This is a genomic window from Pseudomonas sp. WPR_5_2 (assembly GCF_003634475.1).
GTDB lineage: Bacteria > Pseudomonadota > Gammaproteobacteria > Pseudomonadales > Pseudomonadaceae > Aquipseudomonas > Aquipseudomonas izuensis.
Window position 1 is genome coordinate 285,373 of record NZ_RBLA01000003.1, and the last position, 111,734, is coordinate 397,106.

Consider the following 111,734-nt stretch of genomic DNA (forward strand, 5'->3'; position numbering starts at 1 on the left):
GCACATGTGGGACGCACAAATTCCGGCGTTCACCGAGCATTTTCGCGTGCTGCGTTTCGACACCCGTGGTCACGGCAAATCGTTGGTGACACCGGGGCCTTACAGCATCGATCAACTGGGCCGTGACGTGCTGGCGCTGCTGGATGCGTTGCACATCGAACGGGCGCATTTCTGCGGACTGTCCATGGGCGGACTGATCGGCCAGTGGCTGGGCATCAACGCCGGCGAGCGCCTGAACAAACTGATCGTGTGCAACACCGCAGCGAAAATCGGCGATCCATCGATCTGGAACCCGCGTATCGAAATGGTGCTGCGTGATGGTCAGGCGGCCATGGTTGCCCTGCGCGATGCGTCGATTGCCCGCTGGTTCACCCCGGATTTTTCCGAGGCCAACCCGGCGGCAGCCAAGCAGATCACCGACATGCTGGCGGCCACGTCGCCTGAAGGCTATGCGGCCAATTGCGCGGCGGTACGCGATGCCGATTTCCGCGATCAATTGTCCTCGATCAAGGCGCCGCTGCTGGTGATCGCCGGTACTCAGGATGCGGTCACACCGCCGTCCGGCGGGCATTTCATCCAGGAGCACGTACCGGGTGCCGAGTACGCCGAGTTCTATGCCGCGCACTTGTCCAACGTTCAGGCCGGCGCTGACTTCAGCGAGCGCGTGCTGGCATTTCTGCAGGCTTGAGGGGAAATTCCGTGGACGAGAAACAACGTTACGATGAGGGCATGAAGGTCCGTCGCGCCGTACTGGGCGATGCTCACGTCGACCGCAGCCTGAGCACCCTGACCGAGTTCAACTCGGAGTTCCAGGAAATGATCACCCGCCATGCCTGGGGCGACATCTGGACCCGCCCGGGCCTGCCGCGCCACACCCGCAGCCTGATCACCATCGCCATGCTGATCGGCATGAACCGCGAGGGTGAGCTCAAACTGCACCTGCGCGCCGCCGCCAACAATGGCGTCAGCCGTGGCGAGATCAAGGAAGTGATCATGCAGAGCGCGATCTACTGCGGCATCCCGGCGGCCAATGCGACCTTCCACCTGGCCGAGTCAGTGTGGGATGAGTTGGGGGTTGAATCGCGGGAGTGATTCTGGCGAATTGCTGTGCCTGATCTGACGCCATCGCGGGCAAGCCCGCTCCCACAAGGTTTTGTGTAATGCTCTAATTTTGGAGCACATACAGAACCTGTGGGAGCGGGCTTGCCCGCGATGACGGCAGTGAGAGTTACAGCAGGCTGATCGGGTAGCTGATGATCAGGCGGTTTTCGTCGAACTCGTTGTTGCTGTAGTCACGGCGCATGGTCGAGTTGCGCCATTTGACGTTCAGGTCTTTCAGCGCACCGCTCTGCACGGTGTAGCCCAGTTCCGACTCACGTCCCCATTCTTTGCCATCGGTGATGCTGCCGGTGTGCACGTTATCGCCACTGATGTAGCGGTTCATCAGCGTCAGGCCCGGCACGCCGAGGGCGACGAAGTTGTAGTCGTGGCGCACTTGCCAGGATTTTTCCCGGGCGTTGTCGTAGCTGGAGTTGTAGCTGTCGTTGGCCAGGGTGCCGCCGCTGGTGCCGTTGACCCGCATCCACGGGCTGTCCCCGGTGAGTTTTTGCAGTCCGACGTAGAAGGTGCTGCCGCCATACTTGGCCGAGAACAGGCCATACATCGTTTTGTTCTCCAGCTCGCCGGCGCGGGCGCTGCCGTCATCCTTGCCGTAGAAGAAACCGAGGTTGGCACCCAGGGTCCAGTCGCCGATGGGCTGGCTGTGGATCACGTTGATGAATTGCTGGCTGTAGATGTCCTTGAGTTCGGCATTCCACAGGCCGATCTGAGTGCGCTTTTCGTTGAACAGGTATTCGCCGCCCTGGAAGTTGAAGCGGTCCGAGGTGAACGCGGCTTTGCCGGTCATCGACATGTCACCCATGCTGCTGTCGTCCCGCGGGCTGTTCTGGCGGAATTGGCCGCCGTAGAGCGTCAGGCCATTGATCTCCTTCGAGGTGATCTGGCCGCCGCGGAAGGTTTGCGGCAGGGAGCGACCGTCGTCGGAGCGCAGGATCGGCAACACCGGCATCCACTCGCCGACCTTCACTTCGGTCTGCGAAAGCTTCGCCTTGAACGCCACGTTGGCACGGCCGAAGTTGTCCGCCGGGCGGCCGTCGTGGTCCAGCGGCAACAGTTGCGTACCGCCGGTGCCTTTGCCGCCGTCGAGCTTCACCGAATACAAACCGAGCACATCCATACCAAACCCGACGGTGCCCTGGGTGAACCCGGACTTGGCGTCGAGAATGAAACTCTGCGTCCACTCTTCAGCCTTGCCCTGGGCCTTGGTCGGGTTGGTGAAGTTGCGGTTGATGTAGAAATTGCGCAGGTTCAGGTTGACCTTGGCGCCTTCGACAAAGCCTGATTCCTCGGCCTGGGCGGGCAGGGCCGCACCGGCCAGGGACAGGGCAATCAGGCTGGGAACGAAATACTGTGCGGTAGAAGGCGTCATGGGTTCGGGCTCTCTAATTCTTGGGGATGAAACGGGGTGGTGCCGCAGCCGGGGAGGGTGCAGACATGAAGTCGACATCGCTGGGTAAAGCCTGGGGATCAGCCGGACAGGGCAGGGCGCGGGGGCATGGTGTCGAACCTGTTGTTATTGGTTTTGTAGGCCGATGGTGCTGTGAATGTACTAGATGGTTCAATCTGTAAAAGTGGGTTTTGGGCGATTATCGAACGAAAGATGAGTGGGTATGTGTCGTTTGTTCCGGCCCTTTCGCGAGCAGGCTCGCTCCCACAGTGGATCGAGTTCCTTCAGGAAAAATGCGGTCCATTGTGGGAGCGAGCCTGCTCGCGAAGAGGTCAGAACAATCAACACACCTTTCCCGCAGCCAACAAAAAGCCCACCAAAAGGTGGGCTTCGTGTTTTCACAGCGCTATCAGAACAACCGCATCTTCGGCGCTTCTTCTTTCAACGGCTCGTTCTGCGCCGTTTGTTCGTTCCAGCCACCGCCCAGGGCCTTGTACAGGTTGACCGCGCTGACCAGCTGCGCCAGACGGTCCGTGATCAGCGCCTGTTGGGCACTGAACAGTTGGCGTTGGGCATCGAGGAAGGTCAGGTTGCTGTCGACACCGATGCGGTAACGACGCTCGGCCAGGCGGTAGTAGTCCTGGTTGGCGCGGACGAAGTCGGTTTGTGCTTCCAGTTGCTGGACATAGGTCTGGCGCGCGGCCAGGCCGTCGGCGACTTCCTGGAAGGCCGTTTGAATGGACTTCTCGTAGTTCGCCACACCGATGTCTTTCTGGATTTTCGAGTAATCCAGGCTGGCGCGCAGGCTGCCGGCGTTGAAGATCGGCAGGTTGATCTGCGGCTGGAACAGCCAGGTGCCCGAACCGCCCTTGAACAGACCGGACAGGTCCGGGCTCAGGGTCCCGGCGTTGGCTGTCAGGCTGATGCTCGGGAAGAATGCAGCGCGCGCCGCGCCGATGTTGGCGTTGGCGGCCTTGAGGTTGTACTCGGCTTGCAGGATGTCCGGACGACGGTGCAGCAAGTCCGACGGCAGGCCGGGCGGAACGTCGCTCAGCAAGTCGTCGTCAAGCGGCTTGGCCGATTGCAGGTTGGCCGGGACACCGGTGCCGAGCAGCAGCACCAGGCTGTTTTCATCCTGGGCAACCTGGCGGGTGTACTTGGCCAGTTGCGCACGGGCGTTTTCCACCGAGGTCCGCGACTGCGCCAGGTCCAGGGCCGAGGCAACTCCCACTTCGTTGCTGCGGGCGGTGAGCTTGTAGCTCTCCTCGAACGTGGCGAGGGTGTCCTGGGTCAGCTTGTACAGTTCCTTGTCGGCCTGCCAGGTCAGGTAGGCATTGGCCACGCTGGCCACCAGACTGATCTGGGTGCTGCGTCGGCCTTCTTCGGTGGCGAAGTACTTCTGCAGCGCTTCTTCACTCAGGCTGCGAACCCGACCGAACAGGTCGAGTTCATAGGCGCTGATACCGACGGTGGCCGAGTAGGCGCTGACGATGCCCGACCGACCTGTTTGCGAGGAGTTTTCCGGAATCCGTTGACGGCTGCCGGAGCCATTGGCCGAAACGGCCGGGAACAGGTCGGCGCGCTGGATGCGGTATTGAGCCGCAAAAGCGTCGATGTTCAGGGCCGCGACACGCAGGTCACGGTTGTTTTCCAGGGCCACCTGAATCAGCTGCTGCAATGCCGGGTCATGGAAAAACTGCTTCCAGCCTTGTTCGGCAGCGGCCTGTGCGGGCGCCTGGGCCGGCGAATACGCCGGGCCTTGCGGGTATTGTTCTGCCACCGGCGCGTCCGGCCGCTGATAATCAGGTATCAGCGAGCAGCCACCGAGCACGAAGGCGGCGACTGCCAGGGAGAGTAGCGACTTGCTCATTAGCCAGCCTCTTTAGAAGGTTCAAAGGCAGCGTCCTGGTCGGCGACTTTGCGCTGGCCCATGGACGATACAGTGACGAAGAACAGTGGGACCCAGAAGATCGCCAGCACGGTGGCGGTGATCATACCGCCAATCACACCGGTACCGATCGCATGCTGGCTACCCGAGCCTGCGCCCGTGGATATAGCCAGTGGTACCACACCGAGGACGAATGCAAGCGAGGTCATGATGATCGGTCGCAGACGCATGCGGCAGGCTTCGATGGCCGCATCGCGCAGGCTGCGCCCTTGTTCGTGCAGTTCCTTGGCGAATTCGACGATCAGAATGGCGTTTTTCGCCGCCAGGCCGATGGTCGTCAACAGGCCCACCTGGAAGTACACGTCATTGGACAGGCCGCGCAGGCTGGTGGCCATCAGTGCACCGATGATCCCCAGCGGTACCACCAACATCACCGCAATCGGGATCGACCAGCTTTCATACAACGCCGCCAGACACAGGAACACCATCAGCAGCGACAGGGCGTACAACGCAGGCGCCTGGGAGCCGGACAGACGTTCCTCGTAGGACAGGCCGGTCCAGGAAATACCGACACCCGCCGGCAGTTTCTGGGCAATGGCTTCGACCTCGGCCATGGCTTCACCGGTGGAATAACCTGGCGCCGGGGCGCCGAGGATTTCCATCGCTTCCACGCCGTTGTAACGGGCCAGCTTCGGCGAGCCGTAGATCCATTCACCCTTGGCGAACGCCGTGAACGGCACCATGGTCCCTTCGCGGTTGCGCACGTACCACTTCTGCAGGTCTTCAGGGCTCATGCGTGCACCGGGGCGGCCTTGTACGTAGACCTTCTTCACCCGACCGCGGTCGATGAAGTCATTGACGTAGCTACTGCCCAGGGCAATCGACAGGGTGTTGTTGATGTCGGCGATGGTAATGCCCAGGGCACTGGCCTTCTCGTCATCGATTTCCAACTGGTATTGCGGCTCGTCGTTCAGGCCGTTCGGACGCACCTGCGTCAGCACTTTGCTCTGCGCGGCCATGCCCAGGAACTGGTTACGGGCTTCCATGAGCTTGTTGTGGCCAATACCGGCGCGGTCTTGCAGGAACACGTCGAAACCGGTGGCGTTACCCAGCTCGAGTACCGCCGGTGGCGCAAAGGCGAACACCATGGCGTCACGGAAGGTGAAGAAGTGCTGTTGGGCACGGGCCGCCACCTTGAACACGTTGTTGTCGGCGTTTCGCTCGTGCCACGGCCTGAGCATGATGAACGCCATGCCCGAACTCTGGCCACGGCCGGCGAAGTTGAAGCCGGTCACGGTAAACACCGAGTTCACCGCATCACCCTCACCGCCATCCTTGCCCGGACGCAGCAGGAATTCACGCATCTCGTCAACGACCACCTGGGTACGCTGGGCCGTCGAACCGGCCGGGGTCTGCACTTGGGCAAACAGTACGCCCTGGTCTTCTTCCGGAAGGAACGCCGTCGGAATGCGGGTGAACAGCCAGATCATGCCGACCACGATGATGATGTAGGCCAGCAGGTACGGGGCCTTGCGCGCCAGCATGTTGCCCACGCCGCGCTCATAGCTGCGTACGCCACGGTCGAAGTTACGGTTGAACCAGCCGAAGAACCCGCGTTTCGGTGTGCCATGGTCGCCTTTCGGAATCGCCTTGAGCATGGTGGCGCACAGCGCCGGGGTGAAGATCAGTGCCACCAGTACCGACAGGGCCATGGCCGAGACGATGGTGATCGAGAACTGCTTGTAAATCACACCGGTGGAACCGCTGAAGAACGCCATCGGCAGCAGTACCGCCGAGAGCACCAGGGCGATACCGACCAGAGCGCCCTGGATCTGCCCCATGGATTTCTTGGTGGCTTCCTTGGGCGACAGGCCTTCTTCGCTCATTACCCGTTCGACGTTTTCCACCACGACGATGGCGTCGTCCACCAGCAAGCCGATGGCCAGCACCATACCGAACATGGTCAGGGTGTTGATGCTGAAACCGGCGGCGGCGAGGATGCCGAACGTACCCAGCAATACCACCGGCACGGTCATCGTGGTGATCACGGTGGCGCGGAAGTTTTGCAGGAACAGGAACATCACCAGGAACACCAGCACGATCGCTTCGACCAGGGTTTCAACCACACCCTTGATCGACTCGGTCACCACCGGCGTGGTGTCGTACGGGAACACCACTTCCATCCCTTGCGGGAAGAATGGCTTGAGGTTGTCGATGGTCTTGCGCAGGGCTTTTGCCGTGTCGAGGGCGTTGGCACCGTTGGCCAGTTTCACCGCCAGACCGGAAGCCGGGGCGCCGTTGAACTGGGCGTTGATGCTGTAGTTCTCGCCACCCAGGCCAACGTCGGCGACATCCTTGAGGCGAACCTGGGAACCGTCCTTATTGACCTTGAGCAGGATCTTGTTGAACTGCTCGGCGGTCTGCAGGCGGGTCTTGCCGATGATGGTCGCGTTCAGCTGCGTGCCGGGCATGGCAGGCAGGCCACCGAGCTGGCCGGACGAAATCTGCACGTTTTGCGCGGCGATCGCGGTTTTGACGTCGATCGGGGTCAGGTTGTAGTTGTTCAACCTGGCCGGGTCGAGCCAGATACGCATGGCGTACTGGGAGCCGAACACCTGGAAGTCACCGACACCGGCGGTCCGCGAGATCGGGTCCTGCATGTTCGACACGATGTAGTTGGACAGGTCGTCCTTGGTCATGCTGCCGTCACGCGACACCACGCCGATCACCAGCAGGAAGTTCTTCACGGCCTTGGTGACGCGGATACCTTGCTGTTGCACTTCCTGCGGCAGCAGCGGGGTAGCCAGGTTCAGCTTGTTCTGCACCTGAACCTGCGCAGTATCGGAGTTGGTGCCTTGCTCGAAGGTCGCGGTGATGGTCATGGTGCCGTCGGAGTTACTTTCCGACGAGACATAACGCAGGTTGTCGATACCGTTGAGCTGTTGCTCGATTACCTGCACCACGGTGTCCTGCACGGTCTGCGCGGAAGCGCCCGGGTAGGTCACGGAGATGGCGATCGCCGGTGGCGCGATGCTCGGGTATTGGTTGATCGGCAGTTTGAGGATCGATAGTGCCCCGACCAGCATGATCACCAGGGCAATTACCCAGGCGAAAATCGGACGGTCGATAAAAAATTTCGACATGGTTTACTCCCCTTTGCCGGCGGAAGCCTGTTCAGCTGCTTTCACGGGGGCCGGGTTTATTGCGCCAACGTTGGTCGCCTCACTGGCCTTGACTTCGACGCCAGGTTTGACGAATTGCAGACCTTCGGTGATCAGGCGATCACCGGCCTTCAGGCCGTCTTCGATCAGCCATTGGTTGCCGACGGTGCGGCTGGCCTTGAGCTGACGCAGTTCGACCTTGTTGTCGGGGCCGACGACCAGCGCGGTCGGGGAACCTTTGAGGTCGCGAGTCACGCCTTGCTGCGGGGCCAGGATTGCCGCGCTGTTCACACCGGCCTTCAACTGGGCGTGCACGAACATGCCGGGCAGGAGTGTGTGATCAGGGTTCGGGAACACGGCACGCAGGGTCACCGAACCGGTGGTCTGGTCAACCGAGACTTCGGAGAATTCCAGCTTGCCTTCCTGCTGGTACTGGCTACCGTCCTCAAGGGTCAGCTTGACCGCCGCAGTATTGTCGCCGGCCTTTTGCAGACGGCCGCTTTCCAGCTCGCGGCGCAGCTGCAACAGCTCGACCGAGGACTGGGTGACGTCGACATAGATCGGGTCAAGTTGCTGAATGACCGCCATCGCTTCGGTCTGGCCGTTGCTGACCAATGCGCCTTCGGTCACCGAAGAGCGACCGATACGGCCGGTCAATGGCGCGTAGACCTTGGTGTAGCGCACGTTGATCTGCGCCGTTTGCAGCGCGGCTTCCGATTGCAGGCGGTTGGACACGGCGGTGTCGTACTCCTGACGGCTCACCGCTTGCTCGTTGACCAGTTGCTGGTAGCGGTCGGAGATCGATTTGGTCGAACGCAGGTTGGCTTCGGCGCTTTTCAGGGTCGCTTCATAGACCGCCGGATCGATCTGGTACAGCTGCTGGCCGGCCTTGACCTCGCCGCCTTCCTTGAACAGACGCTTGAGAATGATGCCGTTGACCTGCGGGCGCACTTCGGCGATGCGGAACGCGCTGGTGCGGCCCGGCAGTTCAGACGTCAACGTAAACGTTTGCGGCTGCAGGGTGACGACGCCGACCTGAGGCGGTGGTGCGGCCGGTGCCGCTTCTTCCTTTTTGCATCCACTGAGCAGTGCAGCAAGGGCGACGGCGGCGACCAGAGCGGTAACAGCTGGCTTGAATTGCATGAAAATCCTCGGGTCAGGCGCGAAACAAACGCACAAGAAAAGATGGAAGGTTTAAAAAATGGGTGCCGGGTGGATAAGTAGCTTGCTAAGGAATATACTTACATTCACGGTTGTTTGTAAATACCTTGGCTGTGTATCCTCGCCGTTACAGAAGCCGTCGCAAGGTTGGAATTGTAAGCCCGGGGACGATACCCAAGAGCGTTCACCCCGCATTTATTCAGCTGATATTCAGACATCGCTGAAGCATCCTGATTGAGGTTGTACTGCCATGGTTCGTCGCACCAAAGAGGAAGCTCAAGAAACCCGCAGCCAGATACTCGAAGCGGCCGAAAAAGCCTTTTTCGAGCGGGGCGTGGCTCGTACGACGCTGGCGGACATCGCGACCCTGGCCGGTGTTACCCGTGGCGCCATCTACTGGCATTTCAGCAACAAGGCCGATCTGGTGCAGGCCATGCTCGATACCTTGAAGGAGCCCCTTGATGAGCTGGCCAAGGCCGCCGAGAGCGAAGACGAACTCGACCCACTGGGTTGCATGCGCAGGCTGCTGATTCATTTGTTTCATGAAGTTGCGCTGGATCCCAAGACCCGGCGTATCAACGAGATTCTGTTTCATAAGTGCGAATTCACCGATGAAATGTGCGACCTGCGCCAGCAGCGGCGCGCGGCCAGCCTTGAATGCAACTCGCGGATCGGCCTGACCCTGCGTAATGCCGTGAACCGTGGCCAGTTGCCTGAAGATCTCGACACCGCCCGCGCCGCTATCAGCATCCATGCCTATATAGACGGCCTTCTGTACCAATGGTTGCTCGCGCCCGACAGCTACGAATTGCACACCGAGGCCGAACGATGGGTCGATACCGGGCTGGACATGCTGCGTTTCAGCCCCAGCCTGCGTAAATGAAACAACATGCGTACTCGGCGTCGTGTGTGTCAACCGTCGAGGCCTTGGATGAACGGTTCTTCATGCGCTCCACCGCAGAAGGGTGCTTTTATATACTTACGTTTGACAGGTTGACAGGTAGCAAGCTCAGTATTTTGTAGGGATTTTGTGTCGCCCCCCCCCCCTGTAGGAGCGAGGCTTGCCCGCGAAGGCGGCCTACGAGCCGACCTGATTTTGCAGATGTATTCGAATCCCTGTGGGAGCTGGCTTGCCGGCGATGGCGGCCTGATAGCCGACCTGATTCCCCGAATGTACTCGTCCCCCTGTAGGAGCGAGCCTGCTCGCGAAAAACGTCCCGACAACCCGGTCATCCAGACAGGGCGCGTTATCGTTGACGCCCATCGCGAGCAGGCTTGCTCCCACGGAAACGCAAAAGCCCCGGCTCTTTCGAGTCCGGGGCTTTTGCGTTTCAGGGGCTGACGATTACAACGTCGGATAGTCGATATAGCCGACCGGACCCTTGCCGTAGAACAGTTCCGGACGCGCTTCGTTCAGCGGCGCATCGGCCTTCAAGCGAGCCGGCAGGTCAGGGTTGGCGATGAACGGCACACCAAAGGCCACCGCATCAGCCTTGCCGGCCGCCAGCCAGGCATTGGCGCTGTCCTTGGTGAAACGCTCGTTGATGATGTACGGGCCGCCGAAGGCTTCCTTGATCTGTGGGCCGAGGCTGTCGGCGCCTTCTTTCTCGCGGGAGCAGATGAACGCGATGCCGCGTTTGCCCAGTTCACGAGCCACATAGGTGAAGGTTTCGGCCAGGTTGTCGTCGCCCATGTCATGGGAGTCGGCACGCGGGGACAGGTGCACACCGACACGGCCGGCGCCCCAGACTTCAATCGCTGCATCGGTCACTTCCAGCAACAGGCGCGCACGGTTTTCCAGGGAACCGCCGTATTGGTCGGTGCGTTGGTTGGTGCTGCTTTGCAGGAACTGGTCGAGCAGGTAGCCGTTGGCGCCGTGGATTTCCACGCCGTCGAAACCGGCGGCCTTGGCGTTTTCGGCACCGACGCGGTAAGCATCGACGATGTCGGCGATTTCAGCGGTTTCCAAAGCGCGTGGGGTTGGGTAGTCGGCCAATGGGCGAACCAGGCTGACATGGCCTTTGGGCTGGATGGCGCTTGGGGCGACCGGCTTTTCGCCGTTCAGGTACGACTCGTGGGAAACCCGGCCGACGTGCCACAGTTGCAGGAAGATTTTGCCGCCCGCGCCGTGGATTGCTTTGGTCACGTTGGTCCAGCCGCGCACTTGATCGTTGGACCAGATGCCCGGGGTGTCCGGGTAGCCGACGCCCATCGGGGTGACCGAGGTGGCCTCGCTGAGGATCAGGCCGGCCGATGCACGTTGAACGTAATACTCGGCCATCAGCGCGTTGGGTACACGGCCTTCGTCGGCGCGGCAGCGGGTAAGCGGGGCCATGATGATGCGGTTGGCCAGTTCGAGGTCGCCCAGTTTGATCGGATCGAAAATAGTCGTCATTTAATAGCTCTCTTATGGAGATCAGTTAGTCGCTGGAGCCAGTTCGGGATTACCGCTCTGACGGAAAGTGATCAGGGTCGCCAACAGGGCGAGTACCGCCAGTGCGGCTGCCGCGAGGGGCACGCTGGTCAGGCCGAAACCGTGGGCGATGACGCTGCCGCCGACCCAGGCGCCCAGGGCATTGCCGACGTTGAACGCGCCGATGTTCAGGGTCGAGACCAGGTTGGGTGCGGCCTTGCCGTAGGTCACTACGTTGACTTGCAGGGCGGGCACGGCGGCGAAACACGCGGTGGCCCAGAGGAACAGGGTGATTTCGGTCGGGATCAGCGCGACGCTGGTCCAGGTCAGCACGGTGGACACCACGGCCATCGAGACGAAAACACCAATCAGCGTCGCGGCCAGGCCTTTGTCAGCCAGTTTGCCGCCGATGATGTTGCCCACGGTCAGGCCCAGGCCGATGAGCATCAGGGTCCAGGTCACGCCACGGGGCGAGACACCGGTGACTTCGCCCAGCAGCGGTGCGACGTAGGTGAACAGGGTGAACACCGAGGCGGCGAACAACGCGGTCATGCTCAGGGACAACCAGATGCCGGCGCCTTTGAGGGCACGCAGTTCGGCGCGCATGTCGAGTTTTTCTTCGTCACGTTTGGCCGGCAGGAAACGAATCAGGCCGATCAGCGCGATCACACCGATCACGGTCACCGCCCAGAAGGTCGAGCGCCAGCCGGCTTGCTGACCGAGGGCTGTACCCAGCGGCACGCCGAGGACGTTGGCCAGGGTCAGGCCGGTGAACATCAGGGCCACGGCGGATGCGCGTTTGTTGGCCGGCACCAGGCCTGCCGCCACCACCGAGCCGATGCCGAAAAACGCACCGTGGCACAGCGCCGTCACCACACGGGCAAACATCAGCACGTTGTAATCACTGGCCACCGCACAGAGCAGGTTGCCGACAATGAAAATGCCCATCAACGCCACCAGGGCGGCCTTGCGCGGCAGCCGGGCGGTGGCCAGCGCCATGAACGGCGCACCAATGGCCACGCCCAGCGCGTAACCGGTGACCAGCCAGCCGGCGCCGGGGATCGACACACCGAGGTCGGCCGCCACGTTGGGCAGCAAGCCCATGATGACGAATTCGGTGGTGCCGATGGCGAAGGCGCTTAACGCCAGAATGAGTAGCGAGAGGGGCATTGTTTAATTCCTTGTCGGCCGACTGACGTGAAGGGTCAGAGCTCTTTACTGAAGATGCGGAGGAACTCCTGAATGGTTTCCTCATTGCGTTTGAAAAAGTGCCATTGGCCGACCTTGCGGCTGCTGATCAGGCCGGCGCGTTGCAGGGTCGCCAGGTGTGCGGACACCGTGGACTGCGACAGACCGCAACGTTGATCGATCTGCCCGGCGCAAACGCCGTGCTCGTTGCTGTGAGACTGATCGGGGAATTCGACGGTCGGGTCTTTGAGCCAGTGCAGGATTTCTCGCCGTACCGGGTGCGCCAGGGCTTTTATTATTTCGTCGAGGTCAAGGTTCATGGTCGGGGGCTCGTGATTAGTAAAACGCTATATCGCGATGAAGCGAACTTTAAATCGGTATTTCGCGATATACCAATATGATTTCGGTCTGACGACCGCGTAAATCGATATATCGGGTTATAACGATACGTTGATTGTAAAGAAACAAGGCTGCGGTGCTAAGCTGCGCCCATGAACTATCTCGCACATCTTCACCTCGGTGGCCAGCGTCCCGGTCAATTGCTAGGCAGTCTGTATGGCGATTTCGTCAAGGGACGGCTGCTGGGGCAATTCGATCCTGAGATCGAGGCGGCCATCCAGTTGCATCGCAGCATCGACGTCTTCACCGACCGCCATCCGTTGGTGGATGCCTCGTTGTCGCGCTTTTCCCTGACGCGCCGACGTTACGCCGGGATCGTCCTCGACGTGTTTTTCGACCACTGCCTGGCACGGGACTGGGCGTTGTACGCGGACCGGCCATTGGAGCTGTTCACTTCGGACGTGTACCGGGTGCTGTCCACTCAGCCGCAACTGCCGGAGCGCCTGGCGAGGATTGCGCCGCACATGGTGGCCAATGACTGGCTGGGTTCCTATCGGGAGTTTGAAGTGCTGGGGCAGGTGTTGCGGGGGATTTCACGGCGCTTGACCCGGCCGGAGGAACTGGCCGCTGCGATGCAGGAGTTGCGGGTGTTGTATGAGCCGTTGAGCGAGGATTTCCGGTTGTTCTATCCGCAGCTTCAGGCGTTTGCCCAAAACCATCCGGCAACGTAGATCACTGTGGGAGCGGGCTTGCCCGCGATGGCGGTGGTTCAATCAACATGTATGCTGGATGATCCGGCCTCATCGCGGGCAAGCCCGCTCCCACAGTTTCTATGTTTAAGCTGCAATCGCAGGGCGCATCGGGACTTGTTGTTTTTCCGGAATCGCACCAAACAACGCCTTCTGCACCGCCTGCTGCGCTTCGAACGCCAGCGCGGCCCGTTCGCGGCCTTCGCAGGGGATCGGTTTGAGCAGATGGATTTCCACATTGCCGCGATCATTGGCAAACAAGCGCATCAGGTGCGACAGCAAATCATCATCGCCAATGAATGGCGCCAGCGTATCGGCTTCGCCGTCGCGCACATAGCGGATCGCCACCGGTTGCAGTTTCACCTCGGAATCAATGGCCGCCGACAGCAGGCGACCGTGGAAGGTGCGCAGGGAACGGCCATCGGTGGTGGTGCCTTCCGGGAACATCAGCAGCGGATGTTCCTGTTGCAGGTGGCGGGTCATCTGTTTGCGGATCAACTGGCTGTCACCCGAGCCGCGGCGGATGAACAGGCTACCGGCTTTGGCCGCCAGCCAGCCCGCCACCGGCCAGGTGCGCACTTCGGCTTTGGACAGGAACGACAGCGGCGTGAGCATTCCGAGCAGCGGGATGTCGGTCCAGGACACGTGGTTGCTGACCCACAGCATCGGCGTCTTCGGCAACTCACCGTGCACGGTCACATCGAAGGGCAGGGCATTGCTCAGGCGCGCCATGAAAAACCGTGACCAGCGTTGTCGACGGACCATCGAGTGAGCCAGGCCCAGGCGTTCGAACACGCCGAACACGCTGGCCATGCTCAGGCCGAGCGCAACCACCAGCAACACCCGGGCGATTCGCGCGTACACGCGCAACCGACGCATTACACGGCCGCCTTGAAGTGTTTGGCGTAGCGCGGGCAGAGTTCGTCGCGCTTGAGCAGAATGAACACGTCCGCGACCTGGAAGTCCTCGTCCCAGCACGGCTCGCCGCAAATTTTCGCCCCCAGGCGCATGTAGGCCTTGAGCAGTGGCGGCATTTCCGCGATGACGTTCGAAGGAATGTCCAGGGTCGGCAGCGGTTTTTTCGGTTCGGCCCGCAGGTGTTCGGTGCACAGGTAGCGTTCGCGCAGACGCTGCATGATCGCATGGGCCTGGATGCCACCGTCCTGCATCGGGATGCTCGCGCAACCCATCAAGTAGCTGTAGCCGCCCTGGTTCAGCACTTCGGCCAGTTCGCCCCAGAGCACGGCAATGGTTCCGCCGTTGCGGTAGGCCGGGTCGACGCAGGTGCGACCGATTTCCAGGATCGGGCCTTGCAGATGGACCAGGCCATGCAAGCTGAATTCTTCTTCGCTGTAGAACTTGCCCAGGCTGCTCGCGGCCGTGTGGTCGAGCAGGCGGGTGGTCGCCACCAGGCGCCCGGTGTTCAAGTCACGCACGCCGATGTGGGCGCAATGAACGTCGTAGTCATCCATGTCCAGACCCAGCTCCGCGCCCTTCAGCTTGGCGTTGAATTCGCCGCTGAATACGTTGAAACGCAAGGCCTGTGCTTCTTGCAGAGCCTCGGCGCCCACCAGGCGTTCGGCTTGCAGGCGGCGTTCGTTGCCGGTGTCGCTGATGCGGGCGATCTGAGTCATGGCGAATCTCCGTGCGGGCTGCTCACCCGTCTTTGGGTTACAGCGGATCGACTTTCTTTATCCAGCCTTGTTGTGCAAAGTCAGGCTATGTAGCCCCGGTGTCATCGCCGTTAAGCTTTGGTGATGCTTATATGACAGCCCACAAGGAGCCTCTTATGCCCTGGCAAACCCTCTTGAAACGCCGCGATCGCTTGCCCGCCGACCCGGACCTAGGCGAAGGGTTCGTGACCCTGTTGCAGCTGTTGGGCAACGTCACCCCGTTTGAATTGGCCGTGGCCGGCGGGCGGCTGATGGCGACGCCGGGGCTGGCGTTTCTGGTGGGGTATCAGGCGGCGTTGCGCATGCTCTGGCCGAGCGCGCCGATGAGCCTCGGCGCGCTGTGTGCCACCGAGCAGCGCAGCTTGCGAGTGGCGGACATGCAGACCCGACTGCGGGATTTGCGCTTGAGCGGGCAAAAGGATTTCGTCACCGCAGGTGATGCCGCCGACTGGCTATTGATCGCCGCCCGCAGCGAACAACCCGGCGACGATCCGCGCCTGAGCCTGGCGGTGGTCTATCCCGATGAGCCGGGCGTGCGGGTGGAAAAACTTCCGGCGATCCCCTTGATGCCGGATATCAGCCATGGCCGGTTGTTTCTGGATAACGCGCTGTGCGAGTTGCTGGCGGGGGATGGTTGGGATGCGTATGTCAAACCGTTCCGCACCCTGGAAGACATCTGTGTACTCAGTGCCATGACCGCCTGGTTGTATGGTGTCGGTCAGGACAGCGACTGGCCGCAAACCCTGCAACTGCGCTTGCTGGCGTTGCTGGCCGGTTGCGCGGAAGTCAGTCGTCAGGCACCGAACAGCCCGGCCGGGCATGTGTTGCTCGGTGGGTTGTTTGCGCAGTTCGAGGCGCTCAAGGCTGAGGTGAATGAAGCGCTGGCCGAGGGGCCGCCGGAGTGGGCGGCGATGTGGCGGCGGGATCAGGCGGTGATGGATCTGGCAGCGGGGGCGCGGGGCAAGCGGTTGGCCAAGGCGTTGGCGGTGTATTGAAGGGCCCCTTCGCGAGCAGGCTCGCTCCCACATTTGAAATGCATTTCCCTTGTGGGAGCGAGCCTGCTCGCGAAAGCGATATCACAGGCAACACAAATCCCGGAACTGTCATCAACCTCGACTAGGCTCACCAGGTTCATCCCCAAGAGCCCCGGCCATGTTCAAAGGCTTGTCCCTGTTTTTCATGCTACTGCTCAGCCTCACGGCCCACGCCGAAAACTGGCCCGCCGAGCAATGGCCGACCGGCCCGACCATCACCGGGCCTGCGCTTGAAGCGCTTGAGCACTATGCCTTCCCACCCCGCGACGACTCCACCCGCCAAGGCATCCGCACCGACGCCTTGCTGGTGATCCGTGACGGCCAGTTGATCTACGAACGCTACGCCGGCCCGACCACCGCCGAGACACCGCACCTGACCTGGTCGATCAGCAAGAGCCTGATGGCCACGGTCCTCGGCGTAGCCTATGGTGAAGGCCGGTTCAAACTTCAGGACCCGGTCGCCCAATTCTATCCGCCCCTGCAAAAACACCCGGATATGACCCTGGCCGACCTGTTGCACTGGGCTTCCGGCCTCGATTGGCAGGAGGACTATGAATACGCCCCGCTGAAATCCTCGGTGGTGACCATGCTCTACACCCGTGGCCACCCGGACATGGCCGCGTTCACCGCCGATCATGGTACCTACGCCGCACCGGGGCAGGCGTTCCGTTATTCCAGCGGCGACACCAATCTGTTGTCTGCCGCGCTGAAAACCATCGTTGGCCAGGACCGCTATGCGGACTATCCGTGGACGGCTTTGTTCGGGCCATTGGGCATTCACCATGCAGTGTGGGAAACCGACGCCGCAGGCACATTCGTCGCCTCGTCCTACGCCTACCTCACTGCTCGGGACCTTGCCCGCATCGGCCTGTTGATGGCCCGCGACGGGCGCTGGGGCGAGCGGCAATTGCTGCCCAGGGACTGGGTCGCATTCAACCGCGAACCGTTCACCCGCTATCAGGCCAACCAAGATGATGCGGTGCCCGGCGGTCACTGGTGGCTCAATCGTGCGGTAGACGGGGCCGCCCGACCCTGGCCCGATGCTCCCGCCGATACCTTCGCTGCACTGGGTCATTGGGGCCAGGCGATGTACGTGATTCCCGGCGAACATCTGGTGATCGTGCGCTACGGCGATGACCGGGACGGCAGCTACCGGCACAACGAACTGCTCAAGCTCGCGCTCAAGGCCTTCGCCGCGAAGGTGCAGCCATGAACCGTCGCGGCTTTGTGCGTCGCCGGCCGTTCAGTACGTTGCTGTTGATCCTGATGGTCGCCTTGCTTGGCTGGGCCTGGCAGGAGCGGGTGGCGCTTGGGGCATTCCCGGACATCATCAGCGCCTACACCGCCAAGGAATATTGCTCGTGCCGATATGTGATGAACAACGACGTGGGCTATTGCCACAGCTACGTGAAACAGTGGCTGCCCACCAGCGACTTTACCGATGACACCGCGAACAAGCGCATCACCGTCAGCGGCATGGGGCGCAGCAACAGCGCCGTGTGGATTGGCGAGCGCCAGGGTTGCCGCTTACAGCCTTGAGCGAGCGCGCTTTTGTGGCGAGGGAGCTTGCTCCCGCTCGATTGCGCAGCAATCGTAAAGCCAGCAATCCCGGTTGGATCAGGTTCATCTCGGCTGCAGGTTTTAGCACTGCTTCGCAGTGCAACGGGAGCAAGCTCCCTCGCCACAAAGGCAGGTTGTAAGTAACGGGCGGTTTGCAATGCGCTGAAGGCCAGTTAAGGTTCAGCACAGGTTTATCTGCCCCATGAGTCTCTATGTTCAAGCGGTCTGTCACCCAAACCCTCGTCATCCTGCTGCTGGCCGGCGCTTCGCTGTCGGCCCGGGCCGACTGGTATCTGGACGGTGAGTCTTCACGGCTGTCGTTTGTCAGCACCAAAAACGCCAACATTTCCGAGGTGCAACGCTTTCTGGTACTGCACGGCAAGGTCGATCCCAAAGGGCTGGCCGAGGTGGAAGTCGAGCTCGATTCCATCAACAGCGGCATCCCCTTGCGCGATGAACGCATGCGCAAGGACCTGTTCGAAGTCCAGACCTTTCCCGAGGCGCTGATCACCACGCAGATCGATCTGCGTCCCATCAACGACCTCGCCTCTGGCGCGCAACTGGAATTGCGCCTGCCGCTGACCGTCGATCTGCATGGCAAGCAGCACACCTACAACGCCGAACTGCTGGCCACGCGCCTCGATGACCGGCGTTTCCAGGTGGTGACCCTGGAGCCGCTGGTGATCAATGCCGAAGACTTCGACCTGGCGCCAGGCCTGGAAGCGCTGCGCAAGGTCGCCGGCCTGTCCGCCATCAGCCTGTCGGTACCGGTGGGTGCGGTCCTGATCTTCACGGCGCGTTGACATGGCCGGCGCAATCTTTCCCTGGCGTGAAGGCAACCATTTCGAACTGCTGATCGACGGTCCGCAGTTCTTCCCGCGCATGCTGGTGGCCATTGCCCGTGCCGAAGAACAGGTCGAACTGGAGTTGTACCTGGTGGAGGCGGGCGCCTGCGCCGAGGCCATGGTGCAGGCGTTGGTCCAGGCAGCCGAACGCGGAGTGCGGGTGCGTTGCCTGTTCGACGATTATGGCAGCCTGGCTTTCACCCTGACCTTGCGTCAGCGCCTGATGGCGGCCGGGGTCGAGCTGCGTTTCTACAATCGCTTGAGCTGGCGGCGCTGGGTCGGCAACTTTTACCGTGATCACCGCAAGCTGTTGCTGGTGGATCAATCCATGGCCGTGGTCGGTGGAACCGGCGTGACCGATGAGTTCTGGACGCCGGGTGAAGAGGTCAGCGAGTGGCATGAAGTGATGGTGGAAATCACCGGCCCGCTAGTGCTCGACTGGCAGTTGCTGTTCGACCGCCAATGGATCGCCAACCGTCATCGTCGCGCGTGGAAGCCCGCTTCGCATTTCGGCCTGCCGCGTCTGCCTCGCGTGCCGTCCACGGGCGAGGGCATGGGCCGGGTCGCCTACGCTGACGCCCGTCAGCACCGGGACATCCTGCAATCGCTGATTCGCGCGTTGAACAGCGGCCAGCGACGGATCTGGCTGGCCACGCCGTATTTTCTACCGACCTGGAAAGTCCGCCGCTCCCTGCGTCGCGCGGCATCCCGTGGCGTCGATGTGCGGCTGCTGCTGACCGGGCCGCGCACCGATCACCCTTCAGTGCGCTACGCCGGGCATCGCTACTATCCGCGACTGCTCAAGGCCGGGGTGCAGATCTTCGAGTACCAGCCGTGTTTCCTGCACCTGAAAATGGTCCTGATCGATGATTGGGTGAGCATCGGCTCGTGCAATTTCGATCACTGGAATCTGCGCTTCAACCTCGAAGCCAATCTCGAAGCCCTCGACCCCGGACTGACCCGGGCGGTGGCGGCGAGTTTCGAAAGGGACTTTGCCCTGAGCCAGGAAGTCAGTCTGGAGGCATGGCAACGCCGGCCATTGTGGCGACGGGTCAAGCAGCGGGTGTGGGGATGGGTGGATCGGGTGGTGGTGAATCTGCTGGATCGGCGGGGCTAATCGCCACACCCTAAAACATTGTGGGAGCTGGCAAGCCAGCTCCCACAGGTTTTTGCAGTGTTTGAATGATTACAGCAATTCAAAGCTCTGCTGCGTCACATTCTCTGAATCCAGGCCGATCTGCACGTTGAACTTGCCCGGCTCTGCAGCGTACTTGAGCTGGGCGTTGTAGAACTTCAGGTCGTCCTCGGTGATGGTGAAGTGCACGACTGTCTGTTCGCCGGCCTTGACCATCACTTTCTGGAAGTTCTTCAGTTCCTTGATCGGGCGGATCATCGAGCCGGCCACGTCCTGGATGTACAACTGCACCACGGTTTCGCCATCGCGCTTGCCGGTGTTTTTCACCGTGACACTGGCGTCGAGCTTGCCGGTCTTGTTCAGCGTGGTCGATGACAACGCCATGTCGCTCAGGCTGAAATCGGTGTAGCTCAAGCCATAACCGAACGGGTACAGAGGGCCGGTGGTGTCATCGAAATACTGCGAGGTGTAGTTGCCCGGCTTGCCCGGGGTAAACGGCCGGCCGATGGTCAGGTGGTTGTAGTAGGTCGGAATCTGGCCGACCGAGCGCGGGATAGAGATCGGCAGTTTGCCCGACGGGTTGTAGTCGCCGAACAGCACATCGGCGATGGCGTTGCCGCCCTCGGTGCCGCTGAACCAGGTTTCCAGGATCGCGTCGGCCTGTTCTTTCTCTTCGAGGATCGTCAGTGGACGGCCGTTCATCAACACCAGCACCAGCGGTTTGCCGGTGGCTTTCAGGGCACGGATCAGCTCGCGCTGGTTTTCCGGGATGTTCAGGTCGGTACGGCTCGACGATTCGTGGGACATGCCACGGGATTCGCCGACGGCGGCAATGACGACATCAGCCTCCTTGGCCGCTTTCACCGCTTCGTCGATCAGCACGTTCGCCGGGCGGGGATCATCCACCACTTCCGGGGCATCGAAGTTGAGGAAGTTCAGGTAGCCGAGGATTTTCTTGTCGTTGGTGATGTTGGCACCACGGGCATAGATCAAGGTCGATTTATCACCCAGGGCGTTGGTCATGCCGTCGAACAGGGTCACCGATTGCGCCGGCTTACCGGCGGCGGCCCAGCTGCCCATCATGTCGATGGGCGCCTTGGCCAGCGGACCGACCAGGGCAATTTTCGCGGTTTTCTTCAGGGGCAGGGTTTCGTTCTGGTTCTTCAGCAACACCAGGCTGCGGCGCGCCACATCACGGGCCTCGGCACGGTGCAGGCGGCTGTCGGCGTAGGTGTCGGCCGGATCATCCTCGGCCTTGCCGATGCGCAGGTACGGGTCCTTGAACAGGCCCATGTCGTACTTGGCGTCCAGTACCGCGCGCACGGCGTTGTCGATGTCGCTCTGCTGGATCTCGCCGGACTTCAGCAGCCCTGGCAGCTCCTTGCCGTACAGGGTGTCGTTCATGCTCATGTGGATGCCGGCCTTGATCGCCAGCTTCGCCGCTTCGCGTCCGTCGGCGGCGACACCGTGCTTGATCAGCTCGAAAATCGCCCCGTGGTCGCTGACGGCCAGGCCCTTGAAGCCCCATTCCTTGCGCAGCAGATCGTTCATCAGCCAGGTGTTGGCCGTGGCCGGCACGCCGTTGATCGAGTTCAGCGCAACCATCACCCCGCCAGCACCGGCGTCGATGGCCGCACGGTACGGTGGCAGGTAATCCTGGTACATCTTGACCGGGCTCATGTCGACGACGTTGTAGTCGCGACCGCCCTCGACCGCGCCGTACAGGGCGAAGTGCTTGACGCTGGCCATGATGCTGTCGGCGGCGTTGGCGCCAGTACCCTGGAAGGCCTTGACCATCACGCCGGCAATGCGCGACACCAGGTAGGTGTCTTCGCCGAAACCTTCGGAGGTACGGCCCCAGCGCGGGTCGCGGGAGATGTCGACCATGGGCGCGAAGGTGATGTCGAGGCTGTCGGCCGCGGCTTCCTTGGCGGCGATGCGCCCGGACAGGCCGATGGCGTCCATGTCCCAGCTCGACGCCAGGGCCAGCGGGATCGGGAAAATGGTGCGGTGGCCGTGGATCACGTCATAGGCGAAGAACATCGGGATCTTCAATCGGCTGCGCATGGCCGCGTCCTGCATCGGACGGTTTTCCGGGCGGGTGATCGAGTTGAACGTACCGCCGATATTGCCCGCCGCGATTTCCTTGCGGATCAGCTCCCGGGGCATTTCCGGGCCGATGCTGATCAGGCGCAACTGGCCGATTTTTTCATCGAGGGTCATTTGCTTCATCAGGTTGCTGACGAAGGCTTCCTTGTTCTCCAGAGGTGCGGGCGTCGTGGCGGCCAATACGTTATGACTGGCCAGGCTGACGAACAGGCCCAGCAAACACAGCTTCTTCATGAATTGTTTTCTCAAGGGCCCAAACGGCGATGGACTCGCCGGCCAGCCAAAATTTAGGGAGCGTCTATTGTTGTTCGGGTGGCTTTCCAAATACGGCAGTCGAAAAACGACAGTCGGATTCCGGGTGTGTTTTTTTGCGCAGGGCATCTTTTAGCCCATTGCCCCGATCCAATCCAGTGGCGCGGGCGATTATGCCCCAAGAGCCGGTCGAGAGGGTCGCCGGTTGTTTTTTCCATGAAATGTGAAGGGAGTATCACTCTGATGAATGTTCCACAGTCATACCGGTCGCGGCTGCAAATCGCCACGTTGCTGGTGCTGGCCACGTTGCTGACCGCCTGCGGCATCAACAACATCCCGACCCTCGATGAGCAGGCCAAGGCGGCCTGGGGCCAGGTGCAGAACCAGTATCAGCGCCGCGCCGACCTGATCCCCAACCTGGTGGAAACCGTCAAGGGCTACGCCGCCCATGAAAAAGACACCCTGACTGCCGTCATCGAAGCCCGGGCCAAGGCTACTTCTATCCAGGTCGACGCCTCCACATTGGATAACCCGGAAAAACTCAAGCAGTACCAGCAGGCCCAGGATCAACTCAGTGGCGCCTTGAGCCGCTTGATGGTGGTGTCCGAGCGCTATCCGGACCTGAAGGCCAACCAGAACTTCCTCGCGCTGCAATCACAGCTTGAAGGCACCGAAAACCGCATCAGCGTGGCGCGGCGCGATTTCATCCTGGCGGTGCAGAAGTACAACACCGAGATCCGCACGTTTCCCGGTCGCCTGTGGCACAGCGTGATGTACAGCAACCTGCCGGTTCGCGAGACCTTTGAGGCCACACCGGGTTCGGAGAAACCGCCTGAGGTCAAATTCTGAATTAACCCCGTAGGTTGGACCGATGAGGTTGCCCATGCGCGTGTTGAAAACTGGCCTGGTGCTGTTGCTGTGGGTGTTTGCACTGGCAGCCCAGGCCGAATTGAAGTTTCCGGAGCTGACCGGGCGGGTGGTGGACAATGCCCAAATGATCGAGCCTTCGGTGCGCGAACAGCTGACGCAACAGCTTCAGGCCCATGAGAAGGTCACCGGTGAACAGCTGGTGATCGTCACCTTGCCGGACTTGCAGGGCACCGACATTGCCGACTTCGGCTATCAACTGGGCCGCTACTGGGGCATTGGCCAGAAAGACAAGAACAACGGCGCGTTGCTGATCGTGGCCCGTGACGAGCGCAAGCTGCGCATTGAAGTCGGCTATGGCCTGGAAGATCGCCTGACCGACGCGCAGAGTTCAGTCATCATCAATCAGGTGATGACCCCGGCATTCAAGGCGGGCAATTACAGCAAGGGCATCAGCGACGGGGTGGCGGCGATGCTGGTGGTGCTGGGCGGTAATCCCCTGGACGAGCCGTCGACGGTGTATGACTCCGGCGGCGATCCGAGTGACGATTTTGTCTCGCGGCACCCGGGAGTGTTCGTATTTTTGGTGTTGTTGTTCATCCTGACTGTTTTTGTCTGCCAGATGCTCGGTATCCTTCCCGCCGGTCGCGGTGGTTCGGGGGGCTCTGGCGGTTTCGGTGGGGGACTCGGCGGCGGTGGTTTTGGCGGCGGTGGAGGCGGTGGTTTCAGTGGCGGCGGGGGCAGTTTCGGGGGCGGCGGTTCGTCGGGCGGCTGGTGATAAAACAAAAATAATCGAGCATTTCAAGACATGGCATTACTGACTGAACACGAACAACGCAAAGTTGCCGAGGCGATTGCCAGGGTCGAGCGCGACACCGATGCCGAACTGGTGACGGTGCTCGCGGCCCGCGCCGACGACTATGCGTACATCCCGCTGCTCTGGGCCAGCCTGTTGGCGCTGGTGGTGCCGGGCATCGTGCATTACCTGACAGGCTGGTTGACCCTGCACAGCCTGCTGCTGGTGCAATGGATCACCTTCATCGTCCTGTGCCTGGTGTTCCGGCTGCCGAAAATCACCACCCACCTGATCCCGCGCTCGGTGCGTCACTGGCGTGCCTCGAACCTGGCGCGCCGGCAGTTCCTGGAGCAAAACCTGCATCACACCGTGGGTAGCACCGGCATGCTGATTTTCGTCTGCGAAGCCGAGCGTTATGTGGAAATCCTGGTGGATGAAGGGATTTCCAGTCGTCTCGACAACAAAAACTGGGACGCGATAGTCGCCGCGTTCACTGGGCAAGTGCGGCAAGGACAGACATTGCAAGGCTTCGTCAGCTGTATCGAGGCCTGCGGCGAGTTGCTCAAGGTGCATGTGCCGGTGACGCACGTGCGCAATGAATTGCCGAACCGGTTGGTGATCCTGGGCTGAGCCTCTGGTCCCTGTGGGAGCGGGCTTGCCCGCGATAGCGGTGGATCAGTCGATATCAATGTTGAATGTCAGATTGCAATCGCGGGCAAGCCCGCTCCCACAAGGGATCTGCACCGTTCGGGAAATTACCCGTGCCCTCGCACCCCATCCCCCCTAAAATACCCGCCATTCCCGATCCGCACCGCCCTGAGGCTGTTTTTTCCATGTCTGTCACCGCCACTCCCGCCAGCCTCGCGCCGGATCATCACGCTCAATTTATCGACTTGCTGCAAACCAGCCTCGATCAAAATGCCTTTATCAAACTGGTGCTGGCCAAATACGTCGGCAATGAGGCTGACCTGCAGCGGATCATCATCAAATCGGTGACGGTCAAGGCGCAGCCGTGCTTGTCCTTCGTCTATCGCTACAAGACGCGCGACATCACCAAGAACCTGCCACTGGCTGAAGGCGTCGCGACCATTGCCGGTCTATTGCCCGCGGCGTTCAAAAATGCGCACTTGTTATCGCTGACCGACGAAGCCCAGCTTGAATACAGCAAAAAGGGCAAGAGTTCGCTGTTCAAGAGCCAACCCCAGCAATTGCGCGAGGTGCCCTCCGCCGAGCACAACCGCGAGAAGAACCGTTTCCTTGAACTGAGTCGGCCGTTTCTCGCCGACCTGGGCGTGACCAACAAGCAGCATGAGCTGATCCCGGCGATGTCGCGCAAGTGGAAGCAGATCAACAAGTTCATCGAGGTTTTCAGCCATGCCCTGACGTCGTCGCCGCTGGCGCTGGACAAACCGGTGCGAGTGGCGGACTTCGGATCGGGCAAGGGCTACCTGACCTTCGCCATCCATGACTACCTGCGCAACACCTTGAAGGCCGAAGGCGAAGTAACCGGGGTCGAGCTGCGTGAAGATATGGTCACCCTGTGCAACAACGCTGCGGCCAGGCTTGAGCATCCGGGGCTGGTGTTCAAGTGTGGTGACGTGCGCAGTGTGGCGCCGAGTGAGCTGGATGTGATGATCGCGCTGCACGCCTGCGACATCGCCACCGACTATGCGATTCATACCGGCATCCGTTCCGGCGCTTCGATCATCATGTGCTCGCCGTGCTGCCATAAACAGATTCGCCTGCAAATCCAGAGCCCGGCATTGCTCAAACCCATGCTGCAATACGGCTTGCACTTGGGCCAGCAGGCAGAGATGGTCACCGACAGTTTGCGCGCGCTGTTCCTCGAAGCCTGTGGTTACGAAACCAAGGTGTTCGAGTTCATCTCTTTGGACCACACCAACAAGAACAAGATGATCCTGGCGGTCAAGCGCGCCGAGCCGGTTGATCCGACCCAACTGTTGGCGAAGATCCAGGAACTGAAGGATTTCTACCACATCACCGAGCATTGCCTGGAAACCCTGCTGCGGGCCGACGGTTTCCTCTGAAACACTACAAAACTGTGGGAGCAAAGCTTGCTCGCGATGGCGTCCTCGAGACCGCTATCGCGAGCAAGCATTGCTCCCACAGGTTTAGGCGGTGGCGACCTGCGCCGGTTTGACCGCCGTCTTGCGTCCGAGCATCACGGTCACGATCACGCCCGCAGCGAACAGCCAGGTAATCGGCTCGACATGCTCGCCAAAGAACAACGCTGAAAAAGCGATGGTGAAGAAGATCTGCAGCAACTGGATCTGACTGACCCGGGCAATGCCACCCATGGCCAGCCCTGCGTACCAGGCGAAGAAACCGATGAACTGCGAAAACAGCGAGACGTAGCCGAAGGCCCACCAGGTCTTGCCGGAAATCTCACCCTGATGCTGTAGCGCCAGGTACGCCACCGGGCCGATCAGCAGCGGTGTCGATAGCACCAACGCCCAGCAGATCACCTGCCAGCCCCCCATTTCCTTGGCCAACCGGCCACCTTCGGCATAGCCCAGACCGCCCACCGCAATGGCCCCGAGCATCAGCAAGTCACCAGCCTGAATGCTGCCGGCACCGCTGATCAATGCATAACCGAGCACAAGCGCACTGCCCAGCGCGGCGCAGGCCCAGAAGGCTTTCGACGGGCGCTCATGGGACAGCCACGCGGCGTATAGCGCCACGCACAGCGGTTGCAAGCCATTGACCAGCGCGCCGTGGGACGCCGGCAAGGTTTGCATCGCCCAGGCCGACAACACCGGAAAGCCAAGGATCACCCCGGCAATCACCAGGCTCAGGCCCTTGACCTGTTTCCATGTCGGCCATTTTTCGCGGCGCCACAGCAACAGCATTGCCGCAGGTACCGCCGCAAACAGCGCCCTGCCCAGGCCATTGAGCAGTGGATGAAGTTCCTGCACGACGATCCGCGTGAAGGGCAGGGTGAGGCTGAAAATGACGACGCCGAGCAGGCCGAGGGCCATGCCGGTGTTTTCGCGGGAGGACATGATGGCAACCAAAGTATTGGGTGAGGGGAAGTGCTGTTATATAGCCATAAACCCGGCATCTGCCGCTGTTACAGATAGGCGCAGAGTTATCCGTACAGTTTGAGGGCGCCATCGCGGCGGTGCGGCGATCCGACAAGCCTTGCTCCCACATTGGAATGCATTCCCCTATGGGAGCAAGGCTTGGCCGCGATGAACGATAACGCCGTTCTCAGGTAGTAGCCGGTTGTTACCCGACCCGCCGGATAAGGACTACCTTGAATACTCCTGCATGCCCACGCATTTTCCAGAGGAGTCCTCCCCATGGCTGCTAAAAAAATTCTGATGCTGGTCGGCGATTACGTCGAAGACTATGAAGTGATGGTGCCGTTCCAGGCCCTGTTGATGGTCGGCTACACGGTACACGCCGTTTGTCCGGACAAAACCGCCGGCCAGACCGTGCGCACGGCTATCCATGATTTCGAAGGCGACCAGACCTACAGCGAAAAACCCGGTCATCTGTTTGCCCTGAATTTCGATTTTTCAAAGGTCAAGTCCGCGGACTACGACGCTGTGCTGATCCCCGGCGGTCGTGCGCCGGAGTACCTGCGACTGAACGAAAAAGTCCTGGAGCTGGTGCGGGATTTCAACAAGGCCGGCAAACCGATTGCCGCCGTGTGCCATGGTGCGCAATTGCTGGCGGCGGCCGGGATACTCGAAGGGCGCGAGTGCAGCGCTTACCCGGCCTGTGCACCTGAAGTACGCCTGGCCGGTGGTACCTTCATTGATATCCCGGTGACGGATGGCCATGTTCAAGGCAATCTGGCCACGGCACCGGCCTGGCCCGCCCACCCGAACTGGCTGGCCGGTTTCCTCGGGTTGCTGGGCACCAAAATCACGCTGTAACGAGGAATCTGTCCATGTGCGAGCTCTACGTCAAAGCCGACCCGATTCTCTACGAATCGCGCTCTCGCTCGCTGCGCATCTGCGGGGTGGTCACCACCCTGCGGCTGGAGAATCAGTTCTGGGACATCCTCAGCGAAATCGCCGAGGTCGACGGCATGACCACCAATCAGTTGATCGCCAAGCTGTATGAAGAGGTGATGGACTACCGCGGCGAGGTGGTGAACTTCGCCTCGTTCTTGCGGGTGAGTTGTACGCGGTATCTGAGTCAGCGGCGGGTGGCGGCGCCTGAGTTGTCGGTGGTGCGGGCGGCGGTGAAGTAGATAGGACTGTGTCGACTTCATCGCGGGCAAGCCTTGCTCCCACAGTTCGGTGGCGTATGGCCTGTGGGAGCAAAGCTTGCTCGCGATGAGGCCGGAACAGGCGACAGAAATCCCGGGCTGGTCTTTACTCTGAAACGCGCAACCTCTCAATCGCCAAGGAGAAAGAGCATGTCCGGATGGTACGAAGTGAGCAAAAGCAGCAGCGGTCAGTTCAGGTTTGTGCTGAAGGCGGCGAACGCCGAGACCATTCTGACCAGTGAGCTGTACACCACCCGCGCCGCGGCCGACAAAGGCATTGCGTCAGTCCAGGTCAACAGTCCGCTGGATGAGCGTTACGAGAAAAAAACCACCAAGGACGGCCATCCTTATTTCAACCTGAAGGCCGGCAACCACGAGATCATCGGTGGCAGCGAGTCATATTCCTCGGCGGCTGCCATGGAAAAAGGCATCGCCAGCGTCAAGGCCAACGGGCCGACCAAGGTGATCAAGGACAAGACCCTTCCCGTCCTTTAAAAATACCTGTGGGAGCGAGCCTGTCCGCGAAGGCGTCGTGTCAGTCGACATCATTGTTGAATGGCATCCCGCATTCGCGAGCAGGCTCGCTCCCACAGGGGAAATGCATTCCATTTTGGTTGCGAGGGGGAGGCGTCAGACACTAAACCTCGACCGGCACCGCAAGCTTCGGACTCCCCAACGCATGCGTCTTGGAATCAAAAAACCGCAACGCAACCCCCGTCCCCTCGAACACCTTCGCGTAATGCCGCTTCTGATGCTGGATGAACGCCTTGCTGCGCGGATAAATCGAGATCGCCACCACCTTCGGTTTCGCCTGGCGCAAGGCGTGCACGATATGGCTGTCCTGCTCGCCCAACGCATGGCCGAAAATGCACAAGCCGTCGTCGTGGCCGAGTAACTGGTCGTAGCAGAACGACAGATAATCCGAGCTGCGAATGGTCTTGAGCTTGTCCGCGCTCGGTCCTTCGTTGACGAACAGCGGCACATCGTCGAGGGTCTTGATCGTGTTGTTGATGGCGAAACTGCCCAGCAACGTGCCCTCGGTCGACATCAGTTTGCGTGCCGTGCCGTCCTGGTTGCGCACCAGATGCAAGCCGCCATGCAGGTACAGCAGGCGAGGCTTGTCGGTGGCCGTGGCGCTCAGGTCGAAGGCGGGTTCGGCGCCGTGAAACAGGTCGGTGATCGCCTGCGCTTGATGCTCCATTGCCCAGTGATTGAGCAGGTCGTAATTGGTGGTGAACACCGTGCGATAGCTGGCCAGCTCCCGATTGATCGTCGCCAGGGTCGAGGCCTCGACCAGCCGCCATGGGATATGCACCGCATGCACGGTGTTGATCAGCGCTTCCTTGATCGCGTAGTAACGATTGCGCGGTGCGGCGGAGCTGACGGCCAGGGCCTTGTTGACCCGGCTGGTGGTCTTCAGCGCGCTCAGCACCTGCTCGAAACTGCGCGTCTGCATCGCATCGAACACGCTCAGCTCGGACGGGCTCAGGGGTTTTTCTTCGACGGTGCGGGCGTTTTCAAACAGCGAGTCATAGCCGAAGTCGTCCCACACCGCGCGGCTGGCGCCGTTGCCCACCAGCAGACCGCCGAACGCAGCGCTGGTGCGCAAGGCGTTCCAGTCTTCAAGGTGGGCGTCGACATCCTGGAAATCGGTCATTGCGATCAAAGTCTCAAAGCAAAAGGTCTGATGGGCGGCGACTTTATCACGGCGGGCACCGAGATTTTCCTCTGTGCGTACCAAGCCCGCCACGGCTCGGGCGAAGAACGTTATGCTGCGGCTTCGCCTGAACCGACATCGCCGAGTCCCAGATGCTGCAGAAAAGCCTGATCCGCCGCCTCGACCTGATCACCCTGCAACTGTTCGTCGCCGTCCATGAAGAGGGCACGCTGACCCGGGCCGCCGCACGCGAAGCGATTGCGGTGTCGGCGGCGAGCAAGCGTTTGATGGAGCTGGAAGAGGCACTCGGCATCAGCCTGTTCGTGCGCCAGGCCAAGGGCATGACGTTGACGCCGGCCGGCGAAACCTTGCTGCACCACGCCCGGCAGATGTTGTTCAACGTGGAGAAAATGGGCCTGGAACTGGGCGAGCACAGCCACGGCGTGCGCGGTTATGTGCGGATGCTCGCGAACCTGTCGGCGATCATCCAGTTCCTGCCCGAAGACTTGCGGGACTTCTCCGAACAACATCCCCAGGTCAAGACCGACCTCGAAGAGCGTCCCAGCGCCGGGGTGATTCAGGGCGTTCTGGATGGCGTGGCCGACCTCGGGATCTGCTCCATCGACAGCGACATCAAGGGTTTGCACAGTGTGCTGTACCGCCAGGACAAACTGGTGGTGTTGATGCTGCCGGATCATCCGTTGGCCAGCCGTTCGAGCCTGGCATTTGCCGATACGCTGGACAGCGATTACGTCGGCCTGCATGCGGCCAGTTCGATCAACATGCGTACCCACGCGGCGGCGCGTGAAGCTGGCCGGGTATTGCGGGTTCGCATCCATGTGCCGGGCTTCGACGCCATGTGTCGCATGATCCAGGCCAACATGGGCATAGGGGTGCTGCCGCAGCGGGCCTATGAATTGTTTGGCCGGGCGTTGGGTTTGCATGCGGTGCCGTTGACCGACGACTGGTCGGATCGGGCGTTGATTCTGGTGGTGCGCGATCAGGCGTTGTTGTCGCCGGTGAGCCGGATGTTGTTTGAGCATTTGCGCGGGGCGAACTGAAAGCTCTCTGTTGAATTCACCGGCCTCATCGCGGGCAAGCCCGCTCCCACAGGGATCTATGTTGGTCACACAATTTGTGCTTCACATTGCACACTGTGGGAGCGGGCTTGCCCGCGATGACTGACCTGAGGTCACGCTAGTCTTTCAGGCCGTTCGCATTTCGCGAACGCCCGTTGCCAACTGAAGGTTGGATTCCCAAGCCCCCGGTCCTCTAGCCTTGGCCACATATTCCAAGAACAAGAGGTACCCCGCGATGACTGCCCCCTTGAGTGCAATCAAAGTGATTGAAATCGGCACGCTGATCGCCGCGCCGTTCGCTGCGCGCATGCTGGCCGAGTTCGGCGCCGAGGTGATCAAGATCGAAGCCATGGGGCAGGGCGATCCCCTGCGCAAATGGCGCAAGCTGCACGAAGGCACCTCGCTGTGGTGGTACCTGCAATCGCGCAACAAGAAGTCCCTGGCGCTGAATCTGAAATCCCCCGAAGGCATTGAACTGGTCAAGCAACTGGCGACCAGCGCCGACGTGCTGATCGAAAACCTGCGCCCCGGCGCCCTGGAAAAGCTCGGCCTGGGCTGGGACGTGCTGCACGCCCTCAACCCCAACCTGACCCTGGTGCGGATTTCCGGTTATGGCCAGACCGGCCCGTACCGTGATCGTCCAGGCTTCGGTGCCATCGGCGAGGCCATGGGCGGCATCCGCTACACCACCGGCACTCCCGGCTCGCCGCCGGCGCGGGTAGGCGTCAGCCTTGGCGATTCGCTGGCTTCGCTGCACGCGGTGATTGGCGCCTTGATGTCGTTGCTGCGGGTCAAGACCGGGCAGGGCGGTGGGCAAATCGTCGATGTGTCCCTGGCCGAAAGCGTGTTCAATGTCATGGAAAGCCTGGTGCCGGAGTACGACATGCTGGGTCATGTGCGTGAGCGCAGCGGCGGTGCGCTGCCGGGCATCGCGCCTTCCAACACCTACCTGACGGCCGATGGCGCCTATGTGGTCATCGCCGGCAACAGCGACCCGATTTACCGTCGTTTGATGAACACCATTGGCCGTACGGACCTGGCCGAAGCGCCGGAATTCGCCCACAACGACGGGCGTGCGGCCAAGAGCAATCTGCTCGATGCGGCGATCACCCACTGGACCAGCAGCCTGCCGATCGACGAGGTGCTGGCGGCACTGGAGACCGCGGAAGTCCCGGCCGGGCGCATCTATTCGGTGGCCGATATCGTTGCCGATCCGCACTATCAGGCGCGGGACATGCTGCTCAATGCCGAACTGCCGGGCGGTGCGACGGTGAAAATGCCGGGCATCGTGCCCAAGCTCTCGGAAACCCCCGGTGGCGTGAACTGGTCCGGCCCCGGACTGGGCCAGCACACGGATGGCATCCTCGCGCAGCTTGGTCTGACGCTGGCGGACATCGAACGCCTGAAAGTCGAAGGAGTGGTGCAATGATCACTGACTATGCAGACAGCCTGATCGTCCAGGAAGTCTCCCCGCGTGACGGCTTGCAGATCGAGCCGACCTGGGTCGAAACTGTCGACAAGATCGCCCTGATCGATCAATTGTCGCTGGCTGGATTCAGTCGCATCGAAGGCGGTTCGTTCGTGTCGCCCAAGGCCATTCCGGCATTGCGCGATGGCGAGCTGGTGTTCAAGGGCATCACCCGCCAGCCGGGGGTGATCTACGTCGCCTTGATCCCCAACCTCAAAGGCGCACAACGGGCGCTGGCCTGCAACGCCGATGAGCTGAACCTGGTGATGTCCGCCAGCCAGACCCACAACCTGGCGAACATGCGCATGCGCTGTGAGGATTCGCTGGCCGCGTTCGGCGAAATCGTCCAGTTTGCCAGTGGCACTCGGGTGCGACTCAACGCCAGCATCGCCACCACCTTCGGCTGCCCGTTCGAAGGCAAGATCGATGAGGACCGGGTGTTGCAGATTGTCGACGCCTATCAGGAACTCGGCATCCAGGGCATCACCCTGGCCGACACCACCGGCATGGCCAACCCGCGTCAGGTCGACCGTTTGGTGCGGCGGGTGTTGCAGCGAGTGTCGCCGGCGGACCTGACCCTGCATTTCCACAACACCCGCGGCCTAGGCCTGTGCAATGTGCTGGCCGCCTACGAGGCCGGTGCCCGACGCTTCGATGCGGCACTCGGCGGGCTCGGCGGTTGCCCGTTTGCACCGGGGGCTTCGGGCAACATCTGCACCGAAGACCTGGTCAACCTGTGCGATGAAGTCGGCATTCACACCGGGATCGATCTACCGCTGTTGCTGAAGTTGTCACGAGGGCTGCCGGCACTGCTCGGTCACGAAGTGCCCGGTCAACTGGCCAAGGCCGGACGCAATTGCGACCTGCACCCCGTGCCCTCCTGACCCCACACCGCCCCCCTCTGTGGGAGCAAAGCTTGCTCGCGATGACTGAGTCACATCCAACATTGATGTCGACTGATACACCGCTATCGCGAGCAAGCTTTGCTCCCACAGAAAGCGTGTTCAAAGATGTTCTTAACCAGACAACAAAAACAATCGGACACCTGCGGGAAGTCCGCCTGGAGAAACGCAATGAGCCTCAATGCACTGGAGGCCGGCGCGAGCCCGGCCGTTAGCCACGATGAAGAAAAAGCCCTGGTCAGCAAAGTCGCCTGGCGATTGATGCCGCTGATCATGGTCTGCTACCTGTTCGCGTTTTTCGACCGCATCAACATCAGCTTCGCCAAGTTCCAGTTGCAGACGGACCTGAGCCTGAGCGATACCGCCTATGGCCTGGGTGCCGGGTTGTTCGTGGTCGGTTACGTGATTTTCGAAGTGCCCAGCAACATGATGCTGTACAAGGTCGGCGCCCGTCGCTGGATCGCCCGGATCATGATGTCCTGGGGCCTGGCCACCGCGCTGATGGTCTTCGTCAATAGCGAATGGCAGTTCTACACCCTGCGCTTCGTGATCGGCGCGATGGAGGCAGGTTTTGCGCCGGGTGTTCTGTATTACCTGACGCTGTGGTTTCCGCAGCACTATCGTGGGCGCATCACCTCGATGCTGTTCCTGTCGTCAGCCTTTGCCGGCTTGGTGGGCGCACCGTTCTCCGGGTTGGTGCTGCAACATCTCGACGGCTTCCTGCAAATGCGTGGCTGGCACTGGTTGTTCCTGCTCGGCGGCGTGCCGTGCATCGGCCTCGGTTTACTGGTGCTGACCCTGCTCAAGGACCGTATCGAAGACGCCCATTGGCTGACAGCCTCGGAAAAGACGCTGCTGGCCAGTCGCATCGCTCACCATGAACCGCACAAAAGTGGCGGCTCGCTGCTCGCGGCGCTGAAAATCCCGGGTTTCCTCACCCTGGGCCTGATCTACTTCCTGATTCAGGTGGCGTCCTACGGCTTGAATTTCTGGGCACCGCAACTGATCCGCAGCGCCGGTACCGAGAGCCCGGTGATGATCGGTCTGCTGACGGCCATTCCGTACATCTGCGGCGCCATCAGCATGGTGGTGATCGGGCGCTTGTCCGACGCCTCTGGCGAACGGCGCAAGTTTGTCGCAGGGCTGGTCGCGGTCGGCGCCATCGGCTTCTTCTGCGCAGGCATTTTCGCCAACCACACGACCTTCCTGATTGTTGCACTGGGCTTGCTCGGCGCCGGGATCATCGCCTCGATCCCGAGCTTCTGGACCCTGCCCCCGAAACTGTTGGCCGGTGCTGGCGCGGGGGCTGCTGGCGGAATTGCGGTGATCAATACCCTGGGCCAGTTCGGCGGCATCGTCAGCCCGGTCATGGTCGGACGGATCAAGGACATGACGGGCAGCACCACACCGGCGCTGTATGTCATCGGCGTTTGCGCATTGATTGCCGTGGCGCTGTTGATGTGGGGACTGCCGCAGAAGCTGCGGACCCTCGACAAGGCGTAAAAATCGCAGGCTACGGCAGTTCCCACAGAGACCACGCATCCCTGTAGGAGCTGCCGAAGGCTGCGATCTTTTGACCTTCAAGAAGCTGCTATCACCGCTTTGGCTGGCGCGTTTGCAAACTGAATCAACACGACCCCGCCAATCAACAACAGCACCCCCGCCAATCGCGGCAAGGTGACTTGCCGCTCCAGCAACCCAAACCACCCAAAGTGATCCAGCACCAGCGACGCCATCACTTGCCCCGCCAGCGACAGGGCCAGGAACCCTGAAGCACCCAGCTTGGGCAATAGCACCACCGCCAACGAAATGAAACACACCCCGAAAGCCCCCCCGGCCCAGATCCACAAGGGGGCCTTGGCTATGAATGCCATAGAAGGCAGTGGCAAGCGCATCGCCAGTATGATCGGCAACAACACCAGAATGCTCACCAACAACGACACCAACGTCGCCCACAATGGATGGCCCAAGCCGCGTCCAAGGTTGAAGTTGATCGCACTCTGGAAAGGCACCACAGCCCCGGCAATCACGGCGAGTAAAAGAAGACCGATTCCGTGCAGCGTACTCATGTTTATGCTCCAACAGGTTTTGCTGGACTCTAGAGTATTCGTCGCGCAGATTTAAATTCCGTTTTGTTATCCAGAACATGCATCAGATGAATGATCTGCGCCGCATCGACCTCAACTTGCTGGTGATCCTCGACACCTTGCTCAGCGAGCAACACGTGACCCGTGCCGCCGAACGTCTGCACTTGAGTCAACCAGCCGTCAGTCATGCCCTCGCACGATTGCGCGATCTGCTTGGCGATCCGCTGCTGGTGCGTGCCGGCGCCAGCCTTGTACCAACCCCGCGAGCGCTGGAGCTGATAGCGCCGCTGGCCGAAGTCTTGGCCCAGCTGCAATCGCTGCTGGCACCGAATGCCTTCGAACCTGCCACCGCCAAGCGCACATTTCGTCTGGCGATGTCCGACTACGGTGCCGCTATCGTCCTGCCGGGATTGACCCGTTTGCTGCGCCGCGAAGCGCCGGGCATCGATCTGCAAATCAGCCATGCCAGTCGCGAAGGCATGCTCGACGGCGTGTACAACGGAGACATCGATATTGCCATCGGCGTGTTTCCGGAAATGCCCAACGAGCTGCGCAGCACACTGCTGTTCGAAGAGCACTACGCCTGTCTGGTAGACCGCAACTCCTTGCCTGTCGATGGTGCGCTCGATCTGCCCACCTACCTGAGCCGCCCGCACGTCCTGCTGGAAATGCGCGGCAGCGGCACGCCGGAAATCGAGCGAGCATTGACGACTTTGCGTGAACGCCGTCGAGTTGCCATCAGCCTGCCGCACTGGAATGTCGCCCCGGAACTCATCAGTGGCACTGACTTGATCCTCACTGTCGCAACCCGTGCCTTGCGCGACATTGATCAGCGGTCATTGGTCGTCGTGCCGCCACCGTTTCACATTCCGTCGTTTGATTTTGTGCTGGTGTGGCACAAGCGAAGGGGCGGAGATCAGGCGTTGAGTTGGTTGAATCAGAAAATAGCGGAGCGGGTAGCACAGGATAGAGGGTGAGCGTTTGGTGTTGGGAACGGTAATTAGCGAAGGCTCGACACCCACTTGGCTAAAACCGCGTCAACTGTCGCGAGCGGCCGTATGCGGGAATGAAGTTCTTCGACGATCAGTCAGTCGATAGCTAAAAACCTGATATAGACTGGCCACCATTCACCAAACGGTTCAAAAGGACTTCCCATGACCCCATCGCTGCTAATGGCCGTGCTCGCCTCGGGTTTCATCTATGGCATTACCCCCGGGCCGGGTGTGCTGGCGGTGTTCGGGATTGGCGCGGCGCATGGGCGGCGGGCGGGGGCGGGGTTTCTCTGTGGGCATTTGCTGGGCGATGTGATCTGGTGCAGCACGGCGCTGGTGGCGATTGTCGGTGCGCGGGAAATCGGCAGCACCGCCTTCGATGTGCTGGGTTTGCTCAGCGGCCTCTACCTGTTCTGGCTCGGCTGGCGCGCGGTGCGGGCGCGTCGCAGCAGCGCCGAAGCTCCCGAGGGGCCGGCGCGTCAGCCGTTCTGGCATGGCATCCTGTTTGGCTTGACCAATCCGAAAGCCTACCCGGTGGCGGTGGCGACGTTCACCGCCTTGCTGTCGAGCCGCGCCGAGTTGCTGACCTGGTCGATGTTGCCGTGGCTGATCGTCCTGAGCTTCGTCGGTGGCCTGATCGCCTACGCTATCCTCATCGGCATTGTCGGGGCGCGCCGGGTGCGCACCTTGTATCAGCGCCATGAGCTGGCGATTACCCGTCTGTGCGGGGTGATGTTTATCGGTTTCGCCATCAACGCCCTGGCGCATGCATTGCCGGGGCTGGTGACGAACAAGGCTTGACGCTGATTGCAGGACTGCATCAGTTGCATAGGTACGGGTCAGGGATGGTTTCTTATTGCTGCATCGGTCGGACACGTTCTCGGCACCATGACCACCAGAAATTCCGCTCCGTTGGCGAGCTACATCGACCTCTTGCTGGACGCCGTTTGCGCGGTCGACAAACAAGGTCGCTTCGTATTTGTCAGTGCGGCCTGCGAGCGCGTCTTCGGCTACACCCCCGACGAGTTGATCGGTCAGCAGATGATCGATCTGGTGCACCCGGCCGACCGCCAGCGCACCCTCGATGCCGCACGCGAGATCATGGGCGGCGAGCCCAAGCTGAATTTCGAGAACCGCTACCTGCGCAAAGATGGCCGGGTGGTGAACATCCTGTGGTCGGCGCGTTGGTCGGAGGTCGATCAGCTGCGCATCGCCGTGGCCCGCGACATCACCGAACGCAAGCAGGCCGAGTCCCGGCAAGCAGCGCTGTACGCGATTTCCGAAGCGGCACATGCGGCGGAAGACCTGCTGGCGCTGTTCAAACGTGTCCACCTGATCATCGGCGAATGGCTGCCGGCGCTGAATTTTTCCGTGGCGCTGTATGACGAGCACTGCGAGCAGCTGAATTTCCCCTATCACGTCGACGACCACGAGCCGCAACCCGAGCCCGGTACGATCACCGGGCGTCTGTGTGCCGAGGTCATCCGCACCGGCCTGCCCATCCTGCTGACCCCGAACCAGGAGAAACCGCCCATCGGATTCGAGGCGCTGGTGACCGGGCAGAACTCATCGTGCTGGCTGGGTGTGCCGCTGAACTCGCAGAACGGCACCATCGGCGCGCTGATCGTCAAAAGCATACCTGGCGGCGAGCGCTACACCGAGCAAGATAAAGAGCTGTTGCAGTATGTCTGCGCCCAGGTCGCGACGGCGATCGAGCGCAAGCAGTTGCATGCACGGCTGCAACGCATGGCCCAATACGACCAGTTGACCCAACTGCCCAACCGCGAATTGCTCCGCGACCGGCTCAAGGCCGCATTGGAAGCGGCGCGCGAAGACCGTGGGCGCATGGCGCTGCTGTATGTCGACCTTGACCGCTTCAAGCAAGTCAACGACACCCACGGCCATGCGGTGGGCGACATGTTGTTGCAGACCGTCGCCAATCGGCTCAAGGGCTGTGTGCGTGAAACCGACACGGTGGCGCGCATTGGTGGTGACGAGTTTGTGGTGTTGTTGCACAGCATCCACGCCTCGGGCGATGCCGACTGCGTGGCCGGGAAAATCCGTCAGGTCCTGGCCCAGCCTCTGCGCCTGGACGGCCACAGTCTGCATATCCACCCCAGCATCGGCGTGGCGCAATACCCTGAGAACGGCACGGAAGAACAACAGTTGTTCCGGCACGCCGATGAAGCGATGTACAGCGCCAAGCGCGAGCATCACCTGCGGCTTGTCTGAATGTCGGCTGCCGTTCGTCGCGGCGTGACCGGATTTTTCTAAACCTTTTGGCACGGACAAATTCAGAATCTATGCGGGCTACTGCTCGCCGCGATTATCACCAAGAGGTAGAGAATCATGCCTAACTCAAGAAACTCGAACTCGGGAAACTTCGGCAACGATCGAACCAAGGCGTCTGAAGCCGGTCGCAAAGGTGGGAAAACCACCACCACGACTGTCGATAAGGAGCCTAAACCCGATATGGGTCGTAAGCCCGCACAGAAATCGAAGTAATGGATGTTGGTGGTTTTGATTGAGAAGCGGGGGCGAAAGCTCCCGTTTGAATTTTTAGAGGAGGGCGCGACCATGAACCGGATGGCCACCCGATTATGCAGCTGCGGTTTTGCCGCGTTACTGGGCCTGTGTGCCAGCAGTGCCTTCGCCCAGACGCCCGCCGAATTCATCAACGATGCCTCGGCCCAAGGTATTGCCGACATCGAAGCCAGTCGCCTGGCGCATCAGAAGACCGAATCCAAAGAGATCAAGGACTACACCATTGTCGTGATCAACGACCGCACCACCGCCAACCAGCACCTGGCGAAAATCGCCAGGCAACTGGACTTGCCGGTGGCCCCGCGCGAAGAGGTGGTCGATAAGGCCAAGGCCTTGATGCCCGAAGTCATGGAGGGCGCAAACTTCGATGAAGCCTACGCGGCCAGTCAGGTCAAAATGAACGAGCAAGCCATTGAGCAGCTCGAGCAAACGGCGCAGACCACCGACGTGCCGCAGATCAAGGCATTCGCCGAAGAAACCCTGCCCAAACTGCAGAATCACCTGCAAATGGCCAAGGCCCTGCAAGCCAGTCTCTAGTCATTCCCGTGCGCGGGTGACCTGTGGCTACCCGCGCAATGTCGATCAGCACTCATTCAGATCCTGTTTGCCTTTCTCCTGGACCACGGTGCCGTCGATGGAAATGGTCTGGCCCTCGCCCAAGCTGCGATAGTGTTTTCTCAGCGCCTCCAGCTCCTTGAGGTCCAGCGCTTCGAGCCCCAACATCGCGTTCTGCGCGTCCTTGGTCACGCGCAGCAATTCATCGACCTTCAAATGCAAGATATCCGTGTCGCGGTTCTGCGTGTTCTGGATCAGGAACACCATCAGGAAGGTGATGATGGTGGTCGAGGTATTGATGATCAGTTGCCAGGTATCGTTGAAATGGAAAATCGGCCCGCTCAATCCCCACAGGAAAATCAGCAGGATCGCCCCCAGGAACGTCCTGGGGCTACCGGCCCATAGGGCGAGTTTTTGCGCAACTTTTGCGAACTTCATGGCCGTTTTCCTTGTGAGAGGGCGCTTGAAGTTCAGACAGTGACAGTGGGCTGAAAATTCGACTGGTGTTGGGGGAGGCTGCAATTCCTGATCGGTATCTTTCTTTGTGCCGGTTTGTGGCTAGTATCAATGGCAGTCAGTTTGCCAGCATGCAAAGACACGGATCGAAACCAGTTAAGAGGCCACTCATGGAATTCTTTGAAAAGCTCGCAAGTCTCTCTGCCAAAGTTCGTTTACAGGGCGCTGCCATCCAGACTGAAGAGGCGACCAAGAATGCTTTCGTCATGCCCTTCATCAGCACGGTTTTGGGCTACGATGTTTTCGATCCGACAGAGGTGACGCCTGAGTTCGTTTGCGATGTTGGAACGAAGAAGGGGGAGAAAATTGATTACGCAATCATGAAGGGGGGAGAGGTTCAGATCCTCATCGAGTGCAAAAAAATAGGTGAGCCGCTGCACATCAATCATGCCTCTCAGCTGTTTCGCTACTTCCATGTCACCAGCGCTCGAATCTCCATACTCACCAACGGCCAGGTCTACAAATTTTTCACTGATCTGGATGCGCCCAATAAAATGGACGAGAAGCCGTTTCTGGAGCTCGACCTTCTGGATATCGACGAGTACTCCGTCCCTGAATTGGTCAAACTCACCAAATCAGCATTTGATGTGGAGTCGATCATCAGCGCCGCAGGCGAGTTGAAATACGTCAGCCAAATCAAAAAGGTCATTGCTTCCCAAGTCAGCAAGCCAGACGACGATTTTGTAAAAGTCTTCGCATCGCGGGTTTACGACGGTGTCATAACGCAGAAAGTCCGTGAACAGTTTCATGAGCTGACCCGAAAGGCTGTCATGCAGTTTCTCAACGATCAGATCAATGAACGGCTCAAATCAGCCATGAGTGGCGCCATTCAGCCGGCTTTGGCCTCATCGCCAGTCTCGTCCAGTGGTGTTGAACAAACGGATGCGCGGGATGGGTCAGAAGACAAGGTTCTGACAACGTTGGAAGAGCTGGAGGGATATCACATTGTCCGGGCTGTGGTTCGATCTGTCGTCGATGCCAAGCGTATTGTTCAACGTGACACTCAGAGCTACTTCGGCATTCTGCTTGACGACAACAACCGCAAGCCGATCTGCCGTCTGCATTTCAACCGCTCACAGAAATACATCGGAATATTTGACGAGGAGAAAAACGAAACCCGGCATGCAATCAATTCCATCGATGACATTTACGAGTACTCGGATCATTTGAAGAAGACGGTCGGGTTTTACGATTAAGGCCATTGTCTTGCGACGAAAAAACCGGTCAGTAACACCGGTTTTTTTTTGCTAAAAACTCATAGGTGTATCCCACCAAAGGTGGAATGGAGCTGAGTCTGCGAGTGGATTATCGTAGCGAACCGGTTGTCTGTCCCGATAATGAAAACGCGCCGACAGGAGAACGCAATGAGTTGGTCCGCCAAGCAATACGTCGCTTTTGAAGATGAACGCACCCGTCCGCCCCGTGACCTGCTGGCGGCAATCCCCGCAGCAGAGGTGCGCTCGGCCATCGACATCGGTTGCGGCCCCGGTAATTCGACCGAGCTGCTGGTGGAGCGCTTTGCCGGCGCCACGGTGCGCGGGCTGGACAGCTCGGCCGATATGATTGAAGCGGCCCGCAAGCGCTTGCCGCAGGTGCGTTTCGATATCGCCAACATTGATACCTGGAACGAAAGCGGCCCGTTCGACGTGATTTTCGCTAACGCGGTGTTGCAGTGGGTGCCGGATCACGCTGAGCTACTGCCCTCGCTGGTGAACAAGCTTGCACCCGGTGGCAGTCTGGCGATTCAGATGCCGGACAACCTCAATGAACCCTCGCACCGTTTGATGCGCGAAGTTGCGGCTGTTGGTCCCTGGGCGGGCAAACTTGCCGGAGCTGCCGGGCAACGCACGGAAATGGCCGATGCCAGTGGCTATTACTCAATTCTGAAAGCCTGCTGTACCCGCGTCGATGTGTGGCGCACCACTTACCATCATCCACTGGCGGGCGGCGCCTCGGGTGTAGTCGAGTGGTTCAAGGGCAGCGGATTGCGGCCGTTTCTCGAGCCTTTGGATGAGGCTGAGCGGGCGGAGTATTTGAAGCAGTATCTGGCTGCCATCGAACAGGCCTATCCGGCACTGGCCGATGGCTCAGTGTTGTTGCCATTCCCACGATTGTTTCTGGTCGCGACTCGCTGATGTGAAAAAGGGGCAGAGGTTACCGGTCTTCTGCCCTTCTTCTTGATCGCTGGGAAAAATCACTGCGGTTTGCTTCTTTTTGAGCGCCTGGCACTCAAATATTCAAAAACAAACGAAGCAAAGCCGAACAACCCGATCATCGAAATGATCATGATCCCCAACTCTGAACTGTCCATGCTGACCTCTGAGCGAACGGTGAGCGGGGAGAGTAAGGCATCTGTCGTCAGGCTCAATGCTGCTCTACGGAGACTTTACTGGCGGGCAAGGATCTATACGAAAACTATACGAGTGCCTGCCAGAAGCACTCAATGCTGAATGCCGCCAACCTTGTGGGAGCGTGCTTGCTCGCGATGACGGCTACATATTCACATCTGTGTTGCCTGCCAGGTCGCCATCGTGAGCAAGCTCACTCCCACAGGGAGTGACGTCAGGCGGTTCTGCCAAATTCCGGCCTTAAAAAAACCGGCCACTTGGGGCCGGTTAATGCATCGCTTAAATAAGGTGATCAGCTCTGCTGTAATACCTTCAGTGCTGCCGATGCCAGAAAACCCGAACGGCTTTTCTCCTCAGGGTGGTGCAGCACGTATTCATCAATCCGGTTGAGCAGGTAGCCTGGCAGCGTGATGTTCAGCTTCTGGGCCTTACCCAGATATTTGGTAACGTCGATGTCCACCAATGCCCACGCACAGCCCGTGTACTTCGGGTTGGCTGCATGCAGGGTCACTTTGCTTGCGGGCGGGATTGGCGAACCATCTTCGGCCAGAATTTCGAAGTGGCCTTCAATGGCTTCCCGGGCCATCGCCATCGCGTCATCCAGATCTTCCCCGGCGGAAAAGCACCCCGGAATGTCGGGCACTTCCACACCCCAGGCATGTTCGTCATCGCCCATTGAAATCGCAATTGGGTAAAGCATGTTCATTGTCCTCCGAGGACTCCGCGCACCGGGCTGGTCACAGCAGCGCCTGTTGCAAAATACTGATGGCCGTTTTTTTGAGCAGATCTTTTTTGGGATGAGGAACCGTCACCAGCCCCGGTTTGGTCGGATGCTTGAAGTGATGGTGGCTGCCTCTGATTCGTACCAGATACCAGCCGTCCGCAACGAGTTGGCTTATCAAAAATCGGCTATTCACATCACCTCCCTGTGGTGTGCTTGTGGTTACTATACCTACTGATTTTTTGTAATCAACACTATACCCACCAAACCTTTCCTGGGTTTGGCGGGAAGCGATAGGAATCGAGTCTAGGAGGGCGCTGCGTCAAGGGCTTGGAGCAAGCCTGAATTGATCCGTTTTGTGTATTGCGAGGTTTTGCCGAAACTAGACAGCACCCGAAATTTTCGCTGAGCAGTGTCCACGGGCGATACCTTTCTGCTCTTTTGCTTCAGGTAAGCCTCGTTCAATCATGGGAAAGAGCTAAGCTGAAATTCATAAAGGCTATTGAAGGACACGATGCCTGGCCATGAAAAATCCTCCAGATTTGAGACCGCTTGCTCCGGAAGATCGACGCTCTTTGCAGCACGCCAAAAACCTTCTCGCGAACCCCGGCTTGGTTGCTCAGTTGACCAGTATGTTGGGCACTCCTATCGAAGCCACCATCAAGAGGCTGCCCAAAGGCGCTAACAAACGTGTCAACAGTACTTTGGAGACTGCCCTGTTGAGGTGCGCGCGTACCGCCGCCAGGACCATGGACGACTCAATTGGCGAGCGATCCTGGAACAAGACGCATATGGGGTCGGTGGTTGTAACTGGCGCTGCGGCAGGCTTCTTGGGCCCTTGGACGATGCTGATGGAGATACCGATAACGACCACAATTATCTTTAGGTCAATTGCAGATGTTGCACGTAGCGAGGGTGAGTCGATTAAAACGTGTGATGTCGTAACGGGTCGCGAGGGTCTTGAAACCGGCTTGCATTGACGAAATCCTTTACTGAGACAAGAAAAACGCTAACGGATCGTTGATCTTATGCAAAAACGTTAATTTCGAAAGAATGAAAAGACTAAAATCAGACGGAATTTGATAATAAATCCGTGTTTTGCGAAAAAAACGCTAACAGGTCTCAGAATAGTCGCTATCGACCATAGGCACTTGCTGATCGATCAGGGAAACGACTAATGACTCACAAGCCCAATCCCACCAAACCCCAGACACAAAAAAACCGGCCATCAAGGCCGGTTTTTTCTTTACCTGCATCCCCCGTCAAAAACCAACGTGGGACTGAAATTCGATTGGAGCGGGTGAAGGGAATCGAACCCTCGTTATCAGCTTGGGAAGCTGGAGTAATGCCATTATACGACACCCGCCTGGAGCGGTTGACTTTGTACCAGATGTGACCGTGGAAATGAAGTTTTTCTTTGCGGCAGATGGCTTTAGCGCAAATGAAACAAAGCGGACCGCGTTGCGGTCGTTCGCGGGCAAGCCTGCTCTTGCAGAGCGGGGCTTGCTCGCGATGACGCTGTTTCAGATGGCCAATGCATGATGGTCCTGGGCGTAGTGGAAACGCGGTCGGCCCTCATGCTGCGCCGGTTTCAGGAACCCCATCAGTGCATTGCGGCTGTCTCGGCAGGCGGCTTTGTGTTCCATGTCGAGAAAGTGCCCGGTGGCCTGCAGGGTGCTGAAGGTGCTGTGTTGCACGTGGCCGGCGAACAGTCGGGCGTCCTCGGCGGCGGTGTACTCGTCCCATTCGCCATTCATGAACAGCACCGGCACATTGATTTTCTTCGCCGCGTTGAGGTAGCAGTACCGATCACTGTTAAGCACATCGCTGATGTGAAAGTGCATCTGCCCGTATTCATGCTCGGCCAGGCTGCTGACGTGTCGGTAGTTGAACCGTTTGAACAACGACGGCAAGTGTTTGCCGATGGTGCTGTTCACCAGGTTGCCGACCCGGTCGCCGTCGCGGTTGCCGAGGTAATCGACACCGCGCTCGAGGTAATCGAGCATGTGGGCGTTGACCACCGGGGAGAACGAGCTGATGACGGCTTTTTCGATCCGGCGTGGCTGTTGCGACAGCGCCACAAGGGTCGCGGCGCCACCAAAGGAAAACGACAGCACGTGTTCGGCGGCGAAGTGCTCGATCAGCTCCAGGAGGATCTGCCCTTCGATTTCCTTGGTCAGCATTTTCTCATGCAGGTTGTGGGCTTTTGACTTGCCCGCGTAGGGCTGGTCGTAGCAGACCACGTTGAAATGCGGATAGAGGTTTTTCACGGTTTGGGCAAACGACGCAGTCGTGGACATCGAGCCGTTGACCAGAATAATGGTCTTCTCTGCGGCGTCTGCGCGATAGAACTCCGTGTAAACCCGATACTGACCCTGTATATCCAGCACAGCGATTTCTGGCCTCATGTCATAAGACTCCTGGCAAGCGGGTATGCGCGCAAAAGAGATTGCACGAGCTTTGTGACAGGTAGGCATATGCCTTGGAATTTGTTAGCCCATGTCGATCCACTGCAGTCCGGTCGACGGGTATTGTTATTGGCGGGCAGTCTGCCGGGTGAGGCCGGAACCCAAGGGTTCCTACCGGCAAAAAGTTTCTTAGACGTATCTTGTGACTCGTCGGTCACATTTCGGCCGACGTCCTGATTCAAGCAGGGGTCACATGATTGCGCAAGTGCCGTTGATAAATTGTTCGACAACTTTCTGCTGAGCGGTCGTGCCCTTAGATCGATCGGATCTCTTCGTCGCTCAGTGGGCGGTATTCGCCCGGTTTCAACCTGTCGTCGAGTACCAATGGGCCCATGCGTTCGCGGTGCAGGCGCAGGACCTTGTTGTCGAAATGTCCGAACATGCGCTTCACCTGATGGTAACGGCCCTCGACGATGCTCAGGCGCGCCGATGTCGGCCCCAGTAGCTCTAGCCCGGCGGGTTGAGTGGTGAGGTCTTCGAAGGCGAAGTACAGGCCTTGCATGAACTTGGTGGCGTATTCGGGGCCGATGACCTGTTCGGTTTCGACGTAGTAGACCTTTGGCAGTTTGGTCTGCGGTTGGGTCAGGCGGCGCGACCAGCTGCCGTCATTGGTGATCAGCATCAGGCCGGTGGTGTTGAAGTCCAGGCGTCCGGCGATGTGCAGATCGTCCCTGTCCGGTTCATGGATCAGGTCGAGCACGGTCGGGTGCTGTGGATCTCGAGTGGCGCTGACACAACCGGCCGGTTTGTGCAGCATGTAGTGACGCAGCGGCTTGCCGGTTTGCAGGACCTCGTCATCGACTTCGACCCGGCTGAACTCTCGGACTTCGGCATGCGGGTCACTGACGATTGTTCCGTCAATCCGGACGCGCTTTTCCACCAGCAACACGCGTACTTGCTTACGGTTGAAGCGGGGCAGGTTGCTGAGAAAACGGTCGACGCGCATGACTCAAGGATCAGTGAGCAAAGGGCTGCGCATCTTACTTGATTGGCTGGGGCACTGCTTGCAACTGCGCCTCGACCTCGGCGCAGCGCGGGCACAGGCAGGAGGCGTTGCGCAGTTCGGCCGGCAGCGCTTCAAGGACCGCCGGGTCGATACTGACGCCGTAGCACCAGCACGCCCGATCGGCGGTTCGCGGGTCGGCCAGGGTGCAGTCGTTGGATGCACCGCAGGCCGGGCAGAGGTCAGGTTGGTTCATAAATGGAGTGGGGCATTTCCACGCAGGTTCGGTTGCGGCCACTTTGCTTGGCCCGATACATCGCATGATCGGCCCGCGACAGCAATGTGTGCAAGGTGTCATCGGGTTGCAGGGTGGTCAGGCCGATGCTGACGGTCAGCTGCAAGCTACTGACGTTGTAGGCATAACGCTGGTGTTCCACATGCTGACGAATCTTCTCGGCAATCATCAGGCCGGTTTTACCATCGGTGTCCTTGAGCAGCACGATGAACTCTTCGCCGCCCCAGCGACAGACGATGTCGGAATGGCGCAGGCAGCTTTCCAGATCCCGGGCAAAACCGATCAGCACCTGATCGCCGGCCAGGTGCCCGTAGGTGTCGTTCAAGGCTTTGAAGTGATCCAGGTCAAGCAGCAGCGCGGTCAGTGGCCTGGGTTCGCGCCGGGCCTCGTGCATGGCTTGCGCAGCCAACAGGTCGAAGCCACGTCGGTTCGGCAGTTCAGTCAGGCTGTCGAGGGTTGCCTGGGCGTGGATCTTGCTCTGAAAGCGCTTGATCACCCGGTTGAGCAGGGCCAGCACGGTCAGGGTGACGACCAGGCAGATAAGCAGGTTGAGGTACAGCGAACGACGGATGTCACTGAGGTCGCCGTCTTCGCGCTTGTCGACGAACAAGTACCAGTTCAGCTCCGGAATGAACCGCACGTTGAGGAAATGCCCCTGGCCCTGGCCGGAATATTCGTAGCTGCCGCTGTGGGGCTTGGGCAATTGGCTGACCAGGTTCTTCATGCCTTCGAGTTCACCCAGGGTCTGTCCGGCCCGTGCGCCATCGGGCCCGCCCTCGGCGCCGGTCAGTACCAGGCGCCCGAAGGTGTCGACGAAGTACACGCTGCGCTGGTAACGCCGCTGGTATTTGTCGATCAGCTTGATCACCGCATCGACCGTCAGCCCGACACCCGCGGCACCGATGAAACGGTTGTTGTAGTCGTAGACCTTGTAGTTGATGAAGACGGTCAGGTTGTCCTTGTTGGCAAGGTCCGGATCGACGTTGATCTCGTAGGGATCTTTCATGTCACGCACGCGAAAGTACCAGGCATCGCGGGGCTCGGTAGCTTTGACCTGCTTGAGCACGCCCTTGGCGTGATAGTAGGTCAGGCTGGTATCGGAAACGAAAAAAGCCGTGTAGGCGCCGTAGTGGGTCATGACCTCGTTGAGGTAGCGGGTCATCTGGTCGGAGTCGCGTTCGCCGTTCACCACCCAGTCGCGCATGAAGGTATCGCGGGACATCATCGAGGAAATCAGGATCGGTCTGACAAGATCCTTCTGGATTTCCGAGTAGACGGTGTCCGATGTCAGCGGCAGTTCGGTGTTGACGATGTTGTCGCGGATCGACGCTCGCGAGGCGTAGTAACTGAGGAAGGAGGTGGCCAGGAATCCCGCGCCCAACAATGCGACCAGCGTGAGCACCAACGAGCGTTGAGAGTACAGCGGCGAGCGAAGCGGCATGGCAGTTCCGTTGGCATTGATCCGATGGCCTGCATTCTAGTGGTAACGGCGGGGAAATGGCTGCTGCATTTGTAGGGCGAATCGGTATGGATCAGGGATGGCAGCGTCTGGGCTGACGCCTTCGCTGGCAAGCCAGCTCCCACAGGTATTGCACCGGACCTGTAGGAGCTGAGTTGCCAGCGAATCGAGAGGTCAACGCAGGCTTTTCAGATACGCCCGCCAGCCGCCCAGATGACTGATATCCACTGCCCCCTCCAATCCATACGCCTCACAGATAAACCCGCTCTCCCAGCGCCCATCCGCCAGTTGCACCTTGCCCAGGCCCAAAGGCGCCGGGATGCCGGTGAGGAACGAACCCAACTCGCTGCTCGGCAATTCCCACACTTCCACGGCAATCGCCACACCGCCATCTCTTACCCGAACCATACCCGGACGAAAGGGCGGACCACCCGCCAGGGCATACAGGTGATAGTCGGGTGAGCTGAACGTTGTTTCCACCCGCCGGGCGCCGCGCTGTTTGAGCTGCCAGTTCAGTGCCAGCCCCTCCAGATGCGCGCCACAGACCACCAGGCGTGCACGATCATTGCGTGCAACCGTTGCCGGTGCTGACGCTGCCAGACCTTGCAGGCGCTCCAAGCCATCGGCCACGCTCAGCAGGTATTGATCGGTAAACGCCCGGCCAAACAGCGTCACGCCCCACGGCAAGCCGTTGCCCATGAAGCCGCTGGGCACGGCGACGGCGGCGTAGTCGAGCAGGTTCATGAAGTTGGTGTAGTAACCCAGTTCCGAATTGCGCAGGACGGGCTCAGCGTCCAGCTCAGCCAGCGTGACAGGGCGGCCGATGGTCGGCGTCACCACGCAATCCAGATTTTCCAACGCCTTGTCGCACAGGGCTTTCAGGACTTGCAGCCGATACTGGGCGCGGAAGGTTTGCACACCGCTTACCGCTGGCGCCTTGGCCAGCACCGCACGAATCACCGGCAGCACGGCTTCGGGGTTTTGTTCCATCAATCCGCCGGCCACGCTGTAGCGCTCGGCCACCCACGGGCCTTCGTAAAGCAGGCGCGCAGCTTCCAGGAACGGCGACAGATCCAGTTCTACCGCTTCGCCGCCCAATGCCTTGAGGCGTTGGATGGCTTCCTCGAACAGCACCGGACCTTGGCTGCAGCCGAAAAACGCCAGATCCTGTGTTCGTGGTACGCCAAACCGGAAGGGGCGAGGCGTGCCGAACGCCGAGCCGTCATTCCACAGTGGATTGCTGCGGCTGTACTCATCCCGCGGGTCGAGACGTGCGGTCAGTGCCAGCAACTGACTGGCCTCCCGGGCGGTGGCGGTGAACGTGGTCACGCAATCCAGCGTGCGACAGGCCGGCACCACGCCCGCCGTGGAGATCAAGCCTTTGGTGGCTTTCATCCCGACCAGATTATTCAATGCCGCCGGCACCCGTCCGGAGCCCGCCGTGTCGGTGCCCAGGGAAAAACTCGCCACACCGAGCGCCACTGCCAGCGACGAGCCGGCACTGGAGCCGCCCGACGGATACTCGGGCAGCACGCTGTTAGGGCAGGCACCGTAGGGAGAGCGACTGCCATTGAGGCCCGTGGCGAACTGGTCCAGGTTGGTCTTGCCCAGAGGAATCGCCCCCAGTGCCAGCAATTGCTCGACGATGGTTGCCGAGTGTTCAGGCACATAGGCAAACGCCGGGCAAGCCGCGGTGGTCGGTATGCCCGCCAGATCGATGTTGTCCTTGATCGCGAAAGGCACGCCGTACAGCGGTAGGCTGTCGATGTCGCGGCCGTCGAGCGCGGTCAGAAACGGCTCCAGTTCCTCAATGCTGAGCAAATGAATAAATAGGTGAAAGTCCGGGTTCAGCGCGGCGGCTTTTTCCCGCAAGGCCAACAGCAGTTGGCGTGGTGTGGTCTCGCCGGTGCGGTAGGCCGTGCGCAGGGCATCGAGTTGCAGGTTCATGGTGTTAATCCTTTTCAAATGGGTTCAGTCGAGTTCCAGCACCACAACGCGCTGTCCGGCGCACACCGCCGAACCCGGCTGCACGCGAATTTCGCGAACCACGCCAGCCGTCGGGGCGAGCAGCGGAATTTCCATCTTCATCGACTCCAGAATCACCAGCACGTCGCCAGCCTCGACCCGGTGACCGGTTTCCACCTGGACCTGCCAGAGGTTGCCGGCGATGTGGCTGTCGACGCTCATTTGATCGCTGCCGAGCGGTGCGTCATCGGGCATTTGCGCAGTTGCTTCCTCGCTGTCGAAATGCGCCTGGCCACTGGCGATCCAACGTTCGCGCTCGGCATTGAATGCGCCTTTTTGCTGATCGCGGAACGCGGTGATGCTCGTGGCTTCCCGGGCCAAAAACGCCTGGTAGTCCGCCAGGTTCAACTGACTGTGCTCGATGTCCAGCTCGAAGCGCCCGAGGGGGAAATCCCGGCGAATGCGCAGCAGTTCATCGGCGCTCACCGGGTAAAAGCGGATCTGGTCGAAGAAGCGCAACAGCCACGGCTTACCATCGAACGCAGCGACTTCACGGTAGCGGTTCCACATCTGCAAGGTGCGCCCGACGAACTGATAACCACCGGGGCCTTCCATGCCGTACACGCACATATAGGCACCACCGATGCCCACCGAGTTCTCCGCGGTCCAGGTGCGCGCCGGGTTGTACTTGGTGGTCACCAGGCGATGCCGCGGATCGAGCGGAGTGGCAACCGGTGCGCCGAGGTAGACGTCCCCCAGGCCCATCACCAGATAGCTGGCGTCGAACACCGTGCGCTGTACTTCATCGAGGTTCGGCAGGTCGTTGATGCGGCGGATGAACTCCAGGTTGCTCGGGCACCATGGCGCGTCCTTGCGCACGGTGGTCATGTATTTTTCGATCGCCAACTGGCACGCCGGATCGTCCCAGGACAGTGGCAGGTGGACGATGCGCGACGGCACTTGCAGGTCTTTGGCGGCGCACACGGCATCCCATTCACCGGCGACGATGCCGAGTAGATCGGCCAGCGGCAGTTGTTCGGGGTGGTAGTGCACTTGCAGCGAGCGGATACCGGGTGTCAGGTCGATCACGCCGTACAGATGTTTGCTTTCCAGGGCCTGCATCAGGGCGTGGGCACGGAAGCGCAGGACCAGGTCGAGTTCGGGTGCGCCGATTTCCAGGAGCAAATGAGTGTCGCCCGAAAGCCTTGCCACCAATCGAGTGTCTTCCTGCCCAATATCCAGAACCACAGGCGACGCAATTCCTTGTGGGAGCGAGCCTGCTCGCGAAGAGGGCGTGTTAGTCAGCATTTCTGTGCCTGACACACCGCTTTCGCGAGCAGGCTCGCTCCCACAGTGGGTATTCCATTTCAGGGCCAGTGTACGGGCGGTTTTGAGGTCGACGGGTTGGAACTGCACCTTGTCCCCAGCCTTGAGCTGTCCCAACTGCCAAAGATCTGCCTCGATCACTGTCACCGGGCACACAAACCCGCCAAGGCTCGGACCGTCCGGGCCGAGGATCACCGGCATGTCCCCGGTGAAGTCCACTGCACCAATTGCATAGGGATTGTCATGAATATTCGACGGATGCAGCCCGGCCTCGCCACCGTCGGCGCGTACCCATTCCGGTTTCGGTCCGATAAGGCGCACGCCGGTGCGGCTGGAGTTGAAATGCACTTCCCACTGGGTATTGAAGAAGGTGCCGATGTAGTTTTCCGTGAAATATTCCGGCGCACCGTGGGGGCCGCAAATCACCCGGACCTGCCGTACGTGGGGTAGCTCGCTGATCTGATCTTCAGCCAGTTGCTGACCGGCGTTGCGATCGATCAAAGCCGGCACATGCAATACATCGCCGGCCCGCAAGGCGCGGCCTCCGTGACCGCCGAACTGACCCAGGGTAAAGGTACTTTTACTGCCCAGATAATCCGGCACTTGCAGGCCACCGCGCAGGCACAGATAGCTGCGCGCGCCTTTACCTGCGATAGTGCCGAGGCTCAGCGTAGCGCCTGCCGGCACCCAAAGTGAGGTGTTCATCGGCACGGTTTCGCCGTCGATTTTCAGTGGAATCACCGCCCCGGTCACCGCGACTACCGCCTCGCAATTGAAGCGCAGCAATGGCCCGCTCATGGTGATTTCCAGCGCGGCTGCGCCCTCATCGTTGCCCAGCAAAAGATTGCCCAAGCGCAAGGCACGGCTGTCCATCGGACCAGACGGTGGAACACCCACAGCCCAATAGCCGAGGCGGCCGGGGTAATCCTGAACGCTGGTCTGGGTGCCAGCACTGAGCACTTCAAAGGTGTTGGCTTGATAGACCAGGCCTTCAAGGCAACGGGTCCACGGCTGGCCGCTGGCAAATGGCGCATCCAGCAGAATCTGCCGCAGGTAATCGCGGTTGGTTTCCACACCATAGAGCAGGCTGTCACCCAAGGCCTTATGCAGATCGGCGCGCGCTTCTTCGCGGCTCGGCGCCCAACTGATGACCTTGGCAATCATCGGATCGAAGTACGGCGGGATCTCGCAACCGGCTTCGACCCAGGTGTCGATGCGCAGCTGTTTGCCATCGGCGACCGGGAAGTTGACCGCGGTGAGCAAACCGGGGCTCGGTTGGAAATCCCGACCCGGATCTTCGGCATACAGCCGCGCCTGGATCGCATGACCCTCGGCTTGCAAACCCTTGCTCAATTCACTCAGCGGCGGTAGATCACCCGCCGCCAGCGCCACCATCCAGCGCACCAGATCCACACCCCACACTTGTTCGGTGACGCCATGTTCGACCTGCAAGCGGGTGTTCACTTCCAGAAAATAAAAACGCCGGGCATCGCTGTCGAAAACGAACTCCACGGTGCCGGCGCTGCGGTAGTTCACCGCTTTGGCCAGCTTGATCGCTGCCGCGCACAGCTCGTCGGCCATGCCTTCGGGCAAGTTCGGCGCGGGGGTTTCTTCCAGGACTTTCTGGTTGCGTCGTTGCACCGAGCAATCACGTACGCCGAGGGCGATCACTTCACCCTGACCGTCGCCGAACACCTGCACTTCCAGGTGCCGGGCGCGCTGGATGTACTTCTCGATGAACACTCCGGCATCGCTGAAGTTGTTCTGGCCCAGGCGTTTGACCGCTTCAAAGGACTCGCTCAACTCCGCCGCGCTGCGGCATACCCGCATGCCGATGCCACCGCCGCCGGCAGTGCTTTTAAGCATCACCGGGTAGCCGACCTGTTCGCCTGCGAGCAGTGCGGCTTCTAGGCTGTCGAGCAGTTCGGTGCCTTCGAGCATCGGCACGCCATGTTGTTTGGCCAGGGCGCGGGCGGTGTGCTTGAGGCCGAATACGCGCAGTTGCTCGGGTGTCGGGCCGATGAAGGCGATATTGGCGGCTTCACAGGCTTCGGCGAATGCGGCGTTTTCCGAAAGAAAACCGTAGCCGGGATGGATTGCCGTGGCGCCAGTGGATTGGGCAATGGCGAGGATTTTTTCCACCGCCAGATACGTGCCGGCCGCGGCACCTTCCCCAAGGCTATGGGCTTCGTCGGCTTGCAGGAGATGCAGACTGGCGGCGTCAGCCTCGGAGTAAACGGCGACGCCCTGGACGTTCAGTTCGCGCAAGGTGCGCAGGATGCGGCAGGCGATGGCGCCACGGTTGGCAATCAGGACTTTTTCGAACATGGCATAACCCCTGGAGGGGATGCGGGCCGTCCCGCAGTTTTTCGATGAGCGCCAGGGTCGTCCCCGGCGGAAAAAACAATTCTCTTAAAACCACCACCGCATCCTGTGGGAGCGGGCTTGCCCGCGATGACGGTGTGTCAGTCGACATCAATATCGAATGTGCTGGCCCTATCGCGGGCAAGCCCGCTCCCACAGGTTCCGTGGTATCAGTGCTTTTTGAGGCACTGCCCGGAGCGGGCCTGGCAGAGGGCAAACAACCAGCGACGCAAACGGCTTTTCAGTTCCATACCAGCAACTCCGCAGGGGTCGGGTTGTAGGCGTTGCATGGGTTGTTCAGCTGCGGGCAGTTGGAGATCAGCACAATCACGTCCATCTCGGCGCGCAGGTCGACGTACTTGCCCGGCGCGGAAATCCCGTCTTCAAAGGTCAGGCCGCCGTCGGCGGTGACCGGCACGTTCATGAAGAAGTTGATGTTCGGGCCGATGTCGCCCTTGCCCAGTCGCCCATCGTGCACACACGCGCGCAGGTAGTTGTCGCGGCAGCTGTGCATGTAGCGTTTTTCCAGGGCGTAGCGCACGGTGTTGCTCTCTTGCGCGCAGGCGCCGCCGAGGGTGTCGTGGCGGCCGCAGGTGTCGCCGACGATGGTCAGCATCGGTTTGCCGAGGTTGGAAAACAGCACGCTGCCGGTGCTCAGGTAGACGCTGTTCTGCCGGCGCAAGGTGCGTTGCACGTCGTAGCGTTCCTTCGGATTGGCGAGGCTGTAGAACAAAGTATCGACCGCCTGGTTGCCTTCCAGGTCGAGGATGCGCAGGGTCTGGCCGGCCTTGACCTCCATCAGCCAGGGTTCGCCGGCCGGGATGGTGGCGCGGTAGATCGCGGCTTCGGGTTGCTTGGCAGCGGTAGCGAGTGCGAGTGACATGGCAGCGATCCTCAGGCGAACAGACGGTCAGTGTTGATGAAACCGCGCTCGTTTTCCGGGCGCGAAGTGCGGCAGTGTTCGGCGACGCTGGCGTCGGCGTTCATCCAGCTGAGCTTCAAGGGCTTGGGCGCGTATTCCGGTGCCGGGTCCATCGGATGTTGCAGCGCTGTGAGCACCACCAGCGTGTCCATCGGCGCGTACAACTCGATGTAGTCGCCAGGCTTCGAGTTGCCCTCGACGAAATGAAAGTGCCCGGCGTCATCGACGTTCACGCGGCTGAACAGGTTGAGTGTCATCAGCAAATCCGACAGGCCCAAACCCCACTTGCCCAGTTCCACCAGCAGGTTGTCGGTGCCGTTGCGGAAGAAGCCGTTGCGCAGTTCCTGGTAGCGGCCGGCGCCGTACTTTTGCGCGACTTCTTCAGCGCAGAGCACACCGCCGAGGCTGTCGCTCCAGCCGCAGGTGTCAGCGGTGATTGCTGCCAGCACCCGTCCCATGTCCGAGTACAGGCAATGGCCCGTGGTGAGCTTGGCGGTGTGCTGGCATTTGAGGCTGTCAGGCAGGTTCAGGCGTTCGGTTTTTTCATTGGCGTTGAGCAGCGTCAGGCTGACGTTGGCGCCGCCACGAATGTCCGTCAGCCGCAGCAATTGGCCGCGCTTCAACACGAACGAACGATGGCCACCACCGGGGAGCATTTCTTCGGCGAAGGGCAGAAAGAGTTGGGTCGAGTCAGTCATTTTCAGATTCCTCTAAGCGATACGAAGCGTGCCTGCCGTGGGTGCCGGCAAGGCGTCGACGGCAGCGCGTTCAATGCGGCGGTCGCTGTTCAAAGGGATGTCGTAGGTAATGCGCGCGCCATAGGCGCCGGGGGCGTGTGGGTCGAGGCGGACCTTGTCGAACACCAGCAAGCGGGTGCCCAGGCTGAAGCCTTCGGACAAGTCATGGGTGACCATGAACACCGTCAGTTGCGTCTCGCGCCACAGCTCCAGGAGCAGGGCGTGCATGTCCTTGCGGATGCCCGGATCGAGGGCGCCGAAGGGTTCGTCGAGCAGCAGCACCCGCGGCTTCATGATCAGCGCCTGGGCGATGGCCAGCCGTTGCTGCATGCCGCCGGAAAGCTGCGCCGGGTACTTGTCCAGCGAATGGCCGAGGCCGACCTTGTGCAGCAGCACCGAGGCCTGTTCGCGGGCATCCTTTTTCGCGCTGCCGAACAACCGGCCCAGTAGCGGTGAACGCGGCAGTTCAAGACCGAGGGCGACGTTGTCCAGCACACTCAGGTGCGGGAACACCGAATAGCGTTGGAACACCACGCCACGGCTCGCATCCGGTTCGCCGGCCAGGGGTTGACCATCGAGCAGAATCTCGCCGCGACTGGCTTTTTCCTGACCGAGCAACAACCGCAGGAAGGTCGATTTTCCACAACCGGAGGCGCCCACCAGTGTGCAGAATTCGCCTTCGTTGACGCTCAGGTTCAGGCCTTCGAGCACGACCTGATCGGCGTATTGCTGCCAGACGTTTTTCACGGTGATGAAGCTCATGCCCGTGCTCCTTCATAACTCATTTAGAGGCACCCTGGTGCCAGGGGAATGCACGAAGAGTCAGGCGTTTCAGACCCCAATCCATCAGCCAGGCGAGCAGGGTGATCCACACCACGTAGGGCAAAATCACATCCATCGCCAGGTAACGGCGCACCAGGAAAATCCGGTAGCCAAGGCCGTCGGTGGACGCGATGGCTTCAGCAGCGATCAGGAACAGCCATGCCGAGCCGAGCATCAGCCGCAACGAGATCAACAGCCGCGGCAGCAATTGCGGCAGTACTACCCGCAGCATCAAGGTCCAGGTCGAAGCGCCGAGGGTCTGGGCCTTGATCAGCAACTCCACGGGAATCTCCCGGGCGCGCTGCTCCAGATCGCGCGCCAGGGCCGGGGTGATACCGATCACGATCAGCATCACTTTCGACAACTCACCGAGGCCGAAGACGATGAACAGGATCGGCAAAATCGCCAACGGCGGCACCATCGACAACACCGTCAATAACGGCGATAACGGCGCACCGAACAACGGCAAGGTGCCTGCCGCCATGCCCAGGCACAGCCCGGTCAATGCACCGATGCCCAGGCCAATGGCCAGCCGGCGCAGGCTGGAAGCGGTGTCCTGCCAAAGCACGTATTCACCGGTGCGACTGTCGGCGACGAAGGCCAGGCGTTTCACCGCGTCGGTCATCTGCACGGCGCTGGGCAACAGCTTGTCGTTGGGGTTGTCCGCCAGCCGCTCGGCCGAGCCCATGAAGTAGGCGAACAGCACCAGGGCGAACGGCAGGATCACCAGCAACAGGCGACTCGGACGATCCGGGTGGCGATTGATCAGGCGCATGGCCAAGTCCTCTTCTTACAGCTTGGCGTCGGCGGCCATCTGCACGTAGCTGGGGTCGAAGCGCAGCTTGAGATTGCCCTTGTCGCCGCTGGTCACGCCGTTGGCGAAGGCCATGCCGACCGCGCTGGTGTCCTTGGCGCCTTCCCCGAGCAAGCCATGCTGGAAGGAGAACTCAGCGACCCGGCGCATGGTGTCCGGCAGTTGCTTGCTGGTGCTGAATGCCAGGGCTTCCTTTGGCGTGGCGAACAGCTTGGTGGTGTCCAGTTGCGCCTGGAAACCGGCCAGGTCGGTACCCGACGCCTTGGCCATGTGTTCCAGCGCGGCTTTGCTGACTGCGTTTTTCGCATTCATCAACTCCACCACCTCGAACCAGGCACCGGTCAGCGCCTTGCCGAGGGCCGGGTTGTCTTTGAGGGTCTGGGAGTTGACCACCATCATGTCCATGATTTCGCCGGGGATCTGGCTGGAGTTGAAGACTTCGGTCACCGCAGGCTTGGCCTTGATGTCCGAAAGCATCGGATTCCAGGTGGTCACGGCGTTGACCTGATCGGTGTTGAAGGCGGCTGAAATATCGGCGTCGGAGGTGTTGACCACTTTCAGGTCTTTCTCGGTGAGGTCCACCGAATCCAGGGCCCGGGCCAGCAGGTAGTGGGAGACGGACAGCTCCACCAGATTGACATCCATGCCCTTGAGGTCGGCGACTTTCTTGCCTTCGCCCTTGAGCACAATGCCGTCGTTACCGTTGGAGAAATCGCTGACGATCAGTGCGGTGCTGTCCACGCCACCGGCCGCCGGAATGGTCAGCGCATCCATGTTGGTCATGGTGCAGCCGTCGAACTGGCCGGCGGTGTACTGGTTGATGGATTCAACGTAATCGTTGAGTTGCACCACATCGATCTTGATGCCGTACTTCTTCGCCCATTTATCGACGATGCCCTGGCTGCCGGCATATTCCCAGGGCATCCAGCCGGCATAGATGGTCCAGCAGACGCTGAAGTGGTCTTTTTGCGCGGCGTGGGAAGAGAGGCTCACAAGGGCTGCGAATGCAGCGGCGAACAGGGTGGGTAAACGAAGCTGGGACATGGTGGTTCTCCAGTTGATCAAGGGCGGGCAGAAGGCAATGCGGCACCGCGAACGGTGGCTTGTCTCCCGGGCTTTTGTCCCGCCGTGTAACCTCAACTGGAGGTCGCCGACTCTCGGACCAGTCACTCGCGATTGCGAGCCGGAACCCTAGTCAGCCATTGCAAATTGTGGTGCCGCGAACCTGTGATGACTCCTGCACGGTTTTGCTATAGCGAGAGCCGTGCCAAGTCGGCCGGAAGGCTCTGGCTCGGGGGGATTGCGCGATGGAAGCCATGGCAGGCGAGTCTGTACTGCCTTGTGATGGTGCGCGGGCGCACCGCAATGGGACGTGTCGGCCACTGATCTGAAGGCGCGTCTCGCGGTGCACTTGGTGAGGGATTTCGAGTCAAAACAGGTGTCAGCCGGCCTGTTCCGGCTGCGGGTCTTTCAGGAGGCCGCCATGTTTCGACGACTGTTGCTCGGTGCTGTGCTGGGTCTTGGGTTGGCCGGTTGTTACTACTACTCCGGAGGCTACGACGTTGCCTATCCCGCCCCTTATTACTACCCCGGTTATTACCCTTATTCCTACTATTACGGACCGCGTTATTACCACGGCCCACGCTTTTACGGTGGCTATCGCTATTACTACTGGGGCGGGCATGCGCCAGGTTATTACGGCGGTAGATATCGCGGGGGAGGCCACTAATCAGCGCGTGAATGGATGAAAAACCTTTCATCGGCGAGATGTTTCAACTTGTTACGAGGACGCACCAGATTCCGAAATTGATGTCAGATGTTACGACAGTTAGCGAATCATTGACTGTCGCCCGCCAGCGTCGCTGGTGTGGCTCACTCGCGGTCCAGGAGGCCGCCATGCTCTGTCGAAAGAAACTCCGCCGAATTCTACTGACTGCCGTGTTGGGATTGTCCCTGGGTGGTTGCGTGCCTTATTACGATGAGGGAAGCAGTTACTACAGTTCCGATGTCTACACCTCGCCAGCGCCGACCTATTACTCCGGCGGCGGGGCTTACTATTCAAACGATGGTTACTACACACCCCCTCGCAGGTATTACGCACCGCCTGCCAGGTATTACCAGCCAACACCCAGGTACTACTACCAGCCACGGGTTTATCAACCGACCCCGCGCTATTACCAGCCGGCCCCGCGTTACTATCAATCACGGCCAGATTATCGGGCGTATCAGAATCATGGTTGGGACGGCCGCAACCGTGGCAACTGGGACAACGATCATCGTGGCGGACACAACGACAATCATGATCGTCGAGGCGACCGCAATGGGCACGGCGACCGCGATGGCCGGGGCAACCACCGTTAATCCAATCCAAAAGCCATTTTTGTGGGAGCGAGCGTGCTCGCGAAGGCGGCGTGTCAGACTGCACTAATGGTGTCTGACACTCCCTCTTCGCGAGCAGGCTCGCTCCCACAGTTGTTTTTAGTATTCCGATAGATCGGCCAGTGGATGCCTGCCTTCCCAAACCTTTTTGAAATGCGCTTCCACCACCGCATCCGGCACAGTATTGACATCCGGCCAGTGCCAGTGCGGTTTCTGATCCTTGTCGATCAGCCGCGCACGCACCCCTTCGCTGAATTCCGGATGACGACAGCAATTGAGGCTCAGGGTGTATTCCATCTGGAAAACTTGCGCCAGCGACATGTGCCGGGCGCGGATGATCTGTTCCCACACCAGATGAGCGGTCAGCGGCGAGCCTTCGCTCATGGTCCGCGCGGCGCGGCTGAGCAGCAGGTCGTTGTGATCGCGCAGCGCGCTGACGGCCTTCCAGGCACACCGAACGTCACTGACATCCAGCAGTTCATCGATTTGCCGGCGTCGCGGCAGCCACTGGGCTTCGGGCATCCGGTCGACGGCTTCCTGCTCAAGGGCCTTGAGCAGGCTGTTGAGCTGCATCGGCGTCTGTTCCTGCCAATTGAGTTGCAACAAGCCTTCGATCAGCGCTTCCTGCTGCTCATCGAGCAGAAAGCGGTCGGCCAGGTCCAGATCGATCGCATCGCGACCATTCATGTGGGCGCCTGTCAGGCCGAGGAACAAACCGAGCTTGCCCGGCAGGCGCGACAAGAACCAACTGGCGCCGACATCCGGATACAGGCCGATACTGATCTCAGGCATGGCCAGCCGACTGCTGGGCGTGACAATGCGAGTGCTCGCCCCCTGCAGCAGGCCCATGCCGCCGCCGAGCACGTAACCATGCCCCCAGCAGATCAATGGTTTGGGGTAGGTGTGCAGGCTGAAATCCAGGCGATATTCCGAGTTGAAGAAGTGCGCAGCCTGAGGCGGCACTTCGCCCGGATGGGCGCGACACGCCTCTACCAGACTGCGCACTTCGCCGCCGGCGCAAAAGGCCTTGGCGCCATTGCCGCGCAATAGTACGCAGACGATTTGCGGCTCCTTGGCCCAGGCGTCAAATCGATCGCGCAGGGCATTGATCATCGATAAGGACAGGGCATTAAGCGATTTTTCGGCGTCGAGGGTGGCAATGCCGATGCGGGCGCCGTCGGTGCCGGTGAGTTCTTCGAAGTGCAGATTCATCGTGACCTCGATCGGGAATTTGAGGGTTAAGTATGATCGCTGTGTGGGAAAGTGCCGGATCTGCGTCAGATCAATTGACAAGCGTGATCGGCCTTCTTAGGGTTCGCCCCATTGTTTTTGCCGGATATGACCATGACTGCTGACGACCGTATCAAACTCGAACCGAGCTGGAAGGAAGCACTGCGTGCCGAATTCGACCAGCCCTACATGGCAGAGTTGCGAAACTTCCTGCAACAGGAACGGGCGGCCGGCAAGGAAATCTATCCACCGGGCCCGATGATCTTCAACGCGCTCAATTCCACGCCATTGAACAAGGTCAAGGTCGTCATCCTCGGTCAGGATCCGTATCACGGCCCAGGGCAAGCCCATGGCTTGTGCTTCTCGGTGCAACCGGGCGTGCCGGCACCGCCGTCGCTGGTGAACATCTATAAAGAGCTCAAACGCGACCTGAACATCGACATTCCCAACCACGGTTACCTGCAAAGCTGGGCCGAGCAGGGCGTGCTGATGCTCAATACCACCATGACCGTCGAGCGCGCCAACGCCAATGCGCACAAGGACAAGGGCTGGCAGTTTTTTACCGATCGAATCATTGAAGTGGTCAGCCAGCAGCAACCGCACCTGGTGTTCATGCTGTGGGGCGCCCATGCCCAGAGCAAGCAGAAGCTGATCGATGCCACCAAGCATTTGGTGTTGACCTCGGTGCATCCGTCACCGCTGTCGGCCTATCGCGGCTTCCTCGGTTGCGGGCACTTCAGCCGGACCAACAAGTTCCTGGAGCAGAATGGCGAGACGCCAATCGAGTGGCGGTTGCCGAACCTCTGAAAAAGCTTCGCGAGCAGGCTCGCTCCCACATTGGATTTTCGGTGTTCACAAAATCCATGTGGGAGCGAGCCTGCTCGCGAAGGGGACGACTCGGTCTATCAGGTTGACTCAGGTTGCCGGTTCCAATACCTGAACAGCGGCTCCGCCAGAAACAATACAAACAACAGCCGCATCACCTGCATCGCCGTCACCAGCGGCACCGACAGTTGCAGGGTCTCTGCCGTCAGGCTCATTTCCGCAATGCCGCCGGGCATCATGCCCAGGGTCAGCGAGCGCAGATCCAGCCGGGTCAGCGCACTCAAACCCAATGCCGCTGCCGTCGCAATCAACATGGTCAATACCGTGCCGATCAATGTCCGGCCCATAAATGACGGTGCGCGTCGGAAAAACTGCCGGTTGAAGTGACAGCCCAGGCCGCTGCCGATCAGCCATTGACCGATCTGGCTGCCACCGTTGGGCAAGCCGATGTGCAGGTCCCAACCGATGCTGACCGCTGCACTCACCAGCAACGGCCCGAACAGCCACGGGTTGGGTTGACGCAGGCGTTGCCAGATCCAGGCCACCAGCGCGCCGGTGGGAAACAGGATCGCCAGCCAGCGCCAATCGATGCTGCCGGCATGGGAAATCGGCGTACCGTCGCCCAGCAGGTATTTGAACGCCGCCGGCACACACAGCACCACCACCAGCACCCGCAGGCTCTGGCCCGCGGCCACCCGGCTAAGCACCGCGCCGTTGCGAGCACCGAGGTTGACCATCTCCCCGGAACCGCCCGGCATGCTGGAAAAGAACGCCGTAGCGCGGTCTTCGCCGGTGCGGCGCATCAGCCAGACGCCGACCACGGCGGACAGGCTGGTGACCAACGCACCGAAGAAGATCAGACCGAAATGACTCAGCACCTGCTCCATCACCAGCGGGGTGAAGTGCAGGCCAATGCCGATGCCGACGATCCACTGACCGCACTTGCGCCCGCCAGGGATTTCCGCCAATTGCCAAGGTGTCAGGCAGCGCACCAGGATGATCGCCAGCAACGAGCCGACCATCCAAGGCAGCGGCCAGCCGACCTGGCTGGCGAGGTAACCGCCCAGCAGGCCGACCAGTGGTGTACCCCACCACGCTTTGAACGGTGTTCGGTCAGACATCGGCGATAACGCGCCGTGCAACCGAACGTTTGCGCCAGATGCGCACGATCGGCACCAGCAACATGACCACGATCAACCCCCAGACACCGACGGTAATCCCGCTCGACCAGAGAATGTCCAGCGAACCGTTGGAAATCGACAAGGCCCGACGCAGGTTCTGCTCCATCAAACCGCCGAGGATGAAGCCCAGCAACACCGGCGACAACGGGAAGTCGAGCTTGCGCAGGATGTAGCCGAAGATGCCGATGCCGATCATCAGGAACAGATCGAAGGTGGTGGCATGCACCGCATACACGCCGATGGCGGTGATGATCGCGATCATCGGCACCAGCGCCCAGTTCGGCACGGCGAGGATTTTGGTGAAGATGCGGATCATCGGGATATTGAGGATCACCAGCATGATGTTGGCGATGAACAACGACGCGATCAGGCCCCAGACAATGTCCGGTTGTTGTTGAAACAGCAGCGGGCCCGGAGTGATGTTGTACAGCGACAGCGCGCCGATCATCACCGCCGTGGTGCCCGAACCCGGAACGCCGAGGGTCAGCATCGGCACCAGCGCACCGCAGGCTTCGGCACCGATGGCGGTTTCCGGGGCCGCCAGGCCACGTTTGTCGCCCTGGCCGAACTTGCCGTTCGGACCGGCGATGCGTTTTTCGGTCATGTAGGCCACGGCGCTGGCCAGCGTCGCGCCGGCACCCGGCAGCACGCCCATGATGAAGCCAAGCACACCGCAACGCATGTTCACCCAGAACACCGAAGCGGCTTCCTTGAAGTTGAACAGCATCCGCCCGGTGGCCTGGAAGGCTTCCTGGCCACGGTGGGTTTTTTCCAGCAGCAACAGGATTTCGCTGATGGAGAACAGGCCCAGCACCAGCACCACGAATTGAATGCCGTCGGTGAGGTGGATGTTGTCACCGGTGAAGCGGTATACGCCGCTGTTGGCGTCAATGCCGACGGTCGACAGGAACAACCCGATCAACGCCGCGATAAACGTCTTGAGCGGTCGATCACCCGCCATGCCGCCAAGGCAGACAATCGCAAACACCATCAGCACGAAGTATTCCGCCGGGCCGAAGGCAATTGCCCATTTCGCCAACATCGGTGCGAACACCACCATCCCGCAGGTCGCAATGAAGGCGCCGATGAACGAACTCCACGCCGACAGCGACAACGCTACGCCAGCCAGTCCCTGACGGGCCATCGGGTAGCCGTCGAGGGTGGTCATCACGGTGGAGGCCTCGCCCGGGATGTTCAGCAGGATCGAGCTGATCCGGCCGCCGTATTCGCAACCCAGGTACACCGCGGCCAGCAGGATCAGCGCCGACTCCGGCGGCAGGCCCAGGGCGAAGGCGATCGGTATCAGTAATGCCACGCCATTGATCGGTCCCAACCCCGGCAGCAGGCCGACGACGGTACCGATCAGCGTGCCGCTGAGTGCGGTGACCAGGTTGTAAGGGGTCAGTGCGACGCCGAAGCCGTGACTCAAATAACCAAGCGTATCCATATCAGTTCTCCAGAACGTCGAGCAGGCCCAGAGGCAGTGGCACGTCCATGACTTTGTCGAACAGCAGGTACAGGCCGACGCTCATCAGGCTGATGATCACTGCGCCCGGCAGCCAGCGCCCGCCGTACAGGCGAGCCATGGGAATGCCAATCAGCATGCTGCTGAGGATGAAGCCCAGCGGTTCGAACAGCCCGGCGAAGACCAGCAGCAACAGCACGCAAACACCGATCTTGTTCAGGGTTTCGCGATCCATCGGCGGATCGTCTTCGGTGTGTTTGATCGGCGAGGGGCGGTACACCATGTACACCAGCGCCAGGCCCATCAGCCCCAGCATCAACAGGGGGAAGGCTCGCGGGCCAATCGGTTCGTAGGAAAAAGGTGCCTGGTAGGGCCAGGCCATCGCCACCAGACTGAGGCAGGCCAGCAACAGCACCGAAGCAAAAATGCGTTGTAAGAGCATGAGGAACTCCTGTGCTGCGACCCCGCCGAGCGGAGTCGCAGCCGCTAGACAGAGACGATCACTGGATCAGGCCGAACTCTTTGGCCAGCACTTTGTAGTCCGCGACCTGCTTCTTCACGTAAGTGTCCAGCTCCGGACCGGTCATGGCGAACGGGAACAGTTCACGCTGGTCGCGCAACTTGGCGAAGTCCTCGGAGGCCAGCAGTTTGTCGAAGGCAGCTTTCCACCAGGCGTAGTCTTCGTCGCTGACTTTTGGCCCCAGGTAGAAACCGCGCACCACCGGCCAGACGATGTCGTAGCCTTGCTCGCGGGCCGTCGGGATGTTTTTCATTTCCGGCTCGTCCAGACGCTTGTCGGAGAACACCGCCAGCAGGCGCATGTCGCCGCTGAGGATGTGCGGCATGGAGTCGGAGATGTCGGTGCTGCCGACCTGGATGTGGCCGCCGAGCAGGGCGGTGGCGATTTCACCGCCGCCTTCAAGGGCAACGTAGCGCAGGTCGCGAGGGTTGATCCCGGCGGCCTTGGCGATCAGCGCGGTTTGCATCCAGTCCTGGCTGCCAACGGTGCCGCCGGAACCGATCACCACTTTGCTCGGATCTTTCTTCAGCGCCTGTACCAGATCGTCGAGGGTCTTGTAGGGCGAATCGCTCTTAACCGCGATGGCGCCGTAGCTGGTGCCGACAGCCGCGAGCCAGCGCACGTTGCTTTCATCGAAGCGACCGAACTTGCCTTGTGCCAGGTTCAACAGCGAGCCGCTGGACCAGGCCACCAGGGTGCCGGCATCCGCCGGACGCTGGGCGACCACCGCGTTGTAAGCCACCGCGCCGACACCGCCGGGCATGTAGGTCACGCGCATCGGTTTGGTCAGCAGTTTTTCGTTGATCAGCGCGCTTTGCGCCAGTTTGCAGGTCAGGTCGAAACCACCGCCGGGGGAGGCCGGGGCGATGCATTCCGGGCGCTTGGGTTCGGCGAGCGCTTGGCCGGTGAACAGCAGGACGCTGGCGGCGAGGGCAATTTTACGCATTGACAGGTTCATTCAAGTCTCCTTGGGAGTTGTTGTTATGGACGTACTGAATTACCAAAGGGCAACGCTATAGCTCACCAGCAGACGCACTTCATCGGCATCGCGAGCGGAGTAGTTGGAACGGTAGGTGGCATTACGCAGGCGCACGGCGACATCCTTGAGCGCGCCGCTTTGTACTACATATTTGATCTCGCTGTTGCGTTCCCATTCCTTGCCTTCGTCACCGTTCTTGAGCTTGATGTTGTCACCGCTCACGTAACGGCTCATGAAGCTCAGACCTGGGACGCCGAGGGTGACGAAGTCGAAGTCATAACGCGCTTGCCAGGAACGCTCTTCGGCGCCGGCAAAGTCGTTGATCTGCACGAAGTTCACCAGGTACGGGTCGCTGCCATCCACATAGGGGAACGCGCTGTCGCCGGACATGTGTTGGTAGCCCGCGCTGAACTTGTGCCCGCTCAAGGCGTAACTCACCAGACCATTGAGGGACTTGTTGTCGATCTTGCCGCCACGGGCCTCGCCCTGGTCATCACTGATGGCAAACCGCAGGTCGCTGGCAAAGGTGCCGGGGCCGAACGGCTGCGAAGCAACCAGCCCGAGAAAGTGCTGGTTGTAGACTTCATCGAGTTGCGCGAAGTGGTAGCTGCCGGTGATTTTGTCGGTGAACTTGTAGTCCACACCGCCGAAGTCGAAGTGCTCGCCGGCTACCGTTCCGGCGAAGCGGCTGTTCTTGTTGTTGAGGGCTACGTCCTCGAAGTCGGTGCTGTCGCGATCCTTGGCCTTGTCCAGGCGCCCGCCGGTGAAGGTCAGGTTTTTGATTTCCTTGGAGGTCAGCATGCCGCCTTCAAAGGTCTGCGGCAGGATGCGGCCATCGTTGGGCTTGAGGATCGGCAGTTCCGGGATCAGGCTGCCGACTTTCAGCTCGGTGGCGGAGATTTTCACTTTGCCGGTCAGGCCGAGCTTGGAATATTCGTCAGCCGCGCGCCCGTCGCTATGGGTTGGCAGCAGCCCGGTACCGGTGCGGTCAGGGCTTGAATCGAGCTTGACCCCCATCATGCCCAGTGCATCGACACCGAACCCCACGGTGCCGTCGGTGTAGCCTGATTTCAGATTGAGCATGAACCCCTGGGCCCACTCGTCACGCTTGGATTGCTGGGCACTGGTACCGTCGCGAAAATCGCGGTTGAAGTACATGTTGCGGGTTTCGAAAGTGGCTGAGCTGTCTTCGAAGAATGCGGCTTGGCTCAACGGTGAGAAACCGGCAAGGGCGGCAGCGCTGGCAAGCGCAGTGTGGCTGAAACGGGAGAGGCGGGTAGGCGCGATAGCCTGGGTCTGCAGGGACTGCATGGATGACTTACTCCGTTTATTGTTCTTATTTGTCGAAAACGCTTCGAGGCGTTTTTCGTATCGCTGTGTGGCGGCAGCGACGGCAGTCGTAACTGTCCGTGTCAGGACTTTAACGGGCTAACCTTTCGCTAGGCTTTCAGCTGGTTTTCACGGTTTTCGGGCTTCACAGCGGCGGTTGCGGCTGTAAACTCCGCGCCAAAGAATGGCGTCGACCATCCCTGAATGAGGTAAAGATCCATGCGTGTCCTGCTCGTCGAAGACCATCTGCAGCTCGCCGAGAGCGTCGCCCAGGCGCTAAAGAGCACCGGGCTGACAGTGGATGTGCTGCATGACGGTGTGGCGGCCGACCTGGCGCTGGGCAGCGAGGAATACGCCATGGCGATCCTCGATGTCGGCCTGCCGCGCATGGATGGCTTCGAAGTTCTCGCGCGTCTGCGGGCAAGGGGCAAGAACCTGCCGGTGTTGATGCTGACCGCGCGCAGCGATGTCAAGGATCGGGTCCACGGCTTGAACCTTGGCGCCGACGACTACCTGGCCAAACCGTTCGAACTCACCGAACTCGAAGCCCGGGTCAAAGCCTTGTTGCGCCGCAGTGTGCTGGGCGGCGAACGCATTCAGCGTTGCGGTGTGCTGGCCTATGATCTGGAAACCCGGCGTTTCACCCTCGGCGAAGAATTGCTGACCCTGACCTCCCGCGAGCAGGCCGTGCTCGAGGCCCTGATCGCCCGTCCCGGCCGCGTGATGAGCAAGGAGCAACTGGCCTCCCAGGTCTTCGGTCTCGACGAAGAGGCGAGCCCCGACGCCATCGAAATCTACGTGCACCGCTTGCGCAAGAAACTCGACGGTCACCCCGTGGCCATCGTGACCTTCCGTGGCCTCGGCTACTTGCTGGAAAGCCGCGATGCATAAGCCCAGTAGCCTGCGCTGGCGGTTGTTGTGGAACCTGGCGCTGCTGCTGGTGGTGCTGATGCTGGCCAGTGGCTTGAGCGCCTACTGGAACGGCCGCGAAGCCGCCGACACCGCCTATGACCGCACCTTGCTGGCCTCGGCGCGGACCATTGCGGCGGGCGTCGCCCAGCGTGACGGAACGCTCAGTGCCGACGTGCCTTACGTGGCGCTGGATACCTTCGCCTACGACAGTGCCGGGCGGATTTTTTATCTGGTGAACGACATTCACCAGAACCTGATTTCCGGTTACGAAAACCTCCCCGCGCCACCTCCCGGCACACCCCGCACCGATGACTACCCCGCGCTGGCGCGTTTTTACAACGCGACCTATCGAGGTCAGAACGTGCGGGTGGTCAGCCTGCTCAAGCCTGTCAGCGAACCGAACATGAACGGCATGGCGGAAATTCGTGTCGCGGAAACCGATGAGGCGCGGGTCAGCATGGCGCGCAGCCTGGCAGCGGATACGCTTCTGCGCCTGGGGATGCTGGCGGTGGGGGCGCTGCTGTTGGTGTGGTTTGCCGTCAGCGCAGCGCTGCGTCCGCTGGAGCGCTTGCGCACGGCGGTGGAAGAGCGCCAGCCAGATGATTTGCGGCCATTGCCGTTGGTGGAAGTGCAGCACGAGCTATGGCCACTGGTGCGGGCGCTGAATCACTTTACCGAACGCTTGCGCGAGCAATTCGAGCGTCAGGCGCAGTTCATCGCCGATGCGGCCCACGAGTTGCGTACACCTCTGGCAGCCCTCAAGGCGCGACTTGAACTGGGTTTGCGGGCAAACGAAACCGAAACCTGGCGCAGCACCCTGGAAACCGCCGCCCAGAGCACCGATCGATTGACTCACCTGGCCAATCAGTTGCTTTCCCTTGCGCGGGTCGAAAATGGCGCCCGGGCGATTGCCGAGGGCGGCGCGCAGTTGCTGGATTTGAGTCAACTGGCGCGTGAGCTGGGCATGGCCATGGCGCCGCTGGCCCATAAGCGCGGCGTGGCACTGGCCCTGGAAGCGGACGAGCCGATATGGATGCGGGGTGAGCCGACCTTGTTGAACGAACTGTTGAGCAATCTGGTGGATAACGCGCTGGCCCATACGCCACCGGGTGGCAACGTTATCCTGCGGGTCTCGGCGCCGGCAGTGCTGGAGGTCGAGGACGATGGGCCGGGCATTCCCCTGGATGAGCGTGATCGGGTATTCGAGCGCTTTTACCGTCGCAACCCGCACGTGGCCGGATCAGGCCTGGGATTGGCGATTGTCGGCGAGATTTGCCGCGCGCACCTGGCCCAGATCAGCCTGCACGATGGCGAGCAGGCGGGGTTGAAAGTACGGGTGAGTTTTATTGCCGGGGAGTGATGGTGATCGTGTCGGCCCCTTCGCGAGCAGGCTCGCTCCCACATTCGATCTATGAAGTACCACAATCCCTGTGGGAGCGAGCCTGCACGCGAAGAGGGCGACGCGGTTTCGGATCAATAGAACATCGAGCGCGTTTCTTCCAGATCGGCGCACATCGCCTTGTTATCGGGATCGATCCCGAGCTTGACGAATGCCGGCACGCTGTAAGGGTCGATGCGCGAGTGCGGGTGGTCGGTGTCCTTGTGGCAATACAGGCTGGCCACTTGTACCAGGTCGACATAATCGATCTGTTCGGACTGTCGCTTGAAGTTCAGGTACAACCGGGGCACTTGCACCAGCATGTCCGGAAACTCCCAGACCCTGAGCAGCTTGTCGCCGAGCAACGGGTGAATATGGTCGATCACATGGTTGAGGCTGACCGGGTCGGACAATAGCTCATAGTGATCTTCGGCGTAGGTCAGGATCGGCAGCACGCCAATCTGATGCACCAACCCACCCAGGGCTGCCTGATCGGGCTTGAGCTGGGTATAGCTGCGGCACAACGCATAACTGACGCCGGCGATTTCCAGGCTCTTGCGCCAGACTTCGCGCATCTTCTGTTCCACTACATCGGAGCGGGCATGGAAAATCTGTTCCATGACCAGGCCGATGGCCAGGTTGCTGCTGTAGTTGATGCCCAGGCGCGTGATCGCCGTGTGCAAGTCGGTGACTTCCTGGGTGGCACGCAGCAACGGGCTATTGACCACTTTGATCAGGCGCGCCGACAGCGCGGCGTCGCGACCGATCACTTTGCTCAGGGTGCTGATACTGATTTCCGGGTCTTCAGCGGCCTTGCGAATCTGCAGGGCCACCTCCGGCAACGTTGGCAGAACCAGGTCATCGTTATCGATGGCCTCAACCAAATCCTTCTGGACCTTTTCCGCCAGCTCACTCATTTCGTTTCTCTAGGTGTTGCAAAAAAAGTACTGCGGTCAACGCTGGATCTCGCGGTCGCGGTCCAGTGGGTAAGGCAGGTCGAGCAACTTCAGGGCAGGGCCTTCGAGCGCGCCGACGTGGATATCGCCAGCCTCCGCTGCTTCGGCTTGCAATACCGCGAGCAGTTCAATGTTCTGCTCGGCGCGGGCAGCCAGCACCACTTCACCGATCGAGCTGGTATGACTCGGGGAAAACAGCGGGGTGCCGGGTTCAGGCAGATCGCCGGCTTCCAGTTGCACGCGATACAGGCGGCGCTTGAGTTTGCCCAGGTATTGCATGCGCGCGACGATTTCCTGGCCGGTGTAGCAGCCTTTTTTGAAACTCACGCCACCGACGGCTTGCAGATTGAGCATCTGCGGAATGAACAGTTCGCGGGTGCCCGGCATCACCTGGCCGATCCCGGCCCGGACCTGACCCAGCAGCCAACGGTTCAGGTCGCCTTCGGCCAGCAGGGCGGACAGCTTGCCCTTGATGGCATCGGCTTGATCGGCGGCAACCCACAGTTCGGCGCGTTCAGCAGAAACACGAACAGCGATCAAACCGTCATGGCGCACGACACTATCGGTTTCTGCCGGCAGCTCAAGGCCAAGGCTTTTGAGTGCAGCATCGCCATGGTCGATGCCGAAGCGGACCCAGGCAACGCTTTCATCGGTCAGCTTGGACTTGGAGAACACCGCGTACTTTTTCAGGTCCGCCAGTTGCGGTTCCAACAGCTCGCGGGCCATGGCCAGGAGCACGCCGTCACCTTCGAGCAGGATGCGGAAACTCGATTGCATCCGCCCCTTCTGCGTGCAGCGCGCGCCCAGGCTGGCCTGGGTGTCGCTCAGATAATTGAGGTTGCAGGTCAATTGGCCTTGCAGGAACTTGCCGGCGTCCGCACCGCGGACCGCCAGAACACCTTCATGAGACAGCGTGCAGAAAAAAGCAGAATCGGCCATGGGTCATCGCAAGGTAAAGAGTCTGGCGGACATAATAAGGGGGCGCCTCTGAAATGGGTAGTTCACAAAGGATCGTCGGTGACCGACCAAAGCCGACTGTTCGATAAGGCGCGGCGCTGTATACTTGCGGCCTATTTGAGGAGCGCTCCATGGTCGAAGATGTTGAACTGAATCGCCTCTACTGGCACAGCCGCCGCGGCATGCTTGAGCTTGACGTGTTGCTGGTGCCGTTTGTGAAAGAGGTCTATCCGCACCTCAACGACGTTGATCGCGCCTGCTACGTCAGGTTGCTCGAATGCGAGGATCAGGACATGTTCGGCTGGTTTATGGAACGCGCCGAATCGGAAGATCCGGAGCTTCAGCGCATGGTTCGCATGATCCTGGATCGTGTCCAGCCCAAGTAATGCGTTCGAGTGCCGCTGGCATGCCTCACGGCAGTTGCTGGCGGCCTATCTTCTGGCCCAGCTGTCTGTACTGGGTTCGTTATTCCTTCTCTCCATCCCGCTTTGGGCCGGCCTTTTCGGCGCCTTGTGCTGCCTATTGCATGGCGTTTGGGCGTTGCCGCGTCAGATTCTGCTGAGTCACCCGCAGGCTTTCCGCGGCTTGCGTCGCAATGCCGAGGGCTGGCAGTTATGGAATCAGGCTGAGGGATGGCAAGCGGTGCAGCTGCGGCCCGACAGCCTGGCGCTGCCATTGATCGTCGTGTTGCGTTTTCGTTTGCGCGGTGAGCGGCGAGTCAGGGCCATTTGTGTGCCCCGGGATTCGCAGGCGGCGGATTCGCACCGACGCCTGCGGGTCCGGCTCAAGTTCAGTCGGCGTAGGTGGGCGGTACCAGAATAGTGTCCAGGGCGACCGGCAACATGTCCGGATAGTCGAGCGTGTAATGCAGGCCGCGACTCTCCTTGCGCTCCATGGCTGACAGGATCATCAACTCGGCCACCTGGGCCAGGTTACGCAATTCGATCAAATCCCGGCTGACCTTGTAGTTACTGTAGAACTCGTCGATTTCGTCGAGCAACAGGCGCACTCGATGCTGGGCACGTTGCAGGCGCTTGTTGGTACGTACAATGCCGACGTAGTCCCACATGAAACGCCGCAGTTCATCCCAGTTGTGCGCAATGATCACGTCTTCATCGGAGTCGGTCACCTGGCTCGCGTCCCAGGCGGGCAGGGCGACTGGCGCCGAAACCAGCGGGAGCTGCTCCATGATGTCCGCCGCTGCGGAGCGGGCGTAGACAAAACACTCCAGCAACGAGTTACTGGCCATGCGATTGGCGCCATGCAGCCCGGTGAAGCTGGTTTCGCCAATGGCGTACAGCCCCGGCACATCCGTGCGACCTTGCTGGTCGACCATGACGCCGCCGCAGGTGTAGTGCGCCGCCGGTACCACCGGAATCGGTTGCTTGGTGATATCGATGGAGAACTCGAGACAGCGTTCGTACATCGTCGGGAAGTGCGTCTTGATGAACTCTTCGGACTTGTGGCTGATGTCCAGATAGACGCAGTCGATGCCCAGACGCTTCATTTCATGGTCGATCGCCCGGGCGACGATGTCCCGCGGGGCCAGTTCGGCCCGTGGATCGAAGCGTTGCATGAAGCGTTCGCCATTGGGCAGTTTCAGGTGCGCACCTTCGCCGCGCAGGGCCTCGGTGATCAGGAAACTCTTGGCTTGTGGGTGATACAGGCAGGTGGGGTGAAACTGGTTGAATTCCAGGTTCGCCACCCTGCACCCCGAACGCCAGGCCATGGCGATACCGTCACCGCAGGCGCCATCGGGGTTGCTGGTGTAGAGGTAGACCTTGGCTGCGCCGCCGGAGGCCAGGATCACGAAACGGGCGCCGTAGGTTTCGACTTCGCCGGTGCCGCGATTGAGTACATAGGCTCCCAGACAGCGATCACCTTTAAGGCCGAGGCGTTTTTCCGTGATCAGGTCGATAGCCACCCGTTGTTCCAGCAACTCGATGTTCGGCCGTTGGCTGGCCTGGGTCAGCAGTGTTTTGAAAATTGCCGCGCCGGTGGCATCGGCAGCATGAATGATGCGTCGATGACTGTGGCCGCCTTCTCGGGTCAGGTGAAATTCGAACCCGCCGTCTTCTGTACTGGAGTGCTCGTCACGGGTAAAGGGGACGCCCTGGTCGATCAGCCACTGAATGGCCTCTTTGCTGTGCTCGACGGTAAAGCGCACGGCGTCTTCGTGGCACAGGCCGCCGCCGGCATTGAGGGTGTCGTCGACGTGGGATTCGACAGTGTCGGAATCATCCAGTACGGCAGCGACGCCGCCCTGGGCCCAGAAGGTCGAGCCGTTGGCGAGGTCGCCTTTGCTCAGTACAGCGATGCGAAAATGACCGGGCAAGGTCAGCGCAAGGCTCAAGCCGGCAGCACCGCTGCCAATTACCAGAACATCGTGTTGAAACTGTTGGCTCATTTCAGGATTCCGCTCAAAGCGACCCGGGTCGGGGTGGCGCTGGACATCTGGACATGCAAGGTCAGGCTACCGCACAGCCCACTAGTATATAGAGGGGGGGAGCGGCACAATAGCCGAGCCCATATGGCATTGTGAAACTACTGTGACGGAAAACACCTGACGCTTCGTCGGATGATTTTTTGGCCGAATCGGCGACAAGAGGACTGTATCGTGGATTTAACGATATTTTTCCCTTCACGGTTGCACAATGTCGGTGTCGCGCAGCTATAAATATTTGGAACTTTTGCCAAAGGCCCAAGATCAATAGACGGTTGCCTGATTAAAGGGACAGTGTCGGTTTCAGCGCAGGATCAGCAGTTGGATCCTGGTCGTGAATCCGATGACAAGATTATTCGCGCAGCCGGGGTATCTCGTGCTGCGCTTTTCGTGCGTGCCGAATCAGAGCCCGCAGGAAACTTGCCTGGAGGGGGAGAACTTTTGCGAAAAGCCCGAGTCTATGTTTGCAAGTCCGGTCGTTTAGTTATGCAAGCCTCCTCCGAGCTTATCGAGGAGTGTTCATGCTAACCCAGGAAGAGGATCAGCAACTGGTCGAACGCGTTCAGCGCGGCGACAAGCGTGCTTTCGATCTGCTAGTGCTGAAATACCAGCACAAAATTCTCGGGTTGATCGTGCGTTTCGTGCACGACACCCATGAAGCCCAGGATGTGGCGCAGGAAGCCTTTATCAAGGCGTACCGGGCGCTTGGAAATTTTCGCGGAGACAGCGCGTTTTATACGTGGCTTTACCGCATCGCCATCAACACGGCGAAAAACTATCTGGTTTCACGCGGCCGTCGGCCGCCGGATAGCGATGTCAGTTCCGAGGATGCAGAGTTCTACGATGGCGATCATGGCCTCAAGGATCTCGAGTCGCCAGAACGGGCTTTGCTGCGGGATGAGATCGAAGGCACCGTCCATCGAACCATTCAGCAACTGCCGGAAGATTTGCGTACGGCTTTAACTTTACGTGAATTCGATGGTCTGAGTTACGAGGACATTGCGAGTGTCATGCAATGTCCGGTGGGCACCGTGCGCTCCCGGATCTTCCGCGCCCGGGAGGCCATCGATAAAGCCCTGCAGCCGTTGTTGCAGGAAAACTAGTGACAGCGGCGACAGCCAAGAGAGGAACGCCATGAGTCGTGAAGCCCTGCAGGAATCGCTGTCCGCAGTGATGGATAACGAAGCGGACGAATTGGAACTGCGTCGGGTACTCAGTGCCTGCGACGATGTTGAAACCCGTGAAACCTGGGCTCGTTATCAGATCGCTCGGGCAGCGATGCACAAGGATCTGCTGCTGCCACGTCTGGATATTGCAGCGGCTGTTTCTGCAGCTCTGGCTGACGAAACCGTGCCGGCAAAAGCCACCCGTGGTCCATGGCGCAGCCTGGGTCGTCTGGCCGTAGCAGCTTCGGTCACGCTTGCCGTGTTGGCAGGTGTTCGTCTGTACAACCACGACGAGATCGCTGGAGTCGAACTGGCGCAGCAATCCAGCCAACAGAATCTGGCCGCTCCTCAAATAAAGGGCCCGGCTGTACTGGCAGGCTACAATGAGAGTTCGGAAGCCACTGGCCCTATGGTCAACGGCGTACTGCAGGGTCAGCCAGGCTCGCAGGATCAACGTTTGCCAGGCTACTTGCGCCAACATGCTCAACAGGCTGCACTGAAAGGTACTGAGAGCGCTCTGCCTTACGCTCGTGCAGCGAGCCTGGAAAACCGTTAAGGAGGATCATGCGCGCCATACCTCTACTTTCGCTTCTGCTGAGTGGCTGGTTAGTTGTTCCAGCCCACGCCGATGAAGCTCAGGACTGGCTGACCCGTCTTGGTCAGGCCGAGCAGCAGCAAAGCTTTCACGGTACCTTCGTCTACGAGCGTAACGGTAGTTTTTCTACCCATAACATCTGGCACCGCGTCCAGGATGGCAAAGTCCGCGAGCGGTTACTCCAGCTCGACGGCTCTGCGCAGGAAGTCGTGCGCATTGATGGGCATACTCAATGCGTCAGCGGCGCCCTGATAGCCGGGCTGGGGGATTCGCCAAACTCCGCTGCTCGTGCCCTCGATCCTCAAAAGCTCAAGAATTGGTATGACCTTGCTGTCATAGGCAAGTCGCGCGTGGCCGGGCGAGCGGCAGTGATTGTTTCACTGACGCCTCGCGATCAACACCGTTACGGGTTTGAACTGCATCTGGATAAAGAAACCGGACTGCCGCTCAAGTCGTTGCTGCTCGATGACAAGGGGCGATTACTGGAGCGATTCCAGTTCACGCAGCTTGATACCGTCAATGTTCCCTCCGATAGCGAATTGCAGCCTGGCGCCGATTGCAAAGCAGTCAATCTCGAAAGTGACAAGGCTTCCGCAGTCAAAGCAGCACAGGTCTGGCATTCAGACTGGTTACCACCTGGTTTCGAGCTGACAAGTAGCACGGCGCGCAAGGATCCGGAGACTAAAACCCAGGTCAGCAGCCTGCTGTTTGACGATGGCCTGGCGCGTTTTTCGGTGTTCCTGGAGCCATTGAATGGCGCAGCAGTTACCGATACCCGGACTCAGCTGGGGCCCACTGTAGCGGTTTCCCGCCGCTTGACCACACCCCAAGGCGAAATATTGGTGACAGTGGTCGGTGAGATCCCTGCAGGTACCGCTGAACGAATTGCGTTATCCATGCGTAATGATGCCGCTGCCAGCAAGCAGTGAGCTGAAGTCGAAATGTTTCGTGAGCATTTCAATTTGCAAATACCCTCAAAATTTTTTATAGGTCAGAGCCCCTCGGCTCTGGCCTTGTTTGTTGTTCCCGGAACAAAAATACCGGCGTATCTTTCCCGGTGTTCCTTGATCCATATCGCTTAACCATGCTCGTCGTAACGGGAGCCGTATGTCGATACCACGCTTGAAGTCTTATCTGTCCATTTTTGCCACCGTGCTGGTGCTTGGTCAGGCGGTCACTGCGCAAGCAGTCGAATTGCCGGACTTCACCCAGTTGGTCGAGCAGGCCTCGCCTGCGGTGGTGAACATCAGTACCACGCAGAAACTGCCGGACCGCAAAGTGAACCAGCAGATGCCTGACCTCGAAGGCTTGCCACCGATGCTGCGCGAGTTTTTTGAACGCGGCATGCCACCACAACCGCGCACGCCCCGAGGCGATCGTCAACGTGAAGCCCAATCCCTGGGCTCGGGTTTCATCATCTCGTCCGACGGCTACATCCTGACCAACAACCACGTAATCGCTGATGCCGACGAGATTCTCGTGCGTCTCGCCGACCGCAGCGAAATGAAGGCCAAGCTGGTCGGCACCGACCCACGTTCCGACGTGGCGCTACTGAAAATCGAAGGCAAGGACCTACCGGTCCTGAAACTCGGTAAATCCCAGGATCTGAAGGCCGGCCAATGGGTCGTGGCGATCGGTTCGCCATTTGGCTTTGACCATACGGTGACCCAGGGCATCGTCAGTGCCGTCGGCCGTAGCCTGCCAAATGAAAACTATGTGCCGTTTATTCAGACCGACGTGCCGATCAACCCGGGTAACTCCGGTGGGCCACTGTTCAACCTCAATGGCGAAGTGGTCGGGATCAACTCACAGATCTACACCCGTTCCGGCGGCTTCATGGGCGTGTCGTTCGCGATCCCCATCGACGTGGCCATGGACGTTTCCAATCAGCTGAAAAGCGGCGGCAAAGTCAGCCGTGGCTGGTTGGGCGTAGTGATCCAGGAAGTAAGCAAGGATCTGGCCGAGTCGTTCGGTCTGGAAAAGCCGGCCGGTGCCCTGGTCGCTCAGATCCAGGATGACGGCCCGGCAGCGAAGGGTGGTCTGCAAGTCGGCGACGTGATCCTGAGCATGAATGGTCAACCAATCGTGATGTCCGCCGATCTGCCGCATCTGGTGGGTGCATTGAAGGCTGGCTCCAAGGCCAATCTTGAAGTGATTCGTGAGGGCAAGCGCAAGAATGTCGAAGTGACGGTCGGCGCTATTCCGGACGAAGACAAAGAGCTGGATGAGCTACCGAAATCGGGCATCGAGAGCAATAGCAATCGTCTCGGTGTTTCGGTCGTCGAGCTGACCGCCGAGCAGAAGAAGACCTACGACCTCAAAGGCGGCGTGGTGATCAAGGAGGTTCAGGAGGGGCCTGCTGCGATGATCGGCTTGCAGCCGGGTGATGTGATTACTCACCTGAACAACCAGGCGATCGAATCCACCAAGCAATTTACTGACATCGCCAAGGCATTGCCGAAGAATCGCTCGGTGTCGATGCGGGTCTTGCGCCAAGGTCGCGCCAGCTTCATTACTTTCAAACTGGCTGAATGATCCGGTTGCTGACTGAATGAAAAACCGCCTCGAAAGAGGCGGTTTTTTTGCGCTTGATAAATCAATGATTTGTGAAGTCTTCAGCCCATCATGTCCTTGATCATGCGCTCCTGCTCCATCAACTCTCGCTGACGGGCATCGATTCGCGACGTCAACGGGAAGTTGCTGCCAGCCTTGCGCTTGGCGAAATCCAGTTGCTGGATGGCCTGGCGATAGTCACCGACCAGGGCGAAGTATTCGGCGCGAGCCTGATGCAGGCCGATGATGTTGCCCGACAGGCCGCGAGTCTCGGCCACCTGATACCACACGTCTGGATCGTCCGGGCGCGACTTGAGCAGGCCTTCCAGTGCTTTTTCGGCATCGGCGGCGCGGTTCTGTTTCAACAGAAGGTCGACGCGCACCTGGTTCAGCGGATAGTTGCCGGGGTACTGAGTCAACATTCGGTCCACCCGGGTTTGCGCTTCCGCCAGACGATTGTTGGTGATATCCAGATCGATTTGCGCGAGGTTGTAAATGATCTCGTTAGGCGATTTCGCCAGCAGCAGCTTGAGGTTTTCCCGTGCCTCGTTCAGTTGGCCGCCCTTGACCTGAGCGATTGCCAATCCGTAGCGTGCGACATCGCTTTTGGGGTTTTCATCCAGTTGCGCGCGGAAGCGCTTGGCACCCAATCCCGGGGTTTCCTCATAGGTCAGTTGAACCCGTGCGCGAATCAGTTGATAGCGCAGGGAGTCTTCGATGCCGCCCTGCGGCGCCTGTTCAGCGCGGTTGCGGGTGTCGGCGATACGCGATTCGGTCACAGGGTGAGTCAGCAGGAATTCCGGTGGCTTGGCATCGTAGCGATACTGTCGGCCCAGACGCTCGAACATGGTTGGCATGGAGCGGGGATCGTAGCCGGCTTTTTCCAGATTGAGGATGCCGATGCGATCGGCTTCCTGTTCGTTTTGACGCGAGAAGCGCCGCTGTTCCTGAAGCGCCGCTGCCTGAGTACCGGCAATGGCGGCGATCCCGGCATCACCGGCACCGGCCGCGGCAATCACGATCCCGGCCAGTAATGCGGCCATCATGGGCACTTGCATGCGCTGTTGGGCTTCGACGCCACGGGCAAAGTGGCGCTGCGACAAGTGAGCCAGTTCGTGAGCCAGTACCGAGGCGTACTCACCCTCGGTCTGGGCATTGAGGAACAAGCCGCCGTTGACCCCGACAATCCCGCCCGGCGCCGCGAAGGCGTTGAGTTGCGGACTGTTGATCAGGATGAATTCCAGGCGCCGGTCATTGACCTGACTGGTCTCCACCAGTCGGTAGACGCTGGATTCGACATAGTCCTTGAGCTGCGGATCGTTGAGCTGCGATACCTGGCTGCGCAACAGTGCCAGCCACGCGCGGCCCAACTGGTATTCCTGCTGCGGCGAGACAATGGCAGAACTGGCGTCGCCGAGTGACGGCAGGTCGTCGGCGAAGCCCGGTGAAGCGAGCAGGCAAGCGAGCGTCAGCAGGGTAGGGCGCAGGAAAGTCATGCACAAAGCCTTAGTCGACAAAGACCTTACTGTAGCCGGACACCGGCCTTGCGACCAGATATTCTAGGCAACCCAACTGCCTGAACCGGAGTGATGCAATGACCGACGCTGTAGCCCATGACGTTGAGCTGGACGCCAGTGGCTTGAATTGCCCGTTGCCGTTGCTCAAGGCCAAGATGGAACTCAATCGGATGACCAGTGGAGCAGTGCTCAAAGTGATTGCCACCGATGCGGGTTCTCAGCGCGACTTTCGCACCTTTGCCCGATTGGCGGGTCATACGCTGCTTCGCGAAGAAGATGAAGCGGGCGTGTACCGCTATTGGTTGAAAAAAGCCTGAAACCTGCGGCATTTGTTCTTAAGGATTATTGATGTTCAAAGTGTTACGCGACTGGATTCAGCGCTACTTCTCCGATGAAGAGGCTGTGGTTCTGGCAGTTCTGCTGTTCCTGGCGTTCACCGCCGTGCTGACCCTCGGCGGCATGCTGGCACCGGTGCTGGCCGGGATGGTGCTGGCGTACCTGATGCAGGGACTGGTGTTGACGCTCGAACGCCTGCGTATGCCGGGCGGGGCCGCGGTGGGATTGGTCTTCGCACTGTTCATGGGGGTGTTGCTGGTGTTCATCGTGGTCGTGGTGCCGCTGCTCTGGCATCAGTTGATCACCTTGTTCAACGAGTTGCCGGGCATGCTTGCCAAGTGGCAATCGCTGCTACTGCTGCTACCGGAACGCTACCCGCATCTGGTGTCTGACGAACAGGTCCTGCAGGCCATCGAAGTGGCGCGGGGCGAGATCGGCAAGTTCGGGCAGTGGGCGTTGACGTTCTCGCTGTCGAGCCTGCCGCTGTTGGTCAACATGATGATCTATCTGGTGCTGGTGCCGATTCTGGTGTTTTTCTTCCTCAAGGACCGGGCGATGATCGGGCAGTGGGTGCGCGGTTATCTACCCCGGGAGCGAGCGCTGATCACCCGTGTCGCCCATGAAATGAACCGGCAGATCGCCAACTACATTCGTGGCAAGGTCATCGAGATTTTCATTTGCGGTGGCGTGACCTACATCGCCTTTGTCGTGTTGGAACTCAATTACGCAGCGCTGCTGGCATTGCTGGTAGGCGTGTCGGTGGTGGTGCCCTATGTCGGGGCCGTGGTGGTGACCGTGCCGGTGTTTTTGATTGCGCTGTTCCAGTGGGGCTGGAGCGATCAATTCATCTATTTGATGGCGGTTTACGGGATCATCCAGACACTGGATGGCAACGTGCTGGTGCCGTTGCTGTTTTCGGAAGCGGTCAACCTGCATCCGGTGGCAATCATCTGTGCGGTGTTGTTGTTTGGCGGGTTGTGGGGATTCTGGGGGGTGTTCTTTGCGATACCCCTGGCGACCCTGTTCAAGGCCGTGCTGGACGCCTGGCCGCGCAAGGAGCCGGTGGTGGCGCCGTTGTTGTAGCTGGTTGCTCTGATTTGTTCGGTGAGGGCTGATGGCCTCTTCGCGAGCAGGCTCGCTCCCTCAGGTAAGTTCGTGGTGAACACGAAACTAATGTGGGACCGAGCCTGCTCGGGAAGGCGTCAGGGCTGGCGCCAGAGAAATCAGGCCTTGTTCAATGCCTGAGCAGCCGCCAGAACAGCATCCACATGCCCCGGCACTTTCACGCCACGCCATTCCTGGCGCAATACGCCATTCTTGTCGATCAGGAATGTACTGCGATCCACGCCCATGTATTCCTTGCCATAGAGCTTCTTCAACTTGATCACGTCGAACAGCTGGCAAAGCGCTTCTTCCTTGTCGCTGATCAGTTCGAACGTGAACGCTTGCTTGGTCTTGAAGTTCTCGTGGGACTTCAGGCTGTCGCGGGACACGCCGAACACTTCGGTGTTGGCTGCTTTAAAAGCTTCAAGCTGATCGCGAAAGCCCTGGCCCTGGGTCGTGCAACCCGGAGTACTGTCCTTCGGATAAAAGTAGATCACCACCTGCTTGCCTCTGAGCGCCGCCAGGCTGACGGTTTGCCCGCTGGTGGCGGGTGCTTCGAAGTCGGCAACCGGTTGGTCGATGGCAACGGCCATGAAAAGCTTCCTTACATTGGGTTTTGTGGGCGCCACGGTTCGATCAGGGCATCCAGGTTCAGCGCATCGGCGAAATCCAGGAACTGATCGCGCAACCAACTGATTTGCACGCCGGCCGGCAAGGTCACGGTAAACGTGGCATTGAGCATGGTGCCGCCGGTTTGCGGCGCCTGATAGGTATCGCAGGTCAGGTTTTCCAGCTCGACGTTGTGATCCATGAAGAACTGGCACAGCTCGTTGATGATGTCCGAGCGGTAGGCCGAGCTGACATACGCAACGTACGGCAGCGCCTGGGGACGGTTCTCCAGGGCGGCGCTGCGCACCACGTTGACGGTGAAGGCGTGCCGTTTTGCCAGCACTGGCAGGCTGCCTTCCAGACGTGCCAGGGCGTCCCAACTACCCGAGACTTCAAGGACCAACGCACTGCACTCGCCGTGACGGGTCAGGCGAGAGGTGACCACGGCGCAACGATTTTCATGGCTGGCGCGGCACAGGACGTTAGTCAGCTCCATGGGGTTGGCGCCGAGGGCACTGATGACAAGGAATTGTTCGCGAACTGTGGGGGTGGACATGCAGCATTCCTAAAGCGATGAGCGGTCGGTACTTCTATCGGCTTGTTTTACCGGGGTACGAGCCTGCGGATGCGAACTCAGAAAGCCCCAGGCGCAGGTCGCAACGTGCTCCAGTATGGCAGGAGCGAGAGGTGGACGCGCTGGAATGGGGCTTGTGATGCCGAAAATGGAGGCTGAAACCCGACGTACGAGCTTGTCAGTACCGATCAAAGTCTGAAGGGTAGCGAAAAGCAGCGCCAAGGGGAATGGCGGCAGCGCAGTACTTCGCTTGTACAAGCATCTTGGCGCCAGTACCATTACGGCTCTCTTTTTCCGGCAGGAGCGGTTGCATGATTGCGGGCAGTATGGTGGCACTGGTCACACCCATGGATGCACAAGGTCGTCTCGATTGGGACAGCTTGAGCAAACTGGTGGACTTTCACCTGCAAAACGGCACCCACGCTATCGTGGCGGTCGGTACCACAGGTGAATCGGCCACCCTTGATGTGAACGAACACATCGAAGTCATCCGTCGCGTCGTGAAGCAGGTCAATGGCCGCATTCCGGTGATCGCCGGTACCGGCGCCAATTCGACCCGCGAAGCCATCGAGCTGACCACCAACGCGAAGAACGCCGGCGCCGACGCCTGCCTGCTGGTCACGCCGTACTACAACAAGCCGACCCAGGAAGGCCTGTACCAGCACTTCAAGGCCATCGCCGAGGCCGTCGACATCCCGCAGATCCTCTATAACGTGCCAGGTCGCACCGCATGCGACATGCAGGCCGAGACCGTGATCCGCCTGTCGACCGTCAAGAACATCATCGGCATCAAGGAAGCCACCGGCGACCTGAAGCGCGCCAAAGCGATCATCGACGGTGTCAGCAGCAATTTCCTGGTGATCTCCGGTGACGATGCCACCGCTGTCGAGCTGATCCTGCTGGGCGGCAAGGGCAATATTTCGGTCACCGCCAACGTCGCCCCTCGCGATATGGCTGACCTGTGCATCGCCGCCCTGAACGGCGATGCCGAGAAGGCGCGTGCCATTCATGAAAAGCTGATGCCACTCAATAAAACCCTGTTTATCGAATCCAACCCTATTCCCGTGAAATGGGCGCTGCATGAAATGGGCTTGATGCCGGACGGTATCCGTCTGCCGCTCACCTGGCTCAGCGCTGAATGTCACGAACCGCTGCGCCAGGCCATGCGCCTGTCCGGCGTCCTGGTTTAATTGAGGAAGTACAACGCATGAAGCGAATGGCCGGACTTTCCGCACTTGCCTTGATTATCTCCAGCACCAGTGGCTGCGGATGGATCTGGGGCCCGGAAGGTTATTTCCGTGACCGTGGTAGCGATTACCTGGAAGCGAAACAGACTGCACCGATGCAAATGCCACCGGACGTCAAAACCGCCAAGCGTCTGGACCCGCTATTGCCGATCCCGCGCAACGTGGCTGATGACACTGCCAAGGGTGAGTACATCGTTCCTCGGCCGCAGCCATTGTCCGCCGCAGCCGACGCCAGTGCCTATTCCCTGCAGAAGAGCGGCGATTCGCGTTCGATCCTTGCGCAGAATTCCCCGGCTGAGGTCTGGCCAGTGGCTGTCCAGTTCTTCCAGGACAACGGCTTCCGTCTTGATGAGCAACGTCCGCAAACCGGCGAGTTCACCACGACCTGGCAGCATTCCGACGAGCTGTCGGCTGCCATGGCCAAGCGCCTGAGCGCGGCGGGCGTCAGCACCGACAGCGAAACCCGCGTTCGGGTACGTATCGAGCCAGGCGTGCAGCGCAATACCAGCGAAGTCTACGTGGTCAGTGCCGAGCGTCCTGCCGGCAGCACCGCCGACGTGGCCTTTACCAACCGTTCGGTCAATACCGGCCTGGACGCGGCACTGGTCGATGACATGCTCGCGAGCATGAGCCGCAGTTCGGAGAAGGGCGGTTCGGTCTCCATGCTGGCCTCCCGTGATTTCGACACCCCGAGCCGTGTCAGCCTGAGCGTGGACGGCAGCGGTAACCCTGTCCTGAACGTCGGTACCGACCTGGATCGCGCCTGGTCGAGCGTCGGCCGTGCATTGGAACAGGGCGAATGGCGTGTTGAAGACATCAACCGCAGCCTGGGCCTGTACTACATCAACCTGGCTGAAAAAGCCGAGAAGAAGGACGACAAGCCAGGTTTCTTCAGTGGTCTGTTCGGCGGCAAGCCGAACAAGGAAGAACTTGAAGCTCGCGCCGAGCGTTATCAGGTTCGCCTGAGCAAGGTGGGTGACAGCGTCCAGGTCACCGTCGAGAAAAACATCAACACCGTGGCGCCGGCCGATGTGGCGCGTAAAGTGTTGACCGTGATTCAGGACAATCTGGGCTGATCACATGCGTTTTGCCGTTCTCGGCAGCGGTAGCCAAGGGAACGGCACGCTGATAGCCAGCGCTGATACGTATGTACTGGTGGATTGTGGTTTCTCCCTGCGGGAAACCGAAAAACGCCTGCTGCGCCTGGGTGTGAACCCTGCACAGTTGAGTGCGATACTCGTGACCCACGAACATGCCGACCACGTGCATGGCGTGGGTTTGCTGTCTCGGCGTTACAATCTGCCTGTCTACCTCAGTCGCGGCACCTTGCGCGGGATGCGCAAACCCATCGAACCCGCAGGTTTTCTGGCGGGCGGTGAGCAACTGCAGGTCGGCGACTTGAGCATCAGCGTCATTGCCGTGGCCCACGATGCGCAGGAGCCGACGCAATATGTATTCAGTGATGGTGAGCGGCGTTTCGGCCTGTTGACCGACCTGGGATCGTATTGCAACAAGGTATTGGACGGTTATCGGGATCTCGATGCATTGATGATCGAGGCCAACCATTGCCGTGACATGCTGGCTCGCGGTCACTACCCGTACTTTCTCAAGCAACGGGTGGGCGGCGAACTGGGACATTTGAACAACCATCAGGCGGCATTCCTGGTGGCCGAGTTGGGCTGGCAAGGCCTGCAACACCTGGTCCTGGCCCATCTGAGCAGCAAGAACAACCTGCCGCAGCTGGCCCGGCAATGTTTTGTCGACACCCTCGGGTGCGACCCGGACTGGCTGCAACTGGCCGATCAAGATTCAGGGCTCGACTGGCGATATATCGCCTAGCCCATCTACTTAGCAAGCGGAGCCCATCATGGAAAAACGTGAAGAACTCTACCGCGGCAAAGCCAAATCGGTTTACAAGACCGATGACGCTGACCGCTTGATCCTGCTGTTTCGCAACGACACCTCGGCGTTCGACGGCAAGCGCATCGAACAGCTCGACCGCAAAGGCATGGTGAACAACAAGTTCAACGCCTTCATCATGCAGAAACTCGAAGCGGCCGGTGTGCCGACCCAATTCGACAAACTGCTGGGCGACAACGAGTGCCTGGTGAAGAAGCTGGACATGATCCCGGTCGAGTGCGTCGTGCGTAACTACGCCGCCGGCAGCCTGGTCAAGCGCCTGGGTGTCGAAGAGGGCATGAAGCTCAATCCTTACACCTTCGAACTGTTCCTGAAGGACGACGCCAAGGGCGACCCGTTCATCAACGAATCCCACGTCGTGGCATTCGGCTGGGGCACCGCCGAGCAGCTGGTCCGCATGAAAGAGTTGTCGCTCAAGGTCAATGAAATCCTGAGCAAACTGTTCGACGACGCTGGCCTGTTGCTGGTGGATTTCAAGCTGGAGTTCGGCGTGTTCAGCGATGGCTCCATCGTGCTGGGCGACGAGTTCAGCCCGGACGGCTGCCGCCTCTGGGACAAGGACACCAAGAAGAAAATGGACAAGGACCGCTTCCGCCAGGGCCTCGGTGACGTCATCGAAGCCTATGAAGAAGTGGCCAATCGTCTGGGCGTACCGCTTTAATCGACGCAAGCATCTGATAGCACAGAAATATTTCGCGAAAGGGGGTTCGCTTCCGGCGAAAGTGTTGTTATGATGCGCGCCGTTGGAGAGATGCCAGAGTGGCCGAATGGGACGGATTCGAAATCCGTTGTACCTTCACCGGTACCTAGGGTTCGAATCCCTATCTCTCCGCCATTATTGAAAAAGACTAAGCCCCTGAAATGGTTAGACATTTCAGGGGCTTTTTCGTTTCTGGCGATTGAGTTAGGGCATTTTTAGGGCAAAATGTGCAGCGTCAGTACCGCTATAGGCTGGTCTGCGCCTGGGTCTGGACAGGGTTTTGTCATCTCAAATCCGAATGGTTGCTGTCCGCTTCTTCCTTTCATGACTGAAGTGGCTCAAAGGAATTATGTCGTAATGATCAGTCGAAACGTTCCTGACAGTTGGCAGGCATTGCAGACCCAAGTTGGTCGTATTCTTGAGGAATGCGGTTTCGACGTCGAAGTGGAGAAAAAAACTCCGGCTGTTCGTGGGGCAGTGGAGCTAGACGTATACGCGGAGGAAACAGTGCGCGGTCGGAAGTATGCCATTGCATGTGAGTGCAAGTACTGGAGATCGCGCATCCCGCAAAACGTCGTACACGGATTCCGAACAGTAGTTCAAGATATTGGTGCCAACATCGGTTACATCATTTCGATGGAGGGATTCCAATCAGGAGCCGTATCGGCTAGCGATTTGACGAATTTGAAACTTGTTACCTGGCAAGAATTTCAAGATATTTTCGAAGAGAGTTGGTTCGAGGAATTCTTCACAAAGCAGATCCACCAAAAACTAGACGGGTTGATGACGTACGCTGAGCCATTCCTCCCTCGTTGGTTCGAAAAAATGTCGGAGATTGACAAGTCGGCATTCATCGCGCTGAAGGACAAATACGATCTGTTCGGCATGATCATGCAGTCACTTGGTCCTTATAGTCGAAGGCTTGGAAGAAATCCTATTCCTACATTACCGCTACGCGCACGGCTTGAACCAGATCCGATGTTGAGCACGATCCCAGATCACATCTTGGATGAGACTGCATACAGAGAGTTTCTTGATAGTTCGTTAGCTTATGGCGAATCTGCGCTTGCAGAGTTCCGAGTGCTTAGAGACCGCTATGCGGAATGACCTAACATAAAGAGTTAGGGGAAAATGCAATCTGTCGTAACTCAGGCGTGAATTGACCTGCGCGTTGATATCGATGCAGTTAGCTGAGCCCCAAATTTAGGGGGGCTGCCTATTTCACTCATCTCTAAACCCAAGCATTTTCGACACGATACCCGCCATGCTCTTGGTGTCCTTCGGTATCCATCTCCCATAGTGCTTTCTCACCATAGTTGTGTCGGCATGGCCAAGTTGTCTCGCTACCCATTCGACGGGGACATAGCTCGACAGCATCTGACTAGCGAAGGTGTGTCGACACTGGTTAGCTCCGCGGTGGCGCACATCTGCCTTTTTCAGATGCGCGGTGAACCAGTTGCTCAATGTCTTGCCGCTCCAGAGCAGACCGCTGGTGGAGCTGCGGAAAAGGAACCTGACCTTCATCTTCTTCGAAGTGATGTTGTCGCGCTGAATCACCGTGATATCAACACTGGGTGCATCTTTGGCGGCGGCGATAATTTCCCGCATCAGGTCGAGAGCGGGGTCTATCAGTTCGACGACTCGCACCCTGGAACGCTCTTTAGGGACTTTGAATTCACCGACGACCAATGCCCGGCGAACGTGCACTAGGCCGGCTTCAAGATCAACGTCTTCAACGGCGAGTCCGATCAATTCAGAAAGAGACAGCCCTGCCCAGCAGTTGAACTCGATCATGCGAGTATCAGATCGTCGGTCGGGATCCGCTTTGCCTATCAACTCGATCTCCGTGCGACTGAATGGGTCGGCGTGTTCCAGGTCGACGTCCGATCCGACGTTGCTGATCCTGTCGAGCGGGTTGGCTTTCAGGATGCCGTCGCCGAAGGCGTCAGCCCAGACTCCGCGTACGACGGTGAAAATGTCATTTACCGTCTTTGGAGCCAGCCCTTGCTTGAGCAGCTGCGCCTGGAACAACTCGATATCGCTTTTGCTGATGTCGACGATTCGGCGTTTACCGAATTTGTTCTCAACGTGCACAGCCTTGCTCACGTAGTTGACGACCGTGCTCGATGCTTTGAGTGCGCGCTGAACCTCCAGCCATCGATCAATGCCTTCCTTTACTGTGCGCTTAACCAACTGGTCGGCGCCGGCATGGACCTGGCCAAGGCTCTGGAATATGCCCCGGTGGCGGCCAAGTTTGCCGTTGGCCAAGGATCGAATGGGGCCGATACGGCGAAGATGATCAATGCCCTCGGGCAGAACGCCAAAATTACCGACGCCGCGCAGATGCAGCAGGCGCTAGAAGCCATTGCCTATCAAGGGCAGGCCGGTAGTTTTGAGGCGGTCGACATGGCCCGCTGGTTCCCTGAGTTGTTGTCGAACATGGGTAACCTGAACATCACCGGCATGGACGCGGTGACGCAGCTGGGCGCCATGCTGCAGGTGCAGATGAAAACCGCCGGCGGCGCCGATGAGGCGGCGAACAACCTGAAAAACTGGATGGGCAAGATCGGCTCAACCGACACCGTGGCGGCCTATCAAAAGGCCGGCATCGACTACAAGGGCTCGATGCAGACCGGTTTGCAGAACGGCATGTCGACGCTGGAATCCAGCATGGCGTTGGCGCAGAAGTACATTCAGGCCACCGACCCGAAACGCGCGGCACTGATGGCTGAGGCGACATCGAAAATCAGCAAGGAAGCCGATCCGGAAAAGGCCAAGGCCATGATGGCCTCGCTCGAAGAGGCCCTGCGTACCGGTGACCTGTTCGCAGACATGCAGGTCAAGGCAGCGCTCTCGGCTTACCTGCAGAACAAGGCGCTGTACAGCCAACTGAAAAACGACTCACGCGAAGCGTCAGGCATCCTCGACAAAAACCTCGCCGAGCGGCGTGAATCGTCGTCGCAGAAATGGGCGGAGATGGCGCAGTCGATGGATGACGCCATGCGCAGTGTCGGCGATGCCTTGCGCCCGGTGACGGATTCCGTGGCCGAAGGCCTGACCAAAGTCACCAAAGGCATTACCGCGCTGTCGGACAGTTCACCCGGTGTGGTCACCGGCATCGCGGCAGTCGGCGGTGGGTTTCTGGCGCTGAAAACGCTGTTCAGCTCGTACAAGATTGGCAAAGGTTTGTTCAACCTGGCGCGCGGGACACTCGGCAAAGGCAAGTCCGACGAGGTGCAGAAAGTCTTCATCACCAACTCGTTGGAGGGTGATCGTGTCGCGCCGGGAACAGAGCTCAAGGGCAAGACGGGCAAGGCCCTGTCCTTGGTCGAGACGGGCCTGAAAGCTGTGGCAGCCATTAAAGGGTCGCCCGAATCCGGTGAAACAGCTGACGGGCAGGAGGGTAAGAAAGCTGGTGGTTTCGACTTGGTGTCGACTGGGCTCAAGGTGGTGTCGCTCGCCAAAGAAGCCAGCGAAGACGGTGATGTGCAGGTCGGTCTAGAAGACGGCGCCGTCAGGAAGGTGTTTGTGGTAAATGCGGCAGCCATGGGTGGCGGCGGTGGGCCGTTGGAAAGGCGGGAACGGGCTCGTGGGGCTTCCCGTAATTCATTGCGCCGGCGCCGGGTCGCCATGCCGCCTCGGCCGATAGGTCCATCACGTTCACCGGTACCCATGCCACGACCAGCAACATTCCCGCGCCCGCCGATGTCTGTGCCCAGGCCACCTGCGTCGATTCCAGCACCACGACCTGCAGTCTCATTACCACGGCCGCCGGTACCCGCGTCTCCGGCACCCGTGCCTCGGCCGGCTGCTCCGGTACCGCGCCCACCCTTGCTGTTAGCGCAAGGCGGCGCTCTGGCAAAGTTGGGAGTTGTTGCCGAAACGGTGGGCAAGGTCGGCAAGTTGGGTAAGGTGATTCCCGGTGGCTCGTTGTTGGAAGCCGGCAGCATGGCCTTTGACACCTACCAGAATGCCCAGACTCAGGATGAAAAGGCCGAAGGTTACGGTGCGGCGGCAGGCTCGCTGGCCGGCACCATGGCCGGTGCAGCGGCCGGGGCGGCCATCGGTTCGGTCGTACCCATCATCGGTACCGCGATTGGCGGGATGGTGGGTGCGTACCTGGGCAGTATGGGCGGTACCGCCCTGGGCAGTGTCGCGGGCAAGTTGTGGTTCGGTGACAGCGAGGAAAAACCAGCGGCTCTGGCAACACCATTGCTAATGGCGCCTCGACCGGGACCGGCGGTTCCAAGTTTGGCCACCATGGGACGGTCCTTCAACGGGGCGAGCGAGCCAGACGCGTTGTTGATGGCGGCTGCCGCCGCGCCACCTAGTCCAGCCTTGGGCGATGTCGCGCGCGCACTGGCTGTGCCAGCGCCGAGCAAGCCGGCGGCGGTGGTGATCCAACCGAAGGAGCCAGAGAAACCGGCACCGACCAAAGTGGATCAGCAGTTTCAGTATTCCTTGAGCATGCCGGTCACGGTGCAAGGGGATGTCAAAGATCCGCAACGCCTCGCGCAGGATCTGATGCCGCACATGCAGCGCATGATGGCCGATGCCGCGAAACAGAGTGCGTCAAACCAACTGTTCGATGAACCCCACTTGTAAGGAGAATCCATGGCCTACATGGAGCAGCTACAGGCCGGCCTGAAATACCTGGTTGAAGCAGGGGAGACCGGGCGTCGCAGTGCGGATGGCATGCTTGGCCCGGTTAATGGTGCGATCCGTGAAATCACCGGCGCGGCGTCCGAGCTGGAAAACATCCCATTCGTGGGGCCTGCAATTGGCGCCAAGCTGCAGCGAGTGATGCGCGGCGTCGATGCGGCGCAGGCTAAGGTCGGTCAGGTAGTTGCCACCTACGGGCGGGCTACCCGTGCCGCCGCCGAGGTGCAGGAGCGCCTGGGGACATTAAAGGAGCAGGCGGGCAAGGCGTCAACGGCGATCAACACGATTGCCGGCAAGGTCAGTCCGTCACTGGCCAACATCGTGCCGACCAGCGCTTTTGCCACCGATGGCACGCCGGCACCGGAGGCGGTGAAGCCGTTTCCGCACCTGCTGATCCTGCAGCCACAGGATCCCAAGGCGCAGCCGTACTACTTCAATCTGGACACGGCCGCCTTCGACGAGCTCACGCGTTCGACCGAGTTTCGCTGGGCCTCGCAAGAACGCCTGTCGCGCCGACCAGCGCAGCAAGCGGTCGGAATCGGTGAAGAGAAAATCACCCTGAAGGGTACGATTTATCCGGGCTTCAAGGGTGGGCTCAAGCAGCTCGATACCTTGCGCAGCATTGGCGCTCAACTGAAACCCTTAACCCTAACCACGGGCTACGGAGATGTCATGGGCACCTGGTGCCTGAAGAACATCACGGAAGAGCAGGGTGCGCTGATGCATGGCGGAATTCCGCGAAAACAAGGGTTCACTCTGGAGTTTGTGCGTTATGGCGACGACATGCAGAACGTCTGATGGGGATCTGCTCGACACCATCTGCCACGACTTTTACGGCCATTTGAACGGCAGTGTCGAAGCGGTGCTGGATGCCAATCAGGGCCTGGCCGATGAGCCGCAGCCCTATAGATCCGGCGTGGTGATCACGCTACCGGATCTGGCTGCACCTCTGCAGGAACAGGTCACCCTCTGGGATTGATGGTCTACACTCGTGCAGCTTGATTCCTTCAAGTTCCTTACTTTCTGACCCGCCTTGCGCGGGTTTTTTTTTGGAAAAAATCCATGACCCCTAGGTTTCGCATCGTTGCCAATGGCGCCGATATCACGGCCTTGATCAATGATCGGCTGATCCAGCTGCGCACCCTGGACAAGCCCGGGATGGAGTCCGACGAATTCGAATTGCGGATCGATGATCGCGATGGCCAGGTGACGCTCCCATCGCGCGGCAGCGGCATCGAGGTCTATCTCGGCTATGTCGAAACGTCGCTGGCCCGCATGGGCCGTTATGTGGTGGACGAAGTCGAAGTCTCGGGACCACCGGACACCTTGGTGATCAAGGGTAAGGCCAGTGACATGCGCGGCACGGGCAAGACTATCCGCAGTGGCAGTTGGGAAAACGTACCGCTGTCGACCATCGTGACCGACATTGCGGCGCGTAATGGCTGGCAGTCGGTGTGCCCGGTGGCGACCAAGGTGGTCCGGGCGGATCAACTCAACGAGTCCGACTTCAATTTCCTCACCCGGCTGGCTAAACAATACGACTGCACCGCCAAGGTGGCCGAAGGCAAGCTGTTGGTGATGCCGAGACAAGGCGGGCAGAGCGCAAGCGGCAAGGCATTCGGAGCGATCACCCTGATGCGCAGTGATGTCAGTCGTTGGCAATTTCGCCTGAGTGATCGCAATGCGCACAAGGCTGTGGCGACCAAGCATCAGGACAAGAAGAACGGGAAGCTGGTCGTTGTCTCCCTGGACAACGACGACGTACCCGATGGCCTGCCGGCGGTGCACACCGACCGGCATATCTATCCCAACAAAACCGCTGCCGAGGCAGCGGCCAAGGCTCGCTTGGCCGCGTTTAATCGCTCCGGTGCCGGCGTGCGTTTGGAAATGCCCGGACGCACGGACATCTTTGCCGAGCGGTCGATCAATGCCTTGGGCTTCAAGGACGGGCTCGACGGTGAGTACCTGACGGACTCAGTCGAACAGGTTTACACCCAGTCCGGCTGGTCGACCACTGTGGAGTGCAACGGCGGCAAGCAGGGTAAAGCCAAGGCCAAGGGCAAGAAGAAAAAACAACCGAAGGATCTGAAGGTGGTACCGCTGACTCAATAAGCTGTGTCCGCCGAAGTGTCACCGCCACAAAACAGGAGCAATGCGAATGCCGTTAACCGAGCAGCAACTTCAACGCATCATGCCGAACGCCCGCCGCCAAGCGGGCGTTTTTGTATCCGCCTTAAACGTGGCCATGTCCCACCGGCAAATCAACACACCGAAACGCCAGGCGGCGTTCCTCGCCCAGGTCGGACACGAGTCCGGTCAACTGCAGTACGTTCGTGAGTTGGGCGGCGATCAGTACCTGAGTAAATACGACACCGGCAATCTGGCGGTGAAGCTGGGTAATACCCCAGAAGCGGATGGCGATGGTCAACGCTATCGTGGTCGCGGCCTGATCCAGATCACCGGTCACAGCAACTACCTGCGCTGTAGCTTGGCACTGTTCAATGACGAGCGTTTGCTGCGCACGCCCGAACTGCTCGAGCAACCACAATGGGCGGCCGAGTCGGCGGCGTGGTTCTGGTGGGTGCGCGAGCTGAGCTCCTTAGCGGATCGGGATGAGTTCGAGGCGATCACTCGCAAGATCAATGGCGGACTAAATGGATTGGCGGATCGTCTGCAGCTGTGGGAGCGGGCGAGGGCAGTGTTATGCGTCTCGTCGACCTGATCCCAGCACCGTACCGGCTGTTAGCCATTGGCGCTCTGATGACTACATTGATCGGCGGATCTGCCGCGTCGGCCTGGAAGGTTCAGGACTGGCGTTACGGCAAGCAACTCGCCGAACAGGCCGGCCTCCACAAGGACGATCTGATCGCCATCAGCAACGCCGCCGCAGACCGGCTGCGCACGGCACAGGACAATCGCCTGGCCCTTGAGCAGCGGCTGTCGACCAGTGAAAAAAACCACTACGAGGAACTGAGCGATGCTCAACGCAACCAGGCTCTCCTGCGTGATCGCCTTGCCACTTCTGATCTACGGCTGTCAGTCCTACTCGACGCCTCCGATGCAGCCAGTCGCTGTTCAGTGCCAGCCGGTACCGAAGCCATCGGCGTGGTTCATGGAGGAGCGCGCGCCCAACTTGACCCTGCGCATGCTCAACGAATTATCGGCATCACCGATGCCGGCGACCAAGGATTGATCGCCCTAGCGGCATGCCAAGCCTACGTGCGAGAGATTACACATTGATTGATTCATGACTCTTGCTACGGTGAATCACTGAGGCCGAAAACAGCGCCTGAGCTTGGAGTGGGGGAATGAATAAAAAACTGACTGGCTTGTTCAAGCTGATGATTGTTGTCTGGATTTCAGCGGTCTTGTTGGTGATCTATTGCCTGTCGCGCTAAGCCGCCTAACACTCATAGAACAGTTTTCGGCTGAGCTACAAGCCCATCCAGGATCTCGCGCAGTTTCTGCGCCTCACGTTGATAAAATCTCTCTGAAATCTCAAGGTCATAAAGCTCCTTGCGAAGGTTCGCAGCTTCTCCGGATCGGGAACGAAGATTTGCCATGGCCTCGTCGCGCTCCTGGATGGCTTTCGCATGCATTTCGACCAATTTGAAGATTTTCTCCCGAGCCTGACGTAGCTGCAGGTTCAGTTCGTCGAATTCGTTCTCATACATCCGCAGCTGGTGTCGACAGGTATCGAGCGGTGTCGGACTTCCGGGCCAATCGGTGGTGTCTTCAATTTCATAAGGATCCATGATCAGGCCTAACCAATACTGTTTTTATATACAGTAATCGAGGCGCGACGATAGCGCGAGGAGGAGTCGACGAATTGCGGGCTCGTTCCCAATCGACTTTTAGCGACTCACATTGAAATGAAAAAAGAGCGGCCAGGATAGATGCGCCAACATCCATTCCGGCCGCCGTCCCCGCAGATTGTCCCTGCAAGTCCAGCCAAGGCTCTTGCTCCGTGCACAAAGCGCGGCGAGCCTGGCACCTGTTTATCCATACAGTAAAGGCCTTGCTCTCAATGTCCACACCCATCATCCCTTGGATGGGCGGTAAACGCCGCCTGGCCGACCGCCTCATTCCGCTTTTTCCGCCTCACGAATGCTACGTCGAAGTTTTTGCCGGTGGTGCCGCGCTCTACTTCATGCGCCCCCAGGCAGCGCCCGTTGAAGTCCTGAATGACATCAACGGCGACCTGGTCACGCTGTACCGCGTCGTGCAGAACCACCTTGAAGAGTTTGTGCGCCAGTTCAAATGGGCACTCAGCTCGCGTCAGGTGTTCGAGTGGCAGAAAATGACCCGCCCCGAAACCCTCACCGACATCCAGCGCGCCGCCCGATTCTTTTACCTGCAGCACCATGCCTTTGCCGGCAAGGTCACTGGGCAAACGTTCGGTACCGCCACGACTGGCCCGGCCATCAACCTGCTGCGGATCGAGGAAAACCTCTCGGCCGCCTGGCAGCGCCTGTCCGGTACTTACGTCGAAAATCTTCCCTGGCTTGAATGTGCGGAGCGCTACGACCGCGCCCATACCTTTCACTACATGGATCCGCCTTACTGGCAGACCGCGGGCTACGGTGTGGACTTTCCGTTCGAAAATTACGAGCGGATGGCCGACTTCATGCGCCGCTGCAAAGGTAAGGTTATGGTCAGCATCAACGACCATCCAGATATCCGACGGGTGTTCGAGGACTTTCATTTCGAAACGGTGGACATCCGCTACAGCAACACGAATCAACGCCAGGCTAAAGCTGAGATCAGTGGTGAATTGATAATCTTGAATTGGGTACCTGATGCACTGGGTGGCCTGTTTTAGTTAAAAGTTGTGTTTAGTAAAGGGCGGAGGTGAGTTTCCCCCCCCCGCCCAGACTATGCTTAGTGGGAATTAATCCATTTCATGATTTGATCAAAATCTGCAAGTGCCATATCCCAGCTGCTGGAAATCTCATTGTCAACAAAGTCTTTAGCGGCTTTCGTAAAGGAAGAAGTTGTTGCTATAATCGTTTTATTTGGCCCTTCTTTTGTGTGTTTTACGCCATGTAGAGCTCTCACAACTTCTACACCGACTTTGTTGTCTTCTGCATAGCGTTTGCATTCAATGAAATATTTGCTTTTTATTCCAAGTTTATCTGTGGATATCGCGATAATATCTTTTCCGCCGTCTCGGGTTCTTTTGGTGAGCTCAACGTGGAAGCCTTTTTTTCGAAATATTTCCGCGATCAATTCTTCGAAATCGCGAGATGATATTTCTCTTATTAGAGCTGGGTTGCTTTTAAGTGCTGTGATCAGGTCGGGGATTGATTGCCAAAGTAAGTCGAGATCTTCGGCCTGGTAGAGTTCTTGTAAGTATTGGATTCCTGGTTCGCTTAGCGTGTCCGCGCCAGTGGAATTGTCAAGAATGAAGTTAAGGATTTCCGTTGGGTATTCTGATGCTTCAAAGCTCAATGAAATTTCGTTTCCACATTTGGTGCAGGTCAGGTCGTAAATAAGCTCGTAGATGCTTTCCGGTCCCATTGACCTTTCAGAGCCACCAGTGCATTCAATGCTGAAATCATCAACAGGGATGCTGTTTTGAATTTTGCATTTGTGGCATTCATATTCAATATCACCGCAAAAATTCCACATTTAAATATTCCTTGAATAGCTCTAGTAGTACGTATTTTTATTCGGGGGGCGAAGTCAATGTGCGACATTACCCATTTGCTAAAATTGTGTCCACTGTGGCTTCAAAGTAGATCATTGTCCATGAAGTCACCGACGGACTCGGCGTGTACGATTCGCAATCTTTTCGTCTAAAAGCAGGGAAGTGGGCGGTGGGCGGTGGAGAGTGGGCAGGTGAAGCCTAATTAGATCGATAAGGTATGTTTTTATTCGGGTGTATCTAGATACAGGTAGTCCGGGACGGCTGGAGCGTTCACTGTACTAATGCGCAGCAGATGTGCAGCAGATGTGCAGATCTTCCAGCGAGCACTACGCTCGCTATTTATTTAATGCCTCAAGCATACCATTTTGCTATTTTTATTTATTTTGTTTTGCTGGGGTAAACTTAACTATGCCGCTACCAATATCTCCGTTTGGGAGTTTGCTGATTTGAATGGTTATTTTTGAGAGGAACTTGCTTTTTTTAGCTAGCCACTTGATCAGTATTTCTTTTTTTGGAAAGCCTGGAATGTTGCTTTCGCCGGAGTGGTGTGATTTCAATATGTCGTGAATTACGCCGGCGGCAAAGTCTGGTACGCTTAATAAATCATCTAAATGCGATTTCCTTTCAAAGGATTTGGCGAAGCCTATAAGATCAAATTTATGTTTGCAGTACATGCTGAGTGCGTGAGAGAACAGTTTTTGTGTGTCTTCAAATGACCTTTCTTGGCCGTCCTCATTTATTGAGTCGTTGTCGCAGTACCAGAGGAGACGTTGATTTTCATGAGTGGTCAAGGCTGTAAATATAGCTATTGAGTGGCAGACTCGAAGCGCTTTTTCACCGATCTCACCTTTCCATGTCCCCAGGCCTAAGCTAGAAAGTTGCTCTTCAATAAAAGGGTGTGCTACTTTTTTTGATGGTCCAAATACAGTTTCTATTTTTCTTTCAATTGCTATTGTGATAAGTGAGCCGTGAATAAAATTGTCAATGGTTTGAAGGAAGTCAGGTAGGGCTCTACTTCTAGGGCCGTATTTCAAGTCCTTGAATTTAAACTCGCTGTAGGGTTAAAGTATTTTATGTTTTTGCCTTAGCTTTTCAATTTGTTCAGTAAAAGGTCCTATCTTGTTGTAGGCGAAAATTAGGAACGAATAAGTAGTAAAGTGGGCGTCGTGATGCTCTCCCCCGAAATCCGACATTACCGCGATTTTGTCGTCGTCGGAAAAATCAGGGAGTTCGTCAAGCTGGCTAACAGCGTTTACAAGCAAGTGGGAGAAAAATGGGTAGCTATCTTTAACAACCGATAAATCGAATGGTCCACTTTTACGGATTTTTTGAGGTCGTTCAGGCCCAGCACTTTTTCGTCTATTCATGCAGTTGATTCCAATATTTTCCCATTGAGGCGAATGATAGTCATTGAGATGGCAATTCGCTGCAAGGGTAATGATCGATTTGGGAGGAAGCATTGGCTTGCTGTGTGTGCTTTTTGTAGTACACTTTTTTGTGTGTGCGTGAAAAGGTACAAGAAATGAAGGAATCTCTTAAGTCGGTACCCTACGCAGAATTCGGCGAGCTGTTAATTCGACTCCGTGTAGCGGCGGGTTTCAATAAGCAGCAAGAGCTGGCGACAGCCCTCGGAAAAGCTCAGCAGACAGTTAGTCGTTGGGAGAAGGGGGTGGCTCGTCCGCGTTCGAATGACATTCCTTCGTTGGAGAAGCTGGTTGGAGCCAAGGAGAACGAGCTCCTGGCGGCTGCCGGCTATAAAACAGCGCCAGTAGATCTCCGTATTGAAGTGGCCACTACCTACGACCGTGCATTGCCTCTCTCTGCGTTGCCTCCGGATACATTCGAAAGTTTCTGCTCGGCCCTCTTGGATCGCATGTACCGGTCCAGCGCTGGCAAAGTGCACCGTTATGGGGGCACGGGTCATAAGCAGCATGGCATCGACATCGTCGCCACCGGTTCATTCGGGACTTACTCGTTTCAGTGCAAGCGAGTTAATGAGTTTGGTGCCCAGAAGGTCCATACCGCGGTGGCTGAGCAGACCTATGTCGCAGACTTAAAGGTACTCTTGCTGTCTAGCGTCGCGAGTCCAAGGGCACGCGATGCAATGGCTGTACATGCTGGCTGGGAATTGTGGGACCGAGAGGACATCACCCGAAAGTTTCATGATCTCTCGATGTACGACCGCCTGGACCTGGTGGACCGCTACTTCAGTGGTCAGCGCCTAGATCTACTTGGAGTTGATGAACCGGGACCCATTCAGACTCAAGAGGCCTTCTTCAAGCCGTTCCTGGTTCCTGACCGTTTCTTCAACCACTCCTGGGCGCTTGTTGGTCGCGACGCAGAGGTCTCACAGGTTGTGGACTACGTCCGAGACGATTCGGTACTCCTTACCTGCCTCGTCGGGGCGCCTGGGTTCGGAAAGAGTCGTGTTCTTCGCGAAGTTACCCAGCAACTGGTGGAAAACACCTCCCTGCAAGTTCGGTTTGTGTCGCCGACCGATGACGTCAGGGCTCACCACCTGGACAAACTGCGCGACAGCCTCGGCGGCGTGACACTGCTTGTTGTCGATGATGCTCACGAGCGTGAAGATCTCGGCATCCTGCTTAGGCATGCATCAGTTCCGGACAATAGAACGCGGCTGCTTCTATCGCTTCGTCCCTACGGAAAGGAAGCGCTGCGTCTTCAAGCGGCTGACGTAAGCTTGTTGGGACCTCTGGTCCAATTTGTCGATATGCACCAGCAAACGCGAGAGGAAGCGCAAGCACTGGCCGCATCGGTTCTCGCCGAGTGCAATGGCCCTCTCGCAGCCGCTGCCGAAATCGCCCGCGCAACGTACTCGACGCCGCTGGTCACAGTATTAGCGGCGCAATTGGTCGCGCGCGATGATGTGCCGTTAACGCTTCTGGGCAATTCGGGAGAGTTTCAAACCTATGTGCTATCGCGCCTTCAGGACGTCATTGCTGTCACCCTGGTTTCGGGGCAGGATGTTGCGAAGCTGAGGGCCGTCCTACGGGTTATCGCGCTCCTTCAACCCATCATTCCGGACGATCCGGGTCTGCTTCATATCTTGTGTAAGGTCGAGAGAATTGAGGCACCCGACGCCAGTCGTCTGATGCGCTTGTTGGGAGAAGCAGGAGTTCTATTCAAACGCGGGGTTCGCTCGAGGCTCGCTCCAGATCTGCTGGCGGATGAAATCATTCGATCGAACTACCTCAATGCGGATGGCAGAGCTAACGCGCTCGTTACACAAGTCTTCGACCTCGCGGGTGCGGACCAACTGAAGCACTTATTTGTCAATCTTGGACGATTGGACTGGCGCCTGCGCGAAGGAAAAACAGACGACAGTGTGCTTTTGACCAGTCTCAGCCCCAAGCTGTGCTGGGGCACCAGGTACAACAATCCGCACGTAGAAGCCGTGGAGGCCGTTGCCTACTACCAGCCCAGGTTTGCTCTGGACTTCGCGAAGCGGCTCATCGCCGAAAAACATGGAGACAGCTCGGCTGTGTGCAATATGGTGCGCAATGCAGCATATACGTACGACCACGTCCAAGAAGCATGTCACCTCTTATGGATCGCAGGCCGCAGCGATACCCGCGCGTTAAATCAGCAGCCGGGCCACGGCATTCGCATCCTCAAGGAACTGGCTACGTTTCAGTTGAATAAGCCTGTTGAGTACGTGCGAGAGGTTATTCGGTTCGCATTTGCGCTTCTGGAAAGGCCTGCCTCGCTCAACTCGGTTTACACGCCCTTCACCATACTTGAGGGGGCGCTGGGCACTGAGATTGAGGCGACGAGTTATTCACGCTTGACCCTCACTATCACGCGCTACCAACTTTCCCTGAAAGCGGCAAAAATCGTCAGGGATGAGGTAACCGGAGCGCTTCTCAAGTACCTCCGGGAAGGCCCACCCCGAAGAGCGTTTCTCGCAGCACAGACGATTGCTCATGCCTTGCGTGGTCCAATGCATGGCGACACGTCTGATCAAGAGTGGAAAAGAGAACACCAGAGCCTCTTGCGAGAGCTTCAGGTGGTGCTGCGTGAAGTATACGTATCGCCCGTAGTACTGGTTCGACTCGCACAGTCCATTTCCTGGCATGCGTTTCGCGGCTGGCCGGAGACGTCTGACGAGGCTCGCGCCATCATGGCTTTGTTGAATCGAGACTTGAGGACCCGATTTCTCCGGGCGCTTATCGACGGCTGGGGAACGGACACATGGAAACTCAGCGAGTCGCTTGAACGCGAGGAGCATGAGAGCGACCGTGAACTCCTGACGACTGAGCTGATGGCTGAGTTCCCTGATGCAAGGAGCTTCTTCGATGAATTGCATGACTGTTTGCAAGACATTGTGAACGTAGTCCCCGTGGGGTACGGCTCTCCCTTCCTGCTCGTGAATCATCTGCTCAGTTTCGTGCCAGGTCTTGCCATCGAATTGCTTCGAAGGAACACCGAGTGCAGTGTCGGTCAGCTTGCCCCGTTTGTAGGCAAAGCTCTGAGCGTGGCCATTGAGACCGGAAATTCGGACTTAGTAGTGGACTACGTCACTCGCTCGGAGGGTTCCGCCGAGGTATTGGCCCAACTCGCTGAGGCATACACAAGATTTGAACCATCACGCCCCTACACTCCGCAAGAAGTTACCCTGTTCAGGCGTATCTTTGAGTCAAAGGACCCGAATGTACTGTTAGCCGCGTCAAACCTTGCACGCCAGGTAGCTAATAGAAGCCCAGCTCTGGCAGTCGAGCTCATTTGCTTGGCAGATTTCGGAGTAAGTTCTACGGCAACTCACGGCATGTTTATGTTGATCGCTGGCGGAAAACCCATTCCCAAGGGTGATGTCGTCAGTAGGCGAAGCGAGCTATTGGAGAAGCTTGAAGTATTGAGGGGGCTTGATGACTACTGGGTCCAGGCCTTCCTCGCATCGTCAATCAAAGAGGACCCCGTTGCTGTCGTCGCGTTGGTCAAAGCGCGTCTCATCGAGGCGACGCGTCGAAACGACTGGTCATATGAGCCACTGAGTAAAGAGCGTAATGAAAACAGCCTTAGACTCATGAGTATCGAGATGGGGCCACGTCTGATAAGAGAGCTTCTTGACTGGGTTCTCAACGAACCGGCAGATACTCGGGGGGTGCAGCGTTTTGGCGAGGCAATTTCTGGCCTCTGCGGCGACTACGACGAACTATTGCTTGATCTACTCCTTACGTGGATGTCGTCGGGTTCGCAAGCTCATGCCCGGCTCGTTGCCAGAGTCCTGCTCGAAAGTCAGCCGACCCTCATTTATGATCATCCAAAGTTCATCCGGGACATCCTCAATGCGGCAGAACTCATTGGCGAAGACGCGCTAACTGATATTCGCTCATCAATCGAGGCCTCAGCACACTCTGGTATGCGAAGAGGAACACCCGGAGAGCCGTTCCCGGAGGACGTCCGTCAAGAGCAGCACTGCGTAAAGATGCTCGCATCACTCAGCCGCGCCGAGCCCGCATTTGAGCTGTACGACGAACTACTCAAGGGAGCGCGCGTTGCGATTGCACGTCAACGAAAATCAAAGGAAGCTCTAGAGGGTGAAGATGAATAGCCTGGGCGAATAAGGGGCGGGGACGGTTTAGGGCAAATTTAGGGCAAATTCAGGGCCGCCGTAGGCCGTAATGCGCATTAGGCATGATACGAAAATGCCGCTTTTAATGGCTTAGAGCGGTCCATGGGCGCGTGTGAAGGGGTTCGAATCCCTATCTCTCCGCCATACATGAAAAAAGCCCCGTAGCTGAAAAGTTACGGGGCTTTTTTGTTTGTCGGGATTTTCTGTTTAAAAAATTGAGTGTCGGATCAAGCAGTAATCCTGTGTAAGAAAAATATGCCTATCCAAGGGAATAGTGACTCATCCCTGTCGTTCAATTTACTGCCCTCCGAATCCATTGCTCGCCCCGCGATTCAAGGGGTTTCCTCACGAAATATCCCCTGATACTCAATCAGTCCACCTATAAAAATCCCCATCTACTCTGGCTCTCACAGATCACTGATCTGTCGTCATCAGCAATCGCAAGGAGCGAGCAATGTATTTTGAGATTTACAGGCAAACCCGTGGCACCGTTCAGCATGGAAAGGGCCAATGGCGGTGGCGTTTGCGGGCGGGGAATCATGAAACGATTGCCAGTGGGGAAGCTTACGTCAACAAGTCTGACTGCGTGCATGCCATCAGCTTGATCAGGGGAACGTGCGACCAGACCCCGATCAAGGAGATCTAGGCTTCAGGCGGTGAAGCTGCTCATTCAGAGCAGCTTCGTTTCAACCGGGCGGTATTACGGTTGCGAGTGGCCCAGTTTTCTCTTGATCAAGTCGTAGACGTCCTTGTGGGTGGAGTTGTGCAGGGATTTGTCCTTGCAGGCCGAGGCCAGGAAGGTTTTCACCTCTTCCTTTGCATGAGGGTAAAGGCCGGCGACGTAGTCAGCTTCGTGAGGCTGGGCGCAGTTGAAGTGTTTGTCGTCTTTCGCTTTATCTCTAGCCATTGAGTAGCTCCTTGAGTTCGGTAAGCCAAGAGCGGTTGCCCTGGGCCTCCTGAGCTTAGGGGCGCACGGGCGTCCCGCCAGGTGTGCAAGGAAATCAGGAAAAGCCTGTAGGACGAGGCGCGTGAACGGATTCGCATTAAACGTAAATGCCCGAGGCTATTTGTTCCGCCGCATAGACGCCGATTGCGGCACCTCCCTACACTGTCGACAGTTAATGCGCGTGGGTGCAAAGGATGAATCGCAACGAACTACGCAAGGCCGACATCAACCTGATGGTGGTGTTTGAATCGCTGATGCTGGAGCGCAATGTCACCAAAGTGGCGAAGAAGTTGTTTCTTGGTCAGCCCACCATCAGCTCGGCGCTCAACCGCTTGCGTACGATGTTCAATGATCCGTTGTTCATCCGCGTCGGCCATCGCATGGAGCCGACGGCGCGGGCCGAGGAGATTTTTCGGCACTTGTCGCCAGCGCTGGATTCGCTGTCCGTGGCGTTGAGCCTGACCCATGATTTCGACCCGAGCAGCAGCACCATGACCTTTCGAATCGGTATGTCGGACGATGTCGAATTCGGTCTGTTGCCGCCGCTGCTACGTGCGTTGCGTCAGGAAGCGCCGAAGGTGGTCTTCGTGGTGCAGAATGTCGATCATTGGCGGGTTTCCGACCTCCTGGCGTCCGGCGATATAACGGTCGCTGTCACCCAGACTCGCGGCTTGCCGGCCAATGCCAAGCGCAAATTGCTGCGACACATCCACCCCGCTGTATTACGTGCAGATGCGTCCGATACGCCGCTGACCGTCGATGAGTATTGCTCGCGACCACATGTACTGGTTTCCCACATCGCCAACGTCAGTGGGTTCGCCGATGAGTGGCTGGCGCAGCTCGGTCGTTCGCGTCAGGTAGTGCTCTCGGTGCCACAGTACAGCTCATTGCCGGCGTTGCTGGCCGGTACGGATCTGATTGCCAGCCTGCCGGATTACACCGCCGAGGCGATGGCAGCCACGGGGCTGTTGTTCAAGGAGCCGTTTCCGTTCAAGACGCCGACCCTCGAGCTGTCCATGGTTTGGCTCAGTCATGTCGACAGTGACCCCGCCGAGCGCTGGTTGCGCTCACGGCTTGAAGCGTTCATGGGGGAGCGCAATCTGTTGTCGCTGTCCCAGTGAACGGAGCAACGCCGTGCTATATGTATGAACTTTCCACCGACCATCAGGAGTTACGTCATGCCTCACCTGCACTTGGAATACACCGCCAACCTGCCTGATCTGAATGCCGATGTGGCCTTGATGCGGCTTAACAATGCGCTGGTGGCTTCAGGTCAGTTCGGTGCCGAATTCGACATCAAGAGTCGTGCGATCAAGGTCGAGACATTCAAGGTCGGCACGGCGTTGGCAGAGCGGGCGTTCGTGCATGTGAAGCTGGCGCTGTTGAGCGGACGTTCGCCGCAGATCAAGCAGCAGTTGTCCGAAAGCTTGCTGGCGGTGGTGAAAGAGCTGTGTGAATGGCCGGTGGGGGTTGAGGTCCAGTTGTGCGTGGAGCTGCTCGACATCGATCGCGAGTCGTATACCAAAACGGCCATCGGCGTTTGAATGTCAGATCACTGCGGCTCGGCGCAGGCCTTGATCACTTGCTCTCGCAACCAGGTGTTGGCACTGTCCTGATCGACGCTTTGGCTCCACTGCATGTCGAGGGTAAAGCCTGGTAAGCCATTGGGCGCTTCTCTGTGATCGAAGATGGCCTCGTCGGCCAGTAATCGCTGGATGCGCCGCGGCAGGGTGAGGATGAAGTCAGTGCCGGTGATCATCTTCAGTGCCGCGCTGTAGCTATTGGCCCGCGCAACAATCTGCCGCTGCCGGGCCTGCTGTGCCAACCAGCCGTCGACCATGTTGGTGGTGGACGTCCAGGGTGTCGGGAACACATGCCGGCGTTCGACGAAGGTGTGCAGGCTCAGGCGCTTCTCCAGCGGTGCGGCGCGCTGATCGAAGACGCAAACCAGATCATCTTCCAGCAATGTCCGTGCGTTGAAGTCGCCATGGTTGCGATGAAAGTTCGGACCGAATCCAATCACCAGATCGAGACTGCCATCGCGTAGTGCATCGGCCGGGATGTCGGTTTCCAGCTTTTGCATATTGATCATCACTGGAAGTCCGGCGAGTGCGAAGTTTCTCAACAGGCGCGGCAGGACCAACTGCTCGAAGTATTCCGGTGCACAAATGTTGAAGGTCGCCGGTTGCAACGCCGGATCGAACGCTGGCGCCCCGGCGTGGCACAGGTTGATGTTTTCGAGGATCGTCAGCACGTGGGGGTACATGCTGCCGGCTTTGTAAGTGGGGCGCATGCCCGTGCGAGTGTTGATGAACAGCTCGTCTTCGAAGCTGCTGCGCAGTTTTTTCAGGCAATAACTCACGGTGGACTGGCTGACGCACAACGCCTCGGAAACGCCGGTAACGCTGTTTTGCTCATACACGGCGACGAACACCATGAGGTCCTGCATATCCAGTTTTCTTAGCACGTTACTGTTCAGCATCCGTTCCGTCTCGAAGTGCTCGTTGCGCTGATCGTGCGCAATCTTGTGCGACTGATCCTAGCGGAATGACGGGGCGAGGAAAACGGCCTGTCAGATTTCAGTTCTGAACCGTGTCGGGCATCGCATTTCGGCTGGACATCAACAGCGCCAGCATACCGACCCCGACCAACATTGCCCCCATCACCTCCAACGGCTGTGGCGCCTGATGCCACCAAAACCAGTGAAACATCGTAATAAACAGCGTGCTCAGGTAGATGTAGGAAATCACCGAGGACGACGCGATCACGCCAATCGCGCGGTGCAGCAGCCAGAACGTCGCCAGGGTGGCGAACAACGCCAGGTACATCAGCCAGTAAAAATCACTCATCGTCAGCAATGACGCCGACTTCCAGCCGCCACTGAACCCGCAGAACCCCAGCAGAAACAGCGCCCCGAACAGCATGTTCCAGAACGTCATGCCCACCGGTCCGCGACCTTTGAGGCTATCGGCCTTGAGCCGCTGGCTGAGGGGCGAGTAGAGCGCCATCGCCAGGCAACCGGCGCCGTACACCGACAGCGCGTACAGCGAAGGCAGTTCGCCCGGACCGGTCCCCTTCATCACCAGCAGCACAGCCCCGGCAGCGGCAATCAGCATTGGAATCACCCGCTGTTTCAGGTTGCTGCCGGGAATCAACACGGCTTCGAAAGCCAGCGTCAGCAGTGGCACCAGGGTGAACAGCGTTCCGGTGTTGACTGCCGAGGTATAGCGCAGCGCCTCGAACAGCGAGCCGAAATACACCGCCAGCAACAAGCCGAGTGCGCCATGGCCGAGCAGTCCGCGGGCGGTGATGGGGCTATCGCCCTTGATCAGCAGGAGGGGCAAAAACACCAGGGCACAGAACAGCAGGCGCAGACCGGTCAGCAGAACCGGGTCGATGGCTTGACTGACCTGCGCCGCGGCAGCAAACGACGCAGCGATCAACAAGGCCCAAAGCAACATGCCGGCGTGAGCGACGGCGAAACCGCTGTGTTTCATGGTGGGATTCCCGGTCAGTGGATGTGGCGGGCGTAGTGCCGTGGATTGAAGCGCAAGACCATCAGCAGCATTAGCGCCATGACCCCGGTGAGTGACCACCAGGCCCACTCGAAACTGCCGAGTTGGTCGCGGATCATCCCGGCGATCAGGGGTGAGAAACCGGCAATCAGATAGCCGATGCCCTGCACGAATGCGGTCAGTCCACCGGCTCGACGGGGATCATCCAGGTGGTCCAGCGACACGATCAGGCTCATCGGAAACAGCCCGCCGATACCCAGGCCCAACAGGCACGGCCATAACAGGCTCAAGTGTTGCGTAGCGAGGATCAGCCCGCAGAACCCCGCCATGATCAGTGCCAGCAACACCATCAGCACCAGGCGCCGGTCACGGCTGCGATTGGCGATGACGGGGGTCAACAGACCCGACAACACTTCCATGGCCGTCAGCAAGCCCAGCAATAATCCGGCCTGTTGTTCGCTCCAGCCTTTTTCCACGTAGTACGGGGCCAACCAGGCGAGCACGCAGGTGTAGGATGCCGTGCCCAGGCCAAAGAAGGCCGCGAGTAACCAGGCGCGCGCACTGGAGAAGAAGGAAGCGTTGCCAGATGACTTTGCATCCTGCGCCGGTAGTCTTGAGCGCTGGGCGCACCAGAACAGCAGCGCCAGTACTGCCAGCAACGACCAGATCGCCAGGCCCACGCGCCAACTGCCGGTGTGAGCCATCACCAAGGGGGCGAAAGAGGCGGCGATGGCGGCGCCACCCATGATCGACGTGACGTAGAGCCCCATGCAAAGGGCGACGTTGTCGCGGAAGCGGGACTTGATCAGCACCGGCATCAGCGCCTGGATCAACGCAATGCCGATGCCGGCCAGCACGGCGCTGAGGATCAGTTCTGCCACCGAATCGAGAAACAGGCGCGACACCGTGGCCACACCGATAATCAGCAGCGACAGCACGATCGTGCGGTGTTCGCCCAGGCGACGGCTGATCGCAAGACCGAAGAACATCGCAAGTCCCATGGCCACTACCGGTAGCATGGTCAGAAGTGAGGCCAGACTGAAACTCAGCGGGATGTCGCCGCGAATCGCCGACAGTAAAGGCCCGACCGCAGCCATGGAGGGACGCAGGTTCAGGGCGACGATAACAATGCCGAACATCAACCAGTGGGCGGGGCGGGAGAGGGCGCGAATGTTTTCCATGATCGATCCTTGGGCAACAGGGAGTCGATTAGGCGCGCGGAGGCCGGAGGCGGCAAATCAGAAAGTCCGGGGTGGTATTTGGAAATTAAATAATACGGGAGCAACGAAGATCCCCTGCTCGCTTGCGCAGGGGATTTTTCTTACCTTGCGAAGCCTGACCCGCAGCTGAACCATTCTCAAATAAGCTGAACGTTTTAGTCGAATTTCGAGATGAAACCATTCGTTGGCGTCCTTTTCACAAAAAATTGATGGCCGAATGGTTAGACTTTGAGCTGCCGCGAAAAATGAATTTTTCACATTTGCCGGCGGCACTACTATTCAGGAACAGCCGATTACCATGTTGAAGATGAAAGCCGTGCGCCCAGAGTGGGTGACACTGATTGCCAGCACCTTTTTATTGACAGCCTTCAATCTGGTGTTGTGGCAGCACCTGTTTGAAATCACCACGGCTGATGGTAAAGGCATCGTCATGCGCGTGGCTTTCGGGGCGATGATTCTTGCCGCCTTCAACATTGTGCTGACCTTGCTGGCGTTCCGTCCTGTCATGAAGCCGGTCTTGACGTTGCTGTTCATGGTCAGTGCTGGCGTGGCTTATTTCATGAGCCAATATGGCGTGTTGATCGATGCCGGCATGTTTCGCAACTTTGCTGAAACCAATGCCACGGAAGTACGCGATTTACTGTCGATAAAATTGCTTGTTTATATTGTTTTGCTGGGTGTTTTGCCATCGTGGTTGTTGTGGAAAACGCCGATCAATTATCGTCGCTGGCATCGTGAGCTATTAAGTAAAGTTCTGGTGAGCATTGCTTCGGCTGCGGTCATCGGTGGCGTCGCCCTGATTAACTATCAAGGGCTTTCGTCGTTGTTTCGCAATCACCATGAATTGCGCCTGATGGTGGTGCCGAGCAACTACATCGGCGCGTCGTTTGGTTACCTGCGTGAACAGGTCGTCTCCGCACAGCAACCCTTTGTCAAAATCGGTGAAGATGCCCAGCGAAACCCCGCTTGGCAAACCCATGCCCGCAAATCCCTGACCGTCTTGGTGGTGGGTGAAAGTGCGCGGGCCGAGAACTTCGGCATCCTTGGTTACAACCGCGATACCACGCCAAAACTCAATAAAGAGGCGGGCCTGATCGCTTTCACGGATGTGCATTCCTGCGGTACGGAAACCGCGGTGTCGGTGCCCTGCATGTTTTCCAACATGGGTCGTCAGGACTATGACGCCAGCAAGGCGAAGAATGAAGAAGGCCTGCTTGACGTGCTCAAGCGCGCCGGCCTCGATGTCATCTGGCGCGACAACCAGTCTGGCTGCAAAGGCACTTGCAACCGCGTGACTATCGAAGATGTCAGTGACCTGAAAGACCCGGTGCTGTGCGCCAACAGTGAATGCCGTGATGAAATCCTGCTGCAAGGTTTACAGCAGTTCATCGATAAGCTTGATAAAGACACGGTGCTGGTGTTGCATCAAATGGGCAGTCATGGCCCTGAATACTTCAAGCGCTACCCGAAAGAGTACGAGCGCTTTACCCCGGTCTGTGAAAGTAATGCGCTGAACAATTGCAGTCGCGAAAGTATCGTCAACGGCTACGACAACACGCTGGTCTATACCGACCATGTATTGTCGACCCTGATCGATCTGCTGCGCAGCAACCAGGACAAGGTCGATACCGCGATGATGTACCTGTCGGATCACGGTGAATCCCTGGGCGAGTTCAACCTTTTCCTGCACGGCACGCCTTACATGCTGGCACCGGAGCAACAGAAGCACGTGGCCATGCTGGCCTGGTTCTCCGACAGCTACCAAAAGTCGTTTTCGGTAGACACCCACTGCCTGGAACAGGGCCGTGACAAACCCTTGAGCCAGGACAACCTGTTCCATTCGATGCTGGGGCTGCTGGAAGTCGACAGCAAGGTCTATGACCCGCAACTGGATATGTTTGCCGGCTGCCGTGGCGCGGCGATCAACGGCGTACTGGCCAAGAAATGAGTGCCTTAACTATTCATCATGCAACGGCCGTTTACCGGCGGCCGATACACCGCTAATCAAGAGCCATCGCAAATGACTGCCCAGTCCCCATCCGCCATTGAGCTTGAGTTCGCCCGGCGCTACGACCAGGAGCACGCCCGCGTCTGCTTGCAGCCGCAGGCGCAGACCCTGGCCGGGCGTTTGGCGTTCTGGCGTGAGGAGCAGTTGGTGCGTCGTGCGCTCAAGGTCGCCGGCGAGCCGGGGTTGATCCTCGATGTGGCCTGTGGTGTCGGGCGCTTCTGGCCGGTGCTGGCCGAGCATGCGAACCGGGTAATTCTGGCGAACGATCCATCCCAGGACATTCTCGACCATGCCCGAACCCATCATCCACAGAGTTTGTTGAAGCGGATCAGGACCTTTCAAAGCTCGGCTTTCACCATTGGTCTGTCGGAAAATGCGGTTGACTGTGTTTTTTGCATGCAGCTGTTCCAACACCTCGCCAACCCCGAGCATCGCCTGGCGATGCTCGGCGAGTTTCACCGGGTCAGTCGCGATACGGTGATTGTCGCGGTGCGGGTCGGAGGTCGATTCAAGGCGCGGCGTACAGACGTGGAAGGGCTTGCAGCCCGACCGCTGGCAAGCAAGGTCGAGGTGGAGGCCGAGTTCAGGCAGGCAGGTTTCCACTTGCTCAGCCATCAGGATTTCTTTCCCGGCTGCGCGCCGATGCGGGTTTACGTGTTGCGCAAGGTCGGCTAGCCCGGCTTTGTCGGACTATTCTTTTCGATAAGTAGGTATTTTCGCAAATGCTCTTGTTCAGTGGATGCGCGGAAATCGCCGGGGGCGATATATACTGCGCGCCATTCTTCAAGGGAGAGCCGTGTGGCCATCGATATTCACTGGATTCGCGACAACGATAGCCTCGGCCGGTTTTGCGCCGAGTGGCAGCAGTTGCCATACGTTGCCCTCGACACCGAATTCATGCGGGTCGACACCTTCTATCCGATCGCCGGCCTGCTGCAGGTGGGCGATGGCATGCGCGCCTACCTCATCGATCCGCTGACCATCGACAACTGGCAGCCTCTGGCCGCGTTGCTGGAAAACCCGGCAGTGGTCAAAGTCCTGCATGCCTGCAGCGAAGACCTTGAAGTCCTGCTGCGCCTGACCGGCAGCCTGCCGGCATCGTTGTTCGACACACAACTGGCCGCCGCTTACCTGAACCTGGGTTTTTCCATGGGCTATTCGCGGCTGGTGCAGGAAGTGCTCGGCATTGACCTGCCCAAGGGCGAGACCCGTTCCGACTGGCTCCAACGTCCGCTTTCCGAAACCCAGATCAGTTACGCCGCTGAAGATGCCGTGCACCTTGCGGAGCTTTTCGTACAGCTGCGTCCGAAGCTGTCTGACGACAAGTATGCTTGGGTTCTGGAAGACGGCGCCGAACTGGTCACCAACCTGCGCCGCGAGACTGACCCGTACGAGGTCTATCGCGACGCCAAGCTGGCCTGGAAACTGTCGCGCGCCCAACTCGCTGTGCTGCGTGAGCTCTGCGCCTGGCGCGAGACAGAGGCACGCGCCCGTGACCTGCCGCGCAACCGTATCATCCGCGAGCATTCGCTGTGGCCACTGGCGCGCACGCAACCGGACAACCTCGGCGCATTGGCGAAAATCGAAGACATGCACCCGCGAACCGTACGTCAGGACGGTGAGTTTTTGCTTGGTCTGATCAAGCGCGCTGGCAGTGTATCGCCTGATCAATGGCCACCCGCTGTGCCGGAGCCATTGCCGGTGGACGCCGCGGCGCTGCTCAAGCGGATGAAAGCCATCGGCCAGGCCGAGGCTGAGCGCCTGAACATCGCGCCAGAGCTGATGCTGCGCAAGAAAACCCTGGAAGCGCTGCTCAAAAGCGGCTTCCCCAACGGTCCCTACCAATTGCCTGAATCGCTGCGTGGCTGGCGCCGCGAGCTGATGGGCCAGGCGCTGCTGGACAGCCTGGCCACCGCCGGAGAACAGCCTTGAAACGTATTTGCTCGATCTACCGCAGTCCGAAGAGAAACGAGATGTACCTGTATGTACTCAAGAGCGATGCACTTGAGCGCGTACCGGAGCCCCTGATGGCCGCTTTCGGCAAGCCTATCCACGCTTTCGACCTGGTGCTGAGCCCCGAGCGCAAACTGTCGCGCGAGGACATTACCGTCGTGCTGGAGAACCTCGAGAAGCAGGGTTATCACCTGCAAATGCCACCGGCCGAAGAGGAATACATCGAGCACTTGCCGGAAGAGTTGTTGCGACGCAACGACCCGATGTAATCGGCAGACAGGCTCTGTTCAGAGCCTTTGTGAAACACTGGAATGATTTTGGCGATGGCCGCGACGACGCAGCAGTCTTGCGTCGACGGTCGTCTGCAGCGCTTTTTTGAAAGGTTGAAGCATGCGCGTTCTGATTGCCG

The 111,734-nt window shown here is 59.2% G+C and carries 111 protein-coding genes, 2 tRNA genes and 1 riboswitch (2 of these 114 only partly in view); of the genes, 64 read left to right on the plus strand and 49 right to left on the minus strand.

Annotated elements, in window-relative coordinates:
- Together pcaD and pcaC are read left to right on the plus strand one after the other, a co-directional pair.
- Positions 1–688, plus strand: partial view of a 3-oxoadipate enol-lactonase gene (gene pcaD / locus BJ917_RS13855; RefSeq protein ID WP_121103635.1) — the 3' portion only. It extends 101 nt beyond the left edge of the window; only the last 688 of its 789 coding nucleotides appear in the window; its start codon lies off the left edge, out of view; its stop codon occupies positions 686–688.
- Positions 689–699: 11 nt separating this feature from the next.
- On the plus strand, positions 700–1,092 hold the full coding sequence (gene pcaC / locus BJ917_RS13860) for a 4-carboxymuconolactone decarboxylase (RefSeq protein ID WP_121103636.1): 393 nt from the start codon (positions 700–702) through the stop codon (positions 1,090–1,092).
- Between the two features lie 136 nt (positions 1,093–1,228).
- Here the strand turns inward: pcaC and BJ917_RS13865 are convergent, their stop codons facing one another.
- From BJ917_RS13865 to BJ917_RS13880, 4 genes are all read right to left on the minus strand, one after another.
- Complete coding sequence (locus BJ917_RS13865; RefSeq protein ID WP_121103637.1) at positions 1,229–2,488, minus strand: OprD family porin; 1,260 nt, start codon at positions 2,486–2,488, stop codon at positions 1,229–1,231.
- A 427-nt stretch (positions 2,489–2,915) separates the two neighbouring features.
- Positions 2,916–4,376 (minus strand): efflux RND transporter outer membrane subunit EmhC, encoded by a 1,461-nt coding sequence (gene emhC, locus BJ917_RS13870; RefSeq protein ID WP_121103638.1) that lies wholly within the window; start codon positions 4,374–4,376, stop codon positions 2,916–2,918.
- Entirely contained in the window at positions 4,376–7,537 is a 3,162-nt protein-coding gene (gene emhB / locus BJ917_RS13875) for an efflux RND transporter permease subunit EmhB (RefSeq protein ID WP_121103639.1), read from the minus strand. The genes emhC and emhB overlap by 1 nt, the downstream gene beginning before the upstream one ends.
- Positions 7,538–7,540: 3 nt before the next feature.
- A complete protein-coding gene (locus BJ917_RS13880; protein ID WP_096513062.1) occupies positions 7,541–8,698 on the minus strand; it encodes an efflux RND transporter periplasmic adaptor subunit in 1,158 nt (385 codons plus the stop codon).
- Positions 8,699–8,966: 268 nt separating this feature from the next.
- On the opposite strand from BJ917_RS13880, the gene emhR reads away from it, so the two are divergent.
- Entirely contained in the window at positions 8,967–9,599 is a 633-nt protein-coding gene (gene emhR, locus BJ917_RS13885; protein WP_096513061.1) for an efflux system transcriptional repressor EmhR, read from the plus strand.
- A 462-nt stretch (positions 9,600–10,061) separates the two neighbouring features.
- Here emhR and BJ917_RS13895 read toward each other — a convergent pair whose 3' ends face one another.
- From BJ917_RS13895 to BJ917_RS13905, 3 genes are read right to left on the minus strand one after another with little or no spacing between them, the layout of a single operon-like run.
- Positions 10,062–11,111 carry an alkene reductase gene (locus BJ917_RS13895; protein ID WP_121103641.1) on the minus strand — a complete coding sequence of 350 codons (1,050 nt, stop codon included), beginning with the start codon at positions 11,109–11,111 and terminating at the stop codon, positions 10,062–10,064.
- Between the two features lie 21 nt (positions 11,112–11,132).
- Positions 11,133–12,299, minus strand: a complete 1,167-nt coding sequence (locus BJ917_RS13900; protein WP_096513059.1) for an MFS transporter — start codon at positions 12,297–12,299, stop codon at positions 11,133–11,135.
- Between the two features lie 35 nt (positions 12,300–12,334).
- A complete protein-coding gene (locus tag BJ917_RS13905; protein ID WP_096513058.1) occupies positions 12,335–12,637 on the minus strand; it encodes a helix-turn-helix transcriptional regulator in 303 nt (100 codons plus the stop codon).
- A 171-nt stretch (positions 12,638–12,808) separates the two neighbouring features.
- On the opposite strand from BJ917_RS13905, the gene BJ917_RS13910 reads away from it, so the two are divergent.
- On the plus strand, positions 12,809–13,387 hold the full coding sequence (locus tag BJ917_RS13910; protein WP_121103642.1) for an ACP phosphodiesterase: 579 nt from the start codon (positions 12,809–12,811) through the stop codon (positions 13,385–13,387).
- A gap of 105 nt (positions 13,388–13,492) precedes the next feature.
- Here the strand turns inward: BJ917_RS13910 and BJ917_RS13915 are convergent, their stop codons facing one another.
- Together BJ917_RS13915 and olsB are read right to left on the minus strand one after the other, a co-directional pair.
- Entirely contained in the window at positions 13,493–14,284 is a 792-nt protein-coding gene (locus tag BJ917_RS13915; RefSeq protein ID WP_121103643.1) for a lysophospholipid acyltransferase family protein, read from the minus strand.
- The gene (olsB, locus tag BJ917_RS13920; RefSeq protein WP_034146715.1) at positions 14,284–15,039 is read right to left on the minus strand and encodes an L-ornithine N(alpha)-acyltransferase; all 756 of its coding nucleotides are present in this window, start codon (positions 15,037–15,039) and stop codon (positions 14,284–14,286) included. Before olsB ends, BJ917_RS13915 begins: the two co-directional genes overlap by 1 nt.
- 155 nt (positions 15,040–15,194) lie before the next feature.
- Here olsB and BJ917_RS13925 point away from each other — a divergent pair, with 155 nt between their 5' ends.
- The 5 genes from BJ917_RS13925 to BJ917_RS13945 all read left to right on the plus strand — a co-directional run bounded on the left by BJ917_RS13925 (position 15,195) and on the right by BJ917_RS13945 (position 19,634).
- Positions 15,195–16,073 carry an acyl-CoA dehydrogenase family protein gene (locus BJ917_RS13925; protein ID WP_121103644.1) on the plus strand — a complete coding sequence of 293 codons (879 nt, stop codon included), beginning with the start codon at positions 15,195–15,197 and terminating at the stop codon, positions 16,071–16,073.
- Between the two features lie 157 nt (positions 16,074–16,230).
- Positions 16,231–17,325: a serine hydrolase gene (locus tag BJ917_RS13930; protein ID WP_121103645.1), complete on the plus strand. Its 1,095-nt coding sequence runs from the start codon at positions 16,231–16,233 to the stop codon at positions 17,323–17,325.
- On the plus strand, positions 17,322–17,651 hold the full coding sequence (locus tag BJ917_RS13935; RefSeq protein ID WP_121103646.1) for an amidase: 330 nt from the start codon (positions 17,322–17,324) through the stop codon (positions 17,649–17,651). The genes BJ917_RS13930 and BJ917_RS13935 overlap by 4 nt, the downstream gene beginning before the upstream one ends.
- 233 nt (positions 17,652–17,884) lie before the next feature.
- Positions 17,885–18,475 carry a YceI family protein gene (locus BJ917_RS13940; RefSeq protein ID WP_121103647.1) on the plus strand — a complete coding sequence of 197 codons (591 nt, stop codon included), beginning with the start codon at positions 17,885–17,887 and terminating at the stop codon, positions 18,473–18,475.
- Between the two features lies 1 nt (position 18,476).
- Positions 18,477–19,634 carry a phosphatidylserine/phosphatidylglycerophosphate/cardiolipin synthase family protein gene (locus BJ917_RS13945; RefSeq protein ID WP_121103648.1) on the plus strand — a complete coding sequence of 386 codons (1,158 nt, stop codon included), beginning with the start codon at positions 18,477–18,479 and terminating at the stop codon, positions 19,632–19,634.
- A 69-nt stretch (positions 19,635–19,703) separates the two neighbouring features.
- Here BJ917_RS13945 and bglX read toward each other — a convergent pair whose 3' ends face one another.
- A complete protein-coding gene (bglX, locus tag BJ917_RS13950; RefSeq protein WP_096513050.1) occupies positions 19,704–21,995 on the minus strand; it encodes a beta-glucosidase BglX in 2,292 nt (763 codons plus the stop codon).
- 261 nt (positions 21,996–22,256) lie between these two features.
- Here bglX and BJ917_RS13955 point away from each other — a divergent pair, with 261 nt between their 5' ends.
- The 4 genes from BJ917_RS13955 (at position 22,257) to BJ917_RS13975 (ending at position 25,724) form a co-directional block, all read left to right on the plus strand.
- Entirely contained in the window at positions 22,257–22,862 is a 606-nt protein-coding gene (locus BJ917_RS13955; RefSeq protein WP_096513049.1) for a LemA family protein, read from the plus strand.
- 34 nt (positions 22,863–22,896) lie between these two features.
- A complete protein-coding gene (locus BJ917_RS32545) occupies positions 22,897–23,658 on the plus strand; it encodes a YgcG family protein (protein WP_121103649.1) in 762 nt (253 codons plus the stop codon).
- Between the two features lie 30 nt (positions 23,659–23,688).
- Positions 23,689–24,306: a TPM domain-containing protein gene (locus BJ917_RS13965; RefSeq protein WP_096513047.1), complete on the plus strand. Its 618-nt coding sequence runs from the start codon at positions 23,689–23,691 to the stop codon at positions 24,304–24,306.
- A 203-nt stretch (positions 24,307–24,509) separates the two neighbouring features.
- Positions 24,510–25,724, plus strand: coding sequence for an SAM-dependent methyltransferase (locus BJ917_RS13975; protein ID WP_096513046.1), 1,215 nt, complete (start codon positions 24,510–24,512; stop codon positions 25,722–25,724).
- Positions 25,725–25,808: 84 nt separating this feature from the next.
- Here the strand turns inward: BJ917_RS13975 and BJ917_RS13980 are convergent, their stop codons facing one another.
- Positions 25,809–26,699 carry a DMT family transporter gene (locus BJ917_RS13980; protein ID WP_096513045.1) on the minus strand — a complete coding sequence of 297 codons (891 nt, stop codon included), beginning with the start codon at positions 26,697–26,699 and terminating at the stop codon, positions 25,809–25,811.
- Positions 26,700–26,999: 300 nt separating this feature from the next.
- Here BJ917_RS13980 and BJ917_RS13985 point away from each other — a divergent pair, with 300 nt between their 5' ends.
- The 3 genes from BJ917_RS13985 to BJ917_RS13995 all read left to right on the plus strand — a co-directional run bounded on the left by BJ917_RS13985 (position 27,000) and on the right by BJ917_RS13995 (position 28,414).
- Positions 27,000–27,581 (plus strand): DJ-1/PfpI family protein, encoded by a 582-nt coding sequence (locus BJ917_RS13985; protein ID WP_121103650.1) that lies wholly within the window; start codon positions 27,000–27,002, stop codon positions 27,579–27,581.
- 14 nt (positions 27,582–27,595) lie between these two features.
- Positions 27,596–27,901, plus strand: a complete 306-nt coding sequence (locus BJ917_RS13990) for a ribbon-helix-helix domain-containing protein (protein ID WP_096513043.1) — start codon at positions 27,596–27,598, stop codon at positions 27,899–27,901.
- A 168-nt stretch (positions 27,902–28,069) separates the two neighbouring features.
- On the plus strand, positions 28,070–28,414 hold the full coding sequence (locus BJ917_RS13995) for a DUF1508 domain-containing protein (protein WP_121103651.1): 345 nt from the start codon (positions 28,070–28,072) through the stop codon (positions 28,412–28,414).
- Between the two features lie 142 nt (positions 28,415–28,556).
- Here BJ917_RS13995 and BJ917_RS14005 read toward each other — a convergent pair whose 3' ends face one another.
- On the minus strand, positions 28,557–29,576 hold the full coding sequence (locus BJ917_RS14005; RefSeq protein ID WP_121103792.1) for a DUF4917 family protein: 1,020 nt from the start codon (positions 29,574–29,576) through the stop codon (positions 28,557–28,559).
- Between the two features lie 152 nt (positions 29,577–29,728).
- Between BJ917_RS14005 and BJ917_RS14010 the strand changes: the two genes are divergently transcribed.
- The 4 genes from BJ917_RS14010 (at position 29,729) to BJ917_RS14030 (ending at position 34,528) form a co-directional block, all read left to right on the plus strand.
- Positions 29,729–30,637, plus strand: coding sequence for a LysR family transcriptional regulator (locus BJ917_RS14010; protein ID WP_096513040.1), 909 nt, complete (start codon positions 29,729–29,731; stop codon positions 30,635–30,637).
- 253 nt (positions 30,638–30,890) lie between these two features.
- Positions 30,891–32,084 carry a CaiB/BaiF CoA-transferase family protein gene (locus tag BJ917_RS14015; RefSeq protein ID WP_096513039.1) on the plus strand — a complete coding sequence of 398 codons (1,194 nt, stop codon included), beginning with the start codon at positions 30,891–30,893 and terminating at the stop codon, positions 32,082–32,084.
- Positions 32,081–33,007: a hydroxymethylglutaryl-CoA lyase gene (locus tag BJ917_RS14020; protein WP_121103652.1), complete on the plus strand. Its 927-nt coding sequence runs from the start codon at positions 32,081–32,083 to the stop codon at positions 33,005–33,007. The genes BJ917_RS14015 and BJ917_RS14020 overlap by 4 nt, the downstream gene beginning before the upstream one ends.
- Before the next feature lie 189 nt (positions 33,008–33,196).
- Positions 33,197–34,528, plus strand: coding sequence for an MFS transporter (locus BJ917_RS14030; protein ID WP_121103654.1), 1,332 nt, complete (start codon positions 33,197–33,199; stop codon positions 34,526–34,528).
- 77 nt (positions 34,529–34,605) lie between these two features.
- Here BJ917_RS14030 and BJ917_RS14035 read toward each other — a convergent pair whose 3' ends face one another.
- Positions 34,606–35,094, minus strand: coding sequence for a DMT family transporter (locus BJ917_RS14035; protein WP_121103655.1), 489 nt, complete (start codon positions 35,092–35,094; stop codon positions 34,606–34,608).
- 77 nt (positions 35,095–35,171) lie between these two features.
- Here BJ917_RS14035 and BJ917_RS14040 point away from each other — a divergent pair, with 77 nt between their 5' ends.
- The 5 genes from BJ917_RS14040 (at position 35,172) to BJ917_RS14060 (ending at position 39,185) form a co-directional block, all read left to right on the plus strand.
- Positions 35,172–36,089 carry a LysR substrate-binding domain-containing protein gene (locus BJ917_RS14040; protein WP_121103656.1) on the plus strand — a complete coding sequence of 306 codons (918 nt, stop codon included), beginning with the start codon at positions 35,172–35,174 and terminating at the stop codon, positions 36,087–36,089.
- A 177-nt stretch (positions 36,090–36,266) separates the two neighbouring features.
- On the plus strand, positions 36,267–36,905 hold the full coding sequence (locus tag BJ917_RS14045) for a LysE family translocator (RefSeq protein WP_096513033.1): 639 nt from the start codon (positions 36,267–36,269) through the stop codon (positions 36,903–36,905).
- A gap of 87 nt (positions 36,906–36,992) precedes the next feature.
- A complete protein-coding gene (locus tag BJ917_RS14050) occupies positions 36,993–38,336 on the plus strand; it encodes a diguanylate cyclase domain-containing protein (RefSeq protein ID WP_096513032.1) in 1,344 nt (447 codons plus the stop codon).
- Positions 38,337–38,453: 117 nt separating this feature from the next.
- The gene (locus BJ917_RS14055) at positions 38,454–38,609 is read left to right on the plus strand and encodes a KGG domain-containing protein (RefSeq protein WP_096513031.1); all 156 of its coding nucleotides are present in this window, start codon (positions 38,454–38,456) and stop codon (positions 38,607–38,609) included.
- Between the two features lie 72 nt (positions 38,610–38,681).
- The gene (locus BJ917_RS14060; protein ID WP_096513030.1) at positions 38,682–39,185 is read left to right on the plus strand and encodes a DUF4142 domain-containing protein; all 504 of its coding nucleotides are present in this window, start codon (positions 38,682–38,684) and stop codon (positions 39,183–39,185) included.
- 45 nt (positions 39,186–39,230) lie between these two features.
- Here BJ917_RS14060 and BJ917_RS14065 read toward each other — a convergent pair whose 3' ends face one another.
- Positions 39,231–39,641 (minus strand): low affinity iron permease family protein, encoded by a 411-nt coding sequence (locus tag BJ917_RS14065; RefSeq protein ID WP_096513029.1) that lies wholly within the window; start codon positions 39,639–39,641, stop codon positions 39,231–39,233.
- 188 nt (positions 39,642–39,829) lie between these two features.
- Here BJ917_RS14065 and BJ917_RS14070 point away from each other — a divergent pair, with 188 nt between their 5' ends.
- Positions 39,830–40,915 carry a type I restriction endonuclease gene (locus BJ917_RS14070; RefSeq protein WP_121103657.1) on the plus strand — a complete coding sequence of 362 codons (1,086 nt, stop codon included), beginning with the start codon at positions 39,830–39,832 and terminating at the stop codon, positions 40,913–40,915.
- Positions 40,916–41,083: 168 nt separating this feature from the next.
- The gene (gene tam, locus BJ917_RS14075) at positions 41,084–41,854 is read left to right on the plus strand and encodes a trans-aconitate 2-methyltransferase (protein WP_121103658.1); all 771 of its coding nucleotides are present in this window, start codon (positions 41,084–41,086) and stop codon (positions 41,852–41,854) included.
- Between the two features lie 505 nt (positions 41,855–42,359).
- Here tam and BJ917_RS14080 read toward each other — a convergent pair.
- Positions 42,360–42,767 (minus strand): type II toxin-antitoxin system HicB family antitoxin, encoded by a 408-nt coding sequence (locus BJ917_RS14080; protein WP_121103793.1) that lies wholly within the window; start codon positions 42,765–42,767, stop codon positions 42,360–42,362.
- Between the two features lie 37 nt (positions 42,768–42,804).
- Positions 42,805–42,984 (minus strand): type II toxin-antitoxin system HicA family toxin, encoded by a 180-nt coding sequence (locus BJ917_RS14085; RefSeq protein ID WP_077184214.1) that lies wholly within the window; start codon positions 42,982–42,984, stop codon positions 42,805–42,807.
- 553 nt (positions 42,985–43,537) lie between these two features.
- Here BJ917_RS14085 and BJ917_RS32710 point away from each other — a divergent pair.
- Entirely contained in the window at positions 43,538–43,768 is a 231-nt protein-coding gene (locus BJ917_RS32710) for an EcsC family protein (protein ID WP_372237724.1), read from the plus strand.
- A 312-nt stretch (positions 43,769–44,080) separates the two neighbouring features.
- Here BJ917_RS32710 and BJ917_RS14095 read toward each other — a convergent pair.
- A tRNA-Gly gene (locus tag BJ917_RS14095) sits at positions 44,081–44,154 on the minus strand.
- Positions 44,155–44,186: 32 nt separating this feature from the next.
- Here BJ917_RS14095 and BJ917_RS31895 point away from each other — a divergent pair.
- Positions 44,187–44,330 carry a hypothetical protein gene (locus tag BJ917_RS31895; RefSeq protein WP_158602483.1) on the plus strand — a complete coding sequence of 48 codons (144 nt, stop codon included), beginning with the start codon at positions 44,187–44,189 and terminating at the stop codon, positions 44,328–44,330.
- Here BJ917_RS31895 and BJ917_RS14100 read toward each other — a convergent pair.
- The 11 genes from BJ917_RS14100 to BJ917_RS14155 form a co-directional block, all read right to left on the minus strand.
- Positions 44,312–45,196 carry an alpha/beta fold hydrolase gene (locus BJ917_RS14100; RefSeq protein ID WP_096513024.1) on the minus strand — a complete coding sequence of 295 codons (885 nt, stop codon included), beginning with the start codon at positions 45,194–45,196 and terminating at the stop codon, positions 44,312–44,314. The genes BJ917_RS31895 and BJ917_RS14100 overlap by 19 nt on opposite strands.
- A gap of 313 nt (positions 45,197–45,509) precedes the next feature.
- Entirely contained in the window at positions 45,510–46,202 is a 693-nt protein-coding gene (locus BJ917_RS14105) for a pseudouridine synthase (protein ID WP_121103660.1), read from the minus strand.
- A gap of 34 nt (positions 46,203–46,236) precedes the next feature.
- A complete protein-coding gene (locus BJ917_RS14110) occupies positions 46,237–46,455 on the minus strand; it encodes a cysteine-rich CWC family protein (RefSeq protein ID WP_096513022.1) in 219 nt (72 codons plus the stop codon).
- Positions 46,442–47,935 (minus strand): sensor domain-containing diguanylate cyclase, encoded by a 1,494-nt coding sequence (locus tag BJ917_RS14115; RefSeq protein ID WP_121103661.1) that lies wholly within the window; start codon positions 47,933–47,935, stop codon positions 46,442–46,444. The genes BJ917_RS14110 and BJ917_RS14115 overlap by 14 nt, the downstream gene beginning before the upstream one ends.
- 192 nt (positions 47,936–48,127) lie before the next feature.
- Positions 48,128–49,900: an allophanate hydrolase gene (atzF, locus tag BJ917_RS14120; RefSeq protein ID WP_121103662.1), complete on the minus strand. Its 1,773-nt coding sequence runs from the start codon at positions 49,898–49,900 to the stop codon at positions 48,128–48,130.
- Positions 49,901–49,924: 24 nt separating this feature from the next.
- Positions 49,925–53,572 carry an urea carboxylase gene (uca, locus tag BJ917_RS14125; RefSeq protein WP_121103663.1) on the minus strand — a complete coding sequence of 1,216 codons (3,648 nt, stop codon included), beginning with the start codon at positions 53,570–53,572 and terminating at the stop codon, positions 49,925–49,927.
- A gap of 277 nt (positions 53,573–53,849) precedes the next feature.
- On the minus strand, positions 53,850–54,491 hold the full coding sequence (locus BJ917_RS14135; RefSeq protein ID WP_121103664.1) for an urea amidolyase associated protein UAAP2: 642 nt from the start codon (positions 54,489–54,491) through the stop codon (positions 53,850–53,852).
- Positions 54,492–54,502: 11 nt separating this feature from the next.
- Positions 54,503–55,228: an urea amidolyase associated protein UAAP1 gene (locus BJ917_RS14140; protein ID WP_121103665.1), complete on the minus strand. Its 726-nt coding sequence runs from the start codon at positions 55,226–55,228 to the stop codon at positions 54,503–54,505.
- A 12-nt stretch (positions 55,229–55,240) separates the two neighbouring features.
- On the minus strand, positions 55,241–56,029 hold the full coding sequence (locus BJ917_RS14145; protein WP_096513016.1) for an ABC transporter ATP-binding protein: 789 nt from the start codon (positions 56,027–56,029) through the stop codon (positions 55,241–55,243).
- 19 nt (positions 56,030–56,048) lie between these two features.
- Positions 56,049–56,864 (minus strand): ABC transporter permease, encoded by an 816-nt coding sequence (locus BJ917_RS14150; protein WP_121103666.1) that lies wholly within the window; start codon positions 56,862–56,864, stop codon positions 56,049–56,051.
- 15 nt (positions 56,865–56,879) lie between these two features.
- The gene (locus BJ917_RS14155) at positions 56,880–57,947 is read right to left on the minus strand and encodes a putative urea ABC transporter substrate-binding protein (RefSeq protein ID WP_121103667.1); all 1,068 of its coding nucleotides are present in this window, start codon (positions 57,945–57,947) and stop codon (positions 56,880–56,882) included.
- 61 nt (positions 57,948–58,008) lie between these two features.
- Positions 58,009–58,109, minus strand: a riboswitch (guanidine-I (ykkC/yxkD leader).
- 277 nt (positions 58,110–58,386) lie between these two features.
- Here BJ917_RS14155 and BJ917_RS14160 point away from each other — a divergent pair.
- Entirely contained in the window at positions 58,387–58,632 is a 246-nt protein-coding gene (locus BJ917_RS14160; RefSeq protein WP_096515533.1) for a hypothetical protein, read from the plus strand.
- A 167-nt stretch (positions 58,633–58,799) separates the two neighbouring features.
- Entirely contained in the window at positions 58,800–59,264 is a 465-nt protein-coding gene (locus tag BJ917_RS14165; RefSeq protein ID WP_096513013.1) for a hypothetical protein, read from the plus strand.
- A gap of 117 nt (positions 59,265–59,381) precedes the next feature.
- Here the strand turns inward: BJ917_RS14165 and BJ917_RS14170 are convergent, their stop codons facing one another.
- Complete coding sequence (locus BJ917_RS14170; RefSeq protein ID WP_096513012.1) at positions 59,382–60,494, minus strand: enoyl-CoA hydratase/isomerase family protein; 1,113 nt, start codon at positions 60,492–60,494, stop codon at positions 59,382–59,384.
- A 132-nt stretch (positions 60,495–60,626) separates the two neighbouring features.
- On the opposite strand from BJ917_RS14170, the gene ung reads away from it, so the two are divergent.
- The gene (ung, locus tag BJ917_RS14175; protein WP_096513011.1) at positions 60,627–61,319 is read left to right on the plus strand and encodes a uracil-DNA glycosylase; all 693 of its coding nucleotides are present in this window, start codon (positions 60,627–60,629) and stop codon (positions 61,317–61,319) included.
- Positions 61,320–61,417: 98 nt separating this feature from the next.
- On the opposite strand, the gene BJ917_RS14180 is transcribed toward ung, so the two are convergent.
- Genes BJ917_RS14180 through BJ917_RS14200 form a run of 5 tightly spaced genes read right to left on the minus strand, consistent with a single transcriptional unit; the run spans position 61,418 to position 66,793 of the window.
- Positions 61,418–62,458 carry an AbrB family transcriptional regulator gene (locus tag BJ917_RS14180; RefSeq protein ID WP_121103668.1) on the minus strand — a complete coding sequence of 347 codons (1,041 nt, stop codon included), beginning with the start codon at positions 62,456–62,458 and terminating at the stop codon, positions 61,418–61,420.
- Positions 62,451–63,965: a tripartite tricarboxylate transporter permease gene (locus BJ917_RS14185; RefSeq protein WP_008059450.1), complete on the minus strand. Its 1,515-nt coding sequence runs from the start codon at positions 63,963–63,965 to the stop codon at positions 62,451–62,453. The genes BJ917_RS14180 and BJ917_RS14185 overlap by 8 nt, the downstream gene beginning before the upstream one ends.
- 1 nt (position 63,966) lies before the next feature.
- Positions 63,967–64,425: a tripartite tricarboxylate transporter TctB family protein gene (locus BJ917_RS14190; protein WP_121103669.1), complete on the minus strand. Its 459-nt coding sequence runs from the start codon at positions 64,423–64,425 to the stop codon at positions 63,967–63,969.
- A 58-nt stretch (positions 64,426–64,483) separates the two neighbouring features.
- On the minus strand, positions 64,484–65,461 hold the full coding sequence (locus BJ917_RS14195; protein WP_096513008.1) for a tripartite tricarboxylate transporter substrate binding protein: 978 nt from the start codon (positions 65,459–65,461) through the stop codon (positions 64,484–64,486).
- A gap of 39 nt (positions 65,462–65,500) precedes the next feature.
- Positions 65,501–66,793, minus strand: a complete 1,293-nt coding sequence (locus BJ917_RS14200) for an OprD family porin (RefSeq protein WP_096513007.1) — start codon at positions 66,791–66,793, stop codon at positions 65,501–65,503.
- A gap of 237 nt (positions 66,794–67,030) precedes the next feature.
- Here BJ917_RS14200 and BJ917_RS14205 point away from each other — a divergent pair, with 237 nt between their 5' ends.
- Positions 67,031–67,702: a response regulator gene (locus tag BJ917_RS14205; RefSeq protein ID WP_096513006.1), complete on the plus strand. Its 672-nt coding sequence runs from the start codon at positions 67,031–67,033 to the stop codon at positions 67,700–67,702.
- Positions 67,695–69,083: a sensor histidine kinase gene (locus tag BJ917_RS14210; protein WP_121103670.1), complete on the plus strand. Its 1,389-nt coding sequence runs from the start codon at positions 67,695–67,697 to the stop codon at positions 69,081–69,083. Before BJ917_RS14205 ends, BJ917_RS14210 begins: the two co-directional genes overlap by 8 nt.
- A 113-nt stretch (positions 69,084–69,196) precedes the next feature.
- On the opposite strand, the gene BJ917_RS14215 is transcribed toward BJ917_RS14210, so the two are convergent.
- Entirely contained in the window at positions 69,197–70,018 is an 822-nt protein-coding gene (locus BJ917_RS14215) for an HDOD domain-containing protein (protein WP_096513004.1), read from the minus strand.
- A gap of 36 nt (positions 70,019–70,054) precedes the next feature.
- Positions 70,055–70,996, minus strand: a complete 942-nt coding sequence (locus BJ917_RS14220) for a folate-binding protein YgfZ (protein ID WP_096513003.1) — start codon at positions 70,994–70,996, stop codon at positions 70,055–70,057.
- A 149-nt stretch (positions 70,997–71,145) separates the two neighbouring features.
- Between BJ917_RS14220 and BJ917_RS14225 the strand changes: the two genes are divergently transcribed.
- Positions 71,146–71,400 carry a succinate dehydrogenase assembly factor 2 gene (locus BJ917_RS14225; protein ID WP_020797795.1) on the plus strand — a complete coding sequence of 85 codons (255 nt, stop codon included), beginning with the start codon at positions 71,146–71,148 and terminating at the stop codon, positions 71,398–71,400.
- Complete coding sequence (locus tag BJ917_RS14230) at positions 71,384–71,836, plus strand: protein YgfX (protein WP_121103671.1); 453 nt, start codon at positions 71,384–71,386, stop codon at positions 71,834–71,836. The genes BJ917_RS14225 and BJ917_RS14230 overlap by 17 nt, the downstream gene beginning before the upstream one ends.
- On the opposite strand, the gene nadB is transcribed toward BJ917_RS14230, so the two are convergent.
- A complete protein-coding gene (gene nadB, locus BJ917_RS14235; protein WP_121103672.1) occupies positions 71,805–73,421 on the minus strand; it encodes an L-aspartate oxidase in 1,617 nt (538 codons plus the stop codon). The genes BJ917_RS14230 and nadB overlap by 32 nt on opposite strands.
- Before the next feature lie 557 nt (positions 73,422–73,978).
- On the opposite strand from nadB, the gene rpoE reads away from it, so the two are divergent.
- The 4 genes from rpoE (at position 73,979) to BJ917_RS14255 (ending at position 77,753) form a co-directional block, all read left to right on the plus strand.
- A complete protein-coding gene (gene rpoE / locus BJ917_RS14240) occupies positions 73,979–74,560 on the plus strand; it encodes an RNA polymerase sigma factor RpoE (RefSeq protein WP_003172477.1) in 582 nt (193 codons plus the stop codon).
- Between the two features lie 31 nt (positions 74,561–74,591).
- A complete protein-coding gene (locus BJ917_RS14245; RefSeq protein WP_096513000.1) occupies positions 74,592–75,179 on the plus strand; it encodes a sigma-E factor negative regulatory protein in 588 nt (195 codons plus the stop codon).
- 8 nt (positions 75,180–75,187) lie between these two features.
- Complete coding sequence (locus BJ917_RS14250; RefSeq protein ID WP_121103673.1) at positions 75,188–76,147, plus strand: MucB/RseB C-terminal domain-containing protein; 960 nt, start codon at positions 75,188–75,190, stop codon at positions 76,145–76,147.
- Positions 76,148–76,325: 178 nt separating this feature from the next.
- The gene (locus tag BJ917_RS14255) at positions 76,326–77,753 is read left to right on the plus strand and encodes a DegQ family serine endoprotease (RefSeq protein ID WP_121103674.1); all 1,428 of its coding nucleotides are present in this window, start codon (positions 76,326–76,328) and stop codon (positions 77,751–77,753) included.
- An 80-nt stretch (positions 77,754–77,833) separates the two neighbouring features.
- Here the strand turns inward: BJ917_RS14255 and BJ917_RS14260 are convergent, their stop codons facing one another.
- The gene (locus BJ917_RS14260) at positions 77,834–79,267 is read right to left on the minus strand and encodes a M48 family metalloprotease (protein WP_096512997.1); all 1,434 of its coding nucleotides are present in this window, start codon (positions 79,265–79,267) and stop codon (positions 77,834–77,836) included.
- A gap of 98 nt (positions 79,268–79,365) precedes the next feature.
- On the opposite strand from BJ917_RS14260, the gene BJ917_RS14265 reads away from it, so the two are divergent.
- Both BJ917_RS14265 and BJ917_RS14270 read left to right on the plus strand, forming a co-directional pair.
- The gene (locus tag BJ917_RS14265) at positions 79,366–79,605 is read left to right on the plus strand and encodes a sulfurtransferase TusA family protein (protein ID WP_096512996.1); all 240 of its coding nucleotides are present in this window, start codon (positions 79,366–79,368) and stop codon (positions 79,603–79,605) included.
- Positions 79,606–79,636: 31 nt separating this feature from the next.
- On the plus strand, positions 79,637–80,707 hold the full coding sequence (locus tag BJ917_RS14270; RefSeq protein ID WP_096512995.1) for an AI-2E family transporter: 1,071 nt from the start codon (positions 79,637–79,639) through the stop codon (positions 80,705–80,707).
- 140 nt (positions 80,708–80,847) lie between these two features.
- Here the strand turns inward: BJ917_RS14270 and BJ917_RS14275 are convergent, their stop codons facing one another.
- Together BJ917_RS14275 and BJ917_RS14280 are read right to left on the minus strand one after the other, a co-directional pair.
- Complete coding sequence (locus BJ917_RS14275; protein WP_096512994.1) at positions 80,848–81,321, minus strand: peroxiredoxin; 474 nt, start codon at positions 81,319–81,321, stop codon at positions 80,848–80,850.
- Positions 81,322–81,332: 11 nt separating this feature from the next.
- Positions 81,333–81,893, minus strand: coding sequence for a glycine cleavage system protein R (locus BJ917_RS14280; protein WP_056856013.1), 561 nt, complete (start codon positions 81,891–81,893; stop codon positions 81,333–81,335).
- Positions 81,894–82,222: 329 nt separating this feature from the next.
- Here BJ917_RS14280 and dapA point away from each other — a divergent pair, with 329 nt between their 5' ends.
- The 6 genes from dapA to BJ917_RS14315 all read left to right on the plus strand — a co-directional run bounded on the left by dapA (position 82,223) and on the right by BJ917_RS14315 (position 86,885).
- The gene (dapA, locus tag BJ917_RS14290) at positions 82,223–83,101 is read left to right on the plus strand and encodes a 4-hydroxy-tetrahydrodipicolinate synthase (RefSeq protein ID WP_096512992.1); all 879 of its coding nucleotides are present in this window, start codon (positions 82,223–82,225) and stop codon (positions 83,099–83,101) included.
- Between the two features lie 17 nt (positions 83,102–83,118).
- Positions 83,119–84,234: an outer membrane protein assembly factor BamC gene (gene bamC / locus BJ917_RS14295; protein WP_096512991.1), complete on the plus strand. Its 1,116-nt coding sequence runs from the start codon at positions 83,119–83,121 to the stop codon at positions 84,232–84,234.
- A 4-nt stretch (positions 84,235–84,238) separates the two neighbouring features.
- Positions 84,239–84,997: an MBL fold metallo-hydrolase gene (locus BJ917_RS14300; RefSeq protein ID WP_096512990.1), complete on the plus strand. Its 759-nt coding sequence runs from the start codon at positions 84,239–84,241 to the stop codon at positions 84,995–84,997.
- Positions 84,998–85,025: 28 nt separating this feature from the next.
- A complete protein-coding gene (purC, locus tag BJ917_RS14305) occupies positions 85,026–85,739 on the plus strand; it encodes a phosphoribosylaminoimidazolesuccinocarboxamide synthase (protein ID WP_060541247.1) in 714 nt (237 codons plus the stop codon).
- A gap of 84 nt (positions 85,740–85,823) precedes the next feature.
- A tRNA-Ser gene (locus tag BJ917_RS14310) sits at positions 85,824–85,913 on the plus strand.
- A 222-nt stretch (positions 85,914–86,135) separates the two neighbouring features.
- On the plus strand, positions 86,136–86,885 hold the full coding sequence (locus tag BJ917_RS14315; RefSeq protein ID WP_158602484.1) for a restriction endonuclease: 750 nt from the start codon (positions 86,136–86,138) through the stop codon (positions 86,883–86,885).
- Between the two features lie 114 nt (positions 86,886–86,999).
- Here the strand turns inward: BJ917_RS14315 and BJ917_RS14320 are convergent, their stop codons facing one another.
- Complete coding sequence (locus tag BJ917_RS14320) at positions 87,000–88,013, minus strand: tyrosine-type recombinase/integrase (protein ID WP_256658551.1); 1,014 nt, start codon at positions 88,011–88,013, stop codon at positions 87,000–87,002.
- On the opposite strand from BJ917_RS14320, the gene BJ917_RS14325 reads away from it, so the two are divergent.
- The 6 genes from BJ917_RS14325 to BJ917_RS14350 all read left to right on the plus strand — a co-directional run bounded on the left by BJ917_RS14325 (position 87,987) and on the right by BJ917_RS14350 (position 93,680).
- Entirely contained in the window at positions 87,987–90,383 is a 2,397-nt protein-coding gene (locus BJ917_RS14325; RefSeq protein WP_256658548.1) for a phage tail tape measure protein, read from the plus strand. The genes BJ917_RS14320 and BJ917_RS14325 overlap by 27 nt on opposite strands.
- 9 nt (positions 90,384–90,392) lie before the next feature.
- Positions 90,393–91,238: a phage tail protein gene (locus tag BJ917_RS14330; protein ID WP_121103676.1), complete on the plus strand. Its 846-nt coding sequence runs from the start codon at positions 90,393–90,395 to the stop codon at positions 91,236–91,238.
- On the plus strand, positions 91,213–91,419 hold the full coding sequence (locus tag BJ917_RS14335; protein ID WP_121103677.1) for a tail protein X: 207 nt from the start codon (positions 91,213–91,215) through the stop codon (positions 91,417–91,419). The genes BJ917_RS14330 and BJ917_RS14335 overlap by 26 nt, the downstream gene beginning before the upstream one ends.
- Before the next feature lie 83 nt (positions 91,420–91,502).
- A complete protein-coding gene (locus BJ917_RS14340) occupies positions 91,503–92,552 on the plus strand; it encodes a phage late control D family protein (RefSeq protein WP_121103678.1) in 1,050 nt (349 codons plus the stop codon).
- 46 nt (positions 92,553–92,598) lie between these two features.
- Entirely contained in the window at positions 92,599–93,162 is a 564-nt protein-coding gene (locus tag BJ917_RS14345) for a glycoside hydrolase family 19 protein (RefSeq protein ID WP_121103679.1), read from the plus strand.
- Positions 93,144–93,680, plus strand: a complete 537-nt coding sequence (locus BJ917_RS14350; RefSeq protein WP_121103680.1) for a lysis system i-spanin subunit Rz — start codon at positions 93,144–93,146, stop codon at positions 93,678–93,680. Before BJ917_RS14345 ends, BJ917_RS14350 begins: the two co-directional genes overlap by 19 nt.
- Before the next feature lie 170 nt (positions 93,681–93,850).
- Here BJ917_RS14350 and BJ917_RS14355 read toward each other — a convergent pair whose 3' ends face one another.
- Complete coding sequence (locus tag BJ917_RS14355; RefSeq protein ID WP_147432570.1) at positions 93,851–94,195, minus strand: hypothetical protein; 345 nt, start codon at positions 94,193–94,195, stop codon at positions 93,851–93,853.
- A 272-nt stretch (positions 94,196–94,467) separates the two neighbouring features.
- Between BJ917_RS14355 and BJ917_RS14360 the strand changes: the two genes are divergently transcribed.
- Positions 94,468–95,262 carry a DNA adenine methylase gene (locus BJ917_RS14360; RefSeq protein WP_121103682.1) on the plus strand — a complete coding sequence of 265 codons (795 nt, stop codon included), beginning with the start codon at positions 94,468–94,470 and terminating at the stop codon, positions 95,260–95,262.
- 59 nt (positions 95,263–95,321) lie between these two features.
- Here the strand turns inward: BJ917_RS14360 and BJ917_RS14365 are convergent, their stop codons facing one another.
- From BJ917_RS14365 to BJ917_RS14375, 3 genes are all read right to left on the minus strand, one after another.
- Positions 95,322–96,071 carry a restriction endonuclease gene (locus BJ917_RS14365; protein WP_121103683.1) on the minus strand — a complete coding sequence of 250 codons (750 nt, stop codon included), beginning with the start codon at positions 96,069–96,071 and terminating at the stop codon, positions 95,322–95,324.
- 393 nt (positions 96,072–96,464) lie between these two features.
- Positions 96,465–97,124, minus strand: coding sequence for a hypothetical protein (locus tag BJ917_RS31780; RefSeq protein WP_147432571.1), 660 nt, complete (start codon positions 97,122–97,124; stop codon positions 96,465–96,467).
- A 27-nt stretch (positions 97,125–97,151) separates the two neighbouring features.
- Positions 97,152–97,457, minus strand: coding sequence for a hypothetical protein (locus tag BJ917_RS14375; RefSeq protein ID WP_121103685.1), 306 nt, complete (start codon positions 97,455–97,457; stop codon positions 97,152–97,154).
- A gap of 155 nt (positions 97,458–97,612) precedes the next feature.
- On the opposite strand from BJ917_RS14375, the gene BJ917_RS14380 reads away from it, so the two are divergent.
- Positions 97,613–101,662 carry a helix-turn-helix domain-containing protein gene (locus BJ917_RS14380; protein ID WP_121103686.1) on the plus strand — a complete coding sequence of 1,350 codons (4,050 nt, stop codon included), beginning with the start codon at positions 97,613–97,615 and terminating at the stop codon, positions 101,660–101,662.
- A 475-nt stretch (positions 101,663–102,137) separates the two neighbouring features.
- The gene (locus BJ917_RS14385; RefSeq protein ID WP_121103687.1) at positions 102,138–102,329 is read left to right on the plus strand and encodes a DUF1508 domain-containing protein; all 192 of its coding nucleotides are present in this window, start codon (positions 102,138–102,140) and stop codon (positions 102,327–102,329) included.
- Between the two features lie 54 nt (positions 102,330–102,383).
- Here the strand turns inward: BJ917_RS14385 and BJ917_RS14390 are convergent, their stop codons facing one another.
- On the minus strand, positions 102,384–102,590 hold the full coding sequence (locus BJ917_RS14390; RefSeq protein WP_096512988.1) for a hypothetical protein: 207 nt from the start codon (positions 102,588–102,590) through the stop codon (positions 102,384–102,386).
- Positions 102,591–102,823: 233 nt separating this feature from the next.
- Between BJ917_RS14390 and BJ917_RS14395 the strand changes: the two genes are divergently transcribed.
- A complete protein-coding gene (locus BJ917_RS14395; protein WP_096512987.1) occupies positions 102,824–103,750 on the plus strand; it encodes a LysR substrate-binding domain-containing protein in 927 nt (308 codons plus the stop codon).
- Between the two features lie 57 nt (positions 103,751–103,807).
- Positions 103,808–104,173: a 5-carboxymethyl-2-hydroxymuconate Delta-isomerase gene (locus BJ917_RS14400; protein WP_096512986.1), complete on the plus strand. Its 366-nt coding sequence runs from the start codon at positions 103,808–103,810 to the stop codon at positions 104,171–104,173.
- An 8-nt stretch (positions 104,174–104,181) separates the two neighbouring features.
- Here BJ917_RS14400 and BJ917_RS14405 read toward each other — a convergent pair whose 3' ends face one another.
- The 3 genes from BJ917_RS14405 to BJ917_RS14415 form a co-directional block, all read right to left on the minus strand.
- Positions 104,182–105,111: a LysR family transcriptional regulator gene (locus BJ917_RS14405; RefSeq protein ID WP_121103688.1), complete on the minus strand. Its 930-nt coding sequence runs from the start codon at positions 105,109–105,111 to the stop codon at positions 104,182–104,184.
- Between the two features lie 97 nt (positions 105,112–105,208).
- Positions 105,209–106,126, minus strand: coding sequence for a DMT family transporter (locus BJ917_RS14410; RefSeq protein WP_121103689.1), 918 nt, complete (start codon positions 106,124–106,126; stop codon positions 105,209–105,211).
- A gap of 14 nt (positions 106,127–106,140) precedes the next feature.
- Entirely contained in the window at positions 106,141–107,325 is a 1,185-nt protein-coding gene (locus BJ917_RS14415) for a cyanate transporter (RefSeq protein ID WP_121103690.1), read from the minus strand.
- Positions 107,326–107,662: 337 nt separating this feature from the next.
- Here BJ917_RS14415 and BJ917_RS14420 point away from each other — a divergent pair, with 337 nt between their 5' ends.
- The 5 genes from BJ917_RS14420 to BJ917_RS14440 all read left to right on the plus strand — a co-directional run.
- Positions 107,663–109,312: a phosphoethanolamine transferase gene (locus tag BJ917_RS14420; protein ID WP_096512982.1), complete on the plus strand. Its 1,650-nt coding sequence runs from the start codon at positions 107,663–107,665 to the stop codon at positions 109,310–109,312.
- Positions 109,313–109,384: 72 nt separating this feature from the next.
- Positions 109,385–110,047, plus strand: a complete 663-nt coding sequence (locus BJ917_RS14425) for a class I SAM-dependent methyltransferase (RefSeq protein WP_096512981.1) — start codon at positions 109,385–109,387, stop codon at positions 110,045–110,047.
- A 123-nt stretch (positions 110,048–110,170) separates the two neighbouring features.
- Positions 110,171–111,304 carry a ribonuclease D gene (gene rnd / locus BJ917_RS14430; RefSeq protein ID WP_121103691.1) on the plus strand — a complete coding sequence of 378 codons (1,134 nt, stop codon included), beginning with the start codon at positions 110,171–110,173 and terminating at the stop codon, positions 111,302–111,304.
- Positions 111,301–111,594 (plus strand): YcgL domain-containing protein, encoded by a 294-nt coding sequence (locus tag BJ917_RS14435; protein ID WP_096512979.1) that lies wholly within the window; start codon positions 111,301–111,303, stop codon positions 111,592–111,594. Before rnd ends, BJ917_RS14435 begins: the two co-directional genes overlap by 4 nt.
- A gap of 121 nt (positions 111,595–111,715) precedes the next feature.
- A protein-coding gene (locus BJ917_RS14440; RefSeq protein WP_096512978.1) for a D-2-hydroxyacid dehydrogenase crosses the window boundary here: on the plus strand, positions 111,716–111,734 show its 5' portion. It continues 914 nt past the right edge of the window; 19 of the gene's 933 nt are visible here — the first part of the coding sequence; the start codon lies at positions 111,716–111,718; its stop codon lies beyond the right edge, outside the window.

Bases quoted from the DNA above. Each gene is read 5' to 3' on its own strand.
- BJ917_RS13865 (WP_121103637.1), bottom strand. From the start codon at position 2,488: ATGACGCCTTCTACCGCACAGTATTTCGTTCCCAGCCTGATTGCCCTG.
- emhC (WP_121103638.1), bottom strand. From the start codon at position 4,376: ATGAGCAAGTCGCTACTCTCCCTGGCAGTCGCCGCCTTCGTGCTCGGT.
- emhB (WP_121103639.1), bottom strand. From the start codon at position 7,537: ATGTCGAAATTTTTTATCGACCGTCCGATTTTCGCCTGGGTAATTGCC.
- BJ917_RS13880 (WP_096513062.1), bottom strand. From the start codon at position 8,698: ATGCAATTCAAGCCAGCTGTTACCGCTCTGGTCGCCGCCGTCGCCCTT.
- emhR (WP_096513061.1), top strand. From the start codon at position 8,967: ATGGTTCGTCGCACCAAAGAGGAAGCTCAAGAAACCCGCAGCCAGATA.
- BJ917_RS13895 (WP_121103641.1), bottom strand. From the start codon at position 11,111: ATGACGACTATTTTCGATCCGATCAAACTGGGCGACCTCGAACTGGCC.
- BJ917_RS13900 (WP_096513059.1), bottom strand. From the start codon at position 12,299: ATGCCCCTCTCGCTACTCATTCTGGCGTTAAGCGCCTTCGCCATCGGC.
- BJ917_RS13905 (WP_096513058.1), bottom strand. From the start codon at position 12,637: ATGAACCTTGACCTCGACGAAATAATAAAAGCCCTGGCGCACCCGGTA.
- BJ917_RS13910 (WP_121103642.1), top strand. From the start codon at position 12,809: ATGAACTATCTCGCACATCTTCACCTCGGTGGCCAGCGTCCCGGTCAA.
- BJ917_RS13915 (WP_121103643.1), bottom strand. From the start codon at position 14,284: ATGCGTCGGTTGCGCGTGTACGCGCGAATCGCCCGGGTGTTGCTGGTG.
- olsB (WP_034146715.1), bottom strand. From the start codon at position 15,039: ATGACTCAGATCGCCCGCATCAGCGACACCGGCAACGAACGCCGCCTG.
- BJ917_RS13925 (WP_121103644.1), top strand. From the start codon at position 15,195: ATGCCCTGGCAAACCCTCTTGAAACGCCGCGATCGCTTGCCCGCCGAC.
- BJ917_RS13930 (WP_121103645.1), top strand. From the start codon at position 16,231: ATGTTCAAAGGCTTGTCCCTGTTTTTCATGCTACTGCTCAGCCTCACG.
- BJ917_RS13935 (WP_121103646.1), top strand. From the start codon at position 17,322: ATGAACCGTCGCGGCTTTGTGCGTCGCCGGCCGTTCAGTACGTTGCTG.
- BJ917_RS13940 (WP_121103647.1), top strand. From the start codon at position 17,885: ATGTTCAAGCGGTCTGTCACCCAAACCCTCGTCATCCTGCTGCTGGCC.
- BJ917_RS13945 (WP_121103648.1), top strand. From the start codon at position 18,477: ATGGCCGGCGCAATCTTTCCCTGGCGTGAAGGCAACCATTTCGAACTG.
- bglX (WP_096513050.1), bottom strand. From the start codon at position 21,995: ATGAAGAAGCTGTGTTTGCTGGGCCTGTTCGTCAGCCTGGCCAGTCAT.
- BJ917_RS13955 (WP_096513049.1), top strand. From the start codon at position 22,257: ATGAATGTTCCACAGTCATACCGGTCGCGGCTGCAAATCGCCACGTTG.
- BJ917_RS32545 (WP_121103649.1), top strand. From the start codon at position 22,897: ATGCGCGTGTTGAAAACTGGCCTGGTGCTGTTGCTGTGGGTGTTTGCA.
- BJ917_RS13965 (WP_096513047.1), top strand. From the start codon at position 23,689: ATGGCATTACTGACTGAACACGAACAACGCAAAGTTGCCGAGGCGATT.
- BJ917_RS13975 (WP_096513046.1), top strand. From the start codon at position 24,510: ATGTCTGTCACCGCCACTCCCGCCAGCCTCGCGCCGGATCATCACGCT.
- BJ917_RS13980 (WP_096513045.1), bottom strand. From the start codon at position 26,699: ATGTCCTCCCGCGAAAACACCGGCATGGCCCTCGGCCTGCTCGGCGTC.
- BJ917_RS13985 (WP_121103650.1), top strand. From the start codon at position 27,000: ATGGCTGCTAAAAAAATTCTGATGCTGGTCGGCGATTACGTCGAAGAC.
- BJ917_RS13990 (WP_096513043.1), top strand. From the start codon at position 27,596: ATGTGCGAGCTCTACGTCAAAGCCGACCCGATTCTCTACGAATCGCGC.
- BJ917_RS13995 (WP_121103651.1), top strand. From the start codon at position 28,070: ATGTCCGGATGGTACGAAGTGAGCAAAAGCAGCAGCGGTCAGTTCAGG.
- BJ917_RS14005 (WP_121103792.1), bottom strand. From the start codon at position 29,576: ATGACCGATTTCCAGGATGTCGACGCCCACCTTGAAGACTGGAACGCC.
- BJ917_RS14010 (WP_096513040.1), top strand. From the start codon at position 29,729: ATGCTGCAGAAAAGCCTGATCCGCCGCCTCGACCTGATCACCCTGCAA.
- BJ917_RS14015 (WP_096513039.1), top strand. From the start codon at position 30,891: ATGACTGCCCCCTTGAGTGCAATCAAAGTGATTGAAATCGGCACGCTG.
- BJ917_RS14020 (WP_121103652.1), top strand. From the start codon at position 32,081: ATGATCACTGACTATGCAGACAGCCTGATCGTCCAGGAAGTCTCCCCG.
- BJ917_RS14030 (WP_121103654.1), top strand. From the start codon at position 33,197: ATGAGCCTCAATGCACTGGAGGCCGGCGCGAGCCCGGCCGTTAGCCAC.
- BJ917_RS14035 (WP_121103655.1), bottom strand. From the start codon at position 35,094: ATGAGTACGCTGCACGGAATCGGTCTTCTTTTACTCGCCGTGATTGCC.
- BJ917_RS14040 (WP_121103656.1), top strand. From the start codon at position 35,172: ATGCATCAGATGAATGATCTGCGCCGCATCGACCTCAACTTGCTGGTG.
- BJ917_RS14045 (WP_096513033.1), top strand. From the start codon at position 36,267: ATGACCCCATCGCTGCTAATGGCCGTGCTCGCCTCGGGTTTCATCTAT.
- BJ917_RS14050 (WP_096513032.1), top strand. From the start codon at position 36,993: ATGACCACCAGAAATTCCGCTCCGTTGGCGAGCTACATCGACCTCTTG.
- BJ917_RS14055 (WP_096513031.1), top strand. From the start codon at position 38,454: ATGCCTAACTCAAGAAACTCGAACTCGGGAAACTTCGGCAACGATCGA.
- BJ917_RS14060 (WP_096513030.1), top strand. From the start codon at position 38,682: ATGAACCGGATGGCCACCCGATTATGCAGCTGCGGTTTTGCCGCGTTA.
- BJ917_RS14065 (WP_096513029.1), bottom strand. From the start codon at position 39,641: ATGAAGTTCGCAAAAGTTGCGCAAAAACTCGCCCTATGGGCCGGTAGC.
- BJ917_RS14070 (WP_121103657.1), top strand. From the start codon at position 39,830: ATGGAATTCTTTGAAAAGCTCGCAAGTCTCTCTGCCAAAGTTCGTTTA.
- tam (WP_121103658.1), top strand. From the start codon at position 41,084: ATGAGTTGGTCCGCCAAGCAATACGTCGCTTTTGAAGATGAACGCACC.
- BJ917_RS14080 (WP_121103793.1), bottom strand. From the start codon at position 42,767: ATGCTTTACCCAATTGCGATTTCAATGGGCGATGACGAACATGCCTGG.
- BJ917_RS32710 (WP_372237724.1), top strand. From the start codon at position 43,538: ATGGACGACTCAATTGGCGAGCGATCCTGGAACAAGACGCATATGGGG.
- BJ917_RS14100 (WP_096513024.1), bottom strand. From the start codon at position 45,196: ATGAGGCCAGAAATCGCTGTGCTGGATATACAGGGTCAGTATCGGGTT.
- BJ917_RS14105 (WP_121103660.1), bottom strand. From the start codon at position 46,202: ATGCGCGTCGACCGTTTTCTCAGCAACCTGCCCCGCTTCAACCGTAAG.
- BJ917_RS14110 (WP_096513022.1), bottom strand. From the start codon at position 46,455: ATGAACCAACCTGACCTCTGCCCGGCCTGCGGTGCATCCAACGACTGC.
- BJ917_RS14115 (WP_121103661.1), bottom strand. From the start codon at position 47,935: ATGCCGCTTCGCTCGCCGCTGTACTCTCAACGCTCGTTGGTGCTCACG.
- atzF (WP_121103662.1), bottom strand. From the start codon at position 49,900: ATGAACCTGCAACTCGATGCCCTGCGCACGGCCTACCGCACCGGCGAG.
- uca (WP_121103663.1), bottom strand. From the start codon at position 53,572: ATGTTCGAAAAAGTCCTGATTGCCAACCGTGGCGCCATCGCCTGCCGC.
- BJ917_RS14135 (WP_121103664.1), bottom strand. From the start codon at position 54,491: ATGTCACTCGCACTCGCTACCGCTGCCAAGCAACCCGAAGCCGCGATC.
- BJ917_RS14140 (WP_121103665.1), bottom strand. From the start codon at position 55,228: ATGACTGACTCGACCCAACTCTTTCTGCCCTTCGCCGAAGAAATGCTC.
- BJ917_RS14145 (WP_096513016.1), bottom strand. From the start codon at position 56,029: ATGAGCTTCATCACCGTGAAAAACGTCTGGCAGCAATACGCCGATCAG.
- BJ917_RS14150 (WP_121103666.1), bottom strand. From the start codon at position 56,864: ATGCGCCTGATCAATCGCCACCCGGATCGTCCGAGTCGCCTGTTGCTG.
- BJ917_RS14155 (WP_121103667.1), bottom strand. From the start codon at position 57,947: ATGTCCCAGCTTCGTTTACCCACCCTGTTCGCCGCTGCATTCGCAGCC.
- BJ917_RS14160 (WP_096515533.1), top strand. From the start codon at position 58,387: ATGTTTCGACGACTGTTGCTCGGTGCTGTGCTGGGTCTTGGGTTGGCC.
- BJ917_RS14165 (WP_096513013.1), top strand. From the start codon at position 58,800: ATGCTCTGTCGAAAGAAACTCCGCCGAATTCTACTGACTGCCGTGTTG.
- BJ917_RS14170 (WP_096513012.1), bottom strand. From the start codon at position 60,494: ATGAATCTGCACTTCGAAGAACTCACCGGCACCGACGGCGCCCGCATC.
- ung (WP_096513011.1), top strand. From the start codon at position 60,627: ATGACTGCTGACGACCGTATCAAACTCGAACCGAGCTGGAAGGAAGCA.
- BJ917_RS14180 (WP_121103668.1), bottom strand. From the start codon at position 62,458: ATGTCTGACCGAACACCGTTCAAAGCGTGGTGGGGTACACCACTGGTC.
- BJ917_RS14185 (WP_008059450.1), bottom strand. From the start codon at position 63,965: ATGGATACGCTTGGTTATTTGAGTCACGGCTTCGGCGTCGCACTGACC.
- BJ917_RS14190 (WP_121103669.1), bottom strand. From the start codon at position 64,425: ATGCTCTTACAACGCATTTTTGCTTCGGTGCTGTTGCTGGCCTGCCTC.
- BJ917_RS14195 (WP_096513008.1), bottom strand. From the start codon at position 65,461: ATGAACCTGTCAATGCGTAAAATTGCCCTCGCCGCCAGCGTCCTGCTG.
- BJ917_RS14200 (WP_096513007.1), bottom strand. From the start codon at position 66,793: ATGCAGTCCCTGCAGACCCAGGCTATCGCGCCTACCCGCCTCTCCCGT.
- BJ917_RS14205 (WP_096513006.1), top strand. From the start codon at position 67,031: ATGCGTGTCCTGCTCGTCGAAGACCATCTGCAGCTCGCCGAGAGCGTC.
- BJ917_RS14210 (WP_121103670.1), top strand. From the start codon at position 67,695: ATGCATAAGCCCAGTAGCCTGCGCTGGCGGTTGTTGTGGAACCTGGCG.
- BJ917_RS14215 (WP_096513004.1), bottom strand. From the start codon at position 70,018: ATGAGTGAGCTGGCGGAAAAGGTCCAGAAGGATTTGGTTGAGGCCATC.
- BJ917_RS14220 (WP_096513003.1), bottom strand. From the start codon at position 70,996: ATGGCCGATTCTGCTTTTTTCTGCACGCTGTCTCATGAAGGTGTTCTG.
- BJ917_RS14225 (WP_020797795.1), top strand. From the start codon at position 71,146: ATGGTCGAAGATGTTGAACTGAATCGCCTCTACTGGCACAGCCGCCGC.
- nadB (WP_121103672.1), bottom strand. From the start codon at position 73,421: ATGAGCCAACAGTTTCAACACGATGTTCTGGTAATTGGCAGCGGTGCT.
- rpoE (WP_003172477.1), top strand. From the start codon at position 73,979: ATGCTAACCCAGGAAGAGGATCAGCAACTGGTCGAACGCGTTCAGCGC.
- BJ917_RS14245 (WP_096513000.1), top strand. From the start codon at position 74,592: ATGAGTCGTGAAGCCCTGCAGGAATCGCTGTCCGCAGTGATGGATAAC.
- BJ917_RS14250 (WP_121103673.1), top strand. From the start codon at position 75,188: ATGCGCGCCATACCTCTACTTTCGCTTCTGCTGAGTGGCTGGTTAGTT.
- BJ917_RS14255 (WP_121103674.1), top strand. From the start codon at position 76,326: ATGTCGATACCACGCTTGAAGTCTTATCTGTCCATTTTTGCCACCGTG.
- BJ917_RS14260 (WP_096512997.1), bottom strand. From the start codon at position 79,267: ATGACTTTCCTGCGCCCTACCCTGCTGACGCTCGCTTGCCTGCTCGCT.
- BJ917_RS14265 (WP_096512996.1), top strand. From the start codon at position 79,366: ATGACCGACGCTGTAGCCCATGACGTTGAGCTGGACGCCAGTGGCTTG.
- BJ917_RS14270 (WP_096512995.1), top strand. From the start codon at position 79,637: ATGTTCAAAGTGTTACGCGACTGGATTCAGCGCTACTTCTCCGATGAA.
- BJ917_RS14275 (WP_096512994.1), bottom strand. From the start codon at position 81,321: ATGGCCGTTGCCATCGACCAACCGGTTGCCGACTTCGAAGCACCCGCC.
- BJ917_RS14280 (WP_056856013.1), bottom strand. From the start codon at position 81,893: ATGTCCACCCCCACAGTTCGCGAACAATTCCTTGTCATCAGTGCCCTC.
- dapA (WP_096512992.1), top strand. From the start codon at position 82,223: ATGATTGCGGGCAGTATGGTGGCACTGGTCACACCCATGGATGCACAA.
- bamC (WP_096512991.1), top strand. From the start codon at position 83,119: ATGAAGCGAATGGCCGGACTTTCCGCACTTGCCTTGATTATCTCCAGC.
- BJ917_RS14300 (WP_096512990.1), top strand. From the start codon at position 84,239: ATGCGTTTTGCCGTTCTCGGCAGCGGTAGCCAAGGGAACGGCACGCTG.
- purC (WP_060541247.1), top strand. From the start codon at position 85,026: ATGGAAAAACGTGAAGAACTCTACCGCGGCAAAGCCAAATCGGTTTAC.
- BJ917_RS14315 (WP_158602484.1), top strand. From the start codon at position 86,136: ATGATCAGTCGAAACGTTCCTGACAGTTGGCAGGCATTGCAGACCCAA.
- BJ917_RS14325 (WP_256658548.1), top strand. From the start codon at position 87,987: ATGGACCTGGCCAAGGCTCTGGAATATGCCCCGGTGGCGGCCAAGTTT.
- BJ917_RS14330 (WP_121103676.1), top strand. From the start codon at position 90,393: ATGGCCTACATGGAGCAGCTACAGGCCGGCCTGAAATACCTGGTTGAA.
- BJ917_RS14335 (WP_121103677.1), top strand. From the start codon at position 91,213: ATGGCGACGACATGCAGAACGTCTGATGGGGATCTGCTCGACACCATC.
- BJ917_RS14340 (WP_121103678.1), top strand. From the start codon at position 91,503: ATGACCCCTAGGTTTCGCATCGTTGCCAATGGCGCCGATATCACGGCC.
- BJ917_RS14345 (WP_121103679.1), top strand. From the start codon at position 92,599: ATGCCGTTAACCGAGCAGCAACTTCAACGCATCATGCCGAACGCCCGC.
- BJ917_RS14350 (WP_121103680.1), top strand. From the start codon at position 93,144: ATGCGTCTCGTCGACCTGATCCCAGCACCGTACCGGCTGTTAGCCATT.
- BJ917_RS14355 (WP_147432570.1), bottom strand. From the start codon at position 94,195: ATGGATCCTTATGAAATTGAAGACACCACCGATTGGCCCGGAAGTCCG.
- BJ917_RS14360 (WP_121103682.1), top strand. From the start codon at position 94,468: ATGTCCACACCCATCATCCCTTGGATGGGCGGTAAACGCCGCCTGGCC.
- BJ917_RS14365 (WP_121103683.1), bottom strand. From the start codon at position 96,071: ATGTGGAATTTTTGCGGTGATATTGAATATGAATGCCACAAATGCAAA.
- BJ917_RS14375 (WP_121103685.1), bottom strand. From the start codon at position 97,457: ATGAATAGACGAAAAAGTGCTGGGCCTGAACGACCTCAAAAAATCCGT.
- BJ917_RS14380 (WP_121103686.1), top strand. From the start codon at position 97,613: ATGAAGGAATCTCTTAAGTCGGTACCCTACGCAGAATTCGGCGAGCTG.
- BJ917_RS14385 (WP_121103687.1), top strand. From the start codon at position 102,138: ATGTATTTTGAGATTTACAGGCAAACCCGTGGCACCGTTCAGCATGGA.
- BJ917_RS14390 (WP_096512988.1), bottom strand. From the start codon at position 102,590: ATGGCTAGAGATAAAGCGAAAGACGACAAACACTTCAACTGCGCCCAG.
- BJ917_RS14395 (WP_096512987.1), top strand. From the start codon at position 102,824: ATGAATCGCAACGAACTACGCAAGGCCGACATCAACCTGATGGTGGTG.
- BJ917_RS14400 (WP_096512986.1), top strand. From the start codon at position 103,808: ATGCCTCACCTGCACTTGGAATACACCGCCAACCTGCCTGATCTGAAT.
- BJ917_RS14405 (WP_121103688.1), bottom strand. From the start codon at position 105,111: ATGCTGAACAGTAACGTGCTAAGAAAACTGGATATGCAGGACCTCATG.
- BJ917_RS14410 (WP_121103689.1), bottom strand. From the start codon at position 106,126: ATGAAACACAGCGGTTTCGCCGTCGCTCACGCCGGCATGTTGCTTTGG.
- BJ917_RS14415 (WP_121103690.1), bottom strand. From the start codon at position 107,325: ATGGAAAACATTCGCGCCCTCTCCCGCCCCGCCCACTGGTTGATGTTC.
- BJ917_RS14420 (WP_096512982.1), top strand. From the start codon at position 107,663: ATGTTGAAGATGAAAGCCGTGCGCCCAGAGTGGGTGACACTGATTGCC.
- BJ917_RS14425 (WP_096512981.1), top strand. From the start codon at position 109,385: ATGACTGCCCAGTCCCCATCCGCCATTGAGCTTGAGTTCGCCCGGCGC.